The 115,343-nt window shown below is 73.3% G+C and carries 97 protein-coding genes and 2 pseudogenes (2 of these 99 only partly in view); 80 read left to right on the forward strand and 19 right to left on the reverse strand.

Translation table 11 applies throughout. The features are described 5' to 3' along the window. Window positions 1-196, forward strand: partial view of a sensor histidine kinase gene (locus RVR_RS27875; protein ID WP_202236627.1) — the 3' end only. Its footprint begins 1,244 nt before the window's first position; 196 of the gene's 1,440 nt are visible here — the last part of the coding sequence; its start codon lies off the left edge, out of view; its stop codon occupies window positions 194-196. 125 nt (window positions 197-321) lie between these two features. Here the strand turns inward: RVR_RS27875 and RVR_RS27880 are convergent, their stop codons facing one another. Then, window positions 322-1,320, reverse strand: coding sequence for a TAXI family TRAP transporter solute-binding subunit (locus RVR_RS27880; protein ID WP_202236629.1), 999 nt, complete (start codon window positions 1,318-1,320; stop codon window positions 322-324). A 158-nt stretch (window positions 1,321-1,478) separates the two neighbouring features. On the opposite strand from RVR_RS27880, the gene miaB reads away from it, so the two are divergent. Continuing rightward, the gene (gene miaB, locus RVR_RS27885) at window positions 1,479-2,987 is read left to right on the forward strand and encodes a tRNA (N6-isopentenyl adenosine(37)-C2)-methylthiotransferase MiaB (RefSeq protein WP_202236638.1); all 1,509 of its coding nucleotides are present in this window, start codon (window positions 1,479-1,481) and stop codon (window positions 2,985-2,987) included. A 240-nt stretch (window positions 2,988-3,227) separates the two neighbouring features. Beyond that, a complete protein-coding gene (locus RVR_RS27890; RefSeq protein WP_202236640.1) occupies window positions 3,228-3,992 on the forward strand; it encodes a class III extradiol dioxygenase subunit B-like domain-containing protein in 765 nt (254 codons plus the stop codon). 176 nt (window positions 3,993-4,168) lie between these two features. Here RVR_RS27890 and RVR_RS27895 read toward each other — a convergent pair whose 3' ends face one another. Then, window positions 4,169-4,408 carry an antitoxin gene (locus tag RVR_RS27895; RefSeq protein WP_202236642.1) on the reverse strand — a complete coding sequence of 80 codons (240 nt, stop codon included), beginning with the start codon at window positions 4,406-4,408 and terminating at the stop codon, window positions 4,169-4,171. Between the two features lie 264 nt (window positions 4,409-4,672). Here RVR_RS27895 and miaA point away from each other — a divergent pair, with 264 nt between their 5' ends. The 5 genes from miaA (at window position 4,673) to hflX (ending at window position 11,546) form a co-directional block, all read left to right on the forward strand. Then, window positions 4,673-5,605 (forward strand): tRNA (adenosine(37)-N6)-dimethylallyltransferase MiaA, encoded by a 933-nt coding sequence (gene miaA / locus RVR_RS27900; protein WP_202236644.1) that lies wholly within the window; start codon window positions 4,673-4,675, stop codon window positions 5,603-5,605. 282 nt (window positions 5,606-5,887) lie between these two features. Then, complete coding sequence (locus RVR_RS27905; RefSeq protein ID WP_430393249.1) at window positions 5,888-6,424, forward strand: hypothetical protein; 537 nt, start codon at window positions 5,888-5,890, stop codon at window positions 6,422-6,424. Between the two features lie 74 nt (window positions 6,425-6,498). Next, window positions 6,499-7,401 (forward strand): diaminopimelate epimerase, encoded by a 903-nt coding sequence (dapF, locus tag RVR_RS27910; protein WP_430393188.1) that lies wholly within the window; start codon window positions 6,499-6,501, stop codon window positions 7,399-7,401. 197 nt (window positions 7,402-7,598) lie between these two features. Beyond that, window positions 7,599-9,830 carry a RelA/SpoT family protein gene (locus tag RVR_RS27915; protein WP_202236646.1) on the forward strand — a complete coding sequence of 744 codons (2,232 nt, stop codon included), beginning with the start codon at window positions 7,599-7,601 and terminating at the stop codon, window positions 9,828-9,830. A 216-nt stretch (window positions 9,831-10,046) separates the two neighbouring features. After that, window positions 10,047-11,546 (forward strand): GTPase HflX, encoded by a 1,500-nt coding sequence (gene hflX, locus RVR_RS27920; protein ID WP_202236647.1) that lies wholly within the window; start codon window positions 10,047-10,049, stop codon window positions 11,544-11,546. Window positions 11,547-11,658: 112 nt separating this feature from the next. On the opposite strand, the gene RVR_RS27925 is transcribed toward hflX, so the two are convergent. Further along, window positions 11,659-12,831 carry a trypsin-like serine peptidase gene (locus RVR_RS27925; protein WP_202236648.1) on the reverse strand — a complete coding sequence of 391 codons (1,173 nt, stop codon included), beginning with the start codon at window positions 12,829-12,831 and terminating at the stop codon, window positions 11,659-11,661. 201 nt (window positions 12,832-13,032) lie between these two features. On the opposite strand from RVR_RS27925, the gene RVR_RS27930 reads away from it, so the two are divergent. From RVR_RS27930 to RVR_RS27950, 5 genes are all read left to right on the forward strand, one after another. Then, on the forward strand, window positions 13,033-14,481 hold the full coding sequence (locus RVR_RS27930; protein ID WP_202239281.1) for a diaminobutyrate--2-oxoglutarate transaminase family protein: 1,449 nt from the start codon (window positions 13,033-13,035) through the stop codon (window positions 14,479-14,481). Between the two features lie 278 nt (window positions 14,482-14,759). Continuing rightward, window positions 14,760-16,583, forward strand: a complete 1,824-nt coding sequence (locus tag RVR_RS27935; protein WP_202236650.1) for an IucA/IucC family protein — start codon at window positions 14,760-14,762, stop codon at window positions 16,581-16,583. Then, a complete protein-coding gene (locus RVR_RS27940; protein ID WP_430393250.1) occupies window positions 16,580-17,389 on the forward strand; it encodes a GNAT family N-acetyltransferase in 810 nt (269 codons plus the stop codon). Before RVR_RS27935 ends, RVR_RS27940 begins: the two co-directional genes overlap by 4 nt. 129 nt (window positions 17,390-17,518) lie before the next feature. Then, the gene (locus tag RVR_RS27945) at window positions 17,519-19,282 is read left to right on the forward strand and encodes an IucA/IucC family protein (RefSeq protein WP_237405003.1); all 1,764 of its coding nucleotides are present in this window, start codon (window positions 17,519-17,521) and stop codon (window positions 19,280-19,282) included. 322 nt (window positions 19,283-19,604) lie between these two features. After that, window positions 19,605-21,680 carry an ATP-dependent DNA helicase gene (locus RVR_RS27950; RefSeq protein WP_202236651.1) on the forward strand — a complete coding sequence of 692 codons (2,076 nt, stop codon included), beginning with the start codon at window positions 19,605-19,607 and terminating at the stop codon, window positions 21,678-21,680. 162 nt (window positions 21,681-21,842) lie between these two features. Here RVR_RS27950 and lexA read toward each other — a convergent pair whose 3' ends face one another. Beyond that, window positions 21,843-22,559, reverse strand: a complete 717-nt coding sequence (gene lexA, locus RVR_RS27955; RefSeq protein ID WP_430393251.1) for a transcriptional repressor LexA — start codon at window positions 22,557-22,559, stop codon at window positions 21,843-21,845. A gap of 634 nt (window positions 22,560-23,193) precedes the next feature. On the opposite strand from lexA, the gene nrdR reads away from it, so the two are divergent. The 8 genes from nrdR (at window position 23,194) to RVR_RS27995 (ending at window position 31,967) form a co-directional block, all read left to right on the forward strand. Further along, window positions 23,194-23,703, forward strand: a complete 510-nt coding sequence (gene nrdR, locus RVR_RS27960) for a transcriptional regulator NrdR (protein ID WP_202236653.1) — start codon at window positions 23,194-23,196, stop codon at window positions 23,701-23,703. Window positions 23,704-23,819: 116 nt separating this feature from the next. Then, window positions 23,820-26,711 carry a vitamin B12-dependent ribonucleotide reductase gene (locus tag RVR_RS27965; RefSeq protein WP_202236654.1) on the forward strand — a complete coding sequence of 964 codons (2,892 nt, stop codon included), beginning with the start codon at window positions 23,820-23,822 and terminating at the stop codon, window positions 26,709-26,711. Between the two features lie 287 nt (window positions 26,712-26,998). Continuing rightward, window positions 26,999-27,769, forward strand: coding sequence for an MBL fold metallo-hydrolase (locus RVR_RS27970; protein ID WP_202236655.1), 771 nt, complete (start codon window positions 26,999-27,001; stop codon window positions 27,767-27,769). Window positions 27,770-27,840: 71 nt separating this feature from the next. Then, window positions 27,841-28,446, forward strand: a complete 606-nt coding sequence (locus RVR_RS27975; RefSeq protein ID WP_202236656.1) for a YdbC family protein — start codon at window positions 27,841-27,843, stop codon at window positions 28,444-28,446. Window positions 28,447-28,568: 122 nt separating this feature from the next. Then, window positions 28,569-29,231: a phosphoglycerate mutase family protein gene (locus RVR_RS27980; RefSeq protein ID WP_202236657.1), complete on the forward strand. Its 663-nt coding sequence runs from the start codon at window positions 28,569-28,571 to the stop codon at window positions 29,229-29,231. Between the two features lie 161 nt (window positions 29,232-29,392). Then, entirely contained in the window at window positions 29,393-30,484 is a 1,092-nt protein-coding gene (locus RVR_RS27985) for an ADP-ribosylglycohydrolase family protein (protein WP_346731481.1), read from the forward strand. Window positions 30,485-30,569: 85 nt separating this feature from the next. Then, window positions 30,570-31,256 carry a ribonuclease HII gene (rnhB, locus tag RVR_RS27990; RefSeq protein ID WP_202236658.1) on the forward strand — a complete coding sequence of 229 codons (687 nt, stop codon included), beginning with the start codon at window positions 30,570-30,572 and terminating at the stop codon, window positions 31,254-31,256. Between the two features lie 54 nt (window positions 31,257-31,310). Beyond that, a complete protein-coding gene (locus RVR_RS27995) occupies window positions 31,311-31,967 on the forward strand; it encodes a hypothetical protein (protein WP_202236660.1) in 657 nt (218 codons plus the stop codon). Window positions 31,968-32,095: 128 nt separating this feature from the next. Here RVR_RS27995 and RVR_RS28000 read toward each other — a convergent pair whose 3' ends face one another. Further along, entirely contained in the window at window positions 32,096-32,692 is a 597-nt protein-coding gene (locus tag RVR_RS28000; RefSeq protein WP_202236662.1) for a hypothetical protein, read from the reverse strand. Between the two features lie 420 nt (window positions 32,693-33,112). Between RVR_RS28000 and RVR_RS28005 the strand changes: the two genes are divergently transcribed. The 7 genes from RVR_RS28005 to RVR_RS28035 all read left to right on the forward strand — a co-directional run bounded on the left by RVR_RS28005 (window position 33,113) and on the right by RVR_RS28035 (window position 43,130). Further along, window positions 33,113-35,272, forward strand: coding sequence for a RecQ family ATP-dependent DNA helicase (locus tag RVR_RS28005; RefSeq protein WP_202236663.1), 2,160 nt, complete (start codon window positions 33,113-33,115; stop codon window positions 35,270-35,272). 88 nt (window positions 35,273-35,360) lie between these two features. Beyond that, entirely contained in the window at window positions 35,361-36,605 is a 1,245-nt protein-coding gene (locus RVR_RS28010; RefSeq protein ID WP_202236664.1) for a DUF4192 domain-containing protein, read from the forward strand. Between the two features lie 138 nt (window positions 36,606-36,743). Continuing rightward, window positions 36,744-37,478, forward strand: a complete 735-nt coding sequence (locus RVR_RS28015; protein WP_202236665.1) for an NUDIX hydrolase — start codon at window positions 36,744-36,746, stop codon at window positions 37,476-37,478. A 51-nt stretch (window positions 37,479-37,529) separates the two neighbouring features. Continuing rightward, on the forward strand, window positions 37,530-39,317 hold the full coding sequence (locus RVR_RS28020) for an ATP-binding cassette domain-containing protein (protein ID WP_202236667.1): 1,788 nt from the start codon (window positions 37,530-37,532) through the stop codon (window positions 39,315-39,317). Window positions 39,318-39,422: 105 nt separating this feature from the next. After that, complete coding sequence (locus RVR_RS28025; protein ID WP_202236668.1) at window positions 39,423-40,331, forward strand: FadR/GntR family transcriptional regulator; 909 nt, start codon at window positions 39,423-39,425, stop codon at window positions 40,329-40,331. Window positions 40,332-40,595: 264 nt separating this feature from the next. After that, window positions 40,596-42,167 carry an RNA polymerase sigma factor gene (locus tag RVR_RS28030; protein WP_202236669.1) on the forward strand — a complete coding sequence of 524 codons (1,572 nt, stop codon included), beginning with the start codon at window positions 40,596-40,598 and terminating at the stop codon, window positions 42,165-42,167. Between the two features lie 126 nt (window positions 42,168-42,293). Continuing rightward, window positions 42,294-43,130 (forward strand): S1 family peptidase, encoded by an 837-nt coding sequence (locus RVR_RS28035; RefSeq protein WP_202236670.1) that lies wholly within the window; start codon window positions 42,294-42,296, stop codon window positions 43,128-43,130. 218 nt (window positions 43,131-43,348) lie between these two features. Here the strand turns inward: RVR_RS28035 and RVR_RS28040 are convergent, their stop codons facing one another. Then, window positions 43,349-43,579, reverse strand: a complete 231-nt coding sequence (locus RVR_RS28040) for a DUF7455 domain-containing protein (protein WP_202236671.1) — start codon at window positions 43,577-43,579, stop codon at window positions 43,349-43,351. 406 nt (window positions 43,580-43,985) lie between these two features. On the opposite strand from RVR_RS28040, the gene RVR_RS28045 reads away from it, so the two are divergent. The 6 genes from RVR_RS28045 to RVR_RS28070 all read left to right on the forward strand — a co-directional run bounded on the left by RVR_RS28045 (window position 43,986) and on the right by RVR_RS28070 (window position 50,823). Then, entirely contained in the window at window positions 43,986-46,106 is a 2,121-nt protein-coding gene (locus RVR_RS28045; RefSeq protein WP_202236672.1) for a DNA gyrase/topoisomerase IV subunit B, read from the forward strand. A gap of 144 nt (window positions 46,107-46,250) precedes the next feature. Continuing rightward, complete coding sequence (locus RVR_RS28050; RefSeq protein WP_202236673.1) at window positions 46,251-46,730, forward strand: DUF1453 family protein; 480 nt, start codon at window positions 46,251-46,253, stop codon at window positions 46,728-46,730. Continuing rightward, window positions 46,727-47,881 carry a sensor histidine kinase gene (locus tag RVR_RS28055; RefSeq protein ID WP_202236674.1) on the forward strand — a complete coding sequence of 385 codons (1,155 nt, stop codon included), beginning with the start codon at window positions 46,727-46,729 and terminating at the stop codon, window positions 47,879-47,881. The genes RVR_RS28050 and RVR_RS28055 overlap by 4 nt, the downstream gene beginning before the upstream one ends. Continuing rightward, window positions 47,878-48,534 (forward strand): response regulator transcription factor, encoded by a 657-nt coding sequence (locus RVR_RS28060; protein ID WP_202236676.1) that lies wholly within the window; start codon window positions 47,878-47,880, stop codon window positions 48,532-48,534. The genes RVR_RS28055 and RVR_RS28060 overlap by 4 nt, the downstream gene beginning before the upstream one ends. Before the next feature lie 94 nt (window positions 48,535-48,628). Then, window positions 48,629-49,138, forward strand: a complete 510-nt coding sequence (locus RVR_RS28065; protein ID WP_346731482.1) for a DUF485 domain-containing protein — start codon at window positions 48,629-48,631, stop codon at window positions 49,136-49,138. 41 nt (window positions 49,139-49,179) lie between these two features. Next, entirely contained in the window at window positions 49,180-50,823 is a 1,644-nt protein-coding gene (locus RVR_RS28070; protein ID WP_237405425.1) for a solute symporter family protein, read from the forward strand. Between the two features lie 126 nt (window positions 50,824-50,949). On the opposite strand, the gene RVR_RS28075 is transcribed toward RVR_RS28070, so the two are convergent. Together RVR_RS28075 and RVR_RS28080 are read right to left on the reverse strand one after the other, a co-directional pair. Continuing rightward, the gene (locus RVR_RS28075) at window positions 50,950-51,942 is read right to left on the reverse strand and encodes a ferredoxin family protein (protein WP_202236678.1); all 993 of its coding nucleotides are present in this window, start codon (window positions 51,940-51,942) and stop codon (window positions 50,950-50,952) included. A 258-nt stretch (window positions 51,943-52,200) separates the two neighbouring features. Then, window positions 52,201-54,648 carry a DNA gyrase/topoisomerase IV subunit A gene (locus RVR_RS28080; protein ID WP_202236681.1) on the reverse strand — a complete coding sequence of 816 codons (2,448 nt, stop codon included), beginning with the start codon at window positions 54,646-54,648 and terminating at the stop codon, window positions 52,201-52,203. A 330-nt stretch (window positions 54,649-54,978) separates the two neighbouring features. On the opposite strand from RVR_RS28080, the gene RVR_RS28085 reads away from it, so the two are divergent. The 3 genes from RVR_RS28085 (at window position 54,979) to RVR_RS28095 (ending at window position 58,751) form a co-directional block, all read left to right on the forward strand. Beyond that, window positions 54,979-56,331, forward strand: coding sequence for a M16 family metallopeptidase (locus RVR_RS28085; RefSeq protein WP_202236683.1), 1,353 nt, complete (start codon window positions 54,979-54,981; stop codon window positions 56,329-56,331). Next, on the forward strand, window positions 56,328-57,713 hold the full coding sequence (locus RVR_RS28090) for a M16 family metallopeptidase (RefSeq protein WP_202236685.1): 1,386 nt from the start codon (window positions 56,328-56,330) through the stop codon (window positions 57,711-57,713). The genes RVR_RS28085 and RVR_RS28090 overlap by 4 nt, the downstream gene beginning before the upstream one ends. Before the next feature lie 363 nt (window positions 57,714-58,076). Then, the gene (locus RVR_RS28095) at window positions 58,077-58,751 is read left to right on the forward strand and encodes a GntR family transcriptional regulator (RefSeq protein ID WP_237405005.1); all 675 of its coding nucleotides are present in this window, start codon (window positions 58,077-58,079) and stop codon (window positions 58,749-58,751) included. 180 nt (window positions 58,752-58,931) lie between these two features. Here RVR_RS28095 and RVR_RS28100 read toward each other — a convergent pair whose 3' ends face one another. After that, window positions 58,932-59,213: an HPr family phosphocarrier protein gene (locus RVR_RS28100; protein WP_202236689.1), complete on the reverse strand. Its 282-nt coding sequence runs from the start codon at window positions 59,211-59,213 to the stop codon at window positions 58,932-58,934. Window positions 59,214-59,396: 183 nt separating this feature from the next. Here RVR_RS28100 and RVR_RS28105 point away from each other — a divergent pair, with 183 nt between their 5' ends. The 5 genes from RVR_RS28105 (at window position 59,397) to RVR_RS28125 (ending at window position 65,912) form a co-directional block, all read left to right on the forward strand. Next, a complete protein-coding gene (locus tag RVR_RS28105) occupies window positions 59,397-62,363 on the forward strand; it encodes a bifunctional acetate--CoA ligase family protein/GNAT family N-acetyltransferase (RefSeq protein ID WP_202236691.1) in 2,967 nt (988 codons plus the stop codon). A gap of 30 nt (window positions 62,364-62,393) precedes the next feature. Next, window positions 62,394-62,996 (forward strand): DUF5998 family protein, encoded by a 603-nt coding sequence (locus RVR_RS28110; RefSeq protein WP_202236694.1) that lies wholly within the window; start codon window positions 62,394-62,396, stop codon window positions 62,994-62,996. Then, entirely contained in the window at window positions 62,996-64,189 is a 1,194-nt protein-coding gene (locus RVR_RS28115) for an alkaline phosphatase family protein (protein WP_202236696.1), read from the forward strand. Before RVR_RS28110 ends, RVR_RS28115 begins: the two co-directional genes overlap by 1 nt. Window positions 64,190-64,316: 127 nt before the next feature. Beyond that, on the forward strand, window positions 64,317-64,967 hold the full coding sequence (locus RVR_RS28120) for a thymidine kinase (protein WP_202236698.1): 651 nt from the start codon (window positions 64,317-64,319) through the stop codon (window positions 64,965-64,967). A 117-nt stretch (window positions 64,968-65,084) separates the two neighbouring features. After that, window positions 65,085-65,912, forward strand: coding sequence for a sulfurtransferase (locus RVR_RS28125; RefSeq protein WP_202236700.1), 828 nt, complete (start codon window positions 65,085-65,087; stop codon window positions 65,910-65,912). Between the two features lie 158 nt (window positions 65,913-66,070). Here the strand turns inward: RVR_RS28125 and sepH are convergent, their stop codons facing one another. The 3 genes from sepH to RVR_RS28140 all read right to left on the reverse strand — a co-directional run bounded on the left by sepH (window position 66,071) and on the right by RVR_RS28140 (window position 70,082). Continuing rightward, complete coding sequence (sepH, locus tag RVR_RS28130) at window positions 66,071-67,150, reverse strand: septation protein SepH (protein WP_202236702.1); 1,080 nt, start codon at window positions 67,148-67,150, stop codon at window positions 66,071-66,073. Window positions 67,151-67,519: 369 nt separating this feature from the next. Next, window positions 67,520-68,878: a D-arabinono-1,4-lactone oxidase gene (locus RVR_RS28135; protein WP_202236704.1), complete on the reverse strand. Its 1,359-nt coding sequence runs from the start codon at window positions 68,876-68,878 to the stop codon at window positions 67,520-67,522. After that, window positions 68,805-70,082 carry an MFS transporter gene (locus RVR_RS28140; protein ID WP_202236706.1) on the reverse strand — a complete coding sequence of 426 codons (1,278 nt, stop codon included), beginning with the start codon at window positions 70,080-70,082 and terminating at the stop codon, window positions 68,805-68,807. The genes RVR_RS28135 and RVR_RS28140 overlap by 74 nt, the downstream gene beginning before the upstream one ends. A 204-nt stretch (window positions 70,083-70,286) precedes the next feature. Between RVR_RS28140 and RVR_RS28145 the strand changes: the two genes are divergently transcribed. Further along, window positions 70,287-71,462 carry a ferrochelatase gene (locus RVR_RS28145; protein WP_202236708.1) on the forward strand — a complete coding sequence of 392 codons (1,176 nt, stop codon included), beginning with the start codon at window positions 70,287-70,289 and terminating at the stop codon, window positions 71,460-71,462. Between the two features lie 12 nt (window positions 71,463-71,474). Further along, complete coding sequence (locus tag RVR_RS28150; RefSeq protein ID WP_202236710.1) at window positions 71,475-72,413, forward strand: inositol monophosphatase family protein; 939 nt, start codon at window positions 71,475-71,477, stop codon at window positions 72,411-72,413. Window positions 72,414-72,632: 219 nt separating this feature from the next. Here RVR_RS28150 and RVR_RS28155 read toward each other — a convergent pair whose 3' ends face one another. Beyond that, on the reverse strand, window positions 72,633-72,806 hold the full coding sequence (locus RVR_RS28155) for a hypothetical protein (protein WP_202236712.1): 174 nt from the start codon (window positions 72,804-72,806) through the stop codon (window positions 72,633-72,635). Between the two features lie 287 nt (window positions 72,807-73,093). Here RVR_RS28155 and RVR_RS28160 point away from each other — a divergent pair, with 287 nt between their 5' ends. The 4 genes from RVR_RS28160 to RVR_RS28175 all read left to right on the forward strand — a co-directional run bounded on the left by RVR_RS28160 (window position 73,094) and on the right by RVR_RS28175 (window position 76,580). After that, complete coding sequence (locus tag RVR_RS28160) at window positions 73,094-73,747, forward strand: response regulator transcription factor (RefSeq protein WP_202236715.1); 654 nt, start codon at window positions 73,094-73,096, stop codon at window positions 73,745-73,747. Window positions 73,748-73,753: 6 nt separating this feature from the next. Beyond that, window positions 73,754-75,022, forward strand: a complete 1,269-nt coding sequence (locus RVR_RS28165; protein ID WP_202236716.1) for a sensor histidine kinase — start codon at window positions 73,754-73,756, stop codon at window positions 75,020-75,022. A 450-nt stretch (window positions 75,023-75,472) separates the two neighbouring features. Beyond that, window positions 75,473-75,772: a DUF4193 domain-containing protein gene (locus RVR_RS28170; protein ID WP_103884889.1), complete on the forward strand. Its 300-nt coding sequence runs from the start codon at window positions 75,473-75,475 to the stop codon at window positions 75,770-75,772. A gap of 13 nt (window positions 75,773-75,785) precedes the next feature. Beyond that, window positions 75,786-76,580, forward strand: a complete 795-nt coding sequence (locus RVR_RS28175) for a hypothetical protein (RefSeq protein ID WP_237405009.1) — start codon at window positions 75,786-75,788, stop codon at window positions 76,578-76,580. 159 nt (window positions 76,581-76,739) lie between these two features. Here the strand turns inward: RVR_RS28175 and RVR_RS28180 are convergent, their stop codons facing one another. After that, window positions 76,740-77,207 carry a DUF3093 domain-containing protein gene (locus tag RVR_RS28180; RefSeq protein WP_202236717.1) on the reverse strand — a complete coding sequence of 156 codons (468 nt, stop codon included), beginning with the start codon at window positions 77,205-77,207 and terminating at the stop codon, window positions 76,740-76,742. A 225-nt stretch (window positions 77,208-77,432) separates the two neighbouring features. Here RVR_RS28180 and RVR_RS28185 point away from each other — a divergent pair, with 225 nt between their 5' ends. From RVR_RS28185 to RVR_RS28210, 6 genes are all read left to right on the forward strand, one after another. Next, window positions 77,433-78,038: a PaaI family thioesterase gene (locus RVR_RS28185; protein ID WP_430393189.1), complete on the forward strand. Its 606-nt coding sequence runs from the start codon at window positions 77,433-77,435 to the stop codon at window positions 78,036-78,038. Further along, on the forward strand, window positions 78,035-78,559 hold the full coding sequence (dut, locus tag RVR_RS28190; RefSeq protein ID WP_202236718.1) for a dUTP diphosphatase: 525 nt from the start codon (window positions 78,035-78,037) through the stop codon (window positions 78,557-78,559). The genes RVR_RS28185 and dut overlap by 4 nt, the downstream gene beginning before the upstream one ends. A 2-nt stretch (window positions 78,560-78,561) precedes the next feature. Beyond that, the gene (locus tag RVR_RS28195) at window positions 78,562-79,332 is read left to right on the forward strand and encodes a DUF3710 domain-containing protein (RefSeq protein WP_202236720.1); all 771 of its coding nucleotides are present in this window, start codon (window positions 78,562-78,564) and stop codon (window positions 79,330-79,332) included. 264 nt (window positions 79,333-79,596) lie between these two features. Beyond that, window positions 79,597-80,415 (forward strand): ABC transporter ATP-binding protein, encoded by an 819-nt coding sequence (locus RVR_RS28200; RefSeq protein WP_202236722.1) that lies wholly within the window; start codon window positions 79,597-79,599, stop codon window positions 80,413-80,415. 124 nt (window positions 80,416-80,539) lie between these two features. Further along, a complete protein-coding gene (locus RVR_RS28205) occupies window positions 80,540-80,938 on the forward strand; it encodes an OB-fold nucleic acid binding domain-containing protein (RefSeq protein ID WP_202236724.1) in 399 nt (132 codons plus the stop codon). Between the two features lie 4 nt (window positions 80,939-80,942). Continuing rightward, window positions 80,943-81,743: a DUF3159 domain-containing protein gene (locus RVR_RS28210; RefSeq protein WP_202236726.1), complete on the forward strand. Its 801-nt coding sequence runs from the start codon at window positions 80,943-80,945 to the stop codon at window positions 81,741-81,743. A gap of 24 nt (window positions 81,744-81,767) precedes the next feature. Here the strand turns inward: RVR_RS28210 and RVR_RS28215 are convergent, their stop codons facing one another. After that, window positions 81,768-82,442, reverse strand: coding sequence for a potassium channel family protein (locus tag RVR_RS28215; protein WP_202236728.1), 675 nt, complete (start codon window positions 82,440-82,442; stop codon window positions 81,768-81,770). Next, window positions 82,439-83,107, reverse strand: coding sequence for a potassium channel family protein (locus RVR_RS28220; RefSeq protein WP_202236730.1), 669 nt, complete (start codon window positions 83,105-83,107; stop codon window positions 82,439-82,441). The genes RVR_RS28215 and RVR_RS28220 overlap by 4 nt, the downstream gene beginning before the upstream one ends. Window positions 83,108-83,275: 168 nt before the next feature. On the opposite strand from RVR_RS28220, the gene RVR_RS28225 reads away from it, so the two are divergent. From RVR_RS28225 to RVR_RS38965, 3 genes and pseudogenes are all read left to right on the forward strand, one after another. Continuing rightward, complete coding sequence (locus RVR_RS28225) at window positions 83,276-85,342, forward strand: APC family permease (RefSeq protein WP_202236732.1); 2,067 nt, start codon at window positions 83,276-83,278, stop codon at window positions 85,340-85,342. A 215-nt stretch (window positions 85,343-85,557) separates the two neighbouring features. Beyond that, window positions 85,558-86,913 carry a class I SAM-dependent RNA methyltransferase gene (locus tag RVR_RS28230; RefSeq protein WP_202236734.1) on the forward strand — a complete coding sequence of 452 codons (1,356 nt, stop codon included), beginning with the start codon at window positions 85,558-85,560 and terminating at the stop codon, window positions 86,911-86,913. Between the two features lie 228 nt (window positions 86,914-87,141). Beyond that, window positions 87,142-87,210, forward strand: a pseudogene (locus RVR_RS38965) (VapC toxin family PIN domain ribonuclease); the annotation flags it as partial. A gap of 15 nt (window positions 87,211-87,225) precedes the next feature. On the opposite strand, the gene RVR_RS28235 reads toward RVR_RS38965, so the two are convergent. Next, window positions 87,226-88,836: an MFS transporter gene (locus RVR_RS28235; RefSeq protein WP_202236735.1), complete on the reverse strand. Its 1,611-nt coding sequence runs from the start codon at window positions 88,834-88,836 to the stop codon at window positions 87,226-87,228. 230 nt (window positions 88,837-89,066) lie between these two features. After that, window positions 89,067-89,843, reverse strand: coding sequence for an IclR family transcriptional regulator (locus tag RVR_RS28240; RefSeq protein ID WP_202236736.1), 777 nt, complete (start codon window positions 89,841-89,843; stop codon window positions 89,067-89,069). 211 nt (window positions 89,844-90,054) lie between these two features. Here RVR_RS28240 and RVR_RS28245 point away from each other — a divergent pair, with 211 nt between their 5' ends. The 13 genes from RVR_RS28245 (at window position 90,055) to RVR_RS28305 (ending at window position 103,339) form a co-directional block, all read left to right on the forward strand. Then, complete coding sequence (locus tag RVR_RS28245) at window positions 90,055-91,215, forward strand: cupin domain-containing protein (protein ID WP_202236737.1); 1,161 nt, start codon at window positions 90,055-90,057, stop codon at window positions 91,213-91,215. Window positions 91,216-91,217: 2 nt separating this feature from the next. After that, window positions 91,218-92,045, forward strand: a complete 828-nt coding sequence (locus RVR_RS28250; protein WP_202236738.1) for a fumarylacetoacetate hydrolase family protein — start codon at window positions 91,218-91,220, stop codon at window positions 92,043-92,045. Beyond that, window positions 92,042-92,692, forward strand: a complete 651-nt coding sequence (locus tag RVR_RS28255) for a maleylpyruvate isomerase family mycothiol-dependent enzyme (protein WP_202236739.1) — start codon at window positions 92,042-92,044, stop codon at window positions 92,690-92,692. Before RVR_RS28250 ends, RVR_RS28255 begins: the two co-directional genes overlap by 4 nt. A gap of 83 nt (window positions 92,693-92,775) precedes the next feature. Then, window positions 92,776-94,077, forward strand: coding sequence for an FAD-dependent monooxygenase (locus tag RVR_RS28260; RefSeq protein ID WP_202239295.1), 1,302 nt, complete (start codon window positions 92,776-92,778; stop codon window positions 94,075-94,077). Beyond that, complete coding sequence (locus RVR_RS28265) at window positions 94,074-94,769, forward strand: 3-oxoacid CoA-transferase subunit A (protein WP_202236740.1); 696 nt, start codon at window positions 94,074-94,076, stop codon at window positions 94,767-94,769. Before RVR_RS28260 ends, RVR_RS28265 begins: the two co-directional genes overlap by 4 nt. After that, window positions 94,769-95,443 carry a 3-oxoacid CoA-transferase subunit B gene (locus RVR_RS28270; RefSeq protein ID WP_202236742.1) on the forward strand — a complete coding sequence of 225 codons (675 nt, stop codon included), beginning with the start codon at window positions 94,769-94,771 and terminating at the stop codon, window positions 95,441-95,443. The genes RVR_RS28265 and RVR_RS28270 overlap by 1 nt, the downstream gene beginning before the upstream one ends. Before the next feature lie 129 nt (window positions 95,444-95,572). Beyond that, a complete protein-coding gene (locus tag RVR_RS28275) occupies window positions 95,573-96,181 on the forward strand; it encodes a TetR/AcrR family transcriptional regulator (protein WP_202236743.1) in 609 nt (202 codons plus the stop codon). A gap of 275 nt (window positions 96,182-96,456) precedes the next feature. Beyond that, window positions 96,457-97,431 (forward strand): phosphotriesterase family protein, encoded by a 975-nt coding sequence (locus RVR_RS28280; protein ID WP_202236744.1) that lies wholly within the window; start codon window positions 96,457-96,459, stop codon window positions 97,429-97,431. Between the two features lie 58 nt (window positions 97,432-97,489). Next, window positions 97,490-98,446, forward strand: a complete 957-nt coding sequence (locus RVR_RS28285) for a phosphotriesterase (RefSeq protein ID WP_202236745.1) — start codon at window positions 97,490-97,492, stop codon at window positions 98,444-98,446. A gap of 12 nt (window positions 98,447-98,458) precedes the next feature. Further along, entirely contained in the window at window positions 98,459-99,679 is a 1,221-nt protein-coding gene (locus RVR_RS28290) for an FAD-dependent oxidoreductase (protein ID WP_202236746.1), read from the forward strand. Between the two features lie 4 nt (window positions 99,680-99,683). After that, window positions 99,684-100,607 carry an alpha/beta hydrolase gene (locus RVR_RS28295; protein WP_202236747.1) on the forward strand — a complete coding sequence of 308 codons (924 nt, stop codon included), beginning with the start codon at window positions 99,684-99,686 and terminating at the stop codon, window positions 100,605-100,607. Window positions 100,608-100,650: 43 nt separating this feature from the next. Continuing rightward, window positions 100,651-101,595 carry an MBL fold metallo-hydrolase gene (locus RVR_RS28300; RefSeq protein WP_202236748.1) on the forward strand — a complete coding sequence of 315 codons (945 nt, stop codon included), beginning with the start codon at window positions 100,651-100,653 and terminating at the stop codon, window positions 101,593-101,595. 16 nt (window positions 101,596-101,611) lie between these two features. Continuing rightward, window positions 101,612-103,339, forward strand: coding sequence for a CocE/NonD family hydrolase (locus RVR_RS28305; RefSeq protein WP_202236749.1), 1,728 nt, complete (start codon window positions 101,612-101,614; stop codon window positions 103,337-103,339). Window positions 103,340-103,399: 60 nt separating this feature from the next. Here the strand turns inward: RVR_RS28305 and RVR_RS28310 are convergent, their stop codons facing one another. Then, window positions 103,400-104,050: a DUF1697 domain-containing protein gene (locus RVR_RS28310; protein ID WP_202236750.1), complete on the reverse strand. Its 651-nt coding sequence runs from the start codon at window positions 104,048-104,050 to the stop codon at window positions 103,400-103,402. A gap of 304 nt (window positions 104,051-104,354) precedes the next feature. Here RVR_RS28310 and RVR_RS38970 point away from each other — a divergent pair, with 304 nt between their 5' ends. The 10 genes and pseudogenes from RVR_RS38970 to RVR_RS37980 form a co-directional block, all read left to right on the forward strand. After that, a complete protein-coding gene (locus RVR_RS38970; protein WP_202236751.1) occupies window positions 104,355-106,502 on the forward strand; it encodes a hypothetical protein in 2,148 nt (715 codons plus the stop codon). 39 nt (window positions 106,503-106,541) lie between these two features. Then, window positions 106,542-106,907: a nucleotide pyrophosphohydrolase gene (locus tag RVR_RS28320; protein WP_202236752.1), complete on the forward strand. Its 366-nt coding sequence runs from the start codon at window positions 106,542-106,544 to the stop codon at window positions 106,905-106,907. Between the two features lie 206 nt (window positions 106,908-107,113). Continuing rightward, entirely contained in the window at window positions 107,114-107,584 is a 471-nt protein-coding gene (locus RVR_RS28325) for a DUF6099 family protein (protein ID WP_202236753.1), read from the forward strand. A gap of 35 nt (window positions 107,585-107,619) precedes the next feature. Continuing rightward, on the forward strand, window positions 107,620-108,540 hold the full coding sequence (locus tag RVR_RS28330) for an LLM class F420-dependent oxidoreductase (RefSeq protein WP_202236754.1): 921 nt from the start codon (window positions 107,620-107,622) through the stop codon (window positions 108,538-108,540). Between the two features lie 154 nt (window positions 108,541-108,694). Then, window positions 108,695-109,582 carry a homocysteine S-methyltransferase gene (gene mmuM, locus RVR_RS28335; RefSeq protein WP_237405011.1) on the forward strand — a complete coding sequence of 296 codons (888 nt, stop codon included), beginning with the start codon at window positions 108,695-108,697 and terminating at the stop codon, window positions 109,580-109,582. A gap of 102 nt (window positions 109,583-109,684) precedes the next feature. After that, entirely contained in the window at window positions 109,685-111,220 is a 1,536-nt protein-coding gene (locus RVR_RS28340; RefSeq protein WP_202236755.1) for a 3' terminal RNA ribose 2'-O-methyltransferase Hen1, read from the forward strand. Next, window positions 111,217-111,582: pseudogene (locus RVR_RS28345) on the forward strand (AAA family ATPase); the annotation flags it as partial. The gene RVR_RS28340 and the pseudogene RVR_RS28345, both read left to right, overlap by 4 nt. Window positions 111,583-111,619: 37 nt before the next feature. Then, the gene (locus tag RVR_RS28350; protein WP_202236756.1) at window positions 111,620-113,158 is read left to right on the forward strand and encodes a site-specific integrase; all 1,539 of its coding nucleotides are present in this window, start codon (window positions 111,620-111,622) and stop codon (window positions 113,156-113,158) included. Next, on the forward strand, window positions 113,155-114,867 hold the full coding sequence (locus RVR_RS28355) for a hypothetical protein (protein ID WP_202236757.1): 1,713 nt from the start codon (window positions 113,155-113,157) through the stop codon (window positions 114,865-114,867). Before RVR_RS28350 ends, RVR_RS28355 begins: the two co-directional genes overlap by 4 nt. A 2-nt stretch (window positions 114,868-114,869) precedes the next feature. After that, a protein-coding gene (locus RVR_RS37980; protein ID WP_346731483.1) for an integrase crosses the window boundary here: on the forward strand, window positions 114,870-115,343 show its 5' portion. Its footprint extends 1,662 nt past the window's final position; only the first 474 of its 2,136 coding nucleotides appear in the window; it begins with the start codon at window positions 114,870-114,872; the stop codon falls past the right edge of the window.

The following is a 115,343-nucleotide window of genomic DNA, read 5'->3' on the forward strand; positions in this document are numbered from 1 at the left end:
CGGCGACCGCTTCTGGCGCAGCGCCCGCCACCAGAACGTGCACGGCTCGGGACTGGGCCTGTCCATCGCACGGGCGCTGCTCAGCCAGGGCGGCGGCAGCATCGGCTTCGGACGCCGGGAGCCGCACGGCCTGGAGGTGCGTCTCGTGGTGCCGCGCACGGCGCCGGCGGTGGCAGCGGCGCGCCCCGGGGGCTGAGGCGGGGGCCAGGCGGGTCGGGCCGGAGGCTGAGGCGGGGCCCAGGCGGGCCGGGCCGGGGGAGCGGGGGCGCCGAGGAGGTTCGAGGTCCGAGGGCGGCCGCCGACGGCGCACCGCCGTGCCGGCTACGGTTTCACCGACCGGTAGTAGCGCTCGGCCCCCACGTGCAGGGGCAGCGGATCGGTGAAGACGGCGGTCCGCAGGTCCACCAGTTGCGCCGCGTGTACCACGTTGCCGATCGAGTCCCTGCTGTCGATCACCGCCTTGGTCAGGCGCTGCACCAGCCCGGCGTCGGCGTGGTCCGTCGTCACCAGCAGGTTCGCCACCGCGATGGTGGCGATGGCCTGCCCGTCCTGGGCGCTGGGGTACGCGTCCGCCGGCATCATCGCCTGCCGGTAGTACTGCATCTGCGGCCCCATGGAGTGCAGTTTGGCCACCAGGTCGCCGAGTTGGACCAGCCGGATGCGGTCGGTCGGGGAGGCCATCGCGCCCACCGCCGCCGTCGGCAGGCCACCGGACCAGAAGAAGGCGTCCAGTTTGCCGTCGAGCAGCATGGCCGGTGCCTGGTCGATGCCGACCGGCACCGCTGTGACGTCCTTGTCGATGTCCAGGCCCGCGGCCGTCAGCAGCCGCCTGGTGATCAGGTTGACCCCCGAGCCGGCCTGCCCGACACCCACTCTCAGCCCGCGCAGGTCCCGCGCCGACTGCACGGAGGAGTCGCGCGGCACCACGAGCTGCATGTAGTCGTCGTAGAGCCGCGCGCACGCCCGCAGGTCCTTCTTGTTCGGCCCGTCGTAGGACGCGACCGCGTCCGCCGCGGCGATCGTGAAGTCGGCGCGGCCGTCCGCCACCTGCTCGATGTTCTCCACCGAGCCCTCGGTGTGCTCCAGGTCCACCTTCACCCCGGGCAGAGCCGTGCGCAGATCGCTCTTGAGCAGTACCCCGTACTTCTCGTAGACCCCGTTCTGCACTCCGGTCGCCAGCGAGATCGGGCCCCTGGGGTACGACGGACCGTCCGTCGGCAGCAGCCACCACAGCAGCAGCGCCAGGGCCGAGGCCGAGGCCAGCACGACCTGGAGGGCACGCCGGGTGCCGAGCCGGCGGCCGAGGCGGGTGAGGTCCATGGCCCGCGATCCTGCCAGCCGCGCGGCCGGGAAGGAAGGCGCGACCGGTGTCCTTGCCGCTGGGCCGCGATGCCGGACCCCGCGGCCGCTGGTTCGGCATCGCGGCCCAGCGGCAAACCGGGTTCGGGTACGGCGCGGGCACCGCCTACCCTGGGTGCATGACCGCGCAGGACACCGCTCTCCAGCGAAGCTACGAGATCCGCACCTATGGGTGCCAGATGAACGTCCACGACTCCGAGCGTCTGGCCGGCCTCCTTGAGGACGCGGGGTACGTCCGGGCACCCGAGGGCGCCGATGGCGCGGACGTGGTGGTCTTCAACACCTGCGCGGTGCGGGAGAACGCCGACAACCGGCTCTACGGCAACCTCGGCCAGCTCGTGCCGCGCAAGGCCGCTCGCCCGGGCATGCAGATCGCGGTCGGCGGCTGCCTGGCGCAGAAGGACCGCGACACGATCGTCCGTCGCGCCCCCTGGGTGGACGTCGTCTTCGGCACCCACAACATCGGGCAGCTCCCGGTGCTGCTGGAGCGGGCGAGGGTCGCGGACGAGGCGCAGGTCGAGATCGTCGAGTCGCTGGAGACGTTCCCCTCCACGCTGCCCTCGCGCCGCGAGTCGGCGTACGCGGCCTGGGTCGCGATCTCCGTCGGCTGCAACAACACGTGCACGTTCTGCATCGTGCCCGCGCTGCGCGGCAAGGAGAAGGACCGGCGGCCTGGAGACGTGCTCGCCGAGGTCGGGGCACTGGTCGCCGAGGGCGTCGTCGAGGTGACGCTGCTGGGGCAGAACGTCAACGCCTACGGCTCCGACATCGGCGACCGCGAGGCGTTCGGCAAGCTCCTGCGGGCCACCGGCGTCGTCGAGGGCCTGGAGCGGGTCCGCTTCACCTCCCCGCACCCGCGCGACTTCACCGACGACGTCATCGCCGCCATGGCCGAGACGCCGAACGTGATGCACCAGCTCCACATGCCGCTCCAGTCGGGATCCGACCGGGTGCTCAAGGCGATGCGCAGGTCGTACCGGCAGGACCGCTACCTCGGCATCATCGAGAAGGTGCGCGCCGCCATGCCGGACGCCGCCATCACCACCGACATCATCGTGGGCTTCCCCGGCGAGACCGAGGAGGACTTCGAGCAGACCCTGGACGTGGTGCGGCAGGCGCGCTTCGCGCAGGCGTTCACCTTCCAGTACAGCAAGCGCCCCGGCACTCCGGCGGCCGGGATGGACGGCCAAATCCCCAAGGCGGTCGTGCAGCAGCGCTACGAACGCCTGGTGGCGCTCCAGGAGGAGATCTCCTGGGAGGAGAACAAGAAGCAGGTCGGCCGCACCCTCGAAGTGCTGGTCGCCGAGGGCGAGGGCCGCAAGGACGACGCCACCCGCCGGCTGTCCGGCCGTGCCCCCGACAACCGGCTGGTGCACTTCGCCCGCCCGGAGCAGGAGATCAGGCCCGGCGACATGGCGACCGTCGAGATCACGTACGGCGCCCCGCACCACCTGCTCGCCGAGCGGCCCCCGCTGTCGGTCCGGCGGACCCCCGCCGGCGACGCCTGGGAGCGGCGGCAGGGCGCGGCTGCGGCCAAGCCCGCCGGGGTCATGCTGGGCCTGCCGACGATCGGAGCGCCCGCACCGGCGCCCGAGGCGGTACCGACGGGCGGCTGTGCGCTCGGCTGAGGGCCGGGGAACGGGGCGATCATGATCTCCCCCTTGTGGGTGCCTGCCGGGGCCGTGACGGGCCGGTGAGGGCAGCCGGGGGCCGTCCCAGGATGTCCGGGCGAGTGTGGCGCGTGCGCCGTCAGGCGTGATCCCGGGCGCTTCCGTCCCGGATACCGGAGGGCGGGGCGTCTGACGGGCGTCCGCCGGAAGCCGTGCGGGAGCGCGGCCGCCCGGCAACCGGCCGGTAGGGTTCCGAGCATGCTGGTCGCCGCCGCCGTCTGCCCCTGCCCGCCGCTGCTCGTGCCCGAGGTCGCCGCCGGTGCCGCGCCCGAGTTGGACTCCCTGCGGACGGCCTGCGCGGACGCGGTGGGCGTGTTGGCCGCGGCCCGCCCCGACCGGTTGGTGGTCGTCGGCCCCGCACGGCGCCCGGGGCGCGGGGTCTTCCCTCCCGGAGCGGCGGGATCCTTCCGCGGCTACGGCGTCGAGGTCGACGTGACTTTGGGGGAGCCGCAGGGCGCGGAGCCGGCGGAGGAACGGGGCGCGGAGTCGTCGTCCGGCGGCGACGCGCTGCTGCCCGCCGCATCGGTGCCCCTGCCGCCTTCCCTCGCCGTGGCCGCGTGGCTGCTGCGCGGCTGGCGGGCGGCGCCCGTCGAGGGGCTCGGGGTGGGCGAGGAACTGGAGCAGCAGCGGTGCGCGCTGGCCGGACGTGCCGTGGCCGACGCGGCGCCGCGGGTCGCGCTGCTGGTCATGGGCGACGGCAGCGCGTGCCGCTCGGTCAAGGCGCCGGGCTACCTCGACGAGAGGGCGGGCCCCTTCGACGCCGCCGTGGCCGAGGCCCTCGCCGCCGCCGATGCCGCGGCCCTGGAAGGGCTCGATCCGGAACTGGCCCACGCGCTCCAGGCCGCGGGACGGGCCCCCTGGCAGGTGCTGGCGGGCGCCGCGCGCGGAACCGCACCGACGGGTGAGCTGCTGTACGACGCGGCGCCGTACGGGGTCGGCTACTTCGTCGCGACCTGGACCTGACCGGTCGCGCGAGCCCACCCGCGCGCTCAGGGCGGCGGTACACGGGTCGCTGATGGTGGACTGACCGCGGATGGTGGGGTCCGCGGCCGTCCGGTCCTTGGGACGCACCCCCTGCCGTGGGGGCGTCGGTCCCGGCCCGGGGCAGCCCCCCGAACCAGGACCCGGCGGGTCGGTGCTCAGCCGGCGTCGGGGCCCTTCGCGTCCTGGCCCTTCTCGCCGTACCCCTTGACGGCGTCCTTCGCCTTGCCCACGCCCGAGTTGATCTGGCTGCTGTACTTGCCGCCGGTCTTCGAGTCGACGGTGTGCGCCGCCTTGTCGAGGCCCTGCCCGATCTTGTCGCCGTGCTGCCTGGCGAGACCCGCGGCCTTGTCCTTCGACATGCCGATCTTGCCCTTGAGCGAGTCCATGAAACTCATCTGGCACCTTCCCTGCGGGTTCCCCTCGAAGTGGCGGCCAGGGGACGGCCGGGATGCGCCGGCACCCGCGATGACCAGGTCAGCGGCACATCGAGGGGCACGTGACGCCCCTCACGTCCGACCATACCCGGGCGGACCGCATTCCGCGTGGCCAGCCGCCACGCCCTGTGGACGACCGGGTGCCCGGGCACCTGCGATCATCACAGGACCGGTGCCGTCGTCACCCGATCGGTACCGCGCCGCGGAGTTTGGGAGACTTGCAGGGTGAACAAGCGCGTGATCGCCGTCGTCGGCCCCACCGCGGCCGGCAAGTCCGACCTGGGCGTCTTCCTGGCGCGGGAGTTGGGCGGCGAGGTGATCAACGCCGACTCGATGCAGCTCTACCGGGGCATGGACATCGGCACGGCCAAGCTCACCGAGGAGGAGCGGCGCGGTGTGCCGCACCACCTCCTCGACATCTGGGACGTCACCGAGGCCGCCAACGTCGCCGACTACCAGCGCCTCGCGCGTGTCGGGATCGACCGGCTGCACGCCGAGGGCAGGGTGCCGATCCTCGTCGGCGGCTCCGGGCTGTACGTCCGCGCCGCCCTCGACGACCTCCGCTTCCCGGGCACCGACCCCTCCGTGCGCGCCCGCCTGGAGGCCGAACTCGACATGCGGGGCCCAGGCGCCCTGCACGCCCGGCTCGCCGCGGTGGACCCGGAGGCCGCCCGCGCGATCCTGCCGAGCAACGGCCGCCGCATCGTCCGCGCGCTGGAGGTGGTCGAGATCACCGGACAGCCCTTCACCGCGAACCTCCCCGGCCCCGACTCCGTCTACGACACCGTGCAGATCGGCGTCGCCGTCCCGCGGCCCGAGCTCGACGAGCGGATCGCGCTGCGCGTGGACCGGATGTGGCAGGACGGCCTCGTCGCCGAGGTGCGCGCCCTGGAGGCGGCCGGGCTGCGCGAGGGCCGCACGGCGTCGCGCGCCCTGGGCTACCAGCAGGTGCTCGCGTGGTTCGCCGGCGACTGCACGCAGGAGGAGGCGCACGCGGAGACCGTACGCGCCACCAAGCGCTTCGCGCGGCGCCAGGACTCGTGGTTCCGGCGCGATCCGCGTGTGCACTGGCTCACCACCAGGGGAACGGAACTCGCCGGGCAGGCGCTGGCGTTGGCGGGAGAGGCTCCCAGAAGCGGTCACAGCCTGATCACGTGATGGCATCGGGACGCCTCGGCGTCCCGGAGCGGCCTTCCGGGCGTGCCATCATCGTGCTTCCAGCTACTGTGTCGACGTACGGGAGGGCGCGTGGCGATGGCAGCCGGCCCACGCGACACCCCGCCGGGGCGCGACACGTCGACCGATTCCGGGCGCTCCGCGAGGGGCCGCAGGCGGAAGCACCACCCGGGTCAGATCCCGGACTCCCGTCCTCCGCTGGACGCGCTGGAGTCGGCCAACGCTCCGTTCCCGGCAGCCGATCCGGCCGAGGGCGCCGACCCGGTGCGTGCCGGGGCCGCGCCCGGGTCCGCCGAGCAGGACGTGCCGGCCGATCCGGACGGCGTCGGCGATCCCCTGGCCGGGGTCGGGGCGCTCGACGGATACGACAACCTGGAACGGCTCGACCGGCTGGAGCCGCTCGGCGTGCTGGACGACCTCGATCCGCTCGAAGCCGCCGAACACCTGCCCGCCCTCGAGGACGGCGCGTCCTTCCGTGAGCTGCGGCCGAAGCGAAGGCTGCAGATCTGGCAGATCGCCCCGATCATCGCCCTGGCCGTCGGCGGCTCGCTGATGTTCGCCTTCCCGCTCGCCTTCGAGTCCGGGGACACCGGCCCGGTGGTCGCGATGCTCGGCCTGCTGCTGTGCTGCTGCGCGGCCGGCTGGGGCCTGGCCGCCGCACGGCGGATCGGCCAGACCTGGCCGGGGCTGCCCGCGCGCGGCTCGGGCGAGCGCGCGGACTGGCGCTACGTCGCCGGCTACGCCGCCTTGACCGTGCTGCTGGCGCTGCTGGCCGTGTGGCGGGTCGCCCGGCTGCGCTGACGGATCGCGGCGCAGGTCAGCGCCGGTGCGAGCGGCGACATGCCCCCGCCTGCGGACCGCGTACGATCGGAGGTGTGACTGACGCGCGCTCCGCCGACGCCCCCCTCGCCTTCCTCAAGGGACACGGCACCGAGAACGACTTCGTGATCCTCCCCGACCCGGACGGCCGGCTCGACCTGTCGTCCGGTGACGTGGCGCGGCTGTGCGACCGGCGGGCCGGCATCGGCGCCGACGGTCTGCTGCGCGTGGTGCGCTCTGCCGCCCACCCGGAGGCGGCCGCACTCGCCTCCGAGGCCGAGTGGTTCATGGACTACCGCAACAGCGACGGCAGCGTCGCCGAGATGTGCGGCAACGGCGTCCGCGTCTTCGCCCGCTACCTCCAGCGGACCGGACGGGCCGGAGCAGGCGACCTCGACGTCGCCACCCGCGCGGGGGTGCGGCACGTCCACATCGGCAAGGACGGCGCGGACGGCACACCGGGTGACATCACCGTGATGATGGGGGCCGCCGAACTGCCCAGCGGCGCGGTCCGCGTCGGGGTCGACGGCCACACCTGGCCCGCGGTGCACGTCAGCATGGGAAACCCGCACGCCGTGGCCTTCGTCGACGACCTCGACGAGGCCGGTGACCTGCTGCGCGCCCCTGCCGTCAGCCCCGCCGCGGCCTACCCGAACGGGACCAACGTGGAGTTCGTGGTCGACCGCGGCCCCGCCCACGTCGCCATGCGGGTGCACGAGCGCGGCTCGGGGGAGACCCGCTCCTGCGGCACCGGAGCGTGCGCGGTGATGGTCGCCGCCGCCCGCCGGGACGGCCTCGATCCCGCTGCCACCGGGCAGCCGGTCACCTACACCGTCGACCTGCCCGGCGGCCGCCTGGTGATCACCGAACGCGCGGACGGCGAGATCGAGATGACCGGACCCGCCGTCATCCTCGCCGAGGGCGTCATCGACCCCGCCTGGCTCGCGGCTGGCCGCTGACTCCTGGGGCCCGCCCCCTGCGAACCGGACGTATCAGGTCACCACGCCCGTACGCCTTCCCTCGAACGGGTGATGGGGATCACTCTCGGCGAGAGCGTGTCAGCCGCGCGTGGTGGGCTCGATAGCATCAATCACCGGCGCGGCCCCACGGGGCGTGGTGAGTTCCCGCAGCCGGTCCACGCTGCCGGGAGGCCCCGATGAGCGCAGAAAACGCGGTGAACGCGGAGAGCGCGGACAACGCCGCCGATATCGTGCGGCGCGGGCTGCGCCGCATCGACATGCGCCGGATCGACCTGCGCCGCCTGGGCCGGGTGGCACTCCTCGGGAGCAACGGGCACAGCAGGGGCCGGTTGCCCGGCGCCATCGAGCACCTGATCAAGGTCCACCGCACCCGCCATCCCGAGGCCGGCCGGGAAGAGGTCGAGACCCTGCGCCGCGCCTATGTGCTCGCCGAGTCCTCGCACCGCGGGCAGACCCGCAAGAGCGGCGAGCCGTACATCACCCACCCGCTGGCCGTCACCCTGATCCTCGCCGAACTCGGCGCGGAGACCACCACTTTGACCGCGTCTCTGCTCCACGACACCGTCGAGGACACCGAGGTGACGCTCGATCAGGTCCGGCTCGGCTTCGGCGAGGAGGTCAGCTACCTCGTCGACGGCGTCACCAAGCTGGAGAAGGTCGACTACGGCGCCGCCGCCGAACCCGAGACCTTCCGCAAGATGCTCGTCGCGACGGGCGACGACGTGCGGGTGATGTCGATCAAGCTCGCCGACCGGCTGCACAACATGCGGACCCTCGGGGTGATGCGGCCGGAGAAGCAGGCCCGGATCGCCAAGGTCACCCGCGACGTGCTCATCCCGCTGGCCGAACGGCTCGGCGTGCAGGCCCTCAAGCGCGAACTGGAGGACCTGGTCTTCGCCATCCTCCACCCCGAGGAGCACGCGGGCACCCGCGCCATGATCGAGGCCGCCGCCGCGCGGCCCGACCCGCTCGCCGTGGTCGCCGACGACCTGCGCGGCGTGCTGCGCGACGCGGGCATCGCCGCCGAGGTGCGCATCCGCCCTCGCCACACCGTCTCCGTGCACCGCCTCATGCTCAAGCGCGGAGTGACCGAACTGGGCGGCTGCGACTTCGGCCGCCTGCTGGTCATCGTCGACGAGGACGCCGACTGCTACGCCGTGCTCGGTGAGCTCCATACCTGTTTCACCCCCGTGATCGCCGAGTTCAAGGACTTCATCGCCGCTCCCAAGTTCAACCTCTACCAGTCGCTCCACACGGCGGTCGCCGACCGGCACGGCCGAATCGCGGAGGTACTGGTGCGCACCAAGCGGATGCACCGCGTCGCCGAAGCCGGAGTGATCGCGCTCGGCAACCCGTACGCCTCCGAGGCGGCACAGGGCACCGAGACGCCGCAGGCCGCCGGGGCGACCGGCCCCGCCGGGGACGGCTGGGCCGACCCCGACCCCGACCCCACCCAGCCGGGCTGGCTCGCCCGACTGCTGGAGTGGCAGCGCGCGGCCCCCGACCCGGACACCTTCTGGACGGCGCTGCGCGACGACCTCGCCCAGGACCGCGAGATCACCGTCTTCACCAGCCAGGACGGCGACGCGTCCGGCACCTTCCGGCTGCCCGCGGGCGCGAGCTGCGTGGACGCCGCCTACGCCGTCCACGGCGAGGCCGGCCACGCCTGCGTCGGGGTGCGGGTCAACGGCAGGCTCGCCCCGCTGGGCACCCGGCTCCGCGACGGCGACGCGCTCCAGCTCCTGATGGACGAGACCGCCGCCTCGGCGCCCGAGCCGGAAGGGCCGGACCCCGAGTGGCTGGAGTACGCCACCACTCCGGCCGCCCGGATCGCCATCACCCGCTGGCTGGCCCTCCACCCGGCCGGGCCCGGGGGGGAGCGGCCCGTCGCCGCGCCCGCCGCCCGCCCCGTGCCGGCCGTCGACAGCGCGCCGGACACCGAGCCGGTCGCCGTCACCGACCTGCCCGGCGCGGCGGTGCGGCTGGCCCGCTGCTGTACGCCGGTGCCGCCCGATCACGTGACCGGATTCGTGATCCGCGGCGGCACCGTCGCCGTGCACCGGGAGGGCTGCCCGGCCGGCTCCCGTATGGCGGCTGCCGGCCGGGCAGCCGTGTCCGTGCGGTGGCGCGACGGGGGCTCCGCCGGGAACTTCCGTGCCACCGTCCTCGCCGAGGCGCTCAGCCGGCCGAGGCTGCTCGCCGACCTCACCGAGGTCATCGCGGCCCAGGGGATCGGCATCGTCTCCGCCGCCGTGGAGCCGCCGCAGGAGCACCGCGTGCGGCACACCTACACGGTGGAACTGCCGGCGCCCGAAGCGCTGGCGGACCTGATGCGGGCGATGAAGTCCGTTCCGGGCGTGTACGACGTGTACCGCGCCCGGCCTGCTGTGGCCACTCTCCGTTATTGATCACACTGAGTGAACGGCGTGTGACTTTCCGCTGTTCCCCGAAGGTGTCACTCCTGCGAGTGAACCTGCACGGAGGTCGTTCGGGCGCCCGCGTTCCGGCGAACCCGTCCGCGGTCGGAGCGAAAGTCACGTGACCCTTCCGCCCCGGCGTGCGACCATCGATGGTGACGGCGCCGCCACGGCCGCCGGACCCTGACCGTACGACCGAAGGACCCGATGACCTCCAACGCTTCCTCCTCTTCTCCGCACGACCGCCAGCGCCTCCCGGACAGCCTTCGGGCCGACGCCCTGATGGAAGAGGACGCGGCCTGGAGCCAAGGGATCGACGGGGACCGCGACGGCGACCAGTTCGACCGTTCCGACCGCGCGTCCCTGCGCCGGGTCGCCGGACTCTCCACCGAGCTGGAGGACGTCACCGAGGTCGAGTACCGGCAGCTCCGCCTGGAGCGCGTGGTGCTCGTCGGGGTGTGGACCTCCGGCACCGTGGACGACGCGGACAACTCGCTCGCCGAACTCGCGGCCCTCGCCGAGACCGCGGGCGCCCTCGTGCTCGACGGAGTGGTCCAGCGGCGCGACAAGCCGGACCCGGCGACCTACATCGGCTCGGGCAAGGCGCAGGAGCTGCGGGACATCGTCGTCGAGACCGGCGCCGACACCGTGGTCTGCGACGGTGAGCTCAGCCCCGGCCAGCTCATCCACCTCGAGGACGTCGTCAAGGTCAAGGTGGTCGACCGCACCGCCCTGATCCTCGACATCTTCGCCCAGCACGCCAAGTCCCGTGAGGGCAAGGCGCAGGTCTCCCTCGCCCAGATGCAGTACATGCTGCCGAGGCTGCGCGGCTGGGGCCAGTCGCTGTCCCGGCAGATGGGCGGCGGTGGCTCCGGTTCCTCGGGCGGCGGCATGGCCACCCGCGGTCCCGGTGAGACCAAGATCGAGACCGACCGGCGGCGCATCCGCGAGAAGATGGCCAAGATGCGCCGGGAGATCGCGGAGATGAAGACCAGCCGCGACCTCAAGCGCCAGGAGCGACGCCGCCACAAGGTGCCGTCCGTCGCCATCGCCGGCTACACCAACGCGGGGAAGTCCTCGCTGCTCAACCGCCTGACCGGCGCCGGGGTCCTGGTGGAGAACGCCCTGTTCGCCACCCTGGACCCGACCGTCCGTCGGGCCGAGACGCCCAGTGGCCGCCTCTACACGCTCGCGGACACCGTCGGTTTCGTCCGGCACCTTCCGCACCACCTGGTCGAGGCGTTCCGGTCCACGATGGAGGAGGTCGGCGACGCGGACCTGATCCTGCACGTGGTGGACGGCTCGCACCCGGTGCCGGAGGAGCAGCTCGCCGCCGTCCGCGAGGTGTTCCGCGACGTGGGCGCGCTCCAGGTGCCGGAGATCGTCGTGGTCAACAAGGCCGACGCGGCGGACCCGCTGGTCCTCCAGCGCCTGCTGCGTACCGAGAAGCACGCCATCGCCGTGTCGGCGCGCAGCGGCCAGGGCATCGACGAGCTGCTCGCCCTGATCGACGAGGCGCTGCCGCGTCCGCAGGTGGAGATCGAGGCCCTCGTGCCGTACACGCACGGCGGGCTGGTCTCCCGGGTGCACGCCGGCGGCGAGGTGCTCTCCGAGGAGCACACCGGCGAGGGCACCCTGCTCCGCGTGCAGGTCCACGAGGACCTGGCCGCCGAGTTGGCCCCGTTCACCCTCGCCGCCCAGCGCTGACCGGACCGCCACCCGGCGCGGCCGCGGTCCGCGTTGCGGCACCGCGTTGACAGTAAGGGCCCGCCCGGGAGGCGGGCCCTTACCCTTTGTCACGCCGTTGCCATCGGACAGTTCATCCGAACTTCCTGCTCACCCCGTCGTAGATCTTCTTCGCGTCCGCGCCCAGCCGGGGGCCGGCCAGCCACGTCGCCGTGAGCGGGCCGATCGACGTGTTGCTGACCAGCCCCGGCTTGCCGTCCGGCATGGTGGCGAACCACCCGCCGCCGGAGGCGCCGCCGGTCATGGTGCAGCCGAGCCGGTACTCCGTGGGCGCCGAGGCGAGCAGCGAGAGCCTGCCCGGCGTGCCCTGGCAGGAGTACATCCGCTGTCCGTCGTACGGCGCCTGCGCCGGGTAGCCCCAGGCGCCGACGGTCCCGATCCGCGTCGCCGAGGGAGCGTCGAACCACACCGGCATGGCCGCGCCGACCGTCTCCTGGAGCGATGCGCCGCCGGCGCTCTTGGCGGGGGTCACGTGCAGCACGGCGAAGTCGTAGGGCGAACCGCCGCCGCCCTGCTCCGAACCGGAGCTGATCCATTCGTCCGACGTGCTCGCCCAGTCCGCCCACCACACGCCGTACGGCGCGAGCTCGTCCAGGCTTACGTGTGCCAGCGCGGCCGCGCTCTCGCCCCCGTCGTTGTAGTCGGGCACGAACGCGATGTTGCGGTACCAGCCGCCGCTCTTGCCCGCGTGCACGCAGTGCCCGGCCGTCCACACCAGGTTCGACTTGCCCGGGTGCGCAGGATCGTCCACCACCGTCGCCGAGCAGACCATCGGCCCCTTCGGACTGTCGAAGAACAGTTTGCCGACGGCCGGCGCGCTGCCGTGGTAGGGCGCCGCGACCCTGGCTGCCGTCTCGGGCGCGGGTGCCGGATCGGTCTTCCCCTGGTCGGCGGGCACGTCCGCGGGCACCTGCTTGTCGTCCTGGTCGGCGCCCTTCATGCGGTCGTCGCTCCACAGGCCGTCGATCACCGGGTTCACGAAGTCCTGTGCCTTGCGCAGCCAGGAGGACGTGTCCCAGTCCTTCCACGCGCCGTCCTTGTACGCCTGCTCCCACTTCTTCAGGTCGTTCAGGCTCTTCGGCAGCGACGTGGGCAGTTTCGGCAGCTTCTTACCCGCGGCCGTGGCGCTCGGCTTCTCCGTCGCCTTGGCATCGGTGTCGCTCCCGGATGTCCCGCACGCGGTGACCGCGCCCGCGAGCAGTACAGCGGCCGCCGCGGCGATCAGCGGCCTGCGTATGGATGGCATGGACGCAAGTCCTCCTGGGTCGTGCGTTCGTGGGTCGTGTGCTGCCTGAATCATGGACGGTTCCGTGTTCGCGGGTGGTTCCGCGCAGGAAAGTCCGGTGGCGGCCCGTGATCGGTCGGTGACCGCGTCGTTAGTACATCCGGGGGACAGAGGGACGGATCGCCGAGCAGGAGGAGAGCACACGTGGCGGCCACTTCGAGCGTGCCGGAACAACTCACGGCACCCGCCGAAGACTTCGACTCGGGGGAGGCGATCCTGCGCAGACAGGCGCAGCGCGAGTCCGCGGCGCGCACGTACGCGAGGTCGCTGCCCGTGGTGCCGGTCCGGGCCCGCGGCATGACCGTCGAGGGCGCCGACGGCCGTCGCTACCTGGACTGCCTGTCGGGAGCGGGCACCCTGGCGCTCGGCCACAACCACCCGGTCGTCCTGGAGGCGGTCAGGCGGGTGCTGGACTCCGGCGCGCCGCTGCACGTCCTGGACCTCGCGACACCGGTGAAGGACGACTTCACCACCGCCCTGTTCGAGACGCTGCCGCCCGAACTCGCCGACCGCGGGCGCATCCAGTTCTGCGGCCCGGCCGGCACCGACGCGGTCGAGGCGGCCATCAAGCTCTCCCGGATCGCCACCGGTCGCAGCGGCCTGCTCGCCTTCTCCGGGGCCTACCACGGCATGACCGCGGCGGCCCTCGCGGCCACCGGCGACACCGCCGCGCGGGCCACGACCGAGACGGCCGCCGGCGTCACCCGGCTGCCGTACCCCTACGACTACCGCTGTCCGTTCGGGACCGGGGGCGAGCAGGGCGCCGAACTGTCCGCGCGGCTGACCGCCGCGCTGGTCGACGACCCCAAGGGCGGCGTGCAGCACCCTGCGGCGATGCTACTGGAGCCGGTACAGGGCGAGGGCGGTGTCATCCCGGCCCCCGACAGCTGGCTGCGCCGGATGCGGGAGATCACCGCGGACCGCGGCATCCCGCTGATCGCCGACGAGGTGCAGTCCGGCGTCGGCCGCACCGGCACGTTCTGGGCGGTCGAGCGCAGCGGGATCGTGCCCGACGTGATGGTGCTGTCCAAGGCCATCGGCGGCAGCCTCCCGCTCGCCGTGATCGTCTACCGCGAGGAACTGGACACCTGGCACCCGGGCGCGCACGCCGGCACCTTCCGGGGCAACCAGCTCGCCATGGCCGCGGGCGCCGCCACGATCCGCTACGTGGCGCGCAACGCACTGCCCGCGCGTGCCGAGGAGGTCGGCTCGCGCATGCTGCGCCGGCTGCGCGCGCTGGCCGGACACCACGCCTGCGTCGGCGACGTGCGCGGTCGCGGTCTGATGATCGGTGTCGAACTCGTGGACACCACGGCCGACCCCGACGACCGGGGAACGCTGCCCGCCGCCCCGCGCCTCGCCGCGCGCGTCCAGCAGGAGGCCCTGCGCCGCGGCCTGATCCTCGAACTGGGCGGCCGACACTCCAGCGTCGTACGGCTGCTGCCACCGCTGACGATCACCGACGAGCAGGCCGAAGCCGTGCTGGAACGGCTCGCCGACGCCGTCGCCGCCGCCGAGGCGCCCGGAGCCGGCGGCACCGGCGGGGCCGGCCGCCGCGGCGCGGGAGCCGGGGTTCCGCGGCCCAACGCCCCGCATACGGGCACCTCATGAGGGCCGGTCACAGTATGATCACATCAATCCGCCGCTCTGCGGCGCCGTGCCCACCGCCCTGCCCGATCGCACCGGACCACTTCACGACCCGACAACTCCGGCAAGGCGCGTCCGCAGGGTGCCCCCCCTGTGCCACGCCACCGCGCGCCGCGCCGTGGCGCCGCTCCGGCGCCCGGCACAGCCGTACCGGGGTGCACCGCCCCACCGGGGCGTGTCGCCGCTGCCGTACACCACCGCCGTACCGCCGCACCGCCGTACCGACAAGTGAGGCCCCTGGCATGACCGCACCCGTGGACCCCGCCGGCACCGACCGCCACGACAGCGCCGCATCCGTGCCCCCGCAGCGGGCACGCACCCACTGGGGCGCGACCGGGCCCGACCCACTGGCGCGCGACGAGCCCTACGCCGTGGCCGACGCGGCCGGCACCGAGGCGCTGCTGCGCTGCTGGACCCGCGAGAAGGGCCTGGCGCAGCCGGCCGACGGGCTGCTGCGGGTGCCGCTGCCGGCGGCCGGCGCCACGGTCGGCGCGGTCGTCCACCACTGGTCGTCCACCGGGCACCACCGCTTCGGACCCGCCCGGCTCTCCACCGCCGACCACCGGCCGCTGTCCGCGGTCGAACTGGCCGCGCTGCTGTCCCGGGAGAGCGGCGCCGACCCGGAGGAGGGCGCCGACCTGGTCGCCAGGGTGGCGGACTCGGTACGGCGGACCGCCGTCTTCGTGACCGAACGCCGCGAGGACCCCGGGGCTAGCGACCCCGAACTGCCCTTCCTCGACTCCGAGCAGGCCCTGATCCTGGGCCACCCGCTCCACCCCACGCCCAAGAGCCGCGACGGCCTGGGAGACGCGGAGGCGGCCGCCTACTCTCCCGAGTTGCGCGGCGCCTTCCCGCTGCACTGGTTCGCCGTCGACCGGTCGCTGCTCGCCACCGAGTCGGCGTGGACCGAACGCGGCCGCCCGGTCCCCGCGCCCGACCTGCTCACCGTGCTGGCCGGGCCCGACCTCGCGCTGCCGGCGGGGACCGCGCCGCTGCCGCTGCACCCGTGGCAGGCCCGCGAGGTGCGGCACCGGCCCGCCGTGCGCGCGCTGTTCGACGCGGGGCTGCTGCACGACCTCGGCCCCCTGGGGGACGTGTGGCACCCCACATCGTCGGTGCGCACCGTCTACCGGCCGGGCGCACAGGTCATGCTGAAGCTGTCGCTGGCCCTGCGGATCACCAACTCCCGACGGGAGAACCTCCGCAAGGAGTTGCAGCGCGGTACCGAGGTGCACCGGCTGCTGCGCAGCGGCCTGGCCACCCGCTGGTCCGAGGCACACCCCCGGTTCGACATCGTCCGCGACCCGGCCTGGCTCGGCGTGGACGACCGGGACGGCCACCCGGTGACCGGACTGGACGTCGCCCTGCGGCACAGCCCGTTCGACCCCGGCGCCCAGGCGCACTGCGTGGCCGGGCTGACCTCGCCGCGCCCCTGGCCGGGTCTGCCCGCACCGGCACTGGCCTCCCGGCTCGCGGTGCTGGTCGGCCGCCTGTCCGAGCGCAGCGGCCGACCGGGGACCGCGGTGGCCACCGAGTGGTTCCTGCGCTACCTCGACGAGGTGGTCCGGCCGGTTCTGTGGCTGGACGGCGAGGCGGGCATCGCCCTGGAGGCGCACCAGCAGAACACGCTCGTGCTGCTGGACGCCGACGGCTGGCCGAGCGGCGGACACTACCGCGACAACCAGGGCTACTACTTCCGCGAGTCGCACCGCGACGCGCTGGAGCGACAACTGCCCGGCATCGGCGCCCACAGCGACACGTTCGTCGCCGACGAGGTGGCCGACGAGCGCTTCGCCTACTACCTCGGCATCAACAACGTCCTCGGTCTGATCGGCGCATTCGGCGCCCAGCGGCTCGCCGACGAGGAGGTGCTGCTCGCCGCGTTCCGGCGCTTCCTCACCGGGGCGGCGAACGGCCCCAGCAGCCTGCCCGAACACCTGCTGCACAGCACGCACCTTCGCTGCAAGGCGAACCTGCTGACCCGGCTGCACGGAATGGACGAACTCGTCGGGCCTGTCGACACCCAGTCCGTGTACGTCACCCTGCCCAACCCGCTGGCCCGCTGACCGGCGCCCCCGCACCCCCGCCGACCGGCCCCCACGCCCCGCCCGCGCGGCCGGGACAGGAAGGAGTTCCGTTGCCGAACGCCGACTCCAGCACCGAGGACACCCTCGACCTGAAACTCCCCCCGGAAGTCCTCGCGCTGTTCGCGGAAGGAGCGGAAAGGACGGGGGGGACGGAAGGAGCGGTCATGGCGGAGCCGGCGGGCACGGCGGCGGGACCGGCGGGCGGCGGCGCGGGTGGGCTGCTCGACGGCATCGCGACCTGGCGGGCCGCCGACACGGCGGCCGGTCCCTTCCGGCTCGTCCCGGTCGACCTCGACCGGGACCTCGCCCTGGTCACCCGGTGGATGAACGATCCGGCAGTCGCGGAGTTCTGGGAGCTGGCCGGCGAGCAGCAGGTCACCGAGGACCACCTGCGGGCCCAACTCGACGCCGACGGCCGCAGCGTGCCCTGCCTGGGCGTGCTCGGCGGCACCCCGATGAGCTACTGGGAGGTCTACCGCGCCGACCTCGACCCGATCGCGCGCCACTACCCGGCCCGGCCGCACGACACCGGCGTCCACCTGCTCATCGGCGGCGTCGCCGACCGTGCCCGCGGACTGGGCGGCACACTGCTGCGCGCGGTCGCCGACCTGGTGCTCGACCACCGGCCCTCCTGCGGCCGGGTGATCGCGGAACCGGACCTGCGCAACACCCCGTCCGTGGCCGCCTTCCTGGCCGCCGGATTCCGGCTGTCCGCCGAGATCGACCTGCCGGACAAGCGCGCCGCCCTGATGGTCCGCGACCGCGCCCTGCGCCACAGCCTCTGACACCGCGGCCGACCGCGCACCCCGTGGCCGGCCCACCCCGCCGGTGCGCCTGACCGCGCCGGTCGTGCAGACCGGTGGCGGCCGCCGCACCAGCAGCCCTCCCGTCCCTCCCGTCCGCAGGAGCACACCGTGACGATCCCCTCCTCGACCGAGTCCGGCGCCGCCTGGGAGCGCGCGGCCCGGCGGCTTCTCGCCAAGATGCTCGCCGAGTTCGCCTACGAAGACGTGATCGCACCACAGCCCGACCCCGCGTCGGGCCCCGAGGGCTACCGGATCGAGCTCTCACCCGACGTGACCTACCGCTTCCGTGCCCGCCGCGGCTCGTACGGGAGCTGGTACGTGGACGCGGCCAGCATCACCCCGACCGGTGACCCGCTGCACTTCCTGGCACACGGCCACGACACCGTGCTCGGACTCACCGGGGACACCACCGGCCACCTGATCAGGGAACTGCTCGCCACGCTGTGCGCCGACGTGCGGCTGGACGCCACCGCGCTGCCGGCCGCCGCGCTCGCCGACCTCGGCTACGCGGAGCTCGAAGGGCACCAGACCGGGCACCCGTGGCTCGTGGCCAACAAGGGCCGTATCGGGTTCTCGGACGCCGACGCGGCGCTCTGGGCCCCCGAGGCCCGCAGACGCCACCGGCTGCCCTGGATCGCGGTCCACCGCGACCTCGCCGAATACCGGGGAACCGGCACCCTCGACACCTCCGACCAGCTCTACGCCGAGGAACTCGCCCCCGACGTCCTCGACTCCTTCCGCCGCACCATCGCCGATCGCGGCCGCCTCCCCGCGGACTACCTCCTGCTGCCCGTCCACCCCTGGCAGTGGGAACAGGTCGTCGCCCCGCTGTTCGCACCCGCGATCGCCGACGGCACCATCATCCGCCTCACCACCGACAACGACCTGCGGCTGCCGCAGCAGTCGATCCGCACCTTCCTCAACACCAGCCGCCCGCAACGGCGGACGGTCAAACTGCCGCTGTCGGTCCTCAACACGCTGGTCTGGCGCGGGCTGCCCACCGAGCGCACGCTCGCCGCCCCCGCCGTCACCGCCTGGGTGCACACCCTGCGCGACCACGACCGCTTCCTGCGCGACGAGACCCGGGTGATCCTGCTCGGCGAGGTGGCGTCCGTCACCGTCGCCCACCCCCAGTACGACGCGATGCCCTCGGTGCCCTACCAGTACCGCGAACTGCTCGGCTGCATCTGGCGCGAGCCGCTGACGGGGTACCTCGCGCCGGGGGAGCGCGCCCGCACTCTCGCCGCCCTGCTGCACACCGACCCGGACGGCCGCGCCTTCACCGCCGAACTGGTCGCCCGCTCCGGGCTCGCCCCCAGGGTGTGGCTGCGCCACCTGTTCGCCGCACTCCTGCCGCCCTTGCTGCATTTCCTCTACCGGTACGGCACGGTCTTCTCACCGCACGGCGAGAACGCCATCGTCGTCTACGACGAGCACGACGTTCCGGTGCGGCTGGCGGTCAAGGACTTCGTCGACGACGTGAACGTCTCCGCGCAGCCGTTGCCGGAACACGCCACCATGCCGGCGGACGTCCGCGCGGTGCTGCTCACCGAGTCGCCGGAATTCCTCACCCAGTTCATCCACTCGGGCCTGTTCATCGGCGTGTTCCGCTATCTCGCACCGCTGTGCGAGCAGCAACTCGGCGTACCCGAGAACGACTTCTGGACGCTGGTGCGCGAGGAGATCGTCCGCCACCAGGACCGTTTCCCGGAACTCAAGGAGAGGTTCTCGCTGTTCGACCTGTTCGTGCCGCGGATCGCCCGGCTGTGCCTGAACCGCAACCGGCTGCACCTCGACGGATACCGCGACCGGGCCGACCGTCCGCACGCCGCCGTGCACGGGACCGTGGCCAACCCGCTCTGCGGCCCCTGACCGCGCCGCCACGATCCGCCCGGGGGCGGCCGAGCCGGTGGACCGGCCCGACGGCGGAGCGGGACGGGGGAACAGACCGGGGGTGGGGCAGGACGGGGGAACCGACCGGGGGGTGGGGGCGGGACGGGCGAACCGACCGGGGGCGCTGCCCGGGGTGCGGCACCGCCGGCGCCCGGCCCGGGCAACCTGTCCGCCAGGGCCGCTACGTGCCCTTCGCGCTGACACCGGCCGCCCCGGCCGCGGCGCCGCTCCCGGCTGGGCCCGGCCGGAGCGGTCGGAGGCGGACCGCGTTGTCGGTGCGGCGCCGTAGGCTGGCCCTCCTATGACTGCCACCACCCCACCCGCTCTCACCGACCTGCTGCACGCCGCCGTCACCGCCGTCGGCGGGGTGGAGCGGGAAGGCCAGGTCGCCATGGCACAGGCCGTGCAGGCCGCCGTGGAAGACCAGTCCCATCTGCTTGTCCAGGCCGGCACCGGCACCGGAAAGTCGCTCGGCTACCTGGTGCCCGCCCTGGCGCACGGCGAGCCCGTGGTGGTGGCCACCGCCACCCTCGCCCTCCAGCGGCAGTTGGTGGAGCGGGACCTGCCCAGGACCGTCCAGGCGCTGAAGCCGCTGCTGCGCCGCGAGCCGCAGTACGCGATGCTCAAGGGCCGGTCGAACTACCTGTGCCTGCACCGCCTGCACGAAGGGGTGCCGCAGGACGACGAGGACGGCCTCTTCGACCCCTTCGAGGCCGCCGCGCCCACGAGCAAGCTCGGCAAGGACCTGCTCCGGCTGCGCGACTGGGCCGACGAGACCGAGACGGGGGACCGGGACGGGCTCAGTCCGGGCGTCTCCGACCGCGCCTGGAGCCAGGTCTCGGTCACCTCGCGCGAGTGCCTGGGTGCCACCAAGTGCGCCTACGGCGCCGAGTGCTTCGCCGAGGCGGCCCGCGAGCGCGCCAAGCTCGCCGACGTCGTGGTCACCAACCATGCGCTGCTGGCGATCGACGCGATCGAGGGCGCCCCGGTGCTCCCCGGCCACGAGGTGCTGATCGTCGACGAGGCCCACGAACTGGTCTCCCGCGTCACCGGCGTCGCCACCGGCGAGCTGAGCCCCATCGGCGTGAACCGCGCCGTCAAGCGGGCCGCCAAGCTCGTCAACGAGAAGGCCGCGGACGCCCTGATGAGCGCGGGGGAGGGCTTCGAGCGGGTGATGGAGCTGGCCCTGCCCGGGCGGCTTGAGGAGATCCCCGAGGATCTCGGGTACACGCTCGCCGCGCTCCGCGACGCCTGCCGTCTGGTGATCACCGCACTCGGCGAGACCCGCGACCGGTCGGTGCAGGACGAGGACGTGGTCCGCAAGCAGGCCCTCGCCTCGGTCGAGCACGTCCACGAGGTCGCCGAGCGCCTGGTACAGGGATCGGACTTCGATGTCGTCTGGTGCGATCGGCACGACCGCTTCGGCGCGTCGCTGCGGGTGGCGCCGCTGAACGTGTCGGGCCTGCTGCGCGAGAAGCTGTTCACCGACCGTTCCGTGGTGCTCACCTCCGCGACCCTCAAGCTGGGCGGCGACTTCAACGGTGTGGCCGCCTCACTCGGCCTGTCCCCTGAGGGCGCGGCGGCCGCGGAGGGCGAGGAGGAGCCGCCACCGTGGAAGGGCATCGACGTCGGGTCGCCCTTCGACTACCGCAGGCAGGGCATCCTCTACGTCGCCCGCCACCTCTCACAGCCGGGCCGCGACGCGGGCCGTGCCGACATGCTCGACGAACTGGCCGAGCTGATCGAGGCGGCCGGCGGCCGGACCCTCGGGCTGTTCTCCTCGATGCGCGGCGCCCAGGCGGCCGCGGAGGCGATGCGCGGAAGGCTGGAGCACCCGGTGCTGCTCCAGGGCGAGGAGACGCTGGGCGAGCTGATCCGTACCTTCGCTGAGGACGCCCGGACCTGCCTGTTCGGCACGCTCTCGCTGTGGCAGGGCGTGGACGTGCCCGGCGTGAACTGCCAGTTGGTCGTGATGGACCGCATCCCCTTCCCCCGGCCGGACGACCCGCTGATGAGCGCGCGGCAGAAGGCGGTGGAGGAGCGCGGCGGGAACGGCTTCATGGCCGTCGCCGCCACGCACGCGGCGCTGCTGATGGCCCAGGGCGCCGGGCGGTTGGTCCGGGCCTCCGGCGACCGGGGCGTGGTGGCCGTGCTCGACCCGCGGCTGGCCACCGCGCGGTACGGCGGCTTCCTGCGCTCGTCGATGCCCGAGTTCTGGTACACCAACGACCGCAACCAGGTGCGGAAGTCGCTCGCGGCGATCGACGCGGCGGCCGGGCGCCCGGCGTCCGCCGGCTCCGGGAGCAGCGGATCGGCCGGGGGTGGTGAGCCGGCCGCGAACCCTGATCAGCCGGCCGAGTCCGTCGAGGCTCCGTAGGGCCCTCGCGGCCGTGGGCGGCCTCCAGAAGGCCCTGTGGCCGGGCGGGGCGAGCCCAGGACCCGCAACACGGCGAAGGCCCGGCAGACCGCCTTGTGCGGTCCTCCGGGCCTTGCCGGCCGGTCGGCGCGCGGCACGGCCGAGCGCTCCCCGGGACAGTGGTCAGATGCGGCGCAGCACCGCCACGACCTTGCCGAGGATCGTGGCCTCGTCGCCGGGGATGGGCTGGTAGGCGGCGTTGTGCGGGAGCAGCCATACGTGGCCGTTGTCCCGCTTGAAGCGCTTGACGGTCGCCTCGCCGTCCAGCATCGCCGCCACGATGTCGCCGTTCTCGGCGACCGGCTGGCGTCGCACGGTGACCCAGTCGCCGTCGCAGATCGCAGCCTCGATCATCGAGTCACCGACCACCTTGAGCACGAACAGCTCGCCGTCCCCGACGAGTTGGCGCGGAAGCGGGAAGACGTCCTCGACCGACTCCTCGGCGAGGATCGGGCCGCCGGCCGCGATCCGGCCGACCAGCGGGACGTAGGACGCGGACGGCTTGCCGGTGGTGTCGGTGGGCTGCGGGTGACCGGCGTCGGACGCGCGGACCTCGTAGGCGCGCGGGCGGTGCGGGTCGCGGCGCAGGAAGCCCTTGCGCTCCAGCGCCATGAGCTGGTGGGCGACCGACGAGGTGCTGGACAGGCCGACGGCCTGGCCGATCTCGCGCATGGACGGCGGATATCCGCGCCGCTGCACCGAGTCCCTGATCACCTCGATGACACGGCGCTGACGCTCGGTCAGCCCCGAGCTGTCGGCGCGAATTCCCGGGGGCCGTCCGGGGAGTGCGCGCGCCGGCTTCGGGGTGCTGTCCTCGTGCGCGACGTCCAACGGGGCGATTCCGTCCGGGGAGCGGTCATGGGCGGGCAATGTGCCGGTGGCGCTCTCTGCGGTGGTCACGGCGGCCCCTTTCGAGTTGTTCTCCACCGCATGGACTGCGGTCGGCCCGTCTCCGCGTGCGGGCAGTTAGTACAACGGTAGTGGGTTTCGAAAGGTTGCGCCAAACACACGTTCGAGTGAATTAGCGAAAATCCGCTGACGTGATCAAGGTACCGGGTGTATTGATCGAATGGAAGTTCGAATCAAAGAGTGCCCCGGCGTGCCGGTCCGGAGCGCCACGCGGTCGCGGGCGGCCCCGTTTGGGAGTGGGCCGCCTGCTGCGCCCGCCCAGTGTCGCACCGGCTCCTGAAGTGCGTTCCGCGGGCCCGTTCCCGTACGCTCCGGCGTGCCGCGAACGCCCTCCGTTGCGGTCGGGCCGCCGCGACACGCGGATCGGACCCCCTGATGCACCGGCACCAGATCTAGTGGTTGGATAGGGACCGGCCACCACAAGTTGTGGTTTCCAAGCGGGTCCTGTGGCTCCACCGCCATCGTGATCGCCTATGCTTGGGGCCGCTTCCGAGGTTCCGGCAAGGCGCCGCGGAGGCATGTTCGTCGTGCGCTCACCGCGAGTGGGGAAGGGAGTGGGAAGGCCGTGCACTGCCCCTTCTGCAGACACTCCGACAGCCGTGTCGTCGACAGCCGGACCACCGACGACGGTGCCGCGATCCGACGCCGGCGCCAGTGTCCCGACTGCGGGAGGCGCTTCACCACCGTCGAGTCGGCCTCGCTGATGGTGATCAAGCGCAGCGGCGTCACGGAGCCCTTCAGCCGCACCAAGGTGATCGCCGGAGTGCGCAAGGCGTGCCAGGGCCGCCCGGTCACCGAGGACGCCCTCGCGCTCCTCGGGCAGCGGGTCGAGGAGGCGGTCCGGGCCACCGGCAGCGCCGAGCTGTCCACCCACGACGTGGGCCTGGCCATACTCGGCCCGCTCCAGGAACTCGACCTCGTGGCCTACCTGCGCTTCGCGAGCGTCTACCGGGCCTTCGACTCGCTCGACGACTTCGAGCGGGCCATCACGGAGCTGCGCGAGCAGCTCCCACCCATGACTCCCGGCGGGCTTGACGAGGACCTCGGGGTCCCCGCGCCCGCGGGCACCGACTGACCGACGTCGGGACGCGGATTTGCCGAGGCGCCGGAGCGCGCCGAGGCGGCAGACAACACACAGTGCTGCGGGAAGAACCGGGCACATCAGGGCGTTTGCCCATATTGGGAGGCGGAATGACAGAGACGACGAGCGGCCCGGCACGCGGTTCACGCACCAAGGGGTCGAAGGCGAGCAAGGGTCTGCGGATCGAGCGCATCCACACCACCCCCGGCGTGCACCCGTACGACGAGGTGGTCTGGGAGCGCCGTGACGTCGTCATGACGAACTGGCGCGACGGATCGATCAACTTCGAGCAGCGCGGTGTCGAGTTCCCCGACTTCTGGTCGGTGAACGCGGTGAACATCGTCACCAGCAAGTACTTCCGCGGCGCGGTCGACAGTCCCAAGCGCGAGAAGAGCCTCAAGCAGCTCATCGACCGGGTCGTGCTCACCTACCGCAAGGCGGGCGAGAAGCACGGCTACTTCTCCGGGCCGGCGGACGCCGAGATCTTCGAGCACGAACTGACGTACGCCCTGCTGCACCAGGTGTTCAGCTTCAACTCGCCGGTGTGGTTCAACGTGGGCACCGCCCAGCCGCAGCAGGTCTCCGCCTGCTTCATCCTGTCGGTCGACGACTCGATGGACTCGATCCTGGACTGGTACAAGGAAGAGGGGATGATCTTCAAGGGCGGCTCCGGCGCCGGCCTGAACCTCTCCCGCATCCGCTCCTCCAAGGAACTGCTCTCCTCCGGCGGCAACGCCTCGGGGCCGGTCTCCTTCATGCGTGGCGCCGACGCGTCCGCGGGCACCATCAAGTCCGGCGGGGCCACCCGCCGCGCCGCCAAGATGGTGGTCCTGGACGTCGACCACCCGGACGTCGAGGCGTTCATCGAGACCAAGGTCAAGGAAGAGCAGAAGATCCGCGCGCTGCGCGACGCGGGCTTCGACATGGATCTCGGCGGGGACGACATCACCTCCGTCCAGTACCAGAACGCGAACAACTCCGTCCGGGTCAACGACGAGTTCATGAAGGCCGTCGAGGGCGGCGGGCAGTTCGGCCTGCGCGCCCGGATGACCGGCGAGGTCATCGAGCAGGTCGACGCCAAGTCGCTGTTCCGGAAGATGGCCGAGGCAGCCTGGGCCTGCGCCGACCCCGGCATCCAGTACGACGACACCATCAACCAGTGGCACACGTCGCCGGAGAGCGGCCGCATCACCGCCTCCAACCCGTGCAGCGAGTACATGCACCTGGACAACTCCAGCTGCAACCTCGCCTCGCTCAACCTGCTGAAGTTCCTGCGCCACGACGACGAAGGACACCAGACCTTCGACGCGGAGCGCTTCGCCAAGGTCGTCGAGCTGGTCATCACCGCGATGGACATCTCGATCTGCTTCGCCGACTTCCCCACCGAGAAGATCGGCGAGACCACCCGCGCCTTCCGCCAGTTGGGCATCGGTTACGCGAACCTGGGCGCGCTGCTGATGGCCACCGGCCACGCGTACGACTCGGACGGCGGCCGCGCCCTGGCGGGCGCGATCACCTCCCTGATGACCGGCACCTCCTACAAGCGGTCCGCCGAACTGGCCGCGGTGGTGGGCCCGTACGAGGGATACGCCCGCAACGCCGACGCCCACAACCGCGTCATGAGGCAGCACTCCGACGCCAACTCCGCCGCAGTGCGGGTGGACGACCTCGACACCCCGGTGTGGGCCGCGGCGACCGAGGCGTGGCAGGACGTCGTCCGGCTCGGCGAGAAGAACGGTTTCCGCAACGCGCAGGCGTCGGTGCTCGCGCCCACCGGCACCATCGGCCTGATGATGGACTGCGACACCACGGGCGTGGAGCCCGACCTCGCGCTGGTCAAGTTCAAGAAGCTGGTCGGCGGCGGCTCGATGCAGATCGTGAACAACACGGTCCCCGTCGCGCTCAAGCGCCTGGGCTACCAGGAGGAGCAGATCGAGGCGATCGTCGCCCACATCGCCGAGCACGGCAACGTGATCGACGCCCCCGGCCTCAAGACCGAGCACTACGAGGTCTTCGACTGCGCCATGGGCGAGCGCGCGATCTCGGCCATGGGCCACGTCCGGATGATGGCCGCGGCGCAGCCCTTCCTGTCGGGCGCGATCTCCAAGACGGTCAACCTGCCGGAGTCGGCGACCGTCGAGGAGGTCGAGGAGGTCTACTACGAGGGCTGGAAGCTCGGCCTGAAGGCCCTCGCGATCTACCGCGACAACTGCAAGGTCGGGCAGCCGCTGTCGGCGAAGAAGAAGCCGGACACCGCGGTCGAGGCCACCACCGAGGAAGCGGTTCCCGCGCAGGTCGAGAAGGTCGTCGAGTACCGCCCGGTCCGCAAGCGCCTGCCCAAGGGCCGCCCGGGGATCACCACGTCCTTCACCGTCGGCGGCGCCGAGGGCTACATGACGGCCAACTCCTACCCGGACGACGGCCTCGGCGAGGTCTTCCTGAAGATGTCCAAGCAGGGCTCGACCCTCGCGGGCATGATGGACGCCTTCTCCATCGCCGTCTCCGTCGGCATGCAGTACGGCGTCCCGCTGGAGACCTACGTCTCGAAGTTCACGAACATGCGCTTCGAGCCGGCCGGCCTCACCGACGACCCGGACGTGCGGATGGCGCAGTCCATCGTGGACTACATCTTCCGCCGCCTGGCGCTGGACTTCCTGCCCTTCGAGACCCGCTCGGCGCTCGGCATCCACTCCGCCGAGGAGCGTCAGCGGCACCTCGACACCGGGTCCTACGAGGCCGGGGAGGACGAGGTCGACGTCGAGGGCCTGGCGCAGTCCGCGCCGCGCCACGTGGAGGCCCCCAAGCCCCTGTCGGCGGCCAAGCCGGCAGCAGCGGCGGCGGCACCCGCGCCCAAGGAGGCACACAACTCCACGGAGCTGCTGGAGATCCAGCTCGGCCTGAACGCCGACGCGCCGCTGTGCTTCTCCTGCGGCACGAAGATGCGCCGCGCCGGTAGCTGCTACCTGTGCGAGGGCTGCGGCTCGACGAGCGGCTGCAGCTGACGCCGGGCGGGACCGGGTCCCTGCTGCGCCCGCGCGCAGGGGCGCATGATCCGTCCTGACAGCACACCGAGGGGGCGCCGACGACCGGTCGGCGCCCCCTCGTCGCGTGGCTCTCCTCGTCACTCGCCCCGAGGCACCCGGCGACCGGGGTGGCGTCAGCGCCGCCGGACGCCGAGGACACGTCCCGCGGCGGGGCGGGGGAATAGCTCCGGGACCGCGGCGATTGAAGCCGGAGGGGGTCGAGTCGGTGCACGCGGGGCGCCGCAAACGCGCGAAGGGAAGAGGCCATGGCGGGTGTCGGGATCCGGTACGTCGGAGGGCCCACGGCGCTGCTGGAGATCGGCGGGCTCCGTCTGCTCACCGACGCGACGTTCGACGGACCGGGGAGGTACCCGGTCGGTGCCCGGGCGCTGGTGAAGACCGCCGGGCCAGCCGTCGCGCCGGAGTCGCTCGGACCGGTCGACGCGGTGCTGCTGTCCCACGACCAGCACGCGGACAACCTCGACCACGCCGGGCGGGCCCTGCTGACCGGGGTTCCCGTGGTGCTGAGCACGCGCTCCGCCCAGGACCGGGTGGCCGGACCGGTGCGCGCCCTGCCGAACTGGGAGCACATCGACCTGCCGCGGCCGGACGGCGGCGTGCTGAGGGTCACCGGCGTGCCGGCGCAGCACGGCCCGGAAGGCAGTGAGGGGCTGGTCGGCGAGGTCACCGGCTTCGTGCTGTCCGGCAGTGGGGTGCCGACGGTGTACGTCAGCGGGGACAACGCGTCCCTGGACGTGGTGCGCGCCGTGGCCGAGAGGTTCGGCCCCTTCGACGTCGCCCTGCTCTTCGCCGGAGCCGCCCGCACCGAGCTGGTGCCGGACAGCACACTCACCCTGACCAGCGCCCAGGCGGCCGAGGCGGCCGCGATCCTGGGCGCCCGGCAGGTCGTTCCCCTGCACTTCGAGCAGTGGGAGCACTTCACGCAGGACGGCGACAGCGTGGAGGCGGAGTTCCGGGCCGCCGGTCTGGCGGACCGCCTGCACCGGCTGGAGCCGGGAGCCTCCGTTCGGCTGTGAAGCGCCGCGATCGGCCCGTCGGACCGGCGGAACACGCCGGGTGAGGCGCCCGACGCCACTACGATGGCGCGGTGTTGGTGAAGTGGATGCGCTGCGGGGTCGTGGATCGGCCGGGATTCGACCGGGGGCAACGCCGGTGGGCGGCGCTGCGGCAGCAGCCCGGGTTCCTCGGTCAGGGCGGGGGCTGGAGCCGTGCCCAGCCGGGGGTGGCGCACATATTCGGCTTCTGGGACGGCCGCGGCGCGTATGACGCCTTCATGGCCGGTCCGCACGACGGCGTCGCCGCCACGCAGCAGGGCACGTACGAGATGCTCGCCGTGCGCCTGTTCGAGCACCGGCTGGACGTGAAGGTCGGGTTCGAGCCGTTCTTCGCCGACACCGACCTGCTCAGGGTCGCGCTGTGCAAGGTGCGGCCGGAGCGTGTCGAGCACTTCACGCAGATGCAGGAACGGGTGTGGAACCCCGCCATGGCCGGATCACCCGGGATGCTGCGCGGGGCCTTCGGCCGGGGGGAGGCGGACGACTTCCTGGTGCTGTCGATGTGGGATTCGGCCACCGAGCACGGCAAGTACCGGGAAGGGGCCGTGGAGCGCCTGTCCGAGCGCGCCGGGCTGGACGCCGACGTGCTCTCCGTGGCCGGCGACGTGGTGGACGTGGTCCAGGAGTGGACGGTGTGAGCAGAGAGGGCACGAGCGGGAACGCCGCCCCCGGCCGGACCGGCCACGGTGCCCGGACCCGCCCCCGGCCCGCCGCGGGGGCCGGAAGGCGGCACGGCGCCGGGCGCAATAGGCTGGCCGGTATGGGACGCCCGCACCGCATCGTGCTCATCCGGCACGGAGAGTCCCAGGGCAACGAGGACGACACCATCTACGAGCGGGTGCCGGACCACGCCCTGGAGTTGACCGCCAACGGCCGCCGTCAGGCCGCCCGCGCGGGGGGCCGCCTGCGCGAGGTCTTCGGCGGGGAGCGGGTCCAGGCGTTCGTCTCCCCCTACCGCCGCACCTGGCACACCTACGAGGAACTCGGCCTGGACCCGGCGCTGGCCCAGGCCCGCGAGGAGCCCCGGCTGCGCGAGCAGGACTGGGGGAACTGGCAGGACCAGGAGGACATCCAGCGCCAGCGCAAGGCACGCGACGCGTACGGCCACTTCTTCTACCGCTTCGCGATGGGGGAGAGCGGCGCCGACGTCCACGACCGGGTGGGGGCGTTCCTCGAGACCCTCTACCGCGCCTTCGACAAGCCGGACTTCCCGCCGAACGTGCTGCTGGTCACGCACGGGCTGACGATGCGGCTGTTCTGCATGCGCTGGTTCCACTGGACGGTCGAGGAGTTCGAGACGCTGTCCAACCCGTCCAACGCCGAGACCCGGATGCTTCTGCTGCAACCCTCCGGCCGCTACATCCTGGACCGGCCGTTCGAGCGCTGGGGCACCCCGTGCCCGCCCGGCGGCGGCTTGCAGTGACCTCGGGGGCGGCTCGGCCCCCATTCCGGGCGCCCCACCCCCCCCCGCATCCCGCAGGTGACGGGTGCGCGGTCCGGTGGTGAGCCGACCCGTAGAACTCCCTGGGCGCCGATCGGGCGGATCAGTACGATGCGTCGGATGACTTCCGAGGTTCCGACACCATGACTTCCGATCCTGATTCCGCGCCGGGCCTGCCGGCCGGTCCGGTCCTGCCCTCCTCCCACGCCGTTCCCCGCTCCGGCGCCGTTCCCCGACCTCCTGGCGGCCACCGCTCCGCCGCCGGGCCCGATCCTGAGCCCGACCGTCGGCCCGGGGCTGGCCTCGACCGCGCCTCCGACCGGGTCCCAGCCTTTGACCAGGACGCCGACGCCGATCGGCTGTCGCGCGCCAGGGCCAGCCTGCGCGGCCTCGCCGTCGGCGACGCGCTCGGCTCGCAGTTCTTCGTCCCGGCCCACTACCCCGCACTCCAGAGCGGCGAACTTCCGCCCGGCCCGTGGGCGTGGACGGACGACACGGAGATGGCCTGCTCGGTTCTGGCGGTGCTCGCGGCCCACGGCCGGATCGACCAGGACGCGCTCGCGTGGTCCTTCGCGGAGCACCACGACTTCGACCGGGGCTACGGCCCCGCCGTCAACCGGATGCTGCGGCTGATCCGGCAGGAGGGCGGCGACTGGCGCGAACTGGCCGCCGGACTGTTCAACGGACAGGGCTCCTGGGGCAACGGGGCCGCGATGCGGATCGCCCCCCTGGGCGCCTGGTACGCCGGAGACCCCGAGCGGGCCGCCCACCAGGCCGAGATCTCCGCCCACACCACCCACCGGCACCAGGAGGCCGTCGCCGGGGCGAGGGCGGTCGCCGCCGCCACCGCACTGGTCGCCGGCCCCGCGGGCCCCGGGACCCCGGACGCGCTCCTGGGCGCGGTGCTCGACCTCGTGCCCCGCAGCGCGGTGCACGCGGGCATCCGCCGCGCCCGCGACATGCTGGACTACGACGACGTGGCGACCGTCGCGGCGGTACTCGGCTGCGGCCGCCACACCAGTGCCCAGGACACGGTGCCCTTCGCCCTGTGGGCCGCCGTACGCCACCTCGACGACTACGAGCAGGCGTTCTGGACCACCGCGCGCGCCGGCGGCGACGTGGACACCAACTGCGCCATCGTCGGCGGCGTCGTGGCCGCCCGCCCCGGTGGGGAGCCTCCCACCGCCTGGACGCGACGTACCGAACCGCTGCCGCAGTGGGCCGGTGTGTCCTGATCGCGACCGCGCTCCGCCTCCTCGCGCGGCCACCCGATCACCCCTCTATGGGCGGGCCGTTGCCGGGAGGTAGGCTGACAGCGTCATGCCGTACGTACCACCCACCCACACCGTCGAGCGTTCGATGCGCGCCACCCTCGGCGTCCGTACCGTCGCTGGTGTGGACGAGGTGGGGCGCGGCGCGTGGGCCGGACCGGTCACCGTGTGCGCGGCAGTCACCGGGCTGCGCCGGCCGCCCGAGGGGCTGACCGACTCCAAGCTCATCACCCCCAAGCGCCGGACGAAGCTGGCCGCTCTCCTCGCCGACTGGGTGACGTCCTACGCGCTCGGCCACGCGTCGCCCGAGGAGATCGACGCACTCGGCATGACCGCGGCGCTGCGGCTCGCGGCGGGACGCGCCCTGGAGGCGCTGCCCGAGCGGCCGGACGCGGTCATCCTGGACGGCAAGCACAACTACCTCGGCGGCCCGTGGAAGGTGCGGACCGTCATCAAGGGCGACCAGTCATGCGTCGCGGTGGCCGCCGCGTCGGTGATCGCCAAGGTGCGGCGTGACAGCGCGATGGCCGAACTCGGAGCGGAGCACGTTCCGTTCGCGTTCGCGGACAACGCGGGCTATCCGTCACCCGTGCACCGCGCGGCACTCGAGGAACTGGGCCCGACCGCCCACCACCGGCTGTCCTGGTCCTACCTGGACACCATGCCGCGGTGGCAGCACCTCAAGAAGGTGCGGGACGACGCCGACACAGGGGAACAACTCGGTTTCGATTTCTGATTCGGGCGCCACCCCCCGCTGCGCATTCACAGCGCGTTTGATAGACATCAACTCATGCCTCTCACCCCCGAGGAGCCTCAGATTCACGAGAGCGTCCCGGGTCCCCGCACTGCTCCGGCCGCCGGCCGGAATGCGTCGACCCCCCGTCCAGTCCCCGGCCCGCCGCGACCCGCGGCACCGCGCCCCACTCCGTCCAGGGAGTCCGCGGCCGCGGGTGTCGGTCCCGGCCGCCCCGGCCCCCACCGACCCGCCGGCAAGCCCGGACCGGTGACGCCGACCGCGCCGCCGGCCACCCTGCCCGCGCAGCGCTCGGCCAAGGGCGCGTCCGCCCAGATCCAGCTCATCCCCGCTCCGGAGGACGGCGCGGTCGACGCCGCCGACGAAACGGTTGACCTGCTGCTGGACACCGGCCGTGCCCCGGGAGAGATCCTGGTGCTGACCGCGGGCGAGCACCATCCGTGGGCCGCCCACGAACTGTCCTTCGGCGAGGCGTCCTACTGGGCCCAGTACGACGCCGCGGACGACGTGTTCTACGCCGACATCCGTGCCGGTCGTGCCACCGGCCGCCCTGTCGTGGTCGTCGCGCTCAACGGCGGCGACGACGAGGACATGTCGCGGGCGCTGGCGGACGCGCTGTCCCGTGCCGGTGTGCTGCTGATCGTCTGCGGCGACACGGCCCGGATCAACGGGTTGCTCGGCGCGAGCGCCTGACCTGCCACCCGACCGGGCCGCGGGCGCGAGCTCCCGGCGTCCCGCCGGCCTGGTCCCCGCCGTGGCGCCGCGGTGCCGCGGGCGCGGTCGACCGCGCCCGCCTGCCCGGTGCCGGGTCGACGCGTGGCTCAGCGCGCGGCTGCCTGGCGCCCGGCCAGCGGTGAGCCGCTCGGCAGCGGGGCGCGCGCCGGCGGGTCGGTACGTCGGCCGGTCACGGAACCGGCGTTGGGCGTGCGGCCGGCGCGGCTCTCGCCGATGACGTTCCAGCCGTCGTCGGTGAGGGTGACGTACGACCCGCAGCGCAGTCCGTGCAGTGTGCAGGCGTCGCGCAGTCCCCACATCCAGGCGCCGTCCTCCGCGGTCCAGTCCGGCCCGCCGTCCCGGCACACCATGAGCACCGCGACCCGTACCGGGTGGCGCAGCCGCAGGTCGTGCGGGATGACCCGGCGCAGGTGGGAGAGCAGGGAGTTGCGGCGTTCCCAGCCGTCGAGCACCCCGTCGCGACCGGTGAACGAGGCGCTGGCCCTGATCCGGCCGTCGGGGTCGTAGACCGCGACCACGGCGGTCGACGGCGTGGGCAGGTGTCTGGCGTGCAGGTCCTTGATGACATCGCGCGGGCTCGCCAGCATCGGCACTCCGCTGCCGGCCCACTCGGCCGGCTCCACGCTGCGCGACACCCGGGGAGAACCGGCGGTCGAGGTCTCAGGAACGAACCCGATGGTCACGGTCCTCCCTTCGCGGATGCACCCGTGGACCGGGCGCGGGCGCACGCCGGTCGAGGGGCTCGGAGAGCCGATGGGGGATCCACCGCCAATTCTTCCTCTCGTACTGCCCTGCGGCAACGGGCAATTGGCGGCAACGACCGGTATGGCAGCGTCCGCCGGATAGATCCCACCCGGCCGGTCGGCCGCTCGCGCACCGCCGGGACCAGCGGGAACGCGGCGGCCGTCGGGACCCGGCGGCCGGGCCGGACCCCGGTCGCGCACCGGTGCTTCCCGCCGCGCCCCCCTTGCGCCGCCTGCTTTCGCCTTCCGCCGTCGCCCTTCGCCGTCGCCTTTCGCCGCCGACGGTCCGGCCGCGGTGGACCCGCCGCGGCGGGGTGAGCGGATTGGGCCGATGACGGTGGGGTGCGGTTGCATGGGGGCATGAGCAACCAGGAGCTGCGTGCGGAAGCCGATCTGATCCTTGCCGAGCTGGTGGGAGGCGCGGAGGGCTCCGCACGGCTCCGGGAGGACCAGTGGCAGGCGGTGGCCGCCCTCGTGGAGGAGCGCCGGCGCGCGCTCGTGGTGCAGCGCACCGGTTGGGGCAAGTCCGCGGTGTACTTCGTCGCCACAGCCCTGCTGCGGCGGCGCGGCGCCGGTCCCACGGTGATCATCTCCCCGCTGCTCGCCCTCATGCGCAACCAGGTCGAGTCCGCCGCCCGCGCCGGCATCCGGGCACGGACGATCAACTCCGCCAACCCGGAGGAGTGGGAGACGATCTACGGGGAGGTGGAGCGGGGCGAGACGGACGTCCTGCTGGTCAGTCCCGAGCGGCTGAACTCGGTCGACTTCCGCGACCAGGTGCTGCCCGAGCTCGCGGCGACGACCGGCCTGCTGGTGGTCGACGAGGCGCACTGCATCTCCGACTGGGGCCATGACTTCCGCCCCGACTACCGGCGGCTGCGCGCGATGCTGGCCGAACTGCCCGCCGGGGTGCCGGTCCTGGCCACGACCGCGACCGCCAACGCGCGTGTGACCGCGGACGTGGCGGAGCAACTGGGCACCGGGGCCGGCGAGGCACTGGTGCTCAGGGGCACGCTCGAACGCGAGAGCCTGCGGTTGGGCGTGGTGCGGCTGCCCGACGCCGCCCACCGGCTCGCCTGGCTCGCGGAGCACCTGGACGAGCTGCCGGGCTCCGGGATCGTCTACACCCTCACCGTCGCCGCGGCCGAGGAGGCCACCGCGTTCCTGCGCCAGCGCGGCTTCGAGGTCGCGTCGTACACCGGGAAGACCGAGAACGCGGACCGCCTCCAGGCTGAGGTCGACCTGCAGGAGAACCGGGTCAAGGCCCTGGTCGCCACGTCGGCGCTCGGCATGGGGTACGACAAGCCGGACCTGGGCTTCGTGGTCCACCTGGGCTCGCCCTCCTCGCCGATCGCCTACTACCAGCAGGTCGGCCGTGCCGGACGCGGCGTGGCGCACGCCGACGTGCTGCTGCTGCCGGGCCGGGAGGACGAGGCGATCTGGCGCTACTTCGCCGACACCGCCTTCCCGGCGGAGGCGCAGGTCCGCCAGACGCTCGCCACCCTCGCCGAGGCGGGCCGGCCGCTGTCGGTGCCGGCCCTGGAGGCGGCGGTGGACCTCAGGCGCGGCCGCCTGGAGACGATGCTCAAGGTCCTGGACGTCGACGGCGCGGTCAAGCGGGTCAAGGGCGGCTGGACGGCCACCGGGGCCGAGTGGGTGTACGACGCCGAGCGCTACGCGTGGGTCGCCCGGCAGCGCGCGGCCGAGCAGCAGGCCATGCGCGACTACGTGGGCACCGACCGCTGCCGCATGGAGTTCCTGCGCCGGCAGTTGGACGACGAGGGCGCGGTGCCCTGCGGCCGCTGTGACAACTGCGCCGGCGCCTGGATCGACTCCTCCGTCTCGCAGGGCGCCCTGACGGGCGCCGAGAAGGAACTGGACCGCCCCGGGGTGGAGATCGAGCCGCGCCGGATGTGGCCCACCGGGATGGCCGCACTCGGCGTCGACCTCAAGGGCCGCATCCCGGCCCAGGAGCAGTGCTCGGCCGGGCGGGCGCTGGGGAGGCTGTCGGACATCGGCTGGGGCAACCGGCTACGGCCGCTGCTGGCCGAGGACGCGCCCGACGGCCCCGTGCCCGACGAGGTCCTGCGCGCCGCCGTGGCGGTCCTGGCCGACTGGGCGCGCGCGGACGGCGGATGGGCGACGGGCGCGCCGGACGCTCCCGGTCGGCCGGTCGGAGTCGTCGCCGTACCGTCCCTGACCCGCCCGCAGCTGGTCGGCTCGCTCGCCCAGGGGATCGCGTCCGTCGGCCGCATGCCCTTCCTGGGCAGCCTGGCCTACACCGGGGTGGACGGGGCGCACGCGGCGCGCCGCAGCAACTCCGCCCAGCGACTCAAGGCCCTGTCCGGCGCGTTCACCGTCACCGGCGAACTGGCGGGCGCGCTGGCCGCCTCGCCCGGACCGGTCCTGCTCGTGGACGACTCCACCGACTCCGGGTGGACCCTGGCGGTGGCCGCGCGGCTGCTGCGCCAGTCGGGGAGCGGGCCGGTCCTGCCCCTGGTCCTCGCCGCCGCGGGCTGAGCCCGGCAACGCCCGGGGCGGGGCGGTCGTCCACAGCCGAACGGGTGGTCCTCCGCGGGAGGCCCCGGCGATGCGTCATCGTCGAGCCATGACACAGAGCGACGAAATTCAGTACGGAAAGTCAGCGGACCGCCCGGCGGAGGTCAAGGTCACCCTGCGCGGTCCGGAGGACCTCGCGGACGCCTTGCCCTACCTGCTCGGCTTCCAGCCGACGGACAGCCTGGTCCTCGTGGCGCTGCACGGGGAGCACGGCCGCTTCGGCGGGAGGCTGCGGGTGGCGCTGCCCGAGAACCCGGAGGACTGGTCGATCGGCGCCGACCAGTTGGCGGAGTGCCTGGTGCGGAACAGCACCCGTCGCAGCGGCCACCCCGACGCGGTCGTCGTCTTCCTCTGCCAGGACCCCGCCGATGGCGAGCGGCCGTCGGACGTGATGGAGCGCCTGCGCCCGCTCGCCCAGCGTCTGCGGGTCGCGTGCGGAGACCTGGACGTGCCGGTGGTCGAGGCGCTGTGCGTGTCGGCCGGGCGCTGGTGGTCCTACTGCCTGCCGGAGTGCGAGCCAGCACCGGCCGAGGGCACCGCTCTGCCGCCGCCGGGCAGCAGCGCCGTGGCCGCCACCGCCGCGTACGCCGGGATGCCGGTCCCCGGCCTGCTGCGGGACATCGAGACGCGGTTGAGGCCGGCCGCGCGCGACGACCACCAGCAGGAGATCGCCCTCGACATCGCCTGCGCCGAGCTCCTGCCGCGGATGCTGGCCGACCACCGGGCCGAGGAGACCCGCCGCCGCACGCTCCGGCTGGCCCGCGCCGCCCTGGAGAGGTTCCGGGCCGCGCCGCGGCTCGACGACGCGACGCGGGCCGACGAGCAGGACGACGGGCTGCTCGGGGACGACGAGGCAGCCGCCCTGATCCTCGGCATCCAGGACAAGGCCACCCGTGACCGCGCCGCGGAGTGGGCGGAGCCGGGGCAGGCCGACGCGGCGGTGCGGCTGTGGCGCGCGCTGGCCCGGCGCTGCGTCGGGCCCTACCAGGAGCACGCGGTCACCCCGCTCACCCTCGCCGGGTGGGTCACGTGGTCGACGGGTGACGAGACCGAGGCGCGCGTCGCCCTGCGGATGGCCCTCGACCTGGATCCGGGCTACACCTTCGCCCGGTTGCTGCACACCTCGGTCAACGAGGGCCTGGACCCCGAGTTGCTGCGGCGCACCCTGCGCCAGGAGCGGCGCAAACGCGTGGTGGACCGGGCGGCGTCGCACCGCCGCGGGCCGGCCGGCCCCTCGGGCCGCGGCCCCGCCCACCGCGTGCCCAAGGGCCGCCATCCCCGGACCCGGCGGTGAACGGCGGGACGCCCGGCGCGGCGCGTCACGGGCGGGAAAGCAGCCGCGCGGGGGGCTGGGGAGGCCAATTGCCGCCACCTGATCGTCAAGAGAGTCGATCCGGCTGTTTATCGTCAGGGAGACGACTAGGATCGCGTCATGTCGCCCTACGACCCGTCGGCCTTCCCGCCCTTCGCTGTCACCGTCGACCTGGTGGTGCTCACGGTTCGGCATCACGCGCTGTGCGCTCTCTCGGTGCGCAGGGGCGAGTCCCCGTTCCAGGGTCGATGGGCGCTGCCCGGTGGTTTCGTCCGCGACGACGAGGACCTCTCGCAGGCGGCGGCCCGCGAGTTGGCCGAGGAGACGGGCCTGAGGGCGCAGAACGGGGCCCATCTGGAACAGCTCGCCACCTACGGCGATCCGCAGCGCGACCCGCGGATGAGGGTGGTCAGCGTCGCGCACCTCGTGCTCGCCCCGGACCTGCCGGCGCCTCGTGCCGGCGGCGACGCGCGCAGCGCCCGCTGGGCGTCGGTGGACACGCTGTTGACGGAGAGTGGCCAGGACCACGCGGGCGACGCGGCGCCGCTCGCGTTCGACCACGGGCGCATCCTCGCCGACGGGGTGGAGCGGGCCCGGTCGAAGATCGAGTACTCCTCGCTGGCCACGGCGTTCTGCCCGCCCGAGTTCACCGTCGGCGAGTTGCGCCGGGTCTACGAGGCGGTGTGGGGTGTGGCGCTCGATCCGCGCAACTTCCACCGGAAGGTGACCGGGACAGTCGGCTTCCTGGTGCCGACCGGTGGCACGACGACCCGTCAGGGCGGCCGCCCGGCACAGCTGTTCAGGGCCGGGGGTGCGGCACTGCTGAATCCGCCGATGCTCCGACCGGAGGTGTAGTTTCAGGGTTTTTGTCCGTTTTTCTGGCCGTTTCGGCGTTATGGTGCTGGGGTGATCCAGGCCATCGGACTGACCAGCTTGTCCCGCCGCAACACCCCGCCCGCCGTCGCCGACCTTTCCTTCGAGGTGCGCGAGGGCGAGGTGACCGGCATGCTCGGACCCGGCGGTTCGGGCAAGTCCACCGCGCTCCGGCTGCTGCTCGGGATGCAACCCGGCCGTGGCGTCACCCTCGTCGACGGCCGGCCCCTGCACGAACTGGCCCGCCCCACGGACGAGATCGGCGCAGTGCTCGGCGACGTCCCCGGGCACCCCCGCAGAAGCGCCCGCGGACACCTGCGCATGCTCTGCTCCGCCTACGGACTGCCGCTCTCGCGTGCCGACGAGGTCCTGGAGCTCGTCGGGTTGGACGCGGTGGCCGAGGAGCGGCTCGCCACGCACTCGCTGGCCATGGACCGCCGCCTGGGCGTCGCCGTGGCACTGCTCTCCCACCCGCGTGCGCTGATCCTGGACGACCCGGTCCACGAACTGCTGCCGCGCGAGGCCGCCTGGGTGCACGAACTGGCGCGCCGGCATGCCGCAGAGGGCGGGGCCGTGCTGCTCGCGGGCCGGGACGCCGGCGCGCTGGCCCGGACGTCCGACCGTGTCCTTGTCCTTGACGGCGGGCACCTGGTCGCCGACGAGGTCGCGGCACGGTTCGCCCGCAGCCGCCTGCGCCCCTGTGTGGCGGTGCGGTCGCCTTACGCCCAGCGGCTGGCGGAACTGCTCGGCGACGAAGGCGTCGAGGTGGTCAGCGCGAGCGGCAGCCGTATCGCCGTGTACGGCACGACGTCCGCGGCGGTGGGGGAGACCGCCTACCGCAACGGCATCCTGCTGCACGAACTGGCCGACACCTCGGCGGACCGGCTCGACCGGCGCGACCGGTGGAGGGACGACGCCGCCGAGCAGGGACAGGCCGCGGTGCCCCGCCAGCGGAGCGAGGTCCGGCGCCCACGGCGGGTCGGGCGCCGCCCCGGCCCGGTCCGCCCGGTCCGCTACGAGGTCCGCCGCGCGTTCGGCGTACGCACGCCCTGGCCCACCGTGTTCGCCGCACTGGCGTGCTCGGTGCTCGCCACCGTGCTGCTCGCCCGTACCGGCGTGGCGCACACCTCGGCGCTGCGCGCGCTGTCGGGCTGGGCTCCCGAACTGCCGCTGCCCGCCTCGGCGATCGGCGCCGGGCTGCTCGGCGCGCTGAGCTACGGCCAGGAGTTCCGCTACCCGGCCCTCGCCGCCGGCCACGGTCCCGAGCCGCGCAGCCTCCGGCTGCTCGTCGCCAAGCTCGTGGTCGGCGCGGTGGCCGCGGTGGCGTTGACCGCCGTGGCCACCGCGGTCGACGTCGGGGTGCTCGGGCTGCTCGTCGCCCGCGGCCGCGTACCCGACCCGTCGGCCCACCCCGTGGCCCTGGCGGGGAGCGCCGCGCTCGCCGTCGGGTGCTGCTGGGCCGGGGTGCTGGCCGCCGCGGTCTTCCGCACCACCGCGCTCGGCCTGTCCGCGGTGCTCGCGGTGCCGCTGCTGGCCGTACCGGCCGTCCGGGCGCTGCTCGGTGGGCCGCAGTTGAAGGAACTCGGCGACGCGGGTGAGGCGCTGTGGTCGGTGGTGTGCGGGGTGTCGCAGGGCGGGGGCGGAGGAGTGGGCAGGGCGCTGCGGATCGCCGGTCAACCCCTCTTCCTCGGTTTGGCGTTGCTGCTGGCCGTGCTCGTCGTGGCTTTCGCGGCAAGCGCGTTGCGGGGGCGGCGGCAAGAGCGGCGGTCAACTGGCGTGTCCGCCGGAGGAAGTGCGCCCCTGCCCGGCGACGAGGGGTGATTCCTCCAGGAAAAACGTCAATTATCAGGTGATGAGTGCTCACCCTTTCGTGTGCTTTTCAGCAAAGCCCTCAAGGCCGGGTTCGGCATCGCCGACAAAGGATGCGTGAGTACCCTTGCGCATTCCATGATGACCGCGGCCCGTTCAGCCGACTCCGGTGTCGCCGGTTCGGGCGAGCTCGATCGCTATCCGTACCCCGAAGCCCCCGGTGGCGACCGCCCCGGGCTCAACGCCTGGGAAGGGGTCGAGCCGGACATGGGCCGGGTCGGCCGCCGCGCCGGAGGCAGCCGTGGCCGTGGTCTGCACGGCCAACTCGTTCAGCAGCTCGGTCAGATGATCGTCTCGGGCGACCTGGGCGCCGATCGCCCGCTGGTCCCCGAGGAGATCGGCCAGCGCTTCGAGGTCTCCCGCACGGTGGTGCGCGAGTCGCTGCGCGTGCTCGAGGCCAAGGGACTGGTCAGTGCCCGGCCGAACGTCGGCACCCGGGTCCGCCCGGTCAGCGACTGGAACCTGCTGGACCCCGACATCATCGAGTGGCGCGCGTTCGGCCCGCACCGGGACGACCAGCGCCGCGAGTTGCTCGAACTGCGGTCGACGATCGAACCGGTCGCCGCCCGGCTCGCGGCCGGACACGGGCGGGAGGACGTCCAGCAGCGGCTCGCCGACATGGCGGAGATCATGGCCCATGCGAGCGCACAGGGCGACTCCCTCACCTTCTCCCGGGCCGACGCCGAGTTCCACACCCTCGTGCTCCAGGTCGCGGGCAACCGGATGCTGGAGCACCTGTCCGGCATCGTCTCGGCCGCCCTGCACGTGTCGGGCGGTCTGGCCACCGGCTGCGAGCGTCCGGGTGACACCTCCGTCGGGTTGCACCAGCGGATCGTCGAGGCGCTGGCGGAGGGTGACGGCGGGACCGCCGAGGCGGCCATGCGCGAACTGCTGGCCGCCCCGCCCGAGCCGGCACCGGCGCCCGCCGCCGACCACGTGGTCCCCGCGCCCCGCGAGAAGAACTGACCGCATCTGGTGCCGCCGCGGGCCCGGTCCGGGAGGTCGGCGGCGGCTCCACGTGTGCGAGATGTCCGACTCTGGTATGTATATGCGTGTTATGGGGTGTGACTCGGGCCACGTAAGCTTGGCGTAACGCTTGGCGAGGCAGTGCGATGACTTAAGAGGTGGCCGCCGCACACGCAATGTTCAACCGAATATTCGGCAGCAGGACTGACGCCGAGTCGCTGTGCGGTACCACTCAGTCGTTCCCATCGTTCCGAGAGGTTGTTCGTGTCGGCCAGCACATCCCGTACGCTCCCGTCCGAGATCGCCGAATCCGAGTCTCTGATGGCGCTCATCGAGCAGGGTAAGGCCCAGGGCCAGATCGCCGGCGACGATGTGCGTCGGGCGTTCGAAGCGGACCAGATTCCGGCAACCCAGTGGAAGAACGTTCTGCGCAGCCTCAACCAGGTCCTCGACGAGGAGGGTGTGACGCTGATGGTGACCGCCGCAGAGGCGCCCAAGCGCACCCGCAAGAGCGTCGCAGCCAAGAGTCCGGCGAAGCGTACTGCCACCAAGACGGTCGCCACCAAGACGGCGGCCCCTGTCAAGAAGACCGTTGCGCCCAAGGCCCCCGCCACGGAGGCGGTGACCGAGGCCGAGACCACGGTGGAGCCATCGGTGGAGGCGGAGAACCAAGGCAAGAAGGCGCCCGCGAAGAAGACCGCGGCGAAGAAGGCGGCTGCCAAGAAGGCCCCGGCGAAGAAGACGGCGGCGAAGAAGTCCGCCGCCGGTTCGGGTGACGAGGCCGCCGTCGAGACCGACGAGGCGCTCGAGGACGTCCCGCCCGGCAAGGCCGGCGAGGAGGACGCCGAGAAGACGGAGTCCGAGAGCTTCGTGCTCTCCGACGACGACGAGGACGACGCGCCCGCCCAGCAGGTCGCCGTCGCCGGCGCCACCGCCGACCCGGTCAAGGACTACCTGAAGCAGATCGGCAAGGTCCCGCTGCTCAACGCGGAGCAGGAGGTCGAGCTCGCCAAGCGGATCGAGGCCGGCCTCTTCGCCGAGGACAAGCTCGCGGCGGCCGACAAGCTCGCGCCCAAGCTCAAGCGCGAGCTGGAGATCATCGCCGAGGACGGCCGCTGGGCGAAGAACCACCTGCTGGAGGCCAACCTCCGCCTCGTGGTCTCGCTGGCCAAGCGCTACACCGGCCGCGGCATGCTCTTCCTCGACCTGATCCAGGAGGGGAACCTCGGCCTGATCCGGGCGGTCGAGAAGTTCGACTACACCAAGGGCTTCAAGTTCTCCACCTACGCCACCTGGTGGATTCGGCAGGCGATCACCCGCGCGATGGCCGACCAGGCCCGCACCATCCGTATCCCGGTGCACATGGTCGAGGTCATCAACAAGCTGGCGCGCGTCCAGCGCCAGATGCTCCAGGACCTGGGCCGCGAGCCCACCCCGGAGGAGCTGGCCAAGGAACTCGACATGACCCCCGAGAAGGTCATCGAGGTCCAGAAGTACGGCCGTGAGCCCATCTCGCTGCACACGCCGCTCGGCGAGGACGGCGACAGCGAGTTCGGCGACCTGATCGAGGACTCCGAGGCGGTCGTGCCGGCCGACGCGGTGAGCTTCACCCTCCTCCAGGAGCAGCTTCACTCCGTCCTGGACACCCTGTCGGAGCGCGAGGCGGGCGTGGTCTCCATGCGCTTCGGCCTCACCGACGGGCAGCCCAAGACGCTGGACGAGATCGGCAAGGTCTACGGGGTGACGCGCGAGCGCATCCGCCAGATCGAGTCGAAGACGATGTCCAAGCTGCGCCACCCCTCGCGCTCTCAGGTGTTGCGCGACTACCTCGACTGAGACGCCATCCGGCCGTGGGACCCGTCGTACTCGGCGGGCCCCACGGCCGACCGCTCTGCGGATGCGGCCTCCCGACCCCTCGATCACTCTGGGTGTGCAGAGTGTTCCACAGGGTCAGGAGGCCGTATGCGTTTCAGTGTCCGTACCGTCATCGCGGCGATAGTCGCGCTGCTGCCGGCTCTGGTGGTGCCTCTGGCGCTGCCGGCGACCCCGGCGGCGGCCCACGAGGTCGTCGTGGGCGGTGTCCCGACCACGACCCAGCAGGAGCCCTGGGTGGTGGCGCTGTCCAGCCGCTCGCGCTTCGGCAGCGACCGCTCCGGCCAGTTCTGCGGCGGTGTCGCCGTCGGCTCCCGCACCGTGGTCACCGCCGCGCACTGCTTCGGGCGGGAGGCCCTGGGGGTGTCGGACTGGCGGCAACTGCCGGATCTGCGCGTCATCGCGGACCGGACCGACCTGTCCGATGCGACGGGGGAGGAGCTGCGGCCGTCCGACGTGTGGGTGAACCCGGACTTCGACCAGACCACCAACGCCAACGACGTCGCGGTGATCACGTTGGCCGAGCCGCTGCCGAACGGCGCCGCCATCCCGATGGCGGATTCGTCCGACACGGATTCCTACCGCCCCGGCGCCCGGGCCGAGGTCTATGGCTGGGGCGACACCACCGGAAACAGTGACTACGCGAGCACGCTGCGTGCGGCGGATATCACGGTCCTGGCCGATTCGGCATGCCAGCAGGCGTACCCCGGCGGCAGCGTCGGCACCTACCAGCCCGCGTCGATGATGTGCGCGGGGGAGGAGCAGGGCGGGCGGGACGCCTGCCAGGGCGACAGCGGCGGTCCGCTGGTGGTCGCCGGCCGGCTGGTGGGTCTGGTGTCCTGGGGCAACGGCTGCGCGCTGGCGGACTACCCCGGGGTCTACACGCGGGTCTCCGCGATGGAGGCGCTGATCGCCCGGCACATGTGACCTGGTCGCGCGGACGGCGCGCGACGGACACGCGAAGGCGCTGCGCCGACACGGGCGCAGCGCGGGGGCGCCCACAGGTCGGGTACCTGCGGGCGGGCGGTCCGGTGAATGTGCGGAAGGGGGGCCGGGCGGACCGGTGAGCGAAAAATCCCGCGGGCGGACACCCCCTGAAGGGGTCCGTCCGCCCGCGGCTCCGAACTCGTCGCTGGTGCGAGGGCTCAGCGCTCGTCGTCTCCCGTCGACGCCGGGGTCTCGGTCAGCCGACCGGTCTCGTCCTGTATCTCGGCTGCGATCTTCTTCAGTTCGGGCTCGAACTTGCGGCCGTGGTGCGCGCAGAAGAGCAGCTCTCCGCCGCTGATGAGTACGACGCGCAGGTAGGCCTGAGCGCCGCAACGGTCGCAGCGGTCGCCCGCTGTCAGCGGACTCGCGGGGGTCAGAACAGTAGTCACGTCGCCTCTTCTCTAGCTCGACGAGCTGTCGTACCAGGGTCAACATCCAACCAGGCCGAAAACGTTCCCGCTGACGGCATTTTCTCGGAACCGTCCTCGGTGTGACCGGGTGTTACCGATTGGCGGCGAATAGGAGTCATTTGCGTCTGATGTCGGGTGTGGAGCTCTTGTCCGGGTCGCCCCCCCGGCTGGCAACCGGGTTGTTGGAGAGGACGTGCCCGGAGCCTAAATGGTTCATGCCTCTTTGGGAACGTGACATGTGTATCACTCGTGCGGGTTATCGAACGCACGATCGATGACGACTACGATGGATCATCCGGATAACGGGTCGCGGCAGTGTCCGCCTGCCCCGCATCGGTACCCTCTCACCGACACGGCTGAATATCTTGACCGAGGAGCTGCCCGCGTGACCGCCGAAACCTCCGTGCCGCCCGCCTCGATGCTGACGGGCGCAGATCGTGACGGTTCCAACTACACCGCGCGGCATCTCCTCGTCCTCGAAGGACTCGAGGCCGTCCGCAAGCGGCCCGGTATGTACATCGGCTCGACCGACAGCCGCGGCCTCATGCACTGCATCTGGGAGATCATCGACAACGCCGTGGACGAGGCCCTGGCGGGCCACGGCGACCGGATCGAGGTCGTGCTCGGCTCCGACGGCTCCATCGAGGTCCGCGACAACGGCCGCGGCATCCCGGTGGACGTCGAACCGAAGACCGGCCTGTCCGGCGTCGAGGTCGTCATGACCAAGCTGCACGCCGGCGGCAAGTTCGGCGGCGGCTCGTACGCCGCCTCCGGCGGTCTGCACGGCGTCGGCGCCTCGGTGGTCAACGCGCTGTCCTCGCGCCTGGACGTCGAGGTCGACCGCGGCGGGCACACCCACGCCATCAGCTTCCGACGGGGTGTCCCCGGCATTTTCACCGAGTCCGGCCCCGACGCCCCCTTCGAGCCGGCCAGCGGCGTGACCCGTGCCAAGAAGGTGCCCCGCACCCGCACCGGCACCCGGGTGCGGTACTGGGCGGACCGGCAGATCTTCCTGAAGGACGCCAAGCTCTCCCTGGACACCCTCCACCAGCGGGCCCGGCAGACCGCCTTCCTCGTCCCCGGCCTCACCATCGTGGTGCGCGACGAGCGCGGCATCGAGGAGGACAAGCCGGTCGAGGACGTCTTCCACTTCGACGGCGGGATCAGCGAGTTCTGCGAGTACCTCGCCCCCGACAAGCCGATCAGCGACGTGCAGCGGCTGACCGGCAGCGGCACCTTCAAGGAGACCGTCCCGGTACTCGACGACCGCGGCCACATGACGCCCACCGAGGTCACCCGTGAACTCGGTGTCGACATCGCGCTGCGCTGGGGCACGGGATACGACACCACCCTCCGGTCGTTCGTCAACATCATCGCGACGCCCAAGGGCGGCACCCACGTGACCGGCTTCGAGCGGTCGGTCGCCAAGACGGTCAACGAGGTGCTGCGCGCGACCAAACTGCTGCGCGTCGCCGAGGACGACATCGTCAAGGACGACGCGATGGAGGGCCTCACGGCGGTGGTCACCGTCCGGCTGGCCGAGCCGCAGTTCGAGGGCCAGACCAAGGAGGTGCTGGGCACCTCGGCGGCGAACCGCATCGTGGCCGCCGTCGTGGCCAAGGAGCTCAAGGAGTTCCTGACCTCCACCCGGCGCGACACCAAGGGCCAGGCCCGGGCCGTGCTGGAGAAGGCCGTCGCCGCCGCGCGGACCCGCATCGCCGCCCGGCAGCACAAGGAGGCGCAGCGGAGGAAGACCGCGCTGGAGACCTCCTCGCTGCCGGCGAAGCTCGCCGACTGCCGCAGCGACAACGTCGAGCGCAGCGAACTGTTCATCGTCGAGGGCGACTCGGCGCTCGGCACCGCCAAGCTGGCGCGCAACTCCGAGTTCCAGGCGCTGCTGCCGATCCGCGGCAAGATCCTGAACGTGCAGAAGTCCTCCGTCTCCGACATGCTCAAGAACGCCGAGTGCGGCGCGATCATCCAGGTGATAGGAGCCGGCTCCGGGCGCACCTTCGACATCGACCAGGCGCGCTACGGCAAGGTGATCTTCCTGGCCGACGCCGATGTCGACGGCGCCCACATCCGCTGCCTCCTGCTCACCCTCTTCCAGCGCTACATGCGCGCCATGGTCGAGGAGGGCCGGGTCTTCTCCGCCGTCCCGCCGCTGCACCGGATCGAGCTGGTCCAGCCCAGGAAGGGCCAGGACAAGTACCTCTACACCTACTCCGACGCCGAGCTGCGGCAGACCCTCCAGGACCTCAACCGGCGCAACGTCCGCTACAAGGACAGCATCCAGCGCTACAAGGGCCTCGGCGAGATGGACGCCAACCAGTTGGCCGAGACGACGATGGACCCGCGCCACCGTACCCTGCGCCGGATCAACATCAGCGACCTCGAAGCCGCGGAGCAGGCGTTCGACCTGCTGATGGGCAACGAGGTGGCGCCCCGCAAGGAGTTCATCTCCAGCTCCGCCTCCACCCTGGACCGCGCGCGGATCGACGTCTGACCGCAGGCTGTCTCCACCTGGCGAAAACGCTCTCCACCCCCGGGTGGAGAGCGTTTTTCAACCCCTGGCTTGATCCGCTGACCAGCGGTTCTCCGTAGATTCGAGGACGTAGCCCATCGTCGAATCTTTTCGGAGGCAACTGCCATGTCCGGTCTGGTCAACGCGCTGGTGATCGCCGCGGTCGTCGCGCTGGTGCTCGCCCGCCAGCTTCGGCCGCGCGTGGTGGCCGGCGGCCGGTGGTGGCTGCTCCCCGTCGTGCTGATCGCGCTGACGGTCCGGGACGGCGGCGGCCTGATCGACGGACAGCACCAGGACGCCTCGGTGGCACTGCTGTCCGCGGAACTTGCGGTCGGCGCAGCGATGGGCGTCGTCTGGGCGACGACCACGCGGATGTGGAGGGAGTCCGACGGCCGGGTGATGGCGAAGGGCACCAAAGCCACCCTCGCGGTGTGGTTGCTCGGCATAGCCGTCCGCGGAGGGCTGTACGCGGTCGCGGCCGCGGCGAGCGTGCACCAGAGTTCGTCCTCGGTGATGCTCGCGGTCGCCGTGACCCTGCTGATACGCAGCGGCGTGCTCCTCTGGCGAGCTCAGGGCCTGGCGCCGTCGTACCGTGCGGTCTCATGAACACCTGGACCTCATGGCCCTCACGGGAGGCCCTGTCCCGCGAGATGAGGCCGCGGGCCAGGCGCCGGGTCGGGCGGGGCATCCGGCTGGCGCTCACGGGCGCGGCGCTGTGGGGCATCATCGCCAAGGGAGAGCTGCGCCCGTGGGCGTCAGCGGGCGCGTGCCTCGGAGTGCTGGTGTTGTACGGGGTGCTGTGGTGCTACTTCCGGACCACTTTGCGGCACCGGTTGGGGCCGGCGCTCGGCATGGTCGCGCTGCTGGTCGCGGGGGGCGCCCTCGCGGTCGGAGCGGATGCCCCGTTCGCCGCGGTGATGCTGTGGTGCGGGTGCGCGGTACTCGCGCTGGAGCGGCTGCCGATGACGGTGGGCCTGCCGGTGGCGGTGGTCGCGCTGACCTTGTTCGTGCTGTTCGCCAGGTCCGACAGCTGGCTGGTGACGTTGCTGACCGCACTCGGGGTCTGCCTCGCGGGATACACCGTGCGGCTGGACGCGGAGGCGCGAGGGAACACCCATCGGCTGCTGGCGCAGGAGCGGGCCGCGCGGAAGGCCGAGGCGGAGACGGCCGCGCTCGCCGAGCGGGCCAGGATCGCCCGGGAGATCCACGACGTGCTGGCGCACAGCCTGTCCGCGCAGACCGTCCACCTGGAAGCGGCCCGGCTGCTGGTCGAGCGGGGCGCGGAGCGGGAGTTGGTGCTGGAGCGGGTGGTGGCGGCCCGGCGGATGGCCCGGGAGGGTCTGGCCGAGACACGGCAGGCACTGTCCGCGCTGCGCGGCGACATGACGGCGGTGGAGGACTTCCTGCGGGAGTTGGTGGCGTCGCAGGGGGCGCGGCTGGAGGTCGACGGGGAGCCCCGGCGGCTGCCGGCCGAGGCGGGACTCGCGGTGCGCCGGGTCGCACAGGAGGCGATGACGAACGTCCGGAAGCACGCCCCCGGGGCGGACGTCGTGCTTCGCCTGGAGTACCGGCCCGATGAGGTCGAGTTGGAGTTCCGCGACTTCGGGGGCAGATCGCCTGTGGACAACTCTCTGGGGGTGTCCGGATCGGGCTACGGTCTTCGAGGGATGAGAGAGCGCGCCGAACTGCTGGGAGGCGCGTTGGACGCCGGACCGGCAGAGGAGGGCTTCGTGGTGCGCTTGCGGGTGCCCGCATGACAAGGGTGGTGGTCGCGGACGACCAGACGGTCGTGCGCGAAGGGATCGTGATGCTGTTGGGGCTGCTGCCGGGGATCGAGGTGGTGGGAGCGGCCGGTGACGGCGAGGAGGCGGTGCGGCTGGTGGCGGAGCAGCATCCGGAGGTGGTGCTGATGGACCTGCGGATGCCCCGGTGCGACGGGGTCGAGGCGACCCGGCGGATCCGGGCCGGGTATCCGGGCACACCGGTGGTGGTGCTGACCACGTTCGCGGACGACGACTCGTTGTTCCCGGCGCTGCGGGCCGGTGCGCGGGGCTATCTGACGAAGGACGCGGGCGGGGAGGAGATCGCGCGGGCCATCGCCGATGTGACGGCAGGACGGGCGGGATTGTCGTCGTCGGTGCAGGGCCGGGTGCTGGATGTGCTCGCGCGAGGTGAGCCGCGGGTGGCACCGTTGAGACGTGAGGGAGAGGAGTTGCCCGACGGGCTGACGATACGGGAGGCGGAGGTGTTGGTACTGGTGGCCGAGGGCCTGTCCAACGCGGAGATCACCGAGCGGTTGCACGTCAGCAGGGCCACCGTGAAGACGCACATCAACAACCTGTTTGCCAAGACCGGGGCACGCGATCGGGCTCAGGCCGTGGGATACGCCTACCGGCACGGGATCACCTGATGGTGTGAAGGTTTCGGCATGTTGGGCCTGGATCTTCCCGCTCTGCCCATGATTGGCCGCACGACCGACCGGTCGGCTGATCGAGGAGAGTTCGGTGGACGAGCACGGCGGGGGAGACCCGGGGACGCTGGGGGTGGACAGCCCGTGGCGACAGGCCGCGGTGGCACGGCAGTGGGCGCCGGAGCCGGATACCGCAACGGGTTCGGGCGAGGTCAGAGAGCAGGTGGCGGAACCGGCGGCGCCACCGCGGGCGCGCCGTGGGGATGAAGCGGCCGCCCGAGCGGCGGTCTACGTGGAGGTCCAGCACAGCGCGGCGTTCGCTCAGGTGCGGGACAGCTACCGGGGGTTCGCGTTCCCGGCGGTGGCGGCGTTCGTCACCTGGTACCTGGTCTACGTGGTGGCGGCGACCACCGCGCCGGGCCTGATGGCCCGACGGGTGGCGGGCGAGCTGAACGTGGCGATGGTCGCGGGCCTGGCGCAGTTCGCGACGACCTTCCTCCTGACGTGGGCGTATGCGCGGCACGCGCGGCTGCGGCGGGACCGGGCGGCGCTTGACCTTCGGTGGACGCTGGCCACCAGGACCGGGCAGGAGCGGGTGCGGTGACAGGGCAGTTGACGGGTCGGCTGGCGGGGCAGCGGACGGACGTGGCGTACCTGGCGGACACGACGGGAGATCACCAGGGACTGGCGATCGTCCTGTTCACGGTGTTCGTGTCGGTGACGCTGGCGATCACGGCGTGGGCGGGGCGGCGGCGCAGTTCGTCGGTCGAGTTCTTCGCCGGCGGGCGGCTGTTCACCCCGGTGGAGAACGGCTTCGCGATCGCCGGGGACTACATGTCGGCGGCGTCGTTCCTCGGGATCTCCGGGCTGATCGCGCTGTTCGGGTACGACGGGCTGCTGTACTCGGTCGGGTTCTTCGTGGCGTGGCTGGTCGTGCTGATGCTCGTCGCCGAACTGGTGCGGAACGTCGGGCGGTACACGCTGGCCGACGTGTTGTCCGCCCGGTTGCGGCACCGCCCGGTGCGGATCGCGGCGGGGACGGCGTCGGTGACGGTGTCGATCCTCTACCTGGTGGCGCAGATGGTCGGTGCGGGCAGCCTGGTCGGTCTGCTGCTCGGCGGCACCGGCACGGCCAGGACCTGGACGGTGATCGGGGTCGGCGCGCTGATGGTGACCTACGTGTCGTTCGGCGGGATGCGGGCGACCACCTGGATCCAGATCGTCAAGACCGTGCTGCTGATGGGGGGCACGGTGGCGCTCACGGTGATGGTGCTGGTGAAGTTCCACGGCAACGTGAACGGGCTGCTGCGCTCTGCGGTGACCGGGAGCGGGCAGGGCGACGCGTTCCTGGCGCCGGGGCTGAAATACGGGGTCAGCGGGACATCGAGGCTGGACTTCATCAGTCTGGGCCTGGCCCTGGTGCTGGGCACGGCCGGGCTGCCGCACATCCTCTCGCGCTTCTACACGGTGCCGACGGCGCGTTCGGCGCGGCGCTCGGTGGTGTGGGCGATCGGGCTGATCGGTGCGTTCTACCTGATGACGATCGTGCTGGGCTTCGGTGCCGCGGCGATGGTCGGTTCGGACACGGTGCGGACGTCCAACGAGGCGGGCAACACCGCGGTGCCGCTGCTCGCGGAGGCGCTGGGCGGCGGATCGGGCACGACCGGCGGCGCGGTGCTGTTCGCGGTGGTGGGGTCGGTGGCGTTCGCGACGATCCTGGCGGTGGTGGCGGGCATCACCCTCGCGTCGTCGGCGTCGGTGGCGCACGACCTGTACGCGACGGTGCGGCGGGTGCCGCGCCACGCGGCCAGGGGCGACGCCGGCAACCCCGGCGGCCACATGGAGGAGGACGAGGTGCGGGTGGCGCGGTTCTCCGCGGTCGGGATCGGCGCGGTGGCGATCGCGTTGAGCCTGCTGGCGCAGGACCAGAACATCGCGTTCCTGGTGGGGCTGGCGTTCGCGGTGGCGGCGTCGGCGAACCTGCCCTCGTTGCTCTACTCGCTGTTCTGGCACCGCTTCACCACCAAGGGTGCCGTGTGGTCGATCTACGGCGGGCTCGTCCCCGCGCTGACCCTGGTGGTGCTCTCACCGGTGACGTCCGGGCGGGCCGACTCGCTCTTCCCGGGGGTGGACTTCCACCTCTTCCCGCTGGAGAACCCGGGGCTGGTCTCGATCCCGCTCGGCTTCTTCGCCGGCTGGTTGGGCACGGTGCTCACCAAGGAGCCGGCGGACGAGGCCGCGTTCGCGGAGACCGAGGTGCGGTCGCTGACGGGAGCCGGCGCCGTGTAGCGGGCCGGATCGCCCCCGTACTGTCTACCGGGGCCGGGGGTGCGGCTCCACCCGGGCGACGGGCCGGCGCCAGTCGCCCGACCCGAGCCCGCCCTACCCGAGCCGCCCGGTGTCAACGGCCCGACCTCAACGGCCGGGCGGCGTACGGGTGGACGCTGGACCGGGGGCGATCTGCTCGACGGCCTCCACGTCCATCCGCGCGGGCGTGCCGAGCGCGGCGCCACAGCTCTCAGGCCGCGGGGGAGTGGCGGCGCGCTGGGCGACCAGCACCCGCCAGGCCCGGCCGTCGGTGTGCTCGACGCGCACGGACCAGGCGGTCCGTGCGTCGTCGTTCCCGGGCCCCGGCGCGGGCTGCTCAGGCTGCACGGGGTCGGCGGCGCGCACCGCCAGCACCGCCGCGCGGTCCTCGTCGACGAGCGTCCGGACCGCCAACTCGGCGGCCTGCCCCGGGCGGGACCAGGTGGAGCGGCCGCGGCAGCCGTCCAGGGCGACCCGGCCGGCGCGCGCGGCGGTCAGCGCGTCCTTGGCCGAGGCGGCGTCCAGACGGCCGTAGGAGTAGCCGTGCGGCAGCACCAGCATGGTCGGGGCGAAGCGGTGGCCGCCGAGATGGGTGGTCTCCCAGACGTCGAAGCCCTCGTCGGCGGCGAGTTCGGCGGCGAGCGGACGACCGTGCAGGGCGCAGCAGCGGTCGCGGGTGCCGTTGGTGCAGACGAGGGCGACCGGTCGGGCGCCGGGGCCGTCGGCGGGGGCGCCGAAGCCGGCGGACCGGCCGCCGCCGAGAGCCGGGAAGTCCAGGTCGGCCAGGTCGGAGGCGTCGGCCAGGTCGGCGGTGCAGACCCAGGGCCGGTCGGGCGCGGTGTGGGCGGCGATGACGCGGCGCAGGCGCGGCCGGTGGGTGTCGGCATGCCGGCCGGGGCGCCGGATGAGGCCGAGCCGGACACCGGTGCCGTCGGCGAGGCGCTCCAACGTGCGCCCCAGTACCGGGTCGAGGTGGCTGGTCCTGAGCGCCTTCGCCCCCCACGGCCCCGGCTGCTCGATCAGGAGCCAGGTCCGGGCGGTCGCCGCGGTCGCGGTCAACGGTTCGGCCAGTTCGGTCGAGGCAATGGTGCAGAGGCTCACGCCGCCGAGCCTAGACCGTACCTCCGCGCGTGCCCGTACCGGCGCCCGTCGCCGTACGCCGGTCCTCGGACCGGTGCCGTATGCCGGTCCTCGGACCGGTGCCGTACGTCCGTCCTCGGACCTGTATCGCGGGCCCGCCGCCCGGCCCGGGCCCGTCGCCGTACCGGCCGCCCAGCCAGCCGCGTGTTCCGCCCTGCTGGGCCCGCACCCACCCGTGCCCGGGCCGTGGCGGGCCCGGGCACGGGTACGGGGGTGCGGCTACGCCGGGCCCGCGATCACCGCGACCGGCTTGGCCAGCGGGACACCGGAGCCGTCGCGGCGCGGGTCCTTCGGCGGGAGTTCGGCGGGCGCGCCCGCCGAGGTGGCCGCGCGGGCCGGTGCGGGACCCGCCCAGGCCAGCAGCAGGCCGTTCTCCCCGCGCAGGAACCGCTGGCAGCGCACCCCGCCGGTGGCCCGCCCCTTCCGCGGGTACTGGTCGAACGGTGTCAGCTTCGCGGTGCCCTCGCCCGGGCCGTCGAGCGTGCCCTCGGAACGGGCCACGGTGAAGACCACCGCCTCCACGGCCGGGTCCACCGCGGTGAAGGAGATCACCCGGGCGCCGTCGGCGAGCTTGATGCCCGCCATACCGCCGGCCGGGCGGCCCTGCGGACGGACCTGGGCGGCCGGGTAGCGCAGGAGTTGGGCGTCGTCGGTGATGAAGACCAGGTCCTCCTCACCGGTGCGCAGCTCCACCGCGCCCACGATCGCGTCGCCCTCCTTGAGGGTGATGACCTCCAGGTCGTCCTTGTTGGACGGGTAGTCCGGCACGACCCGCTTGACCACGCCCTGCGCGGTGCCGAGCGCCAGCCCGGGCGAGGACTCGTCGAGCGTGGTCAGGCACAGCGCCCGCTCCCCGTCGTCGAGCGCCAGGAACTCCGACAGCGGGGCGCCGCCGGCGAGCGAGGGCGGGCCCGCGGTGTCCGGCAGCATCGGCAGGTCGATGACGGTCAGCCGCAGCAGCCGGCCGGTCGAGGTCACCACGCCGACGTCGGAGCGGGCGCTGGTCGCCACCGCGGACACGACCACGTCGTGCTTGGCCCGCTTGCCCGAGGTGTCGGAGGGCGGCTCGCCCACCGGGGTGCGCGCCACCAGCCCGGTCGAGGAGAGCAGCACCCGGCACGGGTCGTCGGCGACCTCCAGGGGCACCGCGGTGGCCGGGGCGCCCGCCGACTCCAGCAGCGCGGTACGCCGCTCGGTGCCGTACTTCTTCGCGACGGCGGCGAGTTCGGAGGACACCAGCTTGCGCAGTTCCGCGTCCGACTCCAGGATGCGGGTCAGCTCGGCGATCTCCTCGTTGAGCCGGTCGCGCTCGGCCTCCAGCTCGATCCGGTCGAAGCGGGTCAGCCGGCGCAGCGGGGTGTCGAGGATGTACTGCGTCTGGATGTCCGACAGGCCGAACCGGTCCATCAGGCGTTCCTTGGCCTGCGCCGCGTTCTCGCTGGACCGGATGATGGAGATGACCTCGTCGATGTCGACGAGCGCCACGAGCAGGCCGTCCACCAGGTGCAGCCGGTCACGGCGCTTGGTGCGCCGGAACTCGCAGCGCCGCCTGACCACCGTGAAGCGGTGGTCGACGTAGACCTCCAGCAGCTCCTTGAGGCCGAGGGTGAGCGGCTGGCCGTCCACCAGGGCCACGTTGTTGATGCCGAAGGAGTCCTCCATCGGCGTCAGCTTGTAGAGCTGTTCGAGCACGGCCTCGGGGTTGAAGCCGTTCTTGATCTCGATGACCAGCCGAAGGCCGTGCTCGCGGTCGGTGAGGTCCTTGACGTCGGCGATGCCCTGGAGCTTCTTGGCACCGACCATGTCCTTGATCTTGGCGATGACCTTCTCGGGCCCGACGGTGAAGGGCAGTTCGGTGACGACCAGGCCCTTGCGGCGCGGGGTGACGTCCTCCACCGAGACGGTGGCGCGGATCTTGAAGGTGCCGCGGCCGGTCTCGTACGCGTCGCGGACACCGGACAGTCCGATGATCCGGCCGCCGGTGGGCAGGTCGGGCCCCGGGACGTGGCGCATCAGCGCGTCGAGGTCCGCGTTCGGGTACCGGATCAGGTGCCGGGCGGCCGCGACGACCTCGCCCAGGTTGTGCGGCGGCATGTTCGTCGCCATCCCGACCGCGATCCCGGACGAGCCGTTGACCAGCAGGTTCGGGTAGGCGGCCGGCAGGACCTCGGGCTCCTGCTCCTGGCCGTCGTAGTTGGGCGCGAAGTCGACGGTGTCCTCGTCGATCGACTCGACCATGAGCTGCGCCGGGCCCGACATGCGGGCCTCGGTGTAGCGCATCGCGGCCGGCAGGTCGTCGAGCGAGCCGAAGTTCCCGTGCCCGTCGACCAGCGGCAGCCGCTGCGAGAAGGGCTGCGCCATCCGGACCATCGCGTCGTAGATCGACGCGTCGCCGTGCGGGTGCAGCTTGCCCATCACCTCGCCGACCACGCGGGCGCACTTGACGAAGCCCCGCTCGGGGCGCAGGCCCATCTCGTTCATCTGGTAGACGATGCGGCGGTGCACCGGCTTCATGCCGTCACGGGCGTCGGGCAGCGCGCGGGCGTAGATCACCGAGTAGGCGTACTCAAGGTAGGAGCCCTTCATCTCGTCCACGACGTCGATGTCGAGGATGCGCTCCTCGAAGTCGTCGTCCGGAGGCGGGCTCTTCGTCGTGCGGCGGGCCATCTCGGCGGCGCTCCTTTGCCTTGCGTGGTGCCTTCGGGTGCGTGGTGCGTGGTGCGTGTACGGGGTGGTGCGTTGCGTGTCGTGCTGCGGGTACGTCCTGTTGCCGGGCCGCGTGCCGCGCGGTGCGGGTCGCGCGCTGCTGCCGCGCACGGACGGCGGGCCCGCGCCGCGGTGCGGCGCGGTCCATTGTGGACCGCGGCACCGACAACGCGGACCGCGACCCGGCACGAGCGCGTTCCGGGCGGGAACTTCGCGCGGCGCGGGCACGCTTGCCTAGAGTGGCAGCACTCTACGCAGTCACGCAGCAGCGACCGGAAGGACAGCTTGCCCATGGGTCACACGGCCACGCCGGAGGCACACTCCAGCGGCCTGACAGCCACCGAGCACCGCCTGGCGAACGGCCTGCGAGTGGTGCTCTCCGAGGACCACCTCACCCCGGTCGCCGCGGTATGCCTCTGGTACGACGTCGGTTCGCGCCACGAGGTCAAGGGCCGTACCGGTCTCGCCCACCTCTTCGAGCACCTGATGTTCCAGGGCTCGGCCAGCGTCAAGGGGAACGGGCACTTCGAGCTCGTCCAGGGCGCGGGCGGTTCGCTCAACGGCACCACCAGCTTCGAGCGCACCAACTACTTCGAGACCATGCCGGCCCACCAGCTCGAACTGGCCCTGTGGCTGGAGGCCGACCGCATGGGCAGCCTGCTGACCGCGCTGGACCAGGAGAGCCTGGACAACCAGCGGGACGTGGTGAAGAACGAGCGCCGCCAGCGTTACGACAACGTGCCCTACGGCACCGCGTTCGAACGCCTCAGCGCGCTCGCCTTCCCGGACGGCCACCCCTACCACCACACCCCGATCGGCTCGATGGCCGACCTCGACGCGGCCTCGCTGGAGGACGCCCGCGCCTTCTTCCGCACGTACTACGCGCCCGGAAACGCGGTGCTGTCCGTGGTCGGCGACATCGACCCGGCGCAGACCCTCAAGTGGATCGAGAAGTACTTCGGCACCATCCCGGCCCACGACGGCAAGCCGGAGCCGCGCGACGGCTCGCTGCCCGACGTGGTCGGCGAGGGCGTGCGCGAGGTGATCGAGGAGGACGTCCCCTCCCGTGCCCTGATGGCCGTCTACCGGCTGCCGCACGACGGCACCCGTGAGAGTGACGCTGCCGACCTGGCGTTGACGGTCCTGGGCGGCGGCGAGTCCTCCCGGCTGCACAACCGGCTGGTGCGGCGCGACCGTTCCGCCGTGACCGCCGGGTTCGGCCTGCTGCGGCTGGCCGGGGCGCCCTCGCTCGGCTGGCTGGACGTCAAGGCGTCCAGCGGCGTGGAACTGCCCGCCATCGAGGCGGCCGTGGACGAGGAGCTGGCCCGCCTCGCCGAGCACGGCCCCACGCCCGAGGAGATGGAGCGCGCGCAGGCGCAACTGGAGCGCGAGTGGCTGGACCGGCTCGCCACGGTGGCCGGCCGCGCCGACGAACTGTGCCGGTACGCGGTGCTGTTCGGCGACCCGCAGCTCGCCCTCACCGCGGTGCAGCGGGTGCTGGACGTGACGGCCGAGGAGGTCAGGACGGTCGCCGCGGCGCGGCTGCGCCCCGACAACCGGGCCGTCCTCGTCTACGAGCCCACCGGGGGCGCCGGCGCACAGCAGGACGACCAGGACGAGCAGGGAGAGGGTGCCGAGGCATGAGCGCCACCGCCGACACCATGACGTTCCACCCGCAGCCGCAGGCCGGCGAGCCGAAGCCGTGGGCGTTCCCCGCGCCCCAGCGCGGCACCCTGGCCAACGGCCTGACCCTGCTCACCAGCCACCGCCCCGGCCAGCAGGTGGTCGCGGTCGAGGTGCTGCTCGCCGCTCCGCTGGCCGCCGAGCCCGAGGGCCTCGACGGTGTGGGCACCATCATGGCCAGGGCGCTGTCGGAGGGTACCGACCAGCACTCCGCCGAGGAGTTCGCCGCCGAGTTGGAGCGCTGCGGCGCGACGCTCGACGCGCACGCGGACCACCCGGGGGTGCGGGTCTCCCTCGAGGTGCCCGCGTCCCGGCTGGACAAGGCGCTCGACCTGCTCGCCGAGGCGCTGCGGTCCCCGGCCTTCCCGGACGACGAGATCAAGCGGCTGGTCGCCAACCGGCTCGACGAGATCCCGCACGAGCTGGCGAACCCCGGCCGCCGGGCCGCGATGGCGCTGTCGAAGGAACTGTTCCCGGCCGAGGCGCGCCACTCGCGGCCCCGCCAGGGCACCGAGGAGACGGTGCGGCGGATCGACGCGGACGCCGTGCGCGCCTTCTACACCGCGCACGTCCGGCCCGCCACGGCCACCGCCGTGGTGGTCGGCGACCTGACCGGGATCGAGCTGCCCGTGCTGCTGGAGAGCACGCTGGGCCGCTGGACGGGCACCAAGGCCGAGCCCGCGGCCCGCCCGGCGATCGTGGCCGACGACACCGCGCGCGTGGTGATCGTGGACCGGCCCGGCTCGGTGCAGACCCAGTTGCTGATCGGCCGGACCGGCCCGGACCGGCAGGACCCGGTGTGGGCGGCGCAGGTGCTGGGCACCTACTGCCTCGGCGGCACCCTCACCTCCCGGCTGGACCGGGTGCTGCGCGAGGAGAAGGGCTACACCTACGGGGTGCGCGCCTTCGGCCAGGTGCTGCTCTCCTCCGCCGACGGCACCGGCGCCGCGCTGCTGGCCGTCAGCGGCTCGGTCGCCACCGAGGTGACCGGCCCGGCCCTGGCCGACGCCTGGCGGGTGATCCGCGAACTGGGCGAGGGCGGGCTGACCGACACCGAGCGCGACGTCGCGGTGCAGAACCTCGTCGGGGTGGCCCCGCTGCGCTACGAGACCGCCGCCGCGGTGGCGAGCACCTTCGCCGACCAGGTCGAGCAGGAGCTGCCCGACGACTTCCAGGCCGCGCTGTACGCCCGGCTCACCGAGACCGGCACGGTGGAGGCGACGGCCGCGGTCGTCAGCGCCTTCCCGCTGGACCGCCTCGTGGTGATCCTGGTCGGCGACGCGGCCGCGATCGCGGACCCGGTGCGGGAACTGGGGATCGGCCCGGTGTCCGTCGTCTCCTGACCCCGGCCGCGGAACCCCCGCGACCCCCCCCACCGGAACCCCGGCCCGCCAGCGCGGCGCCGGGGTTCCGGCCGTCCCGCCCCCTCCCGCCGCCCCCCTCGGCCGTCCCGCCGCCTCGGCCCGGCCGCCCCCGCCCTCCGGTACCCCCACGCCCGTCCCCGCCCTGCCCTCTCCCCGCCGCCCCGCCCGGGGCGCGCGCCCCCACGCCGGACACCGGCCACGATTCGCGCCCCCCTGTCCGAAAACCATCCGGAACGACCCGGAAATTCAGGGGCTGCATTTCCGTACGGTCTCGTGCTGCAATAGAGTCGCGTCAGAATGCATACGGGGAGAGAGCGGAGTTCTTGCGATGCGGAAACGGATGTGAACGGCGCGGGGGGCACCGATCGGCGTATCTCCGCCCAGGTGGTGTGTACGGCGATCCGCGACGACATCGTGGGCGGCTTCTTCCCGCCCGGCAGCCGGCTGACCGAGGAGCTGCTCGCGCAGCGGTACGGGGTGTCGCGGGTGCCGGTGCGCGAGGCGCTGCGCACCCTGGAGTCCGAGGGCTTCGTCCGCACCCGCCGGCACGCCGGCGCCTCGGTGGCCGAGCCCACCGAGCAGGAGGCCGCGGACCTGTTGGAGCTGCGCGGCCTGTTGGAGCCGCTGGGCGCCGCCCGGGCCGCGCAGCGTCGGGGCGAGTCCCACCTCAAGGTGCTGCGCGGCCTGGTCCGGCTGGGTCAGGAGCGCGCGGTGCAGGGGCAGTTGTCGGACCTGCCGGCGCTCGGCGGCTGGTTCCACGAGACGCTGGCGCAGGCGTCCGGCAGCCCCACGCTGGCCGCCCTGCTCACCCAGCTCCGGTACAAGATCGCCTGGGTGTACGCCGGGGACAGCACCGACCGGGCCGCGCTCGCGTGGGAGGAGCACGCGGCGATCGTGGACGCGGTGGCTCGCGGCGACGCCGAACGCGCCCGCCGGCTGGCCGCGCTGCATGTGGAGCACGCCTCCTCGGTGAGGACCCTGAAACGCGCCGTACACGCGGGACGCCGCCGCGCTTAACAATCGCACCGTATACAAGAACGTGAATTGTCGTCCCGGATATCGCGGGAAATGCCGACCGGCCGGGCCGAGGGCATGTCCGGCTCCGGTGAATTCCGCTGTGCGGGTGTTTTACGCGGCGACCGGTCATCCGGAGCGGCGGCCGGTATTCGCTGCGGCGGGCATTGCGGTCCGCCGGCCTCAGACCGTCTCGGGCAACTCGTCCAGGCCCTCGGCGACCAGCTTCGCCAGCCGGTCCAGCGCCACCTCGGCCCCGTCCGCCTCCGAGGCGAGCACGACCTCCTCGCCGCCCTGCGCGCCGAGACCGAGCACGGCGAGCATCGACCCGGCGTTGACCGGGGCGCCCCCGGCCCGGGCGATGGTCACCGGCACCCCGGCGGCCATGGCCGCGCGGACGAAGATGGATGCGGGGCGGGCGTGCAGCCCCTCCGCCCAGCCGACGTTGACGTGCCGCTCAGCCATGGTGAAGTCCTTCGGGTCGGTGCCATCCGCACAGGCGGTTCCAGTGATCGAGACCAGTCGAGCACGCCTCCGGCGCGGCTTCGACGCACCGGCCCGCGCTCGAAGCGGCCTCCCCCAGACTGCCCCCTGCGCGTCGGCGGCGCGAGCAGACACCCCACGCGCTCCGGCGCATACGCTGGGGACATGAGCGAGCAGCCGTACCCCGTCCACTGGGAGGCCGACGTCGTGCTGCGCGACGGCGGCATCGCCCGGATCCGGCCGATCGGCCCGGAGGACGCCGGACGGCTGGTGGACTTCTACGAGCAGGTCTCCGACGAGTCGAAGTACTACCGGTTCTTCGCGCCCTACCCGCGCCTGTCCGACCGGGACGTGCACCGCTTCACCCACCACGACTACGACGACCGGGTCGGCCTCGCGGCCACCGTCGGGGGCGAGTTCATCGCCACCGTCCGCTACGACCGCACCGACGAGTACGGGCGGGCGGTGTCGGGGCCGGCGGGCACCCGCGCCGAGGTCGCCTTCCTCGTCCAGGACGCGCACCAGGGCCGCGGCGTCGCCTCCGCGCTGCTCGAACACATCGCGGCCGTCGCCCGCGAGCGCGGCATCCTGCACTTCACCGCCGAAGTCCTGCCCGCCAACCGCAAGATGGTCAAGGTCTTCACCGACGCCGGCTACACCCAGCAGCGCAGCTTCACCGACGGCGTCGTCCACCTCGACCTCGACCTCGAACCCACCGACGAGTCCGTGCGTGTGATGCGCGCCCGCGAACACCGCGCCGAGGCGCGCTCCGTCCAGCGGCTGCTGCGCCCGGAGTCCGTCGCGGTGGTCGGCACCGGCCGCCGGCCCGGCGGCCTCGGCCGCACGCTGCTGCGCAACATCGCCGCCGGCGGCTTCACCGGCCGCCTCTACGCGGTCAACCACGCCTTCCCCGCCGGCGGCACCGACCTCGGCGGCGTGCCCGGCCACCGCTCGGTCCGGGAGATCGCGGAAAGCGGCGCGAGCGTCGATCTCGCGGTGGTGGCGGTGCCCGCCGAACGGGTGCCCGAGGCCGTCGCCGACTGCGGCGCCGCCGGGGTGCGCGGCCTCGTCGTGGTCAGTGCCGGCTACTCCGAGGCCGGCCCCGAGGGCCGGGCCCGCCAGCGCGAACTGGTCCGGCAGGCCCGCTCCCACGGCATGCGGGTGATCGGCCCGAACGCGTTCGGGGTCCTCAACACCGCGCCCGACGCCCGGCTGAACGCGTCGCTGTCCCCCGACATGCCGCGCCGCGGCCGGCTCGGCCTGTTCACCCAGTCCGGCTCCATCGGCATCGCCCTGCTCTCCGGGCTGCACCGCCGGGGCCTGGGCCCGTCCACCTTCGTGTCGGCGGGCAACCGGGCGGACGTCTCCGGCAACGACCTGCTCCAGTTCTGGCAGGACGACCCGGACACCGGCGCGGTGCTGATGTACCTGGAGTCCTTCGGCAACCCCCGCAAGTTCACCCGGCTCGCCCGCCGCACGGCGGCCGAGAAGCCCGTCGTGGTGGTGAAGGGCGCCCTGCACTCCGGCGCGGTGCCCCCCGGCCACGAGGTGCCCGTCACCCGCATCCCCGACTCCACGGTGTCCGCGCTCTTCCGGCAGGCCGGGGTGATGCGGGTCGACACCGTCACGGAACTGCTCGACGCCGGGTTGTTCCTCGCCCTCCAGCCGCTGCCCGCCGGCAACCGCGTCGCCATCCTCGGCAACTCCGAGTCCCTGGGCCTGCTCACCTACGACTCGGCGCTCACCGCGGGGCTGCGCCCCGCCGCGCCGGTCGACCTCACCACCACCGCCGGCCCGGACGACTTCGCGGCCGCCCTCACCACCGCGCTGGCCGACCCCGGCAGCGACGCGGTGGTGGTCACGGCCATCCCCAGGGTCGGCACCGACCTGCTCACCGCCGACCCGAGCGACCCGGGCGACGCGGCCGCCCCCGCCGTCCCGTCCGACCCCGAGGCCGGCGACGACCCCGCCCTCGCCGCCGCCCTGCGGGCCGCCGCCGCCGGCGCGGACAAGCCCGTGGTGGTGGTCCACCTCGCCCTCGACGCCATGGCCGACCGGCTCGGCGCGCCCGTACCGGAACCCGGGGAGGACAGGGCACCGACGCGCGGACCCGGGGAGGCCGGGCCGCCACCGCCCGGGCCGGGCACGTCCGGGCCGGGCACGTCCGGGCCGCCGCCCGTGCCCGACGGGTCCGCGGCGCCCGTGCCCGATGCGGCCGGCACACCCGCCGCCCGTGTCCCCGCCGCCCGCGCCGCCGAGGCCCGTATCCCCGCCTACCGCGCGCCGGACCGCGCGGTCGGCTCGCTCGCCGAGGCCACCGCCTACGCCGCGTGGCGCGCGAGCGTCGCGGAACCCGGCCGGGTCCCGGACCTGGACGGGATCGACGAGGCCGGCGCGACCGAGGACGTGCGCCGGCTGCTGCCGCCGGGAACACCGCCCGGCGAGGGCGTCACCCTCACCGAGGCCGACACCGCGGCCCTGCTCGGCCGCTACGGCGTCCAGGTCCGCCTGGCCCGGCCCGCGCCCGACCCGGACGCCGCCGCCCGGGCCGCCGCCGCGCTCGGCTACCCGGTGGCGCTGAAGACCACCGCGCCCCACCTGCGCCACCGCGCCGACCTCGGCGGCGTGCGGCTCGACCTCGCCGACGAGGACGACCTGCGGCGGGCCTACGGCGAGCTGACCGCGCGGCTCGGCGGGCCCGCCGAACTGCGCCCGGTGGTCCAGGCGATGGCCCCGCGCGGGGTGGACACGGTGGTGCGGGCCGGGGTGGACCCGGCGGCGGGCGCGGTGCTCTCCTTCGGGCTGGCCGGCGCGCCCTCCGAACTCCTCGGCGACATAGCGCACCGGCTCGTCCCGGCCACGGACCGCGACGCCGCGGAGCTGGTGCGCTCCCTCAAGTCCGCGCCGATGCTCTTCGGCTGGCGCGGCGCCGAGCCGGTCGACACCGCCGCGCTGGAGGAACTGCTGCTGCGGGTGTCGATGCTCGCCGACGACCTTCCGGAGGTGGTCGCCGTCGACCTGGAGCCCGTGGTGGTCGCGCCGCGCGGTCTGAGCGTGCTCGGCGCGCGGGTCCGGCTGGCCACCCCGCCGGCCCGCACCGACCTGGGCCCGCGCGCGCTGACGACGTACTGAAGGCCCTGGAGCGCGCATAGGATGGACCTCATGGCGAAGACCGGTACGACGACGCAGGGACTGCGCACGGCCATCGAGCGCAGCGGCTACTACCCGGCCCTGGTGGCCGAGGCCGTCGAGGCGGCCGTGGGCCGCGAGCCGGTCACGTCGTACCTGGTCCACCAGGAGACCACCTTCGACGCCAACGAGGTGCGGCGGCACGTGACGGTGCTGGTGCTCACCGGCAGCCGGTTCATCGTCAGCCACACCGACGAGCAGGCGGCCGACGACACCTCGCCGAGCCCGTACGCGACCACGTCGACCGAATCGGTGAAGATCGGCCGGATCTCCTCGGTGGTGGTCAGCCGGGTGGTGGCCAACCCCGAGTCCTACACGCCGGGCACCGCCGGCACTCCGGGCACCCTGCCGCGCGAGGTCGTGCTCACCATCGGATGGGGCGCCGTCTCCCGGATCGACCTGGAACCGGCCGCCTGCGGGGACCCCAACTGCGAGGCCGACCACGGGTACACCGGCTCCTCGACCGTCGACGACCTCTCGCTGCGGGTCAGCGAGGCCGGCGACGGCCCCGACACCGTCCGGCAGGCCCTCGCCTTCGCGCAGGCCCTCTCCGAGGCGACAGCGGCCACGGACTGATGGGCGGACCGCTTCCCGACGCCTACGACCCCGAGCCGCTCGACCTGCGCACCGCACCGGTCCCCGCCTACGGCACCGGTGCGCTGTGCGACGTGATCCCGGCCGCGGTCGCCGGGTTCGACGTCCCCGGCATGCCCCGCACCGGCCTGGTCCTCGAACCGGCCGACCGGGTCTGCGTGTTCCTGGTGGACGGGCTCGGCTGGGAGCTGATCCTGCGCCATCCCGAGGAGGCGCCCTTCCTCACGTCGCTGCTGGGCACCTCCACCGGCGGCAGCGGACGCCCGCTCACCGCCGGCTTCCCGTCCACCACCGCGACCTCGCTCGCCTCCGTGGGCACCGGCCTGGCGCCGGGCGCGCACGGCCTGGCCGGGTACACGACGCTCAACCCCGGCACCGGCGAGCTGATGAACCAGTTGCGCTGGCAGCCGTGGACCGCGCCGCACACCTGGCAGCCGCACCCGACGGTCTTCCGGCTCGCCGACGCCGCCGGGATCGCCACCTGCCAGGTCTCCTCACCGACCTTCGCCCAGACCCCGCTGACCAAGGTCGCGCTGTCCGGCGGCGCCTTCCACGGGCGGCTGTCCGGCGAGGACCGGATGGACCTGGCCGCCGACCGGCTCGCGGCCGCCGACCGCGCGCTGGTCTACACGTACTACAGCGAGCTGGACGCCATGGGCCACCGGCACGGCGTCGACTCCGACGCATGGCGCGGGCAGTTGGCGATGGTCGACCGGCTGGCGCAGCGCCTCGCCGAGCAACTGCCGCCGCGCAGCGCCCTGTACGTCACCGCGGACCACGGCATGATCGACGTCCCGTTCGACGAGGAGTCGAGGATCGACTTCGACGAGGACTGGGAACTGCGCGCGGGGGTCGCGGTGCTGGGCGGCGAGGGCCGGGCCCGGCACGTGTACGCGGTGCCCGGAGCCGCGGCCGACGTGCTCGCGGTGTGGCGCGAGGTGCTCGGCGACAGGATGTGGGTGGCCGGCCGCGCGGAGGCGGTGGCCGCCGGCTGGTTCGGGCCGGACTGCGAGCCACGGGTGCTGGGGCGGATCGGCGACGTGGTGGCCGCGGCCCGGGACGACGTGGCGATCGTGGCGGGCCGCACCGAGCCGGGGGAGTCGAGGATGGTCGGGCTGCACGGCTCCATGACCCCCGTCGAGCAACTGGTCCCGCTGCTCGAAGTACGCTCCTGAGGCTGCCCGCCGTCCGCTGCCCGTCCGCGTGCCCGTCGCTCTCCCCTCGTCCTCCCACCTGCCGCCCGCGCTCCGTCCGGCCGCCCTCCGTCCACCGCCGCCCCTCCGAAAGGCCGTCGTCCTTCCCATGTCCGAGCTGGTCTTCTTCTCCGGAACGATGGACTGCGGCAAGAGCACCCTCGCGTTGCAGATCATCCACAACCGCACCGCCCGCGGCCTCCAGGCGGTGATCTTCACCCGGGACGACCGCGCCGGGCAGGGCAAGCTCTCCTCCCGGCTCGGCCTGGTCACCGACGCCGTCGAGGTGGCCGACGACATGGACCTGTACGGCCACCTGATCGGGGTGATCAGCCGCGGCGGCCGGGTGGACTACGTCGTGGTCGACGAGGCACAGTTCCTCGCCCCGGTGCAGATCGACCAGCTCGCCCGGGTGGTGGACGAACTCGACCTGGACGTCTACGCGTTCGGTATCACCACCGACTTCCGCACCCGGCTCTTCCCGGGCTCGCAGCGGCTGATGGAGCTGGCCGACCGGATCGAGGCGCTCCAGGTCGAGGCCCTGTGCTGGTGCGGTGCCCGCGCCACCCACAACGCCCGCACCATAGGCGGCGTCATGGTCGTCGAGGGCGCCCAGGTGGTGATCGGCGACGTGGACCGCGCCGCGGAGGTCGGCTACGAGGTACTGTGCCGCCGCCACCACCGGCGCCGCATGACGAGCGCGTCCGCCGCCGTGGGCTCCCTCTCGCCGGACGTGCTGCCGGTCAACAACCACGGTTGACCCGCCGGTCGGCCTTACCGGGCCCGGCGGCCCTCCCGCCCCGGTGCCGCTGCTGCCCGCGATCGCGTGGGGGTGGGGTGCGCCCGCGCCGCGCGGACCACGACCCACAATGGGGGCATGGAACCCATCATCACCGCGGCCGAACTGGCCGCGGCGCCCGCCTCCACCGCCGTGCTCGACGTCCGCTACGCGATGGGCGGGCCGTCCGGGCACGGCGAGTACGCGGCGGGCCACATCCCCGGCGCCCGCTACGTGGACCTGGACACCGCGCTCGCCGGGGCGCCCGGCCCGCGCGGACGCCACCCGCTGCCCGACACCGGGGTGTTCGGCGCCGCGATGCGCGCGGCCGGGGTCGGCGCGCAGACCGACGTGGTGCTCTACGACGACTGGAACGGCTGGGGTCCGGCCCGCGCGTGGTGGCTGCTGCGCTGGGCGGGACACGAGCGGGTCCGGGTGCTGGACGGCGGCCTGGCGGCGTGGAAGGCCGCGGGGCTGCCGCTGAGCACCGCGGAACCCGCGCCGGGGGACGGGGACTTCGTGCCGCGGCCCGGTGCCCTGCCGGTGCTCGACGCGGCCGGTGCGGCCGCACTCGCCCGCCGCGGGCTGCTGCTGGACGCACGGGCGGGAGAGCGGTACCGCGGCGAGACCGAGCCGATCGACCCGGTCGCCGGCCACATCCCGGGCGCGGTGAGCGCCCCCACGACGGAGAACGTCACCTCGGACGGGCTCTTCCGCGCCCCCGCCGAACTCGCCGCGCGGTTCGGCGCCCTGGGCGCGACGCCCGGCGCCGAGGTGGGCGTCTACTGCGGCTCCGGCGTGTCCGCGACGCACGAGATCCTCGCGCTCGCCGTCGCGGGCGTCCCGGCGGCGCTGTACGTCGGCTCCTGGAGCGAGTGGGGCGCCGACCCCTCCCGTCCGGTGGCCACGGGCGCGCAGCCGGGCTGACCCCCCGCAGGGCGCACGCGTAAGGGGCAACCACCAAGGTGGCTGCCCCTTACGGCCGTCGGCTCCCGGTCGGTGTCCCGATGCCCGCTGCGAAGCCGGTTCACTCCTCCCGGCGCGCAGTAATCCTGCTGCGCTGATCCTGCTGCCTGCTGCCTGCGCTACTCCTGCTTCTTGCGGCGGCTGCCGAAGACGATCTCGTCCCAGCTCGGCACCGTGGCCCGCCGCCCCGGGCGGACGCCGTCCGCCTCGGCCTGGCGGTCGGTGGTGCCCTTCAGACGGTCGCGGTGGCCCGCCACGGCGCGCGGCATCAGGACGTCGGCATAGGCGGAGCCCGCGCCGGCGCTGGCCGCGGGAGCGGCCTCCTCCGGCTCCTCCTCCTGTGCCTCCTCCGCCGGGGCGGAGTCCGGCGGAACCGGGGGAGCGGGCACGACCATGTCGCCACGGAAGCTCGGTACCGCCTCGAGCAGGCTGGTGAGCGAGTCGCGCTCCTCCGACTGCTCCTCGGCGCGCGCCTCGCGGTCGGCCCGGTCGGTGCGGTCCGGTCGCTCGCCGCCGGGGCGGTCCAGCGGCCGGTCCCGGGGCAGCCGGGCGATCCGGGGCACGAACGGGAAGCTCGGCTCCTGGCCCTGGGTCTGAGCGGTCTCGCCGATCAGCGCGCGCGCCTCGTCGTCCACCGCCTGCACCAGGCGGCGCGGCGGGTCGTACGTCCAGCACGCCGAGTGCGGTTCGCCGGCGACCTGGTAGACCAGCAGGACCTCCCAGGTGCCGTCGTCGCGGCGCCAGGAGTCCCACAGCACGGTGTCCTTCTCCGCGCCCCGCAGCAGCAGGCGTTCGGCGACCGCCTCGCCCAACTGCGGCCCGGTGGTCTCGCCCTGGCGGCGGACCGGGGTCTTCCTGGCCCGCTCGGCCATGAAGGCCCGCTCGGCCAGCACCGGCCCCTCGAACCGCCGCACCCGCTCCACCGGGATGCCGCCGAGCTGGGCGACCTCCTCGGCCGAGGCGCCGGCCCGTATCCGCGCCTGGATGTCCCGGGGCCGCAGATGGCTCTCGACCTCGATCTCGATCTGGCCGAGCCGGGCCCGGTCGTTGCGCACGGCGGCGCGCAGCCGCTCGTCGATCGGGAGGGTGTACTCCGTGCTGTCGGCAGCCTTGAGCACCAGTCGGGTGCCGTCGTTGCTGACGGCCACGACCCGCAGTTCGGGCACGGTTACCTCCCGGGTGGTGCCTGCCGACGTCACGTGCGTCGCTGCTCCCGTTGAACGAGTGTGGCCTGCCCGGGTGCAGCGTGCCACAACCTTGCGGAGTTGCCCGGCGTGTCGGGACCAGACGGTGACACGCCGTTATGGGACGGTGGTCGGTCGGCCACCCTGTGTGACCGACTGTGGCACCCCGGGACGAGCGCCCCCGACTCCCCTCCACGCGTCCTTGGCGACCGGCCGGGCACCGGAAGCCAGGATTCGTCACGGTACTCCATTCGGGCCACCAGGGGGCGGCTGCCGCGCCGTCCAATGTCGTGCGGAGGGCGGGAGTTGGGTGACCCGGCTCACACCGGAGTGCGTCATTGATCACCCAAAAGGGTTCTTACGCGGCGAAGTCGCCGTCACCCGTCACGTGCGGGCACCCAGCACCCGGCGCAGGTAGTCGTTCTCGAACAGCCGCTCGGGGTCGAGCCGGTCGCGCAGCGCGGTGAACTCCTCGAAGCGCGGGTAGGCCGAGCGCAGGTACTCCGCGTCCCGGGTGTGCATCTTGCCCCAGTGCGGACGGCCGCCCGCCGCGACCATGATCCGCTCGACGGCGGTGAAGTACTCCTGGTAGCGGCTGCCCCGGTACATGTGCACCGCGACGTAGGCGCTGTCCCGGCCGGAGGCGGTGGACAGCGCGATGTCGTCGGCCGGAGCCACCCGTACCTCCACCGGGAAGCTGATCCGCAGGTCGGACCGCTCCACCATGGACTTCAACTCCCGCAGAACCGGCACCGCGGCCTCCCGCGGCACCGCGTACTCCATCTCGACGAACCGGACCCGGCGCGGGCTGGTGAAGACCTTGTAGGGGATGTCGGTGTACGTCCGGGCCGACAGCGCGCGGCTGGAGATCCTCGCGATCCCCGGGATCGCCGCCGGGGCCACCCTGCCGAGCGCGCAGGCGGCCTGGAAGACGCCGTTGGACAGCAGTTCGTCGTCGATCCAGCCGCGCAGCGCGGGCACGGGGGCGGCCGGGCCCGCGGAGCGGTTGTTGCGCTTGGTGGTGCAGCCCTCGGTGTGCGGGAACCAGTAGAACTCGAAGTGTTCGTTGTCCGCGACGAGCCGGTCGAACTCCGCCGTCACCCGGTCGAAGCTCATCGGCTCCTCCCGGGCGGTGAGCAGGAACAGCGGCTCCACCGCGAAGGTGAGGGCGCTGACCACGCCGAGCGCGCCGAGGCCGATCCGGGCGGCGGCGAACACCTCGGGGTTCCGGTCGGCCGAGCAGTCGAGCACCGACCCGTCGGCGGTGACCAGTTCGAGCGCGGTGATCTGGGCGGCGATCGAGCCGGAGTCGCGGCCGGTGCCATGGGTACCGGTGCTGGTGGCGCCGGCCACGGTCTGCTCCATGATGTCGCCCATGTTCCGCAGCGACAGCCCGGCGGCGGCCAGCGCCGCGTTGAGCTGCCGCAGTTGCACCCCCGCCTCCACGGTGACGGTGCCGGCCTCGGGGTCGATCGACCTGATCGCGGACAGCGCCTCGGGCCGCACCAGCAGCCCGTCGGTGGCCGCGGCTGCGGTGAAGGAGTGGCCGGAGCCGACCGCCTTCACCCGCAGTCCGTCCGCGGCTGCCTTGCGCACCACCGCGGCGAGTTCGTCGACCGACGCGGGCGCGGCGACCCGCCCGGGGCGCGCCGAGACGTTACCCGCCCAGTTACGCCACTCCCTCGCCCTCAAGGGTGCCGAGATGCCGCTGGTGGTCCTGGGTGCTGCTCCGGTCCGCCCCATCGTGGTCCTGCTCCTCCCGATCCGGTGCCGGCCGCAGCCGGCGGTAGCCGAGGAACGCCGCCGCGGCCGCGAAGACCGCTGCGGCGGTGCCCACCCAGAAGGCTGCCCGGGCGCCGTGTGCGTCGATCACCCGACCGGCGAGCGCGGCGCCCGCGGCGACGCCGACCGCGAGACCCGTGCTGGTCCACGTGATGCCCTCGGTCAACCGCCCCCGGGGTACGAGCTGTTCGACCAGGCCCATCGCGTTCACCATCGTGGGGGCGATGGTCAGGCCGGAGAAGAACAGCGCCAATGCCAGGAAAAAAAGATTCCCTATCAGTAGTGGCGGGATCATACTCACCCCCATCAGCACTATGCCCAGCCTGAACCGCCCGGCGACCGTCCCGCGCGGCCGGGTCAGCCCGAACACCACCCCGGCCACGCACGAACCGAGCGCATAGGTCGCCAGCACCACGCTCGCCAGCGCCTTGTGGCCGCGCTCGTCGGCGAACGCGACGGTGACCACCTCCACCGCCCCGAAGACCGCGCCGGTGCCGACGAACACCCCGACCAGCACCGCCAGTCCGGGCGCGGCCAGCACCGAGCCGGCCGACCGGTGCGCGTCCGGGTGCGGCACCGGCTCGGTGGACCGCAGCGCGGTCAGCGCCAGCACCCCCGCGGCCAGGAACACCGTCGCCAGCAGCGGTCCGGCCTCGGCGAACCATCCGGTGCTCAGGCCCACCGACAGGATCGGGCCGACGATGAACACGATCTCGTCGACGACCGCCTCGACGGAGTAGGCGGTGTGCAGCTTCTCCGGGGTGCCGCGCAGGATTTCCGACCAGCGGGAGCGCACCATGGCGCCGGTGCTCGGGGTCGTCCCGGCGCCCAGCACGCACACGAAGTACGCCCAGTCCGGCGCCCCCGCCCACGTGCACACCAGCAGCCCGGCGACCGAGACGACCGTCACCGCGCAGACCGGGCGCAGCACCCGCCGCTGCCCGTACCGGTCGACCATGCGGGAGACGCGCGGGCCGGTCACGGCGCCCGACAGCGCCAGCGTGGCCGACAGCGCGCCGGCCAGGCCGTACCTCCCGGTCACCTGGGAGACCATCGTCACGATGCCGATGCCGAGCATCGACAGCGGCATCCTGCCGACCAGCCCGGCCACGCTGAACGCCATCGCGCCCGGGGTCCGGTAGATCGCTCGGTAAGGGCTGGTCACGTGGCGCTCCCCGGCGTCGTCGCCGTCGGCACGGGCGGGACGGCAAAGGTCCCGCGTAAGGAACATGGCTGGCGCATACAGCTTACGGACGGCGGCAAGTCGTTTTGCGCACCTCGGCGCGCCGTCCCCGGTCGCGCGGCGGCGTATCCCCCCATCCGGGGACGGGCGCGGGGGACGGCGGCCCGAAGTGGCAGGATCGACGGCATGCCTGAAGAGCGTGACCCGCACGCCGTGCCGGACCGACCCGACCTGCCGGACCGACCGGACACCGGCCCCTACGACGCCCTGCTGCTGCTCTCCTTCGGCGGCCCGGAGGGCCCGGACGACGTGGTGCCGTTCCTGGAGAACGTCACCCGGGGGCGCGGCATCCCGCACGAACGTCTGAAGGAGGTCGGCAAGCACTACTTCCTGTTCGGCGGGGTCAGCCCCATCAACGCCCAGAACCGCGAGCTGCTGGACGCCCTGCGCAAGGAGTTCGCCGACCACGGCGTGGACCTGCCGATCCACTGGGGCAACCGCAACTGGGCGCCCTACCTGACCGACGCGCTGCGCGAGATCGCCGACGCCGGGCACCGCCGGGTACTCGTCCTGGCCACCAGCGCCTACGCGTCGTACTCCGGCTGCCGGCAGTACCGGGAGAACCTGGCCGCCTCGCTCGCCGTCCTCGCCGAGGAGGGCCGCCCGGCGCTGCGGGTCGACAAGCTGCGGCACTACTTCAACCACCCGGGCTTCGTGGAGCCGATGGCCGCCAACACGCTGGCCGCGCTGGCCGCGCTGCCCGAGGAGGTGCGCGACGGCGCGCGCCTTGCCTTCACCACGCACTCCATCCCCACCGCCTCCGCCGACACCTCGGGTCCGGTCCCGGGCCACGGCGACGGCGGCGCGTACGTCGCCCAGCACCTGGAGACCGCCCGGCTGGTCGCCGACCGGGTCCGCGAGGCCACCGGCAGGGACCGTGACTGGCAGCTCGTCTACCAGTCGCGCAGCGGTGCCCCGCACATCCCGTGGCTGGAGCCGGACATCTGCGACCACCTGGAGCAGCAGCACGCCGACGGCGCTCCCGCCGTGGTCATGGTGCCGATCGGGTTCGTCTCGGACCACATGGAGGTCAAGTACGACCTCGACACCGAGGCCGCCGCCAAGGCGGCGGAACTGGGTCTGCCGGTCACCCGCGCCGCCACCGTGGGCGCCGACCCGCGGTTCGCCGCCGCCGTGCGCGACCTGGTGCTGGAGCGCGCCGCCACCGAGCGGGGCGCGGCCCCGGTCCGCTGCGCGCTCGGCGCGTTGGGCCCGAGCCACGACGTGTGCCCCGCGGGCTGCTGCCCGGCCGCCGTCCGGGGGCGGCAGCAGCCGCGGCCCGCCGCCGCAGGAACCGACTGAGGAGACCGGAAGATGAGCACACCCGCCACCGGCCCGGCGGCCGCGGACGAGCCGCCCGCCGCCACCGAGGACGCCGCCGGCCCCGCCGCCGGCGAGGACACCGCCGGCGAGGACACCGCCGGCGAGGACACGACCGGAGCGACCGGTCCGGCCGCCACCGGCGAGGACGCCGAACTGCTCGCCATCGCGCTGGAGGCCGCCCGCAGGGCCGGCGCCCTGCTGCGCGACGGCCGCCCCGCGGACCTGGGCGTCGCCGCCACCAAGTCCAGCCCGATCGACGTCGTGACCGAGATGGACATCGCCGCCGAGAAGCTGATCACCGCCTACATCGGCCGGCTGCGCCCCGAGGACGGCTTCCTCGGCGAGGAGGGCGCGAGCCGCGCCGGAACCAGCGGCGTGCGCTGGGTGATCGACCCGCTCGACGGCACGGTGAACTACCTCTACGGCCTGCCCTCCTGGTCGGTGAGCATCGCCGCGGAACGGGACGGCGAGACCGTCGTCGGCGTCGTGGAGGCCCCGATGCGCCGTGAGACCTACCAGGCGGTGCGCGGCGGCGGCGCCTACGTCGGGACCGTGCGGGCCCGCTGCCGCCCCGCCCCCGACTTCGAGCACGCCCTGGTCGCCACCGGCTTCAGCTACCTGCGCGAACGCCGGGTCGCGATGGCCGAGGTGGTCAAGGGCCTGCTGCCGCAGGTCCGCGACATCCGCCGGGCCGGCTCGGCGGCGATCGACCTCGCGGACGTCGGCTGCGGCCGGCTCGACGCGTACTACGAGCGCGGCCTGAACCCGTGGGACCTGGCCGCCGGCGACCTCTTCGCCCGCGAGGCCGGCGCCCTCACCGGCGGACGGCCGGGCGAGCGGCCCTCCGGGGAGCTGGCGGTGGCCGCCCCGCCCGGCCTCTTCGAGCCGCTCCAGCGCCGCCTGGACGAGCTGGGCGCCTGGCACGACTGACCCGGCCGCTCCCGCGCTCCGCGGGCCCGCACGCGGGCGTACACGGCCTTCCGTCCGGTCGCGTGAGGCGGCGGTCACGCGCGGCAGCCGCCCGCGTGACCGCCGCGGGCGGCCCGGAGCCTGCGGGCGACCCGCGCGGGCGGACGACCCGCGGGCGGGCATGCGAACGCCCCGGCACCTTCCTGGTGGCCGGGGCGTGCGGCTTTGGGGGCCGGAGGTTCAGGCGACCTTGGGCCGTACGTCCACTCCGTGCTCCGCGGCGAGGCGGCGCAGGTCGTCCAGCTCGCCCTGTTCGACGTCGGCGAGGAAGTCGTCCCCCGTCTCGCGGGCCCGGCGCAGATCGGACTCCGTGCTGTGTATGCGCTGGAGGATTCCATTCGTGAACGCGTCCATTGTGCGCCCCCTCGTCGTCTCCGTTGACACGCGAGTGTCAAGCCCGCTGCCCTCGCGCGGGAAGCGCGGGGCAAGGCGTGGTGGGTGGGTGTAAAGCCGTCCTCCCCACCCCGCCCGAGGCGGAAACCTCACCGAACGGACGGAAATTCCACGGGCTGCCGGCGTCCCGTTCCGCGGTCCTCCGCGTACCGTCCCTCGGACCGCGGGCGCTCCCCCTTACCGCCGATTTACGGGGGCCCGGTGCAGGATGGGAGTGGATTCCCACAGCTCACGGAAGGAACAGCGCCTTGCGCGTACTGGTCGTCGAGGACGAGCAACTGCTCGCCGATGCGGTTGCCACCGGCCTGCGCCGCGAAGCCATGGCCGTCGACGTGGTCTACGACGGCGGTGCCGCCCTGGAGCGGATCGGCGTCAACGACTACGACGTGGTGGTGCTCGACCGCGACCTGCCGGTGGTGCACGGCGACGAGGTGTGCCGCCAGGTCGTCGGCCTCGGGCTGCCGATGCGGGTGCTCATGCTCACCGCGGCGGGCGACGTCAGCGACCGCGTCGAGGGCCTCGAACTGGGCGCCGACGACTACCTGCCCAAGCCCTTCGCCTTCACCGAGCTGACCGCCCGGGTACGCGCGCTCGGGCGGCGTACGACGGCCGCCCTGCCGCCGGTGCTGGAGCGTTCCGGCATCCGGCTGGACCCCAACCGCCGGGAGGCGTTCCGCGACGGCAGGGAGGTCCACCTCGCGCCCAAGGAATTCGCCGTCCTGGAGGTCCTGATGCGCAGCGAGGGCTCGGTGGTCTCCGCCGAGCAACTGCTGGAGAAGGCCTGGGACGAGAACACCGACCCCTTCACCAACGTGGTGCGGGTCACCGTGATGACGCTGCGCCGCAAGCTGGGCGAGCCGCCGGTCATCGTCACGGTGCCCGGCTCCGGATACCGGATCTGATCCGCCATGGCCCATCCGTCCTCCCCCACCTCCGCGGGGCCGCCCCCGGACCGGCCGTCCACACCGCCGCGCCCGGCGTGGGACCCGGCGCCCCCGGAGACCCCGCCGCCCTGGCTGCGTCCCACCATCCGGATACGGCTGACCGTGCTGTACGGCGGGATGTTCCTGATCGCCGGCGTGGTGCTGCTGTGGATCATCTACCTGCTGGCGGCGCAGGCGATCCACAAGGGCGCCGAGCTGCCGTTCGAGATCGCCGGCATCCAGATCCGCTCGGTCGAGGGCAGCTGCATCCAGGTCACCCCGCAGACCACCAACGACCAGGTGATCAACGCGATCAACGCCTGCATGCAGCACCAGCGGGACGTGGCGCTCGGCACACTGCTCAAGCGGTCGCTGCTGGCACTGATCGGGCTGGCCGTGGTCGCCTTCGCCTTCGGCTACGTGATGGCCGGCCGGGTGCTGGCGCCGCTCGGCCGGATCACCCGCACCGCCCGGAGCGTGGTCGGCTCCGACCTCAAGCGCCGGATCGAGCTGGACGGCCCGGACGACGAGCTGAAGGAGCTGGCCGACACCTTCGACGGCATGCTGGACCGGCTGGAGCGCTCCTTCACCGCCCAGCGCCGGTTCGTCGCGAACGCCTCGCACGAACTGCGCACCCCGCTGGCGATCAACCGCACCCTGCTGGAGGTGCAGCTCGCCGACCCGGACGCCTCGCCGGACCTCCAGCAGCTCGGCAAGACACTCCTTGCGACCAACGAGCGCAGCGAGCAGCTCGTGGAGGGCCTGCTGCTGCTCGCCCGCAGCGAGAACGAGATCGTGGACCGCAAGGCCGTCGACCTCGCGGAGGCGGCCTCCCGGGCCCTGGAGCAGAGCCGCGGGGAGGCGGAGGCGAAGGGCGTGGCGCTGCGCGAGTCGCTGGCCCCCGCGGTCGTGCAGGGCAACGGTGTGCTGCTGGAACGGATCGCGCTGAACCTGGTGCAGAACGCCGTGCGGTACAACGTCCAGGAGGGCGGCTGGGTCGACGTGACCACCAGGGTCGAGCACGGCCAGGCGCTCCTGGTGGTGGCGAACACCGGTCCGGTGGTTCCCGCCTACGAGGTGGACAACATGTTCGAGCCGTTCCGCCGGCTGCGCACCGAGCGCACCGGCAGCGACAAGGGCGTCGGGCTCGGGCTGTCCATCGCCCGGTCGGTCGCCAGAGCGCACGGCGGGGTGATCAGCGCGGAGCCGCGCGAGGGAGGCGGCCTGGTCATGCGGGTCGCGATCCCGATGTGACGCCCGGTGGGCACCGGCCACGGGCTGTGAAGCGCGTCACGCCCCCGCCGGGCGCGACGCGCCGGGCCGCCCGGGGAGCCTGTTCGCTTTGCGAGTAATCGGCACTTCCGGCCCGGCCGCCCGCCACCTGTGATCGATTGCACACAGGACCCTCACCGTGTGTACGCTCGGTGATCACAGATCTGGGAGAAACAGCAGTAAATTCCATGTTTCCGCAGGTCATGATCACGGGAAGTACACGGAGAGATATCCCTGGCGGATGGCTTTCGGACCGCCATGGACCATGATCGGCCACCCTCACGATCACCTCTTCGGGGGCGTCATTGGGTGTCGATTGAGTAACGGGCCTTGATGTGAGGCAAAATCTCCGCCTCGGGTCGGGCACAAGTCCGGCCTCCCGCGCGTTACGTGCGCTGGAGACACCACAGACACCCACAGGGGGAGAGCGAAATGGCTACGGATTACGACACCCCACGCAAGACCGACGATGACGTCAATGAGGACAGCATCGAGGAACTGAAGGCCCGGCGGAACGAGAAGTCGACCTCCGCGGTCGACGTCGACGAGTTCGACCAGGCGGAGTCCCTGGAACTGCCCGGCGCGGACCTCTCCAACGAGGAGCTCTCGGTCCGCGTGCTTCCCCGTCAGGCGGACGAGTTCACGTGCATGAGCTGCTTCCTGGTGCACCACCGCAGCCAGCTCGCCGCGGAGAAGAACGGGAACCCCATCTGCCGCGACTGCGCGGCCTGACCGGGCAGGCGCCGTGACCGGCTCACCGGAGAAGAGAAGGAACGTCGAGCGGGGCCGCGCGGCCTCGCTCGCGGCCGCGACCGCCCGCGGGGTCACACGGGGCGTCGGCGGCGGAGCCCGTGCGGGCGGGCGGCTGGCCAGGGCCGGCGCGACGTCGGTCGCCGAGCGGCTCCTGGAGACCGCTCCGCGCATCCCCGTCCGGGAACTCGCCACGCTGCGCGCCCAGTTCCCCGGGCTCGGGCCCGACGAGATCGCCGACCGGCTGATCGCCGCCGCGGTGAAGGGCACCATGACGGTCGGCGCCGGTGTGGGCGCTGCCGCCATGATGCCGGTCCCGCCCGCCATGCCCACCGAGCTGGCCACCGAGACGCTGGGCGTGGCCGCCGTCGAGTACAAGCTCATCGCCGAGCTGCACGAGGTCTACGGCCTGCGCGCGCCCGGCTCCGTCCGCGAGCGCGCCAGTGCGTACCTCTGGTCCTGGACCCAGCAGCGCGGCATCGACGCGCTGCGGCTGTCCACCCTCAACGTGGCGCTGGGCACCAGCATGAAGCGGGAGATGCGCCAGCGGCTGCTGCGCCGCAGCCTCAGGCACATGCCCGCGCTCACCCCGTTCATGATCGGCGCCGCCGTCGGCGCGGTGATGAACCGGCGCGACACCCGCCGACTCGCCACCCGGGTCCGCAAGGACCTGCGCGCGCACCAGCTTCCGTGGCCCCAGCCCGCCGACGCCCCGTCGGCCTCCGCCGCCCGCGGCCGGGCGGCCGCCACCGGCCTGCCGCCCCAACTGCCCGGCGCCACCGACAGCTGAGGGCTGTCCCGCCGGCGGTTCGAGCCCCGCGGACCGTTCCCGGCCCGCTCGGCGGCTCCCTGAGGTACCGGGCAGGTCCGACCGGGAGGTACACGGCCCCGTGCCGGTCTCCGGCAGGGCCCTGTGCGGGACGCGCCGCCTGCCCCCGGGTCCTTGGGCCTAGGCCGCCCGCCCGGCCGTCCTGAGGGCGTTCAGCGCCTCGGCGAGCCGCTTCGGCGAGCGGGTCGACAGGTAGACGTACGGCGTGGGGTCGGCCGGATCGGTCACCTCCACCTTCACCGCCGTCGGCACGTAGGACCGCAGCAGCATGAACGCCCGCGGGTCCGCCTTGTACGACCGCCAGGCCACCGCCTCCGCCGGGCCGAGCACCAGCGCGTCGCCCAGCGCCTCCAGGGGGATGCGCGCCTTGCCCGCGACCAGCGAGCCGGCCACCACGCGGATGCGCGCGGAACCGTACGAGCTGACCGTCATCATCGCCAGCGCCCCGCCCACGACCAGGCCGCCCAGCATGGCGAGCAGGCCGAAGGGGAAGAAGGCCAGGGCCAGGAAGACGCCGATGCCGATGGCCATGAACCACCAGGAGCGGGGCACGGTGAGGCGTTCGTCGTACGGCTGCGAAGCGGGCATGGCACAAGCCTGCCATGCCCGTCCGCGCCCTCGGGGCCGGGTGTGCGGGCCGCGGCGGCGCCTCCCGGGCCGCCCCCGCGCCGCAGGCGTACCGCGTCTCCGCGTCGGGCTTCCGCGCCGACCTGCGCGCCGGACCTGCGCGGGGCGACCGGTCCCGTACGCCCGCGTGCGACCGCCCGCCGCGGACCGGGGGCGCTCACACCTTCGCGCGATAAGGTCTGCGGCGTGAGTGCAGCCACGACACCCCCCCATGCGGGCCGACCGGGCCTGGTGCCGCCGCCCGGTGCCGTCGCGCCCGTCCGCCATCCCGAGGCACCCGCGCCCGGCGAACTGCTCGGCGCGCACTACGACCAGTGTTTCGGCTGCGGCGAGAGCCAGCCGTACGGGCTGCACCTGGCGGCCAGGGCCGGTGAAGACGTCAGCGTCACCGCGGAGTTCACCGTGCAGCCCGCCCACCAGGGCGCGCCCGGCCTCGCGCACGGCGGGGTGCTGGTCGCCGCGCTGGACGAGACGCTGGGCTCGCTGAGCTGGATACTCCGGGTCATCGCGGTCACCGGACGGCTGGAGTCGGACTTCGTCCGGCCCGTCCCGGTGGGCGCCACCCTGCACCTGTCCGCGCGCTGCACCGCCGTGGACGGCCGCAAGATCTACGGCAGCGCCGTGGGCCGGATCGGCGGGCCGGACGGCCCGGTCGCGGTCCGCGCCGACGCGCTGTTCGTCGAGGTGAAGATCGACCACTTCACCAGCAACGGCCGACCCGACGAGATCCAGGCCGCGATGTCCGACCCCGACCAGGTCAAGGTCGCCCGCGCTTTCGAGGTGAACCCATGAGCAGGCCCCCGGTGGACGTGCTGCTGCACCGGCTCGACCCGTCGGTGCCGGTCCCGGCGTACGCGCATCCCGGCGACGCGGGCGCCGACCTGATCACCACCGAGGCGGCCGAACTGGCGCCGGGCGAGCGGACGGTGCTGCCGACCGGCATCGCCGTCGCGCTGCCGGACGGCTACGCGGCCTTCGTCCACCCGCGCTCCGGCCTTGCCGCGCGCTGCGGGGTGGCGATGGTGAATGCCCCGGGAACGGTCGATGCCGGGTACCGTGGGGAGATCAAGGTGATCGTGGTCAATCTCGACCCGCGCGAGACCGTCAGGTTCGAGCCGGGCGACCGGATCGCCCAACTGGTCGTCCAGCAGGTCGAGCGGGTCCGCTTCCACGAGGTCGCGGAACTACCGGGATCTGCCAGGGCCGCGGGGGGCTTCGGCTCCACGGGGGGTCACGCCGCGGTGCAGACACCGTCGGCGGGCACGTCCAGCAACGGATACGCATCGGTCGGCAGCGACCGGGAAGGACAGTGACCGTGTTCCGTCGTCGCAAGGAGCGCGAAGACGCCATCGACGAGCTCGACGAGGCCGAGGGCCCCGACGACTCGGCCGAGGACGCCGCGGAGTCGGACGACGCCGAGGAGTCGTCGGGGTACAACCTTCCGCCCGCCCCCCGGCCCGACGGCCCGTGGGACATCGGCGAGGTCCAGGAGCCCGGCGAGGGCCGGGTGGACCTCGGCGGCCTGTTCGTGCCCGGTGTCGAGGGCATGGAGCTGCGGGTCGAGGTGGCCGGCGAGTCGATCGTGGCCGCGACCGTGGTGCTGCGCGACAGCGCCGTCCAGCTCCAGGCGTTCGCCGCCCCGAAGTCCGAGGGGATCTGGGGCGAGGTGCGCGAGGAGATCGCCTCGGGCATCACCCAGCAGGGCGGCGTCGTCGACGAGGTCGAGGGTCCGCTCGGCTGGGAGCTGCGCGCGCAGGTGCCGGTCCAACTGCCCGACGGCACCAACGGGGTGCAGCTCGTGCGCTTCGTCGGCTGCGACGGCCCGCGCTGGTTCCTGCGCGGGGTCATCTCCGGCCAGGGCGCGGTGCAGCCGGCCGCGGCGGGCGTGCTGGAGTCGGTCTTCCGTGACACCGTGGTGCTGCGCGGCGAGGCCCCGATGGCGCCCCGCGACCCGATCGTGCTGAAGCTCCCCAACGACGCGCAGATGGTGCCCGACGGCGCCTCGCCCGAGCAGGGCGAGCCGTCGAAGTTCGGCGACGGGATCGACCCGATGCGGCGCGGTCCGGAGATCACCGAACTGCACTGAACCACGGGCGTCGCGGCCCGGCGGGATCCGCCGGACACGCCCTTGCCCCCGCACCCGGCCGCCGGACGATCCGGCGGCCGGGTGTCCGGTTTCCCGGGCCCTCCGTGGTCTTCCGGGCCCGCCGCGTGCGGCGCGATCGTTATCCGACCACCAGCCGGAATCCGCCCGGCCGCGGCGTACGGTACGGGGGACGCGGCGGCCGGGGACGGCCACGGCGCGGCTCCGCGCGACCGGGGGGCCGGCCGGCCCGGGGGAGGAGGACGCATGAGCGAGCAGTCCGCCGGACAGGCGGGGGCGGCGGCGGGGACCGCCGTCGCGGAGGCGGAGCGGGCGGAGCAGAGCGGCATGGTCGTGGTCGAGGACCTGCGCCGCACCTACGGCGCGGGGGACACCGCGGTGCCGGCCCTGCGCGGGGTGTCCTTCCGGGTGCCGCGCGGCGAACTGGTCGCGCTCAAGGGCCGTTCCGGGTCCGGCAAGACCACGATCCTCAACCTGGTGGGCGGCCTGGACACGCCGGACGGCGGCCGGATCACCGTCGACGGCACCGACCTCGCGGGGCTCGGCGACGACGAGCTGCTGGCCCTGCGCCGCGACCGGATCGGCTTCGTCTTCCAGTCCTTCGGGCTCATCCCGATCCTGACCGCCGCCGAGAACGTCGGCGTGCCGATGCGGCTGCGCAGGACCCCGGTGCGCGAGCGCGAGGAGCGCGTCGCGCTGCTGCTCGGGCTGGTCGGTCTCGCCGAGCACGCCGCGCAGCGGCCGGGGGAGTTGTCCGGCGGCCAGCAGCAGCGCGTCGCGATCGCCCGCGCGCTCGCCAACCGCCCGGTGCTGCTGATCGCCGACGAGCCCACCGGCCAGCTCGACGCGGACACCGGACTGGCGGTGATGGAGCTGTTGCGCGCGGTGGTGCGCAGCGAGGGGGTGACCGCGCTGGTGGCCACCCACGACGCGCAGTTGCTGGCGCTGGCCGACCGCGTGCTCGAACTGCGGGACGGGCGGATCGTGGACCCGGAGCAGGACGCCGAAGCGGAACGGCCCGCCGGCGGGGACCGGCCGGGCGGAGCGCCGGCCGGGCAGCGGTAGCCGGGGGCGCAGCGCCCCGCTCGGGGGCGGCCGGCGGTGCGTTCCGGAGGCGTGCCCGGCGGTGTGTTCCGGAGGCGTGCCCGGGCCCCTGGTCCCGCGCGGACATCCCGGTACCCTTGGCGATATGAGTGGTGGCACCCGTTCCGACCGGCCCGCGGGCCGCTTCCGTCGCATGCTCGACCGGCTGTCCTCCTCGCAGGAGGAACTGCACTCCGAGGAGCTGCAACAGGACGCGCTGGCCGTCGGCTGCACGCGGATCTGCGACTGCTCCGATCGGCAGATCGTGTCCGTGACCGGTACGCTGCGTACGGTCACGCTCCGTCCCCGGGCCGGCGTGCCGGCACTGGAAGCCGAGTTGTTCGACGGTTCGGCCGCACTTGACGTGGTGTGGCTGGGGCGCCGCAGCATCGTCGGCATAGAACCCGGGCGCATGATCATCGCGTCCGGCCGGATCTCCATGAACCGAGGCCGTCCGGTGCTGTTCAACCCCAAGTACGAACTGCGTCCGGTCGGACAGGAGTAACCAGGTGACGTCGATCGACAACACGGATCAGACGGCGGGTGCCGATCCGGCGGCCCGCGACGGGTCCGGAGGATCCCACCGGCTCGGCGGGGCCGACGGCGCGGCGCAGGGCACCGACGAGGCGGCCCGCGCGGTCACCGAGGCGGCGCTCTTCGAGGCGTTCGGCGGCGTGCGCGGCATGGTGGAGACCACCGTGCCCGGGCTGGTCTTCGTGGCGATCTACACGGTCGACCACGACATCAAGAGCTCCGCGATCGCCTCGCTCGCGCTGTCCGTGGTGATGGGCGTGGCCCGGCTGCTCCAGCGGGACACCCTCAAGCACGCCTTCAGCGGTGTGTTCGGGGTCGCCTTCGGCGCGGTCTTCGCGATGATGTCGGGCAACGCGAAGAACTTCTACCTGCCGGGGATGCTCTACACGCTCGGCCTTGCCGTCGCCTACATCGCCACCGCCGCCGCCAAGGTGCCGCTGCTCGGCGTGATCCTCGGGCCGATCTTCAAGGAGAACCTGTCCTGGCGCACCCGCAACCCGGGCCGGCTGCGCGCCTACACCAAGGCGAGCTGGGCGTGGGGGCTGATCCTGCTCGCCAAGTCCGCGATCCTCTTCCCGCTCTACTGGTGGGGCAACGCCACCCAGCTCGGCTGGGTCAAGGTCGCGCTCGGCATCCCGCCGTTCCTGCTGTCGGTCTACCTGACCTGGATCTTCCTGGTGAAGGCGCCGCCGCCGATCGACGTGATCGCGGAGGCCGAGGCCAGGGACGCGGCCGAGAAGGCGGAGAAGGAGCGCCAGGCGTCCGCGTCGTCCTGACCGGACGCCCGGCTCCGTCCGGCGCTACTCCCCGTCGGTCTCCTGCACCGACAGCAGGTCCTCCAACTGCTCCTCGCGGTGCGGCGCGGCCACGAACAGCAGCTCGTCGCCGGCCTCCAGGGCGTCGTCCTTGGCCGGTGTGAGCACCCGGTTGCCGCGGATGATCGTCACCAGCGAGGTGTCGGTCGGCCACTCCACGTCACCGACCCGGGTGCCGACGAGCGCGGCCTCCTCGGGCAGCGTCAACTCCACGAGGTTCGCGTCACCCTGGCTGAACCGGAGCAGCCGTACCAGGTCGCCGACGCTCACCGCCTCCTCCACGAGCGCCGACATCAGGCGCGGCGTGGAGACGGCGACGTCCACCCCCCAGGACTCGTTGAACAGCCACTCGTTCTTCGGGTTGTTGACGCGCGCGACGACCCGCGGGACGCCGTACTCGGTCTTGGCCAGCAGCGACACGACCAGGTTCACCTTGTCGTCGCCGGTGGCGGCGATCACCACGTTGCAGCGCTGGAGGGCTGCCTCGTCCAGCGAGGTGATCTCGCAGGCGTCGGCGAGCAGCCACTCCGCCTGCGGGACCCGCTCCACGGAGATGGACGTCGGGTTCTTGTCGACCAGCAGCACCTCGTGGCCGTTCTCCAGCAGTTCCCCGGCGATGGAGCGGCCGACCGCGCCGGCTCCGGCGATGGCGACCCTCATGACTGCTCCCCCTCGGGTCCCTCGGCGAACGCGGCCTCCACCTCGGCGACCCCGTCGGTGCGCATCATGACGTGCACGAGGTCGCCTTCCTGGAGCACCGTCTGGGAGGTCGGGAGCATGGCCTCGCCGAGCCGGGTGATGAAGGCCACACGGACGCCGGTCTCGTCCTGGAGCAGGCTGACCTTGTGGCCGATCCAGGCCGGGGAGGTGTGCACCTCGGCGAGCTGCACCCCGCCGCTGGGGTCGCGCCACAGCGGTTCCGCGCCCGACGGGAGCAGCCGGCGCAGCATCTGGTCGGCGGTCCAGCGCACGGTGGCGACGGTCGGGATGCCCAGGCGCTGGTACACCTCCGCGCGCTTGGGGTCGTAGATCCGGGCCGCCACGTTCTCGATGCCGAACATCTCGCGGGCCACCCGGGCCGCGATGATGTTGGAGTTGTCGCCGCTGCTCACCGCCGCGAAGGCCCCCGCCTCCTCGATGCCGGCCTCGCGCAGTGTGTCCTGGTCGAACCCGACTCCGGTCACCCGGCGCCCGCCGAACCCGGACCCCAGGCGGCGGAACGCCGTCGGGTCCTGGTCGACCACTGCGACCGTATGACCATGCTGTTCGAGGGAGTGCGCGAGCGCGGAACCCACTCGCCCGCATCCCATAATCACGACGTGCACGACCGTCCTTCCGGCTGCCCAAAGTTGGTCCAAGAGTCTCAGACCGCGCCCCAAGCTACACAGGGGCGCGGTCCCGCAGAAGTTCCGTGTGGGCGGCGCCGCAGGTTCTTCACACTCGGTGCGGCACTCGGGCGCACGGGGCGTGGGTCCATCCCTTAACATCGCGGAGTGTCCAAACTGACCGACCTGCCGAAACGGATCCTGATCGGCCGGGCGTTGCGCAGCGACAGGCTGGGCGAGACGCTGCTGCCCAAGCGGCTCGCACTTCCGGTCTTCGCCTCCGACCCGCTCTCCTCGGTCGCCTACGCGCCCGGTGAGGTCCTCCTCGTCCTCTCGATCGCCGGCATCTCCTCCTACCACTTCAGCCCGTGGATCGCGGTCGCGGTGGTGGTGCTGATGTTCACCGTGGTCGCCTCTTACCGGCAGAACGTGCACGCCTACCCCTCCGGCGGCGGTGACTACGAGGTCGCCACCACCAACCTGGGGCCGAAGGCCGGACTCACCGTCGCCAGCGCGCTGCTGGTCGACTACGTCCTCACCGTCGCGGTGTCGGTCGCCTCGGGGATCGAGAACCTGGGTTCCGCGGTGCCGTTCTTCGTCACGCACAAGGTGCTGGGCGCGGTGGGCATGATCGTGCTGCTGATGCTGATGAACCTGCGCGGGGTGCGGGAGTCCGGCACGATCTTCGCGATCCCGACCTACGCGTTCGTCTTCGGTGTCTTCTGCATGATCGCGTGGGGCATCGTCAAGATCGCCACCGGACATGACATGAGCGCGCCGACCGCGCACTACACGATCCACGCCGAGTCACCGGGGATCGGCGGGTTCGCGCTGGTCTTCCTGCTGCTGCGCGCCTTCTCCTCCGGATGCGCCGCGCTCACCGGGGTCGAGGCGATCAGCAACGGCGTGCCGGCGTTCAAGAAGCCCAAGTCGAAGAACGCCGCCACCACGCTGGCGGCCATGGGCCTGCTCGCGGTCACGATGTTCTGCGGGATCATCGCGCTCGCGATGAACACGCACGTGCGGATGGCCGAGAACCCGGCCACCGACCTGCTCGACCACGGCAAGCCGCTCGGCAGCCACTACACCCAGGACCCGGTGATCGCGCAGGTCGCCGAGGCGGTCTTCGGACACAACTCGATCCCGTTCGTCTTCCTGGCCGCGGTCACCGCGCTGGTGCTCTTCCTGGCCGCGAACACCGCCTACAACGGCTTCCCGGTGCTCGGCTCGATCCTGGCCCAGGACCGCTACCTGCCCCGGCAACTGCACACCCGCGGCGACCGGCTCGCCTTCTCCAACGGCATCGTGCTGCTCGCCGGCTTCGCCGCCGTGCTGGTCTACATCTACGGCGCGAACTCCACCCGGCTGATCCAGCTCTACATCGTCGGCGTCTTCGTGTCCTTCACCCTCAGCCAGACCGGCATGGTCCGGCACTGGAACCGGCACCTGCGCACCGAGACCGACCCCGCCAAGCGCCGCCACATGCACCGCTCGCGCGCGATCAACACCTTCGGCGCCTTCCTCACCGGCCTGGTGCTGGTGATCGTGCTGCTCACCAAGTTCACCCACGGCGCGTGGGTCGCGGTGCTCGGCATGGTGGTCTTCTTCGCCACGATGACCGCCATCCGCCGGCACTACACCCGCGTCGCCGAGGAGATCGCCGCCGAGGACGAGCCCGGCGACGACTACGTCCGCCCCTCCCGGGTGCACTCCATCGTGCTGGTCTCCAAGCTGCACAAGCCCACCCTGCGCGCCCTGTCCTACGCCAAGCTGATGCGTTCGGACAGCCTGGAGGCGCTGAGCATCAACGTGGACCCCGAGGACACCAAGGCGCTCCAGGCCGAGTGGCAGAGCCACGGCATCGACGTGCCGCTGAAGGTCCTCGACTCGCCCTACCGCGAGATCACCCGGCCGATCATCGACTACGTCAAGGGCCTGCGCCGCGACAGCCCGCGCGACGTGGTGAGCGTGTACATCCCGGAGTACGTGGTCGGCCACTGGTACGAGCACCTGCTGCACAACCAGAGCGCGCTGCGGCTCAAGGGGCGGCTGCTGTTCAGCCCCGGGGTCATGGTCACCTCGGTGCCCTGGCAGCTCGACTCCTCCGAGGCGGCCCGGGCCAGGGCCCGCCGCCGCGCCGACTGGAGCGCGCCCGGCTCCATCCGCCGCGGCCCGGTCGGCCCGCCCCGCTCCGACCACCGCGAGCACACGACCCCGGGGGCGGGGCAGAAGTAGCGGCGGCCGGCGGGCCCGCCCCTGTTCGCGGGCGGTCGGGCGGACGGGGGCGCCCACCGTTCGCGGCGGTCGGGCGCAGGCGCGCGCCCACGTAGACTGGGCGGTCGCCGTCCGCCCGACCGCCGGGCCCGGGGCGCCATGCCGTCCGGACCTCCCACCCGCCACGCCGTCCGGCCCCCACTCGCCACGCCGTCCACCCCAGGAGCAGCGCCGCCATGCAGACCGATTCCGTCCCCTCGCTGGTCGGCCACGAGTTCGAGGTCGAGGTCGGGCCGGTCGCGCACGGCGGCCACTGCGTGGCCCGCACCGAGGCCGGGCAGGTGCTCTTCGTCCGGCACACGCTGCCCGGTGAGCGGGTCGTCGCCCGCGTCACCGAGGGCGACCGGGACGCCCGCTTCCTGCGCGCCGACGCCGTGCGCGTCCTCCAGCCGGCCAAGGACCGCGTCGAGCCGCCGTGCCCGTTCTCCGGGCCGGGCCGCTGCGGCGGCTGCGACTGGCAGCACGCCACGCCCGGCGCCCAGCGCCGGCTGAAGGCCGCGGTGCTCACCGAGCAGCTCGCCCGGCTGGCGGGGCTGACCCCGCAGGAGGCTGGCTGGGACGGCACCGTCGCCCCCGCGCCCGGGGACAAGGTCGGCCAGGCCGACCTGGACGCGGGCGCCTCGCCGGTGCCGGCCTGGCGCACCCGCGTGCAGTACGCCATCGACCCCGAGGGCCGGGCCGGGCTGCGCAAGCACCGCTCGCACGACGTCGAGGTGGTCGACCACTGCCTGATCGCCGCGCCCGGTGTCACGGAACTCGGCGTCGAGGCCCGTACCTGGCCGCAGATCGCCACGGTCGAGGCGATCGCGGCCACCGGCTCGCACGACCGCCAGGTGGTGCTCACCCCGCGGCCCGGCGGCCGGCTGCCGATCGTCGAACTGGACCGGCCGGTGTCCGTGCAGCGGATCGGCGAGCGCGACCACGCCGTGCACCGGGTGCACGGCCGCCCGTTCGTGCGCGAGCGCGCCGCCGGCCGCACCTGGCGGGTCGGCGACGGCGGCTTCTGGCAGGTGCACCCGAAGGCCGCCGACATCCTGGTGGAGGCGGTCATGCAGGGACTGATGCCGCGCAAGGGGGACATGGCGCTCGACCTGTACTGCGGGGTCGGCCTCTTCGCCGGCGCGCTCGCCGAGCGGGTCGGCGAGCGCGGCGCGGTGCTCGGCGTGGAGTCGGCCAAGCGCGCGGTGGAGGACGCCCGGCACAACCTCCAGGACCTGGACCGGGTGAGGATCGAGCAGGGCAAGGTCGAGCAGGTGCTGCCCCGTACCGGCATCACCGAGGCGGACCTGGTGGTCCTCGACCCGCCGCGGGCCGGCGCCGGCCGTGACACCGTCCGGCGGATCGCCGCGCTCGACGCCCGGCGGATCGCCTACGTGGCCTGCGACCCCGCCGCGCTGGCCCGGGACCTGGCGTGGTTCGCGGAGGAGGGCTACCGCCCGCTGCGGCTGCTGGCCTTCGACCTCTTCCCGTACACCCACCACATGGAGTGCGTGGCGATCCTCGAACCGGCCACAAGGGCCGCGGGCGCCTGACCCGCGGGTTCGAGTGGCTCGCGGTGCACGGGGGCGCCGTGCCCCCGTGTTCCCTTGGCGCGGAGCGTTCGTCATCCGGCAGGGCATCCACCTCGCGGCCGTGGCCCGTCGCGTCCGGGACGAGCCCCTCGTCTCCCGCACCTTCGAGAGGGCCGGCCGTACCCCGGTAAACGCGGGGTGCGCGACGCCGTTGCCGACGCCGTATTCCGCGAGACCGGGGTCGGAACCTTCCGTGCGGTGCGTCCGCTGGGTCGCCATAAGGCGTTCAGGGTGCTTCCCGATGACCTGCCCGTCTGAAGCCGGCAGTGCCGGTCAACTCCGGCTGCCCGACGCCCCGGACGCGAAGCCCACCGAGCGGGCCCGCCGGGAGTGCAGTCCGAGCATGCCCACGGCGGTCAGCACCGCGGCGACGGCGGCGGCCACGGCGCACACCAGGAACGCGGTGCCGAAGCCGTTCCCCAGGGCGCGCAGGGCGACGTCGTGGGCGGCGGCGCCCGGAGCGCCGGCCGGCAGGCTGTCGACGGCGACCGCCCCGCCCGCCGCGGCGACCTCACGGGCCGCGGCGAGCTGGCCGGGCGGCAGGCCCGCGCCGGACAGGTGCCGGGCGAACGCCGACCCCGCGGTGCTGAGGGCGACGGCGCCCACGACGACGGGCCCGAGGGCGAAGCCGAGGTCGCGGAGCATGTTGGTGGTGGCGCTGGCCATGCCCGCGAGGTGACCGGGGACGCTGTCCAGGGCGACGGCCGTCACCGAACTGACGGTCAGGGCGAAGCCGACGCCGATCAGCAGGTCGGGGGCCACGAACCCGCCGAGGCCCGGGTCGTGGACGTCCAACCGGGAACACAGCGCGCAGCCGACCGCCGTCAGCGCGAACCCGAAGGTCAGCAGCGAGGACGCGGCGACGTGGTGGAGGAGCCGGGAGACCGCGGGGATGAGCAGGAAGGCCGGGCCCTGGAGGAGCAGGAAGGGGACCGCGACCCGGAGCGGCGCCTGGTGCTGCACCGGGCCCAGCCACATGCTCGTCGAGAAGCAGGCGCCGAGGAAGGCGAGCATGCCGATGACCGCGGCGGCCGACGACACGGTGAAGGCCCGGTTGCGGAACAGCCGCAGGTCGAGGATCGGTGAGCCGGCCCGCAGCTCCACCAGGACGAAGCCGGCGAGGAAGCAGCCGCCGAGCGCGAACGCCAGCACCACCGGGAGAGCGGTCCAGCCCGACTCCGGGCCCTGCACGGCGCCGTACAGCGCCAGGACGAGACCGGCGGCGAAGGTGATCTGGCCGGGCACGTCGAACCTGCGGCCCTGCGGGGCCCGCGACTCCGCGGCCACCGCGCGGGTCAGGGCCGCGCTGGCCAGCGCGAGCGCGACCAGGACCCAGAAGGAGCCGCGCCACGACCCGACCCCGGCGAACACGCCGCCGAGCACGGGGGAGACGGCGGCGCCCGCGGACAGGCAGCCGCTCCACAGCGCCACCGCGTGCGCCCGCTCCCGTGCGCCGCGGGTCACGGAGGTGAGCGCGGTGAGGGAGCCGGGGAACATGGCGCCGGCCCCCAGCCCGTTGAGCGCGGTGCCGGCCCACAGCACCTGCACGGTGGGCGCGAGCGCGGCCACCGCGCTGCCCGCGGCGACAAGGATCGTGCCGGCCACGACGAGCCGGCGCCGGCCCAACAGGTCGCCGAGGACGCCGAAGGAGAACTCGAAGCAGACCACCGCGATCATGAACGCCGCCGTGACCCAGGTGAGCTGGGAGCCGTGGGTGCCCAGATCCTGCTGGAGCAGACCGTTCAGCGAGGCCGGCAGCGCGTTCGCGACCTGGGCCACGAAGACGGCGCCGCAGGCGGCAGCCAGTGTTCCCGCGTAGCCCGGTGTCCGGGCGGCCCCCGCGGTCGGGGCCTGGGACGCCGTCGTCCCGTTGTCGAGCGTCATTGCTGTTCTCCCTGGCTGGGAAGGAAGGCGCCCCGGGCGCCGGGGAGCACCGGGAGCGGGGAAGGGCGCGGCGGCACGTACGCGGTGCGATGGGGACAGCGCGTGCGCGAGCCGGGCGCGATGCCGTGGAGAATGACACTCGCTTTACGTCACGTCAATGATGTAGTCGTAACATCCGCTCGATTTATGTTTCGTCAAGACTTATTCTTCCGACGTCGTACGGCCCGGGTTCAGCGCTGTGCGGCGAGGTCGCCCTCCAGCGCGCGGGCCGCCGCGTTCAGGGCCGTGACCAGGGTCTGGAGGTGCCGCGGGTCGTAGCGCACGCCGGGCATGGACGCCGACAGTCCGGCCAGCGCGGTGCCGTCCGCGTCCCGCACCGTCACGCCGACGGCGACCAGACCCCGCTCGGACCGCTCCTTGTTGACGGCGAAGCCGTTGCGCCGCAGCCGCCGCAACTCGGTGCGCAGACGGGCGAGGTCCGGGCGGTCGGCGGGGCGGTCGCGGTAGCGCTCGGCGGCGTACACCGCGTCCAGTTCCCCGTCCGGGAGGTCGGCGAGCAGGAGCAGTCCGGCCGTGGTGCGGTGCGCCGGGAACACCATGCCCTCCCGGGAGCCGACCCGCAGCGCCTGCCGGCACTCGACGCTGGCGATGAAGCGGGCCGTGTCCCCGGTGCGCACGATGAGGTTCGCCGTCTCGTCCAGCAGGTCCACCAGCCGGCGCAGGTGGGGCAGGGCCGCCGCGCGCAGCCGCGAGACCAGGGACTGCGAGTGCGCGGCGAGCTCCAGCACCGGGCCCGCACGGTAGACGCGGTCCTCGTCCTGCACGGCGAAGTCCCGGTAGACCAGCATCGCCAGTACCCGGTGGGCGGTGGACCGCGCGACGCCGAGCCGCTCGGCGATCCGGGAGACCGTCGCGCCGCCCTCCATCTGCAGGATGGTCGCCGCCCGCAGCGCGTGGTCGATGCTGGCGATCGGGTAGGGCGGCGGTGTCTTGAGCGGCTTGTCCATGCCGGGGCCTTTCCGTTCTGGCGTGGGTCTGCGGTCGGTCTGCGGTCGGCTTGCGCTGGTGCCGACGCGGGGCCGGCGCGGATCGGGCACGGGTCCGGCGCGGCTCCGGCGCGCGTCCGGGGCAAGGGGCCCGGGGTGGGCGTTCCCGGGGTTCCGTTCTGCTCTCCAGAATCCCCATGTTCTCCCATCGGACACGGCGCACGCTGATGCCGTGACTGAGACCTTCCTCGCCCAAGACACCGCCACGGGTTCCCCGGTCCGGCTCCAGGCCGTCGCCGGGCCCGGGCAGCCCGAGGTCACCCCGGCGCTCGAAGAGCTCTACCGCGGCTTCGAGCGGGAACTGCTCGTCCCGCTGTGGACCGAGATCGGCGACCTGATGCCGGCGCACCCGCGCTCGCGCGCCGTGCCGCACGTGTGGCGCTGGCAGACGCTGCGGCAACTGGCCGCCCGCGCCGGCGACCTGGTCCCGGTCGGCCGCGGCGGCGAGCGCCGGGCCATCGCGCTGGCCAACCCCTCCCTCGGCGGCAGGCCCTTCGCCACACCGACGCTGTGGGCCGCCATCCAGTACCTCATGCCCGGTGAGGACGCCCCGGAGCACCGCCATACCCAGCACGCCTTCCGCTTCGTCGTCGAGGGCTCGGGCGTGTGGACGGTCGTCGGCGGCGACCCGGTGCCGATGAACCGCGGCGACTTCCTCCCGCAGGCCGGCTGGAACTGGCACGCGCACCACAACGCCACCTCCGAGCCGATGGCGTGGATCGACGGCCTGGACATCCCGTTCCAGCACGCCACCGAGGCCCAGTTCTTCGAGTTCGGCCGCGACGGGATCGGCGACGCCGAACGCGTCACGCCCCGCAGGTCGCGCTCCGAGCGGCTGTGGGGACACCCCGGGCTGCGCCCGCTGGCCGCCACCCCGGCGCCGTACGGCAGCCCCCTGCTGTCGTACAAGTGGGAGCACACCGAGGCCGCCCTCCGCGACCAGCTCCGGCTGGAGCGGGAGGGGTTCGGCGGCACCGTGGAGCCCGGCCACGCCGCGGTGCGCTACACCAGTCCCCACGACGGCTCCGACGTCCTGCCGACCGTGCGCGCCGAGTTCCACCGCGTCGCGCGCGGCGTCGAGACCGCGCCGGTGCGCGAGACGGGGTCGTCCGTCTACCAGGTCTTCGACGGCTCCGGCGTGGTGACGATCGGCGACGCGTCCTGGACGGTGACCCGCGGCGACCTGTTCGCCGTCCCGTCCTGGCAGCCGTTCACCGCCAGGTCCGAGGCCGGCGCCACCGACTCCGACGGCGGGGCCCTGGACCTCTTCCGCTTCTCCGACGCGCCCGTCTTCGAGGCGCTCGGGCTCCACCGCACCCGGAAGGACACCTGACCATGAAGCTCGCCACCCTCCGCACCACCGGCGGCACCAGAGCGGTCCGCCGGGACGGCGACCTCCTGGTCGACCTCGGGTACCCCGACCTGGGCGCGCTGCTCGCCGAGCCCGACTGGCAGGACCGGGCCGCCACGGCCGCCGGCCCGGCGCACCCCGTCGAGGGCGCCGACTTCGCGCCGGTGGTGCCCGCCCCGTCCAAGGTCGTCTGCGTCGGGCACAACTACACCGACCACATCAAGGAGATGGGCCGGGACCTGCCGCAGTACCCCACCCTCTTCCCGAAGTTCGCCGACACCCTCCTCGGCGCCGGCGACGCCATCGTGAAGCCGCCCGAGACCGAGGCGCTCGACTGGGAGGTCGAACTGGCCCTCGTGATCGGCAGGGAGGTGCGCCGCGCCGACGAGCGGCAGGCCGCCGAGGCCATCGCCGGCTTCACGGTGATGAACGACATCTCGGTGCGCGACTGGCAGTTCCGCACCGTCGAGTGGACCCAGGGGAAGATCTGGCAGGCGTCCACGCCGGTCGGCCCCTACGTCGTCACCCCCGACGAGGTCGGCGGCGTGCGCCCCTCGCTCCAGGTCACCACGACCGTGGACGGGCAGGTCATGCAGCGGGACGACACCGGCACGCTGCTGTTCGACCCGGTGTTCCTGGTGCGCTACATCTCGACCGTGACCACCCTGCGCCCCGGCGACATCATCGCCACCGGCACCCCGGCCGGCGTCGGCAACGCCCGCGAACCGAAGGTCTTCCTGCGTCCGGGCAGCACCGTGGTCACCGAGATCTCCGGCCTGGGCGCCTGCGTGAACACGGTGGCCGGCGCATGACCGGCGCCGCACGGCCCCTCGCCGACGCACGGACCCTCGTCGACGCACGCGCCTGGAGCGCCGCGGGCACGCGACTGCTCCTGGCCGCCGTCGCGGACCTCGACGACGACGGGTTCTCGGCCGCCAGCGCGCTGCCCGGGTGGACCCGCAAGCACCTCGCCGCACACGTCGCCGCGAACGCCGACGCCCTGGGCAACCTCGTGCGCTGGGCGGCCACCGGCGAGCGCACCCCGATGTACGCCTCCGCCGAGGAGCGCGCCGCCGGCATCGCCAGAGGCCCCGGTCTGACGCCCGACGAACTGCGCGCCTGGCTGGCCGGCTCCGCGCACCGGCTGGACGCGGGACTCGACGCGCTCACCGGCGAGCAGTGGCGGCGCCGGGTGGTCACCGCCCAGGGGCGTACCGTCCCGGCCACCGAACTGCCGTGGATGCGCGCCCGCGAGGTGTGCGTGCACGCCGCCGACCTCGGGACGGGCCCTTCGTTCGCCGACCTGCCGGACGGATTCCTGGCGGCGCTGGTCGACGAGATCCGCGACCGGCGCGCGCCGGTCGCCCTGCCGGACGGGCCGCTGCCCCAGGTCGCGGCCTGGCTGGCCGGCCGTCCGCACACCCTCGCCGGAGCCCCCGAGCTGGGCCCGTGGCTGTGAGGAGCCGAGCGATGTCCTTCGAGAAGCACGACAACCCCGAGCCGAACGAGAACCGCGCGTCGGGCGGGGCCCCCGATCCCGACGTGATCGTCGTCGGCGGCGGCCTCGGCGGCCTCGGCGCCGCGTTCTCGCTCACCCGCCAGGGCCGGCGCGTGCGCCTGCTGGAGCGGGCGGCGGCCTTCGGCGAGGTCGGCGCCGGCATCCAGCTCGCGCCCAACTGCACCCGCATCCTCGACGACTACGGCCTGCTGGACGAGGCCAGGGGCCTCGGTGTCGTCCCCCACTCCATGGTGATGCGCGACGCCGTCGACGGCACCGAACTGACCCGGCTGGACCTGCGCGACCTGGAACGGCGGTACGGCCACCCGTACCTGGTCATCCACCGCAGCGACCTGCACGGCCTGCTGCTGCGGGCGTGCCGTCGCGCCGGCGTCGAGCTGGTCACCGGCGCACGGGTGACCGGGTACGAGAACGCCGGCGGCGGCGCCCGGGTGACCGGGTACGAGAACGCCGGCGGCGGCGCCCGGGTGACCCTCGCCTCCGGCGGGACGCACCGCGCCGGTGTCGTGATCGCCGCCGACGGGCTGCACTCCCGCGCGCGCGGGCTGCTCGTCGACGACGCGCCGGTCTCCTCCGCGTACGTCGCCTACCGCGGCACCGTGCCCGCCGGCCTGCCGCGGGTGGCGGGCGTCGACCTCGGCGAGGTCGTGGTGCACGTCGGGCCCGGCTGCCACTTCGTGCACTACGGACTGCGCGGCGGTGAACTCCTCAACCAGGTCGCCGTCTTCGAGTCGCCCAAGGCCCTGGCCGGGCGCGAGGACTGGGGCACGCCCGACGAGTTGGACGCCGCCTTCGCCGGGACCTGCGACTTCGTCCGCGACGGCCTGCCGTTCATGTGGCGGGACAAGCGGTGGCGGATGTTCGACCGCGACCCGATCGCGACCTGGGTGCACGGCCGGATCGCGCTGCTCGGCGACTCCGCCCACCCCCCGCTCCAGTACATCGCGCAGGGCGCGATCATGGCGATCGAGGACGGGTGGGTGCTGGGCGAGCACGTGGCCCGCCACAGCGCCGCCGACGGCACCGTCGACTGGGACGCCGCCCTCGCCGCCTACCAGGCGGTGCGCCCGGAGCACTGCCGCCGGGTGCTGACCACCTCCCGCGCCTGGGGCGAGCTGTGGCACCTCGGCGGTGTCCCGCGCCGGCAGCGCAACGCGGTGCTCCGGGCCCGCGACACCCACGACTACTCCTTCGTCGACTGGCTGTACGGCCCGACCGCGCTGACCCCCGACCAGGAACCTCCCATGTTCACCCCGGTCCCGCTGTCCTCGGCGGACCCCGCCGCGGTCCCGGAGCCCGTCACCGGCGAGGTGGGCGGCCGGTGAGCGCGACGACCGTGGCCGCGACGACCGACGAGGCCGTCGCGGGCGTGCGGGACGGGGCGACGGTCCTGGTGGGCGGGTTCGGACTGGCCGGCATGCCCTTCGACCTGATCGACGCCCTCATCCGGCAGGGCGCCGGGGACCTGACCGTGGTCTCCAACAACGCCGGCAACGGCGACGTGGGCCTGGCCGCCCTGCTGGGGGCGGGGCGGGTGCGCAAGGTGATCTGCTCCTTCCCGCGGCAGAGCGACTCCCACGTCTTCGACGGCCTGTACCGCGCCGGCCGGCTGGAGCTGGAGGTGGTGCCGCAGGGCACGCTGGCGGAGCGGATGCGGGCCGCCGGCGCGGGCATCGGCGCCTTCTACAGCCCCGTCGGTGCGGGCACTCCGCTCGCCGAGGGCAAGGAGACCCGGCGGATCGGCGGGCGTGCCCACGTCCTGGAGTACCCGCTCAGGGGGGACGTCGCCCTGATCGGCGCGCACCGGGCGGACACGGCCGGCAACCTCGTCTACCGCAGGACCGCCCGGAACTTCGGGCCGGTGATGGCCACCGCGGCCGGCACGGTGATCGCCCAGGTGGCCGAGATCGTGCCGGCGGGGCGGATCGACCCGGAGACCGTCGTCACCCCCGGCATCTATGTCGACCGCCTGGTCAGGGCGGAGTCCCGCCGGCTGACCGTACGAGGAGCCCGCTGATGACGAACGCCTCCGCCGCGGACCCCGTGGAGCACACCGGCCGCGGCCCGCTCACCACCGACGAGCTCGCGGCGCGCGTCGCCCGCGACATCCCGCCCGGCTCCTACGCCAACCTCGGCATCGGGCAGCCGACGCGCGTCGCCGAGCACCTGCCGCCCGGCGCCGGGATCGTCCTGCACACCGAGAACGGCATGCTCGGCATGGGGCCGGCGGCGGTGGGCGCGGAGGCGGACCCCGATCTCACCAACGCCGGGAAGGTACCGGTCACCGAGTTGCCGGGGGCGGCGTACTTCCACCACGCGGACTCCTTCGCGATGATGCGCGGCGGCCACCTGGACGTCTGCGTCCTCGGCGCGTTCGAGGTCTCGCACCACGGCGACCTCGCCAACTGGTCCACCGGCGACCCGGACGCGATCCCGGCCGTGGGGGGCGCGATGGACCTGGCGGTCGGCGCTCGCCGGGTACTGGTGATGATGGGCCTGTTCACCCGCGACGGCATGCCGAAGCTGGTGCCCGCCTGCACGTACCCGTTGACCGGGGCCGCCTGCGTGAGCACCGTCTACACCGACCACGGGGTCTTCGAGCCCGGCCCTAAGGGTGTCCGTGTCCGGGAGACCTACGGCGTGACGGTCGCCGAACTGCGCAGCCGGCTCCTGGTCGACCTCCTCACCTGAGCGACCCGGTCCGGGAGGGCCGAGCGGGTGCTCCCCGAGCGCTTTACATCCCGGCAGGGTGCCGTGCGAGTCGTACGGCGGGAAGGCGGCCCGTACGCTCGTCGTGCGGTGCCGCGCTAGGATCGCGCCATGGCGAACCTTCGACAGGCGCAGAAGCAGATGACGCGCCGTCTGCTGCTGGAGTCGGGACTCGAACTGTTCAAGACGAAGGGGTACGCCGCCACCACGGTCGACGACATCGCGACGGCGGCGGGTACCACCCGGGTGACCTTCTACGCCTACTTCCCCTCCCGCAGCGAGCTGATGAGGGCCCTCATCGACGAGCAGCTCAACGAGGCCCTGCAACGCGTCGGTTCGCCCGAGCACGGCTCCACCGCCCTGGGCCTGGTGGCGACCGTGGCGGACGGGACGCCGGCGGCGGTCACCGCCTGGCTGCGGCGCACCGCCGACAGCTGGCCGGCGATCCGGCCGATCATCCGCGTCGGCCGGGACGCCGCGGTCGTCGACCCGGAGCTGACCGACCTGGTGGAGCGGTGGCTGGAGGAGGCCATCAGCGACATCGAGGACGGGCTGGCGCAGGCCGGCCGCTTCGAACCCCACCAGCGCCGCTTCCGGGGCGTGCTGGCGATGGCGGAGCTGGACTACGTCGCCCAGCACTGGGACGGCGCGGACTGGAAGCTCACGCGCGAGCAGATGCTCGAGGAACTGGGCGCAAGCTGGCTGCGGTTGCTGACCTGACCTGACCTGACCTGACCTGACCTGACCTGACCTGACGCCCCGGCTCGTCCCGTATCGACCCCGTCCCGTATCGACCCCGCGCCCGAGACCGGCGCGGGGTCGTCGTGTTTCCGGCGCCGTGCAGACCCCGCGCGCCGGGCCGCCCATGGCTCGACGATGCGCCTAATATTTTTTCGTGGTGTTCGTTTCATTGACGTCATGTAAAACGAATGGCTACCGTGACAGGAGTCAGTGGCGCGCCGTCGCGCCCCGCACCGGACACGTGAGGCCCGTACATGAGCGTGAACAGCAGCACCGTGAACACCGTCCTTGGCCCGGTGCCGGCGGACGAACTGGGCGTCGTCGCGGTCCACGAAGCCCTGCTGTCGGTGCTCCCGGGCGCCGAGCACGCCTACGACGTGGACTTCGACCGGCCGGAGATCTTCGAGACGCTCGCCGGGAAGCTGAGGGACTTCCGCGCCCGCGGCGGCGGCACGCTCGTCGACAGCACGGGCATGTTCCACGGACGGGACGTGCGGCTGTACGAGTCGCTGTCCCGCGCCACCGGTGTCCACATCGTCGCCTCGACCGGGCAGGGCCCCGAGGAACTCCTCGGCGGCTACTTCCTCACTCCGCAGACCGACCCCCCGACCCCGTGGCCGGCGGAGAAGTTCGCGGAACTCTTCACCCGGGAGATCACCGAGGGCATGGTGGTCCCGCGCGTGGAGCGCCGCGGCCCCGCCGGCCTGGTGGCCACGGCCGTGACCCGTACCGGTATGACTGCGACCGACGAGAGCCTGGTGCGCGGCGCCGCCCGGGCCGCCCTCGCCACCGGCACCGCGCTCTCGCTCCGGTACGGCGCCGACGCCGTCCACGACCTGGACACCGCCCTCGACGAGGGGCTGCCGGCCGACCGGATCGCCGTCGGCGGGCTGGACCGCGCGGACGCCGTCGCCGCCGGCGCGCCCGTGAAGGTCGCCGCCCGCGGCGCCCGCGTCGTGCTCGACCGGGTCGGCCGGGAGGGCCCGGACCACGTCACCGACGCCGAACGCGCCCGCCTGGTCGTGGAGTTGGCGCGGGCGGGCCACGCCGACCGGATCCTGCTGTCCGCCGGCGCGACCGGCGTGGCGAAGGGCCACCCCGCCGACGACCTGCCCTACAGCCGGGTGCTGACCGACTTCGTGCCGCGGCTCGCGGCGCGGGGCCTGGGCGAGGACGACGTGCGCCGCATCCTCGTGGCCAACCCGCGCGACCTGCTCGCCACGCGCTGAGCGCGCGCCGGCCGAACGACCACCAAGTCCTCTTCCCTCTCCCTTGAAGGTGAGCGTTGTGTCCAGAGTGAACACCGTCCTGGGGCCGGTCCCCGCCGAGGAACTCGGCTTCGTGGCGATCCACGAGCACATCGGGTACGGCATGCCCGGCTCCGAGCTGGACACGAAGTGGTGGAGGACCCCTGAGGAGCGCTCCGCCGAGACCGTTCCGAAGCTGCGCCGGTTCCACGAACTCGGCGGCGGCACCTTCGTGGACGTGACCGGCATCTGCAACGGCCGCGACATCGACCACTACCGGTCCCTGTCGGCGAAGACCGGCGTCCACATCGTCGCCTGCACCGGTTTCGTGGGGGGCGACACCGCGCTGCCGTACTTCGCCCGCGCGGACGTCGACCGGCTCACCCGGCAGTTCGTGCACGAGATCACCGTCGGCATCGGCGGCACCGGCGGGCGCGCCGGCGTCATCAAGGTCGGCGTGAGCCGCGGCGGCCGGATGACCGAGCTGGACAAGCGCATCTACCGCGCCGCCGCCCGCGCGTCCCTCACCACCGGCGCGCCCGTCCTCACCCACCTCGCCATCGACGCCGAGAACGCGGTGGCGATCTTCGCTCAGGAGGGCCTCCCGCTGGACCGCGTGCTGTTCGGGCACGTGGACGACGGCGTGAACGCCGACCGGACCCGCGACGTCTGGATCGCCGAGCAGGGCGGCCGGGTCGGCTTCGACACCTTCGGCTACGAGACGGAGCTGCCCGACCCGCCGTTCTGGGCTCGGCCGCGGCAGGAGCGGCTGGACCACTTCCTGCGGTTCGTCGACGGGGGCCGCCGCCTGCACCAGGTCCTCGCGTCGGCCGACGCCAACTGCAGCCCGCTGGGCTGGCCGGGGGTCGAGGGACACACCGTCAACTACCTCTTCGACGACCTCATCCCGGACCTGCGCGCCGCCGGCCTGGACGAGGCCGCCCTGAAGACGGTCTTCGTCGACAACCCGGCCGCCTTCCTGACCCTCCAGAAGTAAGAGAGACCCACCATGCACTCCTCGGAGCTGAAGAATCTCAGGATCGCGGTCGTCGGCGCGGGATACGGCGGCGCGGCGGCGGCCAAGGCGCTGAGCCTGCTCGGCGCGCGCGTCGACGTGTACGAGCAGGCACAACGGATCCGCGAGGTCGGCGCGGGGATCGGGCTGCGGCCCGCGACCGTCAACCGGTTCCGGCAGTGGGGCATCTTCGACGCGATCGCGGGAGTCAGCTCGCCCAGCGAGTTCTTCGAGATCCTCACCGCCACCGGTGAGCCGATCCTCAAGGAGGCGTGGCCGGCGGCCGGGGAGCAGACCCGTACCCACCTGATCCACCGGGGCGACTTCATCGACGCCCTGCTCGGCGTCCTGCCCCGCGGCATGGTGCACCTGGGCCACCGGCTGCGGACCGTGGAGGACCAGGGCGGCAGCGCGGTCCTCACCTTCGCCGACGGCGCCACCGCCGAGGCGGACCTCGTCGTCGGCGCGGACGGCATCAAGTCGGTCGTGCGCGACCAGTTGTTCAGCGCGAAGGGCCCGGTCTTCTCGGGGGAGCACGCCTACCGCGCGGTCATCTCCGTGGACGACGCGCACGGCATGGTCGTGGACGACAACCTGCGGATGTACATCGGCAGGGGCACGAAGGTCTACCTGCTGCCGCTGCGGCACCGGGGCCAGGCGTCGTTCGACATCACCGCCCTGTGCCCCGACGGCACCTGGACGCCCCAGGTCGGCAAGGACGACCTGCTGCGCACGGTCGAGGGCTTCGACGAGCGCCTGGTCGCCATCACCCGCGACCTCGACATGGACGCCGTGAACATCCGCGCGGTCTACGACATCGACCCGGTCGACACCTGGCACTCCGCGAGCGTCGTCCTGGTCGGCGACGCGGCCCACTCGATGCTCCACCACCAGGGGCAGGGCGCCAACTCCGCCATCGAGGACGCCGGAGCGCTCGCCGACGCCCTGCGCGACGCCCCGTCCCTGCCAGAGGGGCTGGCCGCGTACCAGGCCACCCGCAAGCCGGTGACCGACAGGCTCCAGGCCGTGTCGCGCCAGGGCTGGGCGGAGGACGGGATCGACGAGGTCTTCCCCGGGCAGAAGGCCGGCACCGCGGGCCCGTCCGGGAACCCGCCGTCGTCCCTGAACCCGGCGTCGTCCCCGGCGTCGCACCCGGCGCACGAGAGTCCGGCCCCGCCCTCGCACCCGGCGTCCGCCGCGGCCGGACGGGAGTGACGCCGTGCCCCTGCACCCCGAGATCGCCGGCTTCCTCGCGGGCCTGCCCGCTCCGCCCGGCGGCCCGCTCGACCCGGCGGCCCTGCGCGCGGCCGACGAGGCCCGGGTCCTTCCCACCGAGCAGCGGCTGCCGCTGCACGCGGTGGCGGACGTGACCGCGCGGACCGACTCCGGCGAGGTGCCGGTACGCGTCTACACGCCGACCGCGGCCGCCCGGCACGGCGTGCTGGTCTACTTCCACGGCGGCGCCTTCTTCCTCGGCAGCCTGGAGACCCACGACCACCTCGCACGGTCGCTGGCGAAGGAGACCGGTCTGACGGTCGTCTCCGTCGGCTACCGCCTCGCGCCCGAGGCCGCCTTCCCCGCCGGGCTCGACGACTGCCACGCCGTGGTGCGCTGGGTCGCCCGGCAGGGTGACGGCCTCGGCTGGGACGGCGGGCTGCTGGCCGTCGCCGGGGACAGCTCCGGCGGCGCCTTCGCCGCCGCGGTCGCGGCCAGGGCACACGACGAGGGGTTCGACCGGATCACCCACCAGGTCCTCTACTACCCCTCGCTCGACCTGGACTTCGACCCGGACCGCTACCCCTCGTTGCGGGAGAACGCCGTCGGCTACGGGCTGGAGACCGCCGGGCTGAGGCCCTTCAACGCCTTCTACCTCGACAGCGGCGCCGACCCCGCCGACCCGCGCGTCTCGCCGATCAGGCGGCCCGACCTGGGCGGGCTGCCGCCGGCCCTGATCGTCACCGCAGAGTTCGACCCGCTGCGCGACGAGGGCGAACTCTACGGCCGGCGGCTCCAGGAGGCCGGGGTGGAGGCGACCGTCCGCCGTTACCGGGGCGCCAACCACGGCTTCGTCCAGCACTTCTCCCGGATCGCCGAGTTCTCCGACGTCTTCGCCGTGACCCGCGCCTTCCTGCGCGGGCACTGAGCGGACGACGAGCGGGCACGAGTCAGGAAAGAGAGCCACCCCCATGGAGCAGGCACGCACCGTCCACCCCCTGGTCTCGCCCTGGGGTCGGTTCGGGCTGTACAGCTTCTACGTCGACGCGCCCGAACCGGCGATCGTCGACACCGGTATCGCCTCGTCGCCGGCCGACGGCATGGCCCCGGCACTGGCGGCGATCGGGCGGCGCGTCGAGGACGTGCGCTGGATCCTGCTGACGCACGGCCACATCGACCACATCGGCGGTGCGTACGCCCTGTGGGAGCTGACCGGCCGGCGCGCCCAGGTGGTCATCCACCACGCCGACGCGCCGATGCTCCGTTCGCGGCGGGCCCACGTCGAGGAGTACCGCGCGGGACGCGGCCGGTACCTCGCGGATCCGGACGGCGAGGCGCGGGTGGCGGCCGCCGCGGACACCGTCATCTCCGGCGAGATGGAACCCACCCTGCTCGTCGGGGGCGGCGAGACGCTGTCCCTCGGCGGCGACGTCACGGTGTCGGTGCACTCCCTCCCGGGTCACACGCCCGGGTCGGTCGCGTACGCCGTGGACGGCCGGCGGGCGGTGTTCACCGGGGACGCCGTGCAGGTGACAGGCGCCGCGAACGGCTTCCCCGGCTACACCGACCCGGCCGCCTACCGCGCGAGCCTCACCTCCCTGCGTGACGTGGTCCGGCCCCGCCACCTCTACCTCGGGCACCCTTACCGCCGCGCCGACGGCACCCCGTACGGCGTCGAACTCGACGAGGCGCAGGCGCGGGAGGCCGTCGCCCAGAGCCTCGACGCCGAGCGGCGCGTGGCCGCGGCGGCCCGCGCCTGCCTCGACGCCGGCGCGCGCGCCACGCACTCGCCGTACTCCCCGTTCGCCTCCGTGGCGGACGCCCTCGGCTACACCGGCGACCCGGCCCTCGAACCGTCGCCGTTCTTCACCTCGCTGCACGGCTACCGCGCGCAGCACCGACGGACCGCGCAGTGAACCAGGAGTGAGCCACATGACCGACCTTCACACCATCCGGGCGGGCGAGCAGGTCATCGCCGTCCGCAAGGACCTGCGGGTGCCGATGCGCGACGGCGTCGAACTCGCCGCGGACGCCTACCACGGCGTGGACGACACGCCCCGCCCGGCGCTGATCGCGGCGAGCGCCTACGGCAAGGAACTGCAGGCCCTGGCGCTGACCACACCTCCGCAACTGCGCCCCAGCCCGATGTGGGACGGCTGCATCGAGGCCGGCGACATCGCACGCGTCGTCCGCGAGGGGTACGTCCACGTGATCGGCGACATGCGCGGCACCGGCGACTCCGGCGGCACCATGATCGGCAACTACAACGCCGGCGGGGTCCCGCAGGGCCAGGACCTGTACGACCTGATCGAGTGGGTGGCCGCGCAGCCGTGGTGCGACGGCAACGTCGGCATGATCGGCATCTCCTACTTCGGCTCCATGCAGGTCCTCGCCGCCGCCGAGCGCCCCCCGCACCTGAAGGCGATCTTCGTCAGCGGCGGGCACTACGACTTCTACGAGACGACCTATCACGGCGGGATCATGTGGTTCATGCCGCGTGCCGCCCGGGAGGGGCGCGGCGGCGACTCCGGCATCGCCCACACCGACGTCAGGTCCCGCATGCGGCAGGTGCACGGCGCCGAGGAACTGGACCGGCTCGTGGCGGAGCGGCTGAAGGACCCCGACGTGGCCGCCTGGCCCAACCTCGTGCACGTGCTGAGGTACCCCGCCCACCGCGAGTTCTGGTTCGACATCGTGATGAACCCCCTCGACGGCGACTGGTACGAGGAGCGCAATCCCGTCAACCTCGCCCGCGCCATCGACATCCCGGTCTACCTGCAGATCGACCAGGGCAGGGGCTGGACGGTGGACGGCCACATCGAGCTGTTCGACGTGCTCAAGGGTCCCAAGAAGCTCGACATCGGCTCCTACCCGCCGATGCAGTCGCGGCCCTGGGTCGAGGAGCACGACGCGATGTTCCGCTGGTACGCGTACTGGCTCAAGGGCGTCGACAACGGGATCATGGACGAGCCGGCCGTGAGCGTGTTCGTGGAGGGCTCACGCGAGGTGGTGACCGCGGCGCAGTGGCCGCCGAAGGAGACCTCCCACCGGTCGCTCTACCTGCGCCCGCGCCGCAAGCTGTCCTTCGAGCCGGAGCACATGGGCGCCGAGCACGCCGCACCGGACGGCTTCTACCAGGCGCCGCTGACCGTGACCGACGAGGTGGAGGTGCTCGCGTGGCGCACCGCGCCGTTCGAGGAGCCCACCGAACTGATCGGCAGCGGCGCCGCGCACCTGTTCGCCGAGATCGACCAGGACGACACCAACTTCATCCTCCGCCTGTGGGACGAAGCGCCCGGCGGCGCGCGGCAGTTGGTGACGACCGGCTACCTCAAGGCGTCCCACCGGGAACTCGACGAGGAGCGCTCCACCGAGGGCAACCCGTACCACCCGCACACCCGGTCGGTGCCGGTGGAGCCGGGCAGCATCGAGGAGTACGTCCTGCGGCTGTACCCGTTCGCGGCCACCCTCCTGCCGGGGCACCGCCTGGTGGCGGAGTTGTCCAACGACGAACCGCTCGCCGACGCGCACAACGCCCTGCTGCCCCCGGACGCCTTCCACCTGCCGGTGGGCCGTCCGGTGACCCACAAGATCTACCGGGACGCCGCGCATCCCTCCCGGCTGGTGCTGCCGTTCACGACGACCGGCGGTGCTCGGTAGCAGGCTGGAGGCGTTTGGTAGCGGGCTGGAGGTGTTCGGTAGCGGGCCGGAGGCGTTCGCTCAGGGCCCGCTCAACTCGACGAGCTTCACGACGGTGTTCCAGTTGCGCGCGGTCGCGGTCAGGCCGAGCCAGCGGTCCGAGAAGCGGGCGGCCAGCTTGGAGTTGCGGATCGAGTCCGGGAAGTGGGCGTAGATCTCCCGCTCACCGGCCCGGAACTCGTCGGGGGCGTAGACGGCCGGGTCCAGGGTCGCCAGCTTGTCCCGGGGCGGGGGCCCGGACAGGAAGACGACCAGGAACCGTGAGCCGTTCACCCCCTCCATGGCGAACGGGTTCGCGTCGGCCACGCGCCGAAGGTCCGTCGCCGTCCGGACCAAGCACGTGACGGTGAGCCCCAGTTCGTCCCTGATGCGCTGCTCCAACTCCGCTGCCAGGTGCTCCGGTTCCTCCTCACCGTGGGTGAAGACGGCGTTGCCGCTCTGCAGGTGGGTGCGTACCGCGGTGCCGCCCATGTCGGTGAGCAGGCCGCGCAGTGTCTCCATGGGGACACGTGCGTGTCCCCCGACGTTGATGCCGCGCAGGAGCGCGACGTAGCGGGTGGCGGACGGGTCGGCGGTGTCCGTGGTGTCTGCGGTGGCCGCGGTGGCCGCGAGGTCCGCGGCGGTCGCGCGGTCCGCGGACTTCGGTGGACGCGGCTTGCTGGGTTTCGTCACCTCCGTAAAGGTAGTGAGCGGTCTGCGCTGTGGCCCACCCGCGACGCGCGGGGCGCGGGGGCCGGGGAGGGCGGGTCCGACGGTGCGGACGTGCGGATGCGCGGGCAGAGGAGTGCGGCGCGTGTGGGGGTGCGGATCGGGCCGGCGGTGATTCGGGCGCCGCCTGATCCGTTCCGCTGTAGGTCTGTTTCTGTACGTCCGTTTCTCCCGAATCAATGCGGATCATGCCGGATGTCCCTCTTTCGAGGGACGAAACGCACGCTGGAACGATTCGGCGCGGACCGCGGTCGTTAGCTTCGCCGCCATGAGCAGCAGCCCGCAGCGTCCGATCATCACCGAACTCCGGCTGTCGGCCTTCAAATCGCATCGTGGCGCCACTTTCCCGCTCGACCCGATCACGCTCCTCACCGGGACGAGCGGGACGGGCAAGTCGAGTGTCCTCGAAGGTCTGGCCGTCCTCGGACGGCTCGCCTCGGGAGCCGATCTGCAAGAGGTGTTCGAGGTGTCGCGCAGCGGAAGGTCCTTCGTGCGCGGAGGAGCGGCGGCCTGCGTACCGCAGGGTGCGAGCCCCGACGCGCAGGGGCGGCGCGGCTTCCGTGTCGGCTGCACCGCCGGGGGAACGCTCGGACCGGTCCGGCTCGACCTGGCCGTCCAGGTCGAGCCGACCCTGCGGATCGTCGGCGAGCGGCTCACCGGCCTGGGCGAGACGCTTCTGACCACGGCGCTGCGCGACCCGGCGCGGTCCTCCGTGCAGGCCGCCTGGCACACCGGGGACTCCGTGTGGGTCACCCGCGCACCCCTTCCCGACGACCGGCTCGCCACGTCGCTGCTGCCGCTGCGGGTCTCCGGCAGCACCGAGGGCCAGCGGCTGGTACTGGCCGCGGCCGAGCAACTCGTGGTCGCGCTGCGCGGGGTCTTCCCGGTCGCGCCGCGGCCCGAGTTGATGCGCGGCCCCGTCCGGGTCGGTGACGGGAGGCTGCGCGGTTCGTGCGACAACCTGTCCGCGGTGCTGGCCAGGACCGAGCACGAGTGCAGCATCCGGCACGGGATGCTGGTGGGTGCCGTGCGCGACGTGTGCAGCGGGCCGGTGCGCGGGCTGACCGCGCTGCCCGCGCTCATCGCCGGTGACGGGAGTGAGCCGCTGGTCGAGGCGGTGATCGCCGCGGTCGACCGCGGCGGCCTCGGCACCGTCCCGGTCGATCGGCTCGGCGACGGCGAACTGCGCTTCCTGGCCCTGGCGTTGGTGCTGCTGACCGGGCCCGGTGTGCTGGACGTCGACACGAGCACCGAGCACCTGCCGGCCGGCCAGGTGCTGACGGTGGTGGCCGACGGGCTCGACGTCGGTGTCGACCGGCGGCAGGCCCGGGAACTGCTCCGGCTGGCGGGGCTCGCGTCCGCCCGCGGCCACATCCGGCTGCTGTGCACCGTGCAGGACTCCTCGTTGCTGGAGGAGGCCGAGGGGGCGGAGGGCGCCCTGCTCATGGCGCTCGGGCCGGGGGCGGAGCTGGTGCGGACGACGAAGAAGGGGGCGTCGGGGGAGGGAGCCGGCGGCGCCGAGGACGACACGGGAGCCGGGGCGGGCGCGGACGCCGGAGAGGGGGCGGACACCGGAGAGGGGGCGAGCCCCGCCGGGGTGGGCGCGGGTGGTGGGCGGGTGGCGGAGAGGGAGCCCGGGGGCCCGATGGACGTCGGGGGAGCCGTGCGCGTGGAGACGGTCGGGTCCGCCGAAGGGGCGGTCGGCCTGGGAGCGGAGGAGGCGGGCGCCGGCCCGGGAACGGTGGCAGGGGCTCCGTCCGAACGCGGGGCGGGGGGTCGGGAGGCCGCCGGGGGCGACGAGTCCGTGAACGGTGAAGGGGGCGGGGCGAAGGGCGAGGACCCGAGCGCGGCCGGGCCGGTGGACCCCGCGAGGGCGGCGGACCGTGAGGGGCCGGGTGGGACCGAGCCGGGTGCCGCCGTACGCTTCCGGCCCGCGACGGCCGGCCCGCGGCCCCCGCGGACCGGGGGAGCGCGGCCCGTGGCCGCCGGCGAGGCGCGGGTGCCCGCCCAGTCCGGTCCGCACCGCCGGGCCTCGCCGGGTGCCCGCGGCGCGGCGCCGGCGGCCGTCTCCCCGTACGGCGAGCCGCCGTTCGACCGGGCGGGGCACGAGGACTTCGGGTACGCAGCCGGCTTCGAGTACGACGGGTCCGCGTACGGTGGCCTCGCGTGGGAGGGGCCGGACGAGCGGGGCTTCGAGCCCGCCGACTACGTCCCGACCGAAACCGTCGACGACGTGCCCGGCCACGCGGAACCGGCATGGCTCGACTCGGTGTTCGCGCCCGCAACTGCGGGGCCCCTTCCCGCGGCCCTCGACGTCGATGTGGATGTCGATGTCGACCTCGATGACGACGGGGACGGCGACGACGGGGACGGCGGAGGTGGTGGTGGCGACGGCGGGGACGGGAGCAGGGGGTGACGGGGGCGGAGGCGGCGAGGATTTGGTAGACCGGTCCGCGTGACCGACCGACATGATCTCGCCGAACTGCAGCAGCGCCTGGTGGACTTCGCGGCCCGGCGCCGCTGGGAGCCTTTTCACACGCCCAAGAACCTCGCCGCCGCGCTGAGCGTCGAAGCCTCCGAACTGCTGGAGATCTTCCAGTGGTTGACCCCCGAGCAGTCGGCGGCGGTGATGGACGGAGGCGGTGACGGCGAGGCGGCGGGCCGGGTGCTGGACGAGGTCGCGGACGTCCTGGCGTACCTGCTCCAGTTCTGCGCGGTGCTGGACATCGACGTCCTTGCCGCGCTCTCCGCCAAGATCGACCGCAACGAGCTGCGGTTTCCCGTGCCGGAGCCCGAACCGGAGCCGGAGCCGGAGCCGTAAGAGGACGGGTCGGAGCCGAAACCGCCTGTGCACGACATTGCGGAGTGCCGCGATCCCTCGAACGGGTGACCGACTTATCCACAGCCCGGGGCTCGTCCACACATTCGACATCCCCCTCTTTTCTGACCCTTGCGCTGTGTCACTCTGAGTGACATGAGGCGGCGGCGCCGAGCCGACGCGCGAACGCGAGGGAAGGGAAAGAGGACATGGACGCTGCACGACTCGTGGCCGAGGCGGAGCGGACGATGAGCCGCGATCCGCAACCGGCGGACGTCATCGCCGAAGCCTGGCAGGCGTACGAGCTGACGGACGCGATCGGCCGGCTGCTCGCGGAGACGCGGGAGGACGGGGTCGACGGCGGCCCGGGCACCGTCCGCCCGGGGGAGCGCGCGACGACCCGCGATCCTGGGCTCACGGTGTCGCGGGCCGGGCCCGTGCCGGTCGTGTCGGCGACACGGGTCGGCCCGCCCAGGGCGGCGCGGTTGAGCACGGTCCGCGAACCGGACGGCACACTGCGGGCGCTGCGCACCCTCCTCGGCGGGATCGGGCTCGCCCTGGTCACGCTGATCTCCTCCGCCTGCGACGAGGAGACCTACTGGGAGTGCGTCGAGGCGCTGGACGCGGTGGACGAGGCGAAGGACCGGGTGCACATGCTCGCGCACACGAATTCGGGGTGACGCGACCGGCCGCGGATCTGATGCAGGATGGAGGAATGGATCTACGAATCTTCACCGAGCCCCAGCAGGGGGCGAGCTACGACACGCTGCTGGCCGTCGCCAAGGCCACCGAGGAGCTGGGCTTCGACGCGTTCTTCCGGTCCGACCACTACCTGACCATGGGCGGGGACGGGCTGCCGGGACCCACGGACGCGTGGATCACCCTGGCGGGCCTCGCGCGGGAGACCCGCCGGATCAAGCTCGGCACGTTGATGACCGCGGGCACCTTCCGGCTGCCGGGGGTCCTGGCCATCCAGGTGGCGCAGGTGGACCAGATGTCGGGCGGCCGCGTCGAGTTCGGGCTCGGCGCGGGCTGGTACGAGGCGGAGCACACTGCGTACGGAATCCCCTTCCCGAAGGAGAAGTTCGGTCGGCTGGAGGAGCAGTTGGCCGTCATCACCGGACTGTGGGGGACGCCGGCGGGGCAGACCTTCGACTTCGACGGCAAGTTCTACCAGCTCAAGGACTCGCCGGCGCTGGCCAAGCCCGCGCAGTCCTCGCTCCCGGTGATCATCGGCGGTATGGGAGCCAAGCGCACCCCTGAGCTGACGGCGCGCTACGCGGCGGAGTTCAACGTGCCGTTCGCCTCGATCGAGGACAGCGGGCAGCAGTTCGAGCGGGTGCGGGAGGCGTTGCGGTCGGCCGGTCGGGCGGCGGACGACATCGTCCTGTCCAACGCGCTGGTCGTCGCGGTCGGCAAGGACGACGCCGAGGTCGGCAGGCGTGCGGCGGCGATCGGCCGGGAGGTCGACGAGCTGAAGGCGAACGGGCTCGCCGGTTCGCCCGCCGAGGTCGTCGACAAGATCGGGCGGTACGCCGAGCTGGGCGCCACCCGGTTCTACCTCCAGGTCCTCGACCTGGAGGACCTGGACCACCTGGAGCTGATCTCCTCGCAGGTCCAGTCCCAGCTCGGGTGACGGCGCGGTGACACCGCCCGTGCCCGCGGCGGAGCCCGGCCCCGCCCGCGGGCCGGGCGGACCGCCCGCCGAGGAGGAGCCCGTCGCCCGGACGACGGGGGAAGCACCACCGGACCGAGCGGAAGGAGGCGAGGCGATCGGAGGGAAGCGGGGCGTGCCGCTGGTGCCGGACGACGGAGCGCTGGTGCTCGACGGCGGGTTGTCCAACCAACTCGTGGACCAGGGCTGCGACGTGACGGACCCGCTGTGGACGGCCCGGCTGCTGGCGGAGGAACCCGGGCAGATCCTCGCGGCCCACACGGCGTACCTGGAGGCGGGCGCCCAGGTGCTCACCACGGCCAGCTACCAGGCGACGTTCGAGGGGTTCGCCCGGCGCGGCTTCGGCCGGGCGGAGACGGCGCGGCTGCTGGGAAGCAGCGTCCGGTTGGCCCGCAGGGCGGCGGCAGGCAGCCCCGGGGTGCGGGTGGCGGCGTCGGTCGGGCCGTACGGAGCGATGCTGGCGGACGGGAGCGAGTACCGGGGGCGGTACGGGCTCGGTGTACGGGAGCTGGAGCGGTTCCACCGCCCGCGGATCGAGGTGCTGGCGGCCGCACAGCCGGATGTCCTCGCGCTGGAGACGGTGCCGGACGTGGACGAGGCGGAGGCGATGCTGAAGGCGGCCGAGGGCACCGGGGTGCCGCTGTGGCTGTCGTACACGGTCGAGGGCGGGCGGACTCGGGCCGGGCAGCGGTTGGAGGACGCGTTCGCCCTGGTGGCCGACCGGGACGAGGTGGTCGCGGTGGGCGTCAACTGCTGCGCTCCGGGCGAGGTGGACGACGCGGTGCGGCTGGCCGCCGGGATCACGCGCAAACCGGTGGTGGCCTACCCCAACAGCGGGGAGCGGTGGGACGCCGAGGGGCGGCGCTGGGCGGGCGGCGCGCAGTTCGACCCCGCGCTGGTCACCGGGTGGTGCCGGGCGGGCGCGCGGCTGGTGGGCGGCTGCTGCCGGGTCGGCCCGACCGGGATCGCCGGTATCGCGGCGGTGTTGCGGGGCGGCGGCTGAGCGGTTCGGCGGCCGGCGGCTCGGGCGGAGGGGGCCGTCGGGCGGCCGGACCGGGGCATAAACCGGTGTCGGCCGGGCGCCCCGGTGCCGATACTCGGGTACGTGTTCATGACGATCACTGCCACCGGCAGCACCGAAGTTCCGGCCACCGACCTGGGGTTCCTGCTCCACAAGCACCCGGACAGGGCGCAGGCGTTCTCGACCGCCTACGGCCAGGCGCACGTGTTCTACCCCGAGGCCACCGCCGAGTCGACCACCGCGGCGCTGCTGCTGGAGGTGGACGCGCCGGCGCTGGTGCGGCGGGGCAAGGGGCGGGGGCGTGGCGGTGCGCCCGATGCCGCGCTCGCGCAGTATGTGAACGACCGGCCGTACGCCGCGTCGTCGCTGCTGGCGGTGGCGTTGCGGACGGTGTTCTCCAGCGCGCTGCGCGGGGAGTGCCGGACCCACCCGGAGCGGGCGGCGGCGCCGATGCCGCTGCGGCTGGAGGTGCCGGTGCTGCCCGCGCGGGGCGGGCCGGAGCTGGTGGCGAAGCTGTTCGAGCCGCTGGGATGGCGGGTGGCCACGGAGCCCATCGCGCTCGACCCGCGGTTCCCGGAGTGGGGCGCGTCGCGGTACGTGGCACTGACGTTGGAAGGGGAGGTGCGGCTGGCCGAGGCGTTGCGGCACCTGTACGTGCTGCTGCCGGTGCTGGACGACGCCAAGCACTACTGGGTGTCGGCCGACGAGGTGGAGAAGCTGCTGAGGTTCGGCGAGGGGTGGCTGCCGCGGCACCCGGAGCAGAAGCTGATCACCAGCCGCTACCTGTCCCGGCGTTGGTCGCTGACCCGGCAGGCGATGGAGCGGCTGGAGCTGGTCCGGCTGGCCGACGCCGACGACATCGAGGTGGAGGAGATCGACAACGCGGTGGAGCCGGAGGGCCCCGAGGAGGTGGCGGAGCGGCCGGCGCCGCTCGCGGTGCGGCGCAGGGAGGCGATCCTCGGCGAGCTGCGCGCGGCCGGCGCGGCGCGGGTGCTGGACCTGGGCTGCGGGCAGGGCCAGTTGGTGGCGGCGATGCTGAAGGAGACGCGGTTCACCGAGGTAGTCGGCATGGACGTGTCGGCGCGGGCGCTGGACATCGCGGCGCGCCGGTTGCGGCTGGACCGGATGGGGGAGCGGCAGGCGGGACGGATCGCGTTGCTCCAGGGCTCGTTGGCGTACACCGACGCGCGGCTGAAGGGCTATGACGCCGCGGTGCTCAGCGAGGTGGTCGAGCACCTGGACCCGCCCCGGCTGCCAGCGCTGGGGTACGCCGTGTTCGGGGCCGCGCGCCCGGGGACGGTGGTCGTGACGACGCCGAACGCCGAGTACAACGTGCGTTGGGAGTCGCTGCCGGCCGGGCACGTGCGGCACGCGGACCACCGATTCGAGTGGACCCGGGAGCAGTTCGGCCTCTGGGCGGCCGAGGTGGCCGCGCGGTACGGCTACCAGGTGCGGTTCGTGCCGGTCGGCCCCGACGACCCCGAGGTGGGCCCGCCCACGCAGATGGCCGTCTTCGCCCGCACCGCCGACGGTACGGCCACGCGTGACACGGAAGCGCGTACGGCTGAGGACGAGAAGGACCGGAGCGGCGAGAGAGCAGAGAAGGAGGCCGTCGCATGACCGAGCACCGTAGGGATCTGGACCTGGACACGGGCGCGGCCACGGGCACGAGCGCGGAACCGGGCACCGACCCGGCCACGGCGGAGCCGCAGGGCGCGCGGGCCACGGGGCCGGCACGCGAGTTGGCCGTCACCGACCTCTCGCTGGTCGTGCTGATCGGGGCGACCGGTTCGGGCAAGTCCACGTTCGCCGCACGGCACTTCCAGCCGACCGAGGTGATCTCCTCGGACTTCTGCCGCGGCCTGGTCGCCGACGACGAGAACGACCAGAGCGCGACGCGCGACGCGTTCGACGTGCTGCACTACATCGCGGGCAAGCGGCTCGCCGCCGGGCGGCGGACCGTCGTCGACTCCACTTCCCTGATGATTTTGTGAGTTCAAGCCGTCAGGGAGGCGTTGGTTGACTGAGTGGCAAGTGGTGTGGGTACCGGATCCGGACCGATGGGGGGCCCTGCCAGTTGAGGGCTTCCTCGGGGTCCGGGACCTGCCGGCGGAGGTGGCCCGGATCGGACTACGGCCTGGCGATCCGGTGTTCGTCTCGCCGGACGGCACGGTGGACCCCGACCTTCTGGACTTCGTTCGCTCCGGCCAGTTCCGCAGCCAGGAGCGGGAGACGAAGCGGAACTACGGGACGGACATCCGTTTGCTCCTGACGTTTCTGTCGGCACGCGGGGTGCCCTGGCGCAGGGCGAGCCGGCAGGATCTCGTGGACTACCGGGACTGGCGGTGCCGAGCGGTCGGTAACCCGCAGCGTATCGGTGGGACGAAGTGGAACCGGGAGGCGGCCGCGTTCACCAAGTTGTTCCGGTGGGCGAAGGTCGAACCGCTGCCGGTGGACGTAGGCAGGAGCGAAGACCGGGCAGCGGACTCGGTGAGCTCCAATGTGCTGTGGCTGACGCCGCGGACCTGGGGCTTGTGGTCGGACATCGGCCTTCGCGGCCACACCCTTGCCGCGGTGCCGGCAGCCGGGTGGGAGTCGAGGACGGAGCTGCGCAACACGGGCTTCGTGCAGCTGCTGCTCGGCTCCGGGCTGCGCCGTCAGGAGGGCGGGTCGCTTCTCACCTTCGAGGTGCCCACCCAGCGGCTGCGCCATGGCCGGTACTGCCACGGGCAGGTCGCTGCCGCGTTGACGAGGGCGAAGGCTGGACGGGTCTTTTACGCCGCGGTGGACGCGGTCGGGCAGGTGGAGGCGTACATCGCCTCGGAGCGCGCATGGGTGATTCGGCGGGCCCAGGAGGCGGGGCGCTACGAGCGGCTGGCGGGGCTGCGCTTGGTCACCGCGGTGACCACGGCCCGCAGGCCGGTGGTGCACTGGGTGGACCGGAGCGGGGTGTCGGGCCGGCAGGAGCTGGGCCGGCTGGGTTGGCGGGAGCGGCAGTTGCTGTTCCTCGACGGCCCTGAGGGTCCGGAGCCGGCCTGGTTGTGGCTGACGGAGCAGGGCTTGCCGATGGCGCCGGACCGCTGGAACGGCGTCTTCACGGCGGCGAACCGGCGCTGTGAGCAGGTCCTGCTCACCGCCCGGGAACGGGAGATGCGGCGGGAGTTCCGCCTGGCGGAGGTCCGCGGCCGCAGCCCGTACGCGACACCGCACGCCGCTCGTCACTCCTACGCGCTCTACATGCTGGTCGTGCTGAACACGCTGGTGGAGGCGCGGTTCGGGCTGACGAAGGCGGACCGGCGGGACTTCGCGCTGCTGTTCGGTGATCCGTGGTGGCTGGTGAAGACCCTGCTGGGTCACGCGGACGTGGAGACCACGAAGCGGCACTACCTCGCTCCCGTCGCGCACCTGGAGCTGGAGTCGATCCTGGCGGCAGCAGGTTCGGACGACGAGCGGGATCGCCCGGTGGAGGACCTGGCCGAGGTCCTCGCCAGGCTTGCGCGGGAGTCGCAGGGCATCCAGGACGTGGACGTCCTGCTGGCCGGGCGGGTGGGCGCGTGAGCGGGCGGGGGCGCAAGGCGTCGCAGCCGCCGGGCGGGCACCGCGTCGCGCCGGCGCTGGCCCCGGACCAGCTGGTGGTGACGATCGCTTACGCCGAGGGCACCCGAAGGCGGTTTGACTTCGCCGAGCTGCCGGTACCGGCGCCGATGCAGCACTCCCTGGCCCGGCTGTTTGCCGCCCGGTCGGCCAGGTGGAACAGCCACGAGACCGCACAGTCCTACTGGACGGCTCTGAACGCGTTCGCGCGTTTCATCGCGGAGCAGCCCGAAGCCGTGGAGGACCTGGACGGGCTCACGGCCGCGATCCTCAAGCGGTGGCGGATGAGGAACATCGCCACCAACGGCGGTATCAGCCTGATGCGCCACATCCGGCCGTTGCTCAAGCTGGACGACCGCCTGGCTGGCGGGCCGGCCGCCGAAGAGCTGGTTAGGCGCCTGCCCACCGCCCGGTCGACGCGGCGCTCCTACGCCGGTGACGAGCAGCAGCGGGTGCTGCTGGCCGCGCAGCGGCAGTTCCGCGGCGCTCTGCTGCGCGTGCGGGAGAACGCCGCTCTGCTGGCCGCTTGGCAGGCCGGCGACCTGGTGGAAGGCGGCAGGGACTGGCGGGTCGCGACGGCCCTGGACGAGCTCGCCCGCACCGGCTACCTCCCCACTGGCCGCGCGGGAGTGGTGCGCGGCAAAAGGCTGTTGGGAGGCACGAACTGGGAGAACACCTGGGGCCGGCTGTACCTGGACCGCTCCGAGCTCACCGCGCTCGCCGTGCTGCTGACGCACCGGTTCGGCTGGAACCTGTCCGTCTACCACCGCCTGCCGGCCCCGGCGGCGGCACCGTCGGCCGGGGCGGGCAAGGCGCCCACCTACCGCATCCAGGTGGAGAAGCGGCGCAAAGGCGGCGGCCGGTGGTTTTCTACGGAGAACGTCACCGACATCGGACCGGGCTCGCCCGGCCGACTGGTCACCGAGGCGCTGGAGGCCACCGCCTTCGCGCGCTGGCTGGCCGCCGCCCTCGTCCCGGGCACGGACCGGTTGATGGTGGCCCGCAGCCACTACCCCAGCCGGATGTACTCCGATCCGGGACGCCCAGCCCGGATCGGCCCGCTCGTGGTCGGCATCGCCGACGGCGACACGCAGTGGTGGGCGAAGACCCACGGCCTGAGCGGGGCGCTGTTCCAGCGCAGCCGCCGCACCACCGTGATCCGCGAAGGCCGGCCGCTCCAGCACGCACCGGGCACCCACGAGAGCATCTACGTGCTGCCCGATGAGCACGTCCAGCACGCCTCCCGCGACGTCTTCGCCGACGGAGCCCACGAGGCGCTCGCTCAGGCGAAGGCGGTGTTCGGCGGCCGGCTCGCAGAGAGGCCCCAGCCCGGTCACACAGCCACCGCCACCGCGGACTGCGGGGACGAGGCGTCCAGTCCGTGGCCGGACGGCGAGGGCGGCTGCGGGGCGGACTTCCTGATGTGCCTGGGCTGTCCGAACGCCCATGTCCACCCGGGCCACCACGCCCGCCTGTCCCTCCTGCACCGGGAACTGCGAAGCCTGCGCTCCGTGCTTCCCGCGGACGCCTGGCAGGAACGCTGGAGCGAGTCCGGCAAGCGGCTGGACGACCTGCGGGACAAGGTCGGCGCCGCGGGGTGGGATGCGGCCAGCGGCCGGGCCGACACTGACGACCGCACCCTGGTGCACCTGCTGCTGAAAGGAACGATCTGACCGTGACCGCCACCCGGGTCGGCGCCGGAGCCGACCCCTACGTGCTGCCCATGCCCCGTCCCGACAGCCCCGTGGTGCTCGCCAAGTGGATCAGTCCCGGCAACACCCACCCGAATTCCCGCTACCAGGACCCCGTCTGGGCACTGGCCCCGCTCATCGACAATCCCGCTTCCCAGCTGTGCCGGATCTTCTGGAGGAACTGTCCGGCGCCGCTGCGGGGCCAGCTGAAGCTGATCACCTGGACGATGATCAACGGCCAGCTCAAGCCCACCTACCTCCACGGCCGCGGAGCCCAGGCCCGTGCCCGCACGTCGGGCGGCGACATGTACGCCACCTGCAACGAGTGGATGCAGCTCGCCCGCTGGCTGCACCGCAACGGTGTCACCGACCTCGGCGCCTGCACCACCGAACGGTGGCGCTCCTTCCTCGGCGAACGCCTGGCTGGCGTCGCGCGCACCACCGCGGCGATCGTCTGC

The sequence above is a fragment of the Streptomyces sp. SN-593 genome (assembly GCF_016756395.1).
Taxonomy (GTDB): Bacteria; Actinomycetota; Actinomycetes; order Streptomycetales; family Streptomycetaceae; genus Actinacidiphila; species Actinacidiphila reveromycinica.

What these genes read in the sequence shown, in the direction of transcription:
- RVR_RS27880 (WP_202236629.1), bottom strand. Translation starts at nt 1,320, where the DNA reads ATGGACCTCACCCGCCTCGGCCGCCGGCTCGGCACCCGGCGTGCCCTC.
- miaB (WP_202236638.1), top strand. Translation starts at nt 1,479, where the DNA reads ATGACCGCGCAGGACACCGCTCTCCAGCGAAGCTACGAGATCCGCACC.
- RVR_RS27890 (WP_202236640.1), top strand. Translation starts at nt 3,228, where the DNA reads ATGCTGGTCGCCGCCGCCGTCTGCCCCTGCCCGCCGCTGCTCGTGCCC.
- RVR_RS27895 (WP_202236642.1), bottom strand. Translation starts at nt 4,408, where the DNA reads ATGAGTTTCATGGACTCGCTCAAGGGCAAGATCGGCATGTCGAAGGAC.
- RVR_RS27915 (WP_202236646.1), top strand. Translation starts at nt 7,599, where the DNA reads ATGAGCGCAGAAAACGCGGTGAACGCGGAGAGCGCGGACAACGCCGCC.
- hflX (WP_202236647.1), top strand. Translation starts at nt 10,047, where the DNA reads ATGACCTCCAACGCTTCCTCCTCTTCTCCGCACGACCGCCAGCGCCTC.
- RVR_RS27925 (WP_202236648.1), bottom strand. Translation starts at nt 12,831, where the DNA reads ATGCCATCCATACGCAGGCCGCTGATCGCCGCGGCGGCCGCTGTACTG.
- RVR_RS27935 (WP_202236650.1), top strand. Translation starts at nt 14,760, where the DNA reads ATGACCGCACCCGTGGACCCCGCCGGCACCGACCGCCACGACAGCGCC.
- RVR_RS27950 (WP_202236651.1), top strand. Translation starts at nt 19,605, where the DNA reads ATGACTGCCACCACCCCACCCGCTCTCACCGACCTGCTGCACGCCGCC.
- RVR_RS27965 (WP_202236654.1), top strand. Translation starts at nt 23,820, where the DNA reads ATGACAGAGACGACGAGCGGCCCGGCACGCGGTTCACGCACCAAGGGG.
- RVR_RS27970 (WP_202236655.1), top strand. Translation starts at nt 26,999, where the DNA reads ATGGCGGGTGTCGGGATCCGGTACGTCGGAGGGCCCACGGCGCTGCTG.
- RVR_RS27980 (WP_202236657.1), top strand. Translation starts at nt 28,569, where the DNA reads ATGGGACGCCCGCACCGCATCGTGCTCATCCGGCACGGAGAGTCCCAG.
- RVR_RS27985 (WP_346731481.1), top strand. Translation starts at nt 29,393, where the DNA reads ATGACTTCCGATCCTGATTCCGCGCCGGGCCTGCCGGCCGGTCCGGTC.
- rnhB (WP_202236658.1), top strand. Translation starts at nt 30,570, where the DNA reads ATGCCGTACGTACCACCCACCCACACCGTCGAGCGTTCGATGCGCGCC.
- RVR_RS27995 (WP_202236660.1), top strand. Translation starts at nt 31,311, where the DNA reads ATGCCTCTCACCCCCGAGGAGCCTCAGATTCACGAGAGCGTCCCGGGT.
- RVR_RS28005 (WP_202236663.1), top strand. Translation starts at nt 33,113, where the DNA reads ATGAGCAACCAGGAGCTGCGTGCGGAAGCCGATCTGATCCTTGCCGAG.
- RVR_RS28010 (WP_202236664.1), top strand. Translation starts at nt 35,361, where the DNA reads ATGACACAGAGCGACGAAATTCAGTACGGAAAGTCAGCGGACCGCCCG.
- RVR_RS28015 (WP_202236665.1), top strand. Translation starts at nt 36,744, where the DNA reads ATGTCGCCCTACGACCCGTCGGCCTTCCCGCCCTTCGCTGTCACCGTC.
- RVR_RS28035 (WP_202236670.1), top strand. Translation starts at nt 42,294, where the DNA reads ATGCGTTTCAGTGTCCGTACCGTCATCGCGGCGATAGTCGCGCTGCTG.
- RVR_RS28050 (WP_202236673.1), top strand. Translation starts at nt 46,251, where the DNA reads ATGTCCGGTCTGGTCAACGCGCTGGTGATCGCCGCGGTCGTCGCGCTG.
- RVR_RS28055 (WP_202236674.1), top strand. Translation starts at nt 46,727, where the DNA reads ATGAACACCTGGACCTCATGGCCCTCACGGGAGGCCCTGTCCCGCGAG.
- RVR_RS28060 (WP_202236676.1), top strand. Translation starts at nt 47,878, where the DNA reads ATGACAAGGGTGGTGGTCGCGGACGACCAGACGGTCGTGCGCGAAGGG.
- RVR_RS28080 (WP_202236681.1), bottom strand. Translation starts at nt 54,648, where the DNA reads ATGGCCCGCCGCACGACGAAGAGCCCGCCTCCGGACGACGACTTCGAG.
- RVR_RS28085 (WP_202236683.1), top strand. Translation starts at nt 54,979, where the DNA reads ATGGGTCACACGGCCACGCCGGAGGCACACTCCAGCGGCCTGACAGCC.
- RVR_RS28090 (WP_202236685.1), top strand. Translation starts at nt 56,328, where the DNA reads ATGAGCGCCACCGCCGACACCATGACGTTCCACCCGCAGCCGCAGGCC.
- RVR_RS28100 (WP_202236689.1), bottom strand. Translation starts at nt 59,213, where the DNA reads ATGGCTGAGCGGCACGTCAACGTCGGCTGGGCGGAGGGGCTGCACGCC.
- RVR_RS28105 (WP_202236691.1), top strand. Translation starts at nt 59,397, where the DNA reads ATGAGCGAGCAGCCGTACCCCGTCCACTGGGAGGCCGACGTCGTGCTG.
- RVR_RS28110 (WP_202236694.1), top strand. Translation starts at nt 62,394, where the DNA reads ATGGCGAAGACCGGTACGACGACGCAGGGACTGCGCACGGCCATCGAG.
- RVR_RS28115 (WP_202236696.1), top strand. Translation starts at nt 62,996, where the DNA reads ATGGGCGGACCGCTTCCCGACGCCTACGACCCCGAGCCGCTCGACCTG.
- RVR_RS28120 (WP_202236698.1), top strand. Translation starts at nt 64,317, where the DNA reads ATGTCCGAGCTGGTCTTCTTCTCCGGAACGATGGACTGCGGCAAGAGC.
- RVR_RS28125 (WP_202236700.1), top strand. Translation starts at nt 65,085, where the DNA reads ATGGAACCCATCATCACCGCGGCCGAACTGGCCGCGGCGCCCGCCTCC.
- RVR_RS28135 (WP_202236704.1), bottom strand. Translation starts at nt 68,878, where the DNA reads ATGGGGCGGACCGGAGCAGCACCCAGGACCACCAGCGGCATCTCGGCA.
- RVR_RS28145 (WP_202236708.1), top strand. Translation starts at nt 70,287, where the DNA reads ATGCCTGAAGAGCGTGACCCGCACGCCGTGCCGGACCGACCCGACCTG.
- RVR_RS28150 (WP_202236710.1), top strand. Translation starts at nt 71,475, where the DNA reads ATGAGCACACCCGCCACCGGCCCGGCGGCCGCGGACGAGCCGCCCGCC.
- RVR_RS28155 (WP_202236712.1), bottom strand. Translation starts at nt 72,806, where the DNA reads ATGGACGCGTTCACGAATGGAATCCTCCAGCGCATACACAGCACGGAG.
- RVR_RS28165 (WP_202236716.1), top strand. Translation starts at nt 73,754, where the DNA reads ATGGCCCATCCGTCCTCCCCCACCTCCGCGGGGCCGCCCCCGGACCGG.
- RVR_RS28170 (WP_103884889.1), top strand. Translation starts at nt 75,473, where the DNA reads ATGGCTACGGATTACGACACCCCACGCAAGACCGACGATGACGTCAAT.
- RVR_RS28180 (WP_202236717.1), bottom strand. Translation starts at nt 77,207, where the DNA reads ATGCCCGCTTCGCAGCCGTACGACGAACGCCTCACCGTGCCCCGCTCC.
- dut (WP_202236718.1), top strand. Translation starts at nt 78,035, where the DNA reads ATGAGCAGGCCCCCGGTGGACGTGCTGCTGCACCGGCTCGACCCGTCG.
- RVR_RS28200 (WP_202236722.1), top strand. Translation starts at nt 79,597, where the DNA reads ATGAGCGAGCAGTCCGCCGGACAGGCGGGGGCGGCGGCGGGGACCGCC.
- RVR_RS28205 (WP_202236724.1), top strand. Translation starts at nt 80,540, where the DNA reads ATGAGTGGTGGCACCCGTTCCGACCGGCCCGCGGGCCGCTTCCGTCGC.
- RVR_RS28215 (WP_202236728.1), bottom strand. Translation starts at nt 82,442, where the DNA reads ATGAGGGTCGCCATCGCCGGAGCCGGCGCGGTCGGCCGCTCCATCGCC.
- RVR_RS28230 (WP_202236734.1), top strand. Translation starts at nt 85,558, where the DNA reads ATGCAGACCGATTCCGTCCCCTCGCTGGTCGGCCACGAGTTCGAGGTC.
- RVR_RS28235 (WP_202236735.1), bottom strand. Translation starts at nt 88,836, where the DNA reads ATGACGCTCGACAACGGGACGACGGCGTCCCAGGCCCCGACCGCGGGG.
- RVR_RS28240 (WP_202236736.1), bottom strand. Translation starts at nt 89,843, where the DNA reads ATGGACAAGCCGCTCAAGACACCGCCGCCCTACCCGATCGCCAGCATC.
- RVR_RS28250 (WP_202236738.1), top strand. Translation starts at nt 91,218, where the DNA reads ATGAAGCTCGCCACCCTCCGCACCACCGGCGGCACCAGAGCGGTCCGC.
- RVR_RS28255 (WP_202236739.1), top strand. Translation starts at nt 92,042, where the DNA reads ATGACCGGCGCCGCACGGCCCCTCGCCGACGCACGGACCCTCGTCGAC.
- RVR_RS28270 (WP_202236742.1), top strand. Translation starts at nt 94,769, where the DNA reads ATGACGAACGCCTCCGCCGCGGACCCCGTGGAGCACACCGGCCGCGGC.
- RVR_RS28275 (WP_202236743.1), top strand. Translation starts at nt 95,573, where the DNA reads ATGGCGAACCTTCGACAGGCGCAGAAGCAGATGACGCGCCGTCTGCTG.
- RVR_RS28280 (WP_202236744.1), top strand. Translation starts at nt 96,457, where the DNA reads ATGAGCGTGAACAGCAGCACCGTGAACACCGTCCTTGGCCCGGTGCCG.
- RVR_RS28290 (WP_202236746.1), top strand. Translation starts at nt 98,459, where the DNA reads ATGCACTCCTCGGAGCTGAAGAATCTCAGGATCGCGGTCGTCGGCGCG.
- RVR_RS28300 (WP_202236748.1), top strand. Translation starts at nt 100,651, where the DNA reads ATGGAGCAGGCACGCACCGTCCACCCCCTGGTCTCGCCCTGGGGTCGG.
- RVR_RS28305 (WP_202236749.1), top strand. Translation starts at nt 101,612, where the DNA reads ATGACCGACCTTCACACCATCCGGGCGGGCGAGCAGGTCATCGCCGTC.
- RVR_RS38970 (WP_202236751.1), top strand. Translation starts at nt 104,355, where the DNA reads ATGAGCAGCAGCCCGCAGCGTCCGATCATCACCGAACTCCGGCTGTCG.
- RVR_RS28325 (WP_202236753.1), top strand. Translation starts at nt 107,114, where the DNA reads ATGGACGCTGCACGACTCGTGGCCGAGGCGGAGCGGACGATGAGCCGC.
- RVR_RS28330 (WP_202236754.1), top strand. Translation starts at nt 107,620, where the DNA reads ATGGATCTACGAATCTTCACCGAGCCCCAGCAGGGGGCGAGCTACGAC.